Origin of the sequence: Micromonospora ferruginea (assembly GCF_013694245.2) — a bacterium.
Classification (GTDB): Bacteria; Actinomycetota; Actinomycetes; order Mycobacteriales; family Micromonosporaceae; genus Micromonospora; species Micromonospora robiginosa.
The window spans coordinates 2,459,421-2,574,763 of the sequence record NZ_CP059322.2 but is presented as its reverse complement, the minus strand read 5'-3'; the positions used below and the strand labels follow the sequence as shown (position 1 = coordinate 2,574,763).

Below are 115,343 nucleotides of genomic sequence, written 5' to 3'. Positions count from 1 at the left end.
CCACCTCGCCCCGATAGCCGAAGACCCGGTCGGTGACCGTCTCGTAGGTGGCGGTCAGCGGCACGGCGGCCGGCGGCGGCGGGCTCGGCGTACGGCTGGGGAGCGGGACGCCGACGGTGCGGGGAGGCGCTGCGCCGGGTGGGGCTCGGCGTGGGCCGGGCGGTCGTGGGCCGCGGTGACGCGGCGGCGGCGGTGGTGGGCATGACCAGCGGCGGCGTGGACGGTGGCGGTGCGGCCGGCGCGGGCGGGGTGTCCCGGGTCGTCCACAGCGCGGCGCCGGTGGTGGCGGCGAGCACGGTCACCGCGCCGGCGGCCAGCATGATCCGGCGGCGGGACCGGCCGCGTCCCGGGCCGCGCAGGGGGACCACCGGCAGTTCCGCGGTCAGGCCGCCCTCGGCGCGGCGCAGGTCCACCTCCTGAAAGGCGAGCCAGTCGAGGATCGCCGGCAGCCGCCCGGTCAACGCCCGTTCGTGCTGCTCGGCGCGGGCGTCGGCGTCCCAGTCGCCGTCCTCCAGGACCTCGCGCACGGAGAGCCGGGTGCCGTGCGCCGTGGGGGTGAGATCGCACGCCAGCCGGGTGGCCCGGTCGGCTTCCCGGCACCGCACCACCAGCCGGCCCGGGGCGCGCACCTCGACCACCTCCACCTCGGTGTCGACGTCGTAGCCGGGAAGCGCGGCGGTCGCCAGCGTCCAGTGGTCGTCCCGGGACGAGCTGTCGGCGAACCACTTGGCCAGCAGCGCCCGCTCGGTCAACGCCTGCCAGACGCGGGCGGGCGGGTGGAACAGGTCGACCTCGGTGGCGATCTCGATCACGCGGAGACTCTAAGGCCCGGGCCGTCCGGCCGGCCGTGGTGGTCGGATCACTCCGACTCGCCGTCGTGCCAGCGGGCCCGCCAGGCGGCCTCGCTCTGCTCGGCGCTGACCCGCTCCTGGTGCACCACCCGGCGCAGCGCGGCGCGCGCGTCCGCGAAGACCACCAGCTCGACCGCGACCAGCGCCAGGCAGATGACGGTGACCAGGGCGAGCGCGCCGAGCGCCGGCAGGTGCCGGCCGACGGGCAGCCCGGCCGCCAGCACGACCACGGCGCCGACCCGGCTCCACGACAGCGTCCGCAGCGTGCGCCACTGGAACGCCATGTTGGCGGCGAGATAGAGCATCACGCCGACGAAGAGCAACGGCACCGCCGGTCCGTGGCCCCGTTCCGCCACCCCGCCGACCGGGTCGGTGACGATCCGGACCAACTCCTCGGCACCGATCGCGAACAGGATCACGCCGGCGATCATCGGCAGGTAGAGATAGGCGTACGCGTCGCGGGCCATGGCCACCCGAGGATGGCCCTGGGCGGCGTGCAGCGCGATCCGGGCGGCCGGTCCGATCATGTCGAAGTGCGCCCACCAGAGCGCGGCGGTGAACAGGATCCCGCAGATCGCCGCCGGGATGGCCGGCCAGGTCACCGGCTTGCCCAGCAGGTTGCCACCGACGCCGACCGAGATGACCGACTCGCCGAGCGCGATGATCAGGATCAGGTCGTACCGTTCGGTCCAGTGCTCGGCAGAGGTGATCTTCCAGCCGTCGGTGCCGGCCAGCAGGCCGCTGCTGTACTGGATCACCACCACCGCGATCCACAGCCCGTCGCGCAGCCACGGTCCGGTGTCCGGGTCGACGTGCGGCGGCAGCAGCGCGGCCACCAGCAGCAGGCAGGTGGAGAGCAGCACCTCGGGCAGGAACAGCCACACCTTGCGCCGGGCCGGCGGGTCGCCGCGGGTGGCGTACCAGTACAGCAGCGTGTGCACGATCCGGATCGCCACGTAGCTGACCACGACCAGGATCGGGCCGGCCGTGCCCTGGCCCTGGCCGCCGAACGTCTGCGGCAGCGCCAGTGCGAACGTGAACAACGCGACCATGCCGACCACCATGAGGATCGGCACGAAGCCCTCGCCGAGCCGCAGTCGGGCGGCCACCGCGCTGTGCACCACCCAGCACCACCACAGCACCGCGAGCACCAGCAGCGCGTGCAGCAGTTCCCGCACGGTCACGTTGGCGGCGGTGGCCCGGGTGATGATGAAGAACGAGACCACGAAGACGAGGTCGAAGAAGATCTCGAACTTGTCCACCCGGGTGGCGGGGGCGACCCGGGCCGCGGGCCCGAGCCCCTTGCGCCACCGGTCGCCGCCCACCGAGAGAGTGTGTCAGCCCAGCTCAGGGACCGGGTCGGATTCGGTGGGCCGGCCACCCATCCGCAGCCTCACCGGCGCCGAATCCCCTGTGTGACGGACCATCTCGAGCGTGTGGGGCGCTACCGCCTGGTGCGCTGCGTCGGGCAGGGCGGCATGGGGCGGGTGTGGCTGGCCCGCGACGAGTTGCTCGACCGCGACGTCGCGGTCAAGGAGGTGCTGCCCCGGGCCGGCGCGTCACCGCAGGAGACCGCCGAGCTGCACGACAGCACCCTGCGCGAGGCGCGGGCCGCCGCCCGCCTGGACCACCCCAACGTGGTACGCGTGCACGACGTCATCACCGCCGACGGCCGGCCCTGGATCGTCATGCAGTACGTGCCGTCCCGGTCGCTGCACCGGATCGTCACCGACGACGGCCCGCTGCCGCCGCGGGTGGTCGCCCGCATCGGCGTCGAGCTGGTGGAGGCGCTGCGCGCGGCGCACCGCGTCGGCGTGCTGCACCGTGACGTGACGCCGCGCAACGTGCTGGTCGCCGCCGACGGCCGGGCGCTGCTCGGTGACTTCGGCGTGGCGGCGGTGGAGGGCGCGGCGGCGCTGAGCCGGTCGTGGGGGATCACGGCCACCCCGCAGTACGTGGCGCCGGAGCGGGTCCGCCGGGGCGTGTCCTCGCCGGGCACCGACCTGTGGGCGCTGGGCGCCACGCTCTACACCGCGGTCGAGGGGCGACCACCGTACCGGCGGGACGGCACCATGGCGACGCTGCTGGCCATGGCGACCGAGCCGCCGGACCGGATGCGCCGCGCCGGCCCGCTCGCCCCGGTCGTCGGCGGCCTGCTCGCCCGCGACGAGCGGCAGCGGCTGACCGCCGGCGAGGCGGCCCGGATGCTGCGCCGGGTCGCCGGCCTCGACGGCCGCCGCGGACTCGGCCGGCTGCGCCCGCCGTCCCGGCTCGTCGAGGGCGCGGACCGGACGCCGGGCGTCGAGCCGTCGCGGTCGCCCGGGAGCGACGCGGGCGAACCGCGGCCGGCGACGGCGGACGATGTCACCCAGTTGCTACCGGCCGGAGAGGTGACGCAGTCGTTGCCGGTCGGAGAGGTGCCGCGGGCGCTGCCGGTGCCGCAGGCCGATCGGTCGCTGCCGTCGAGCGCGGCGGACACCCGGGCGCTCCTGGCCGCGGACGTCACGCAGGCGCTGGCGGCAGCGGACCTCATGCGGTCGCTGCCGGCGGAGTCGGAGGTCACCCAGGTCCTGCGGGGCGGCGCCGGGACACCGGCTCCGGCGGGCGGCGACGTGACGCAGGTGCTGCCGGGCGGGGGCCACGACGTCCGCCGGCCGCCCGCGCCGCAGCTCGACGTCCTGCCGCTGGGCGTGTCGACCGGCGGGCCGGACCGGCGTACCGGATGGCGGTCCGCGGCCACCCTGGCCACGGTGGTGGTGGCGCTGGCGGCGGCCGGCGGGGTGGCGGTCGCCGGCGTACGGACCGCGCTCGGTGAGTGGCGCGACGGTACCGGGGGTGGCTCGGCCTCGACGGCGGCCGAGCCCGCCGCGACCGGCCCGGCCTCGACGGCGGCCGGCTCCGCGTCGCCGGGCCCGCCCGGTGGGGTGGGTCCGACGCCGGCCGGGGCGAGTCCGACGCCGACCGGGGCCGGGGCGGGCTCGGCGGCGGGGGCGGCGGGCGCGCCCTGCCTCACCCGGCCGTCCGTGTCGACGCCGGTTGTCGCCGGGCGGGCGCCCGCCGGCAGCGGCCGGTTGCCGGCGGGGTGGCTGTGGCACCGGGACCGGGCCGGGTTCGCGGTCGCCCTGCCGGCCGGCTGGACCCGCGACACCGCCGGCGCGGTCGTCTGCCTGCGGGACCGGGCCGGGGCGCGGGTGCTGGCGGTGCAGGTCGGTGGCGCCCGGGCGGCGGACCCGAGCGGGCTGTGGCGCCGCGAGGCGGAACGGCTGCGCGCGGCGGGCGGGCTGCCCGGGTACGAGCGGATCAGCATCGGGCCGGTGATCCGGCCGGGCGGCGCGGCCGAGTGGGAGTACACCTGGGACGGTCCCGACGGCCGGCTGCACGCCCGCCGGCTGGTGGCCAACGGCGCCGGGGCCGCCGGCCGACACCGGCTGGTCTGGGTGACCGCGGACGGGCGGTGGCCGGCGGAGCAGGAAACCTACCGGGTGGTGCTGGCGAGCTTCCGCCGCCCCGGCTGAGCGGGAACCCATCCGGTCGCCGGGCCGCTCCGAATGCCTGACACGTCCCGGCGCCGAGCCGGGGCCGGCGACGAGGAGAAAGCCGTGAGACTGTCCCGAACCCTGCTGGCGCTGCCGGCGGCGGCGCTCGTACTCAGCTTCCCCGGCGTGGCGCACGCCGACGAGAGCGTCCGGGTGGCGCTGCTGGACCTCAACGAGACCGGGGCCGCCGGCACGGCGACGCTCACCGCTACCGACGGCGGTGACCTGCGGGTGCGGATCACCTCCACCGGGATGACGCCGAACTCCCCGCACGCGCAGCACATCCACGGCGCGGTCAACGGCATGGACTTCCACTGCCCGGACAAGTCCGCCGACGCCGACGGCGACGGCTACGTCAGCACCGAGGAGGGCCTGAAGATGTACGGCGACATCTTCATCTCGTTGACCACGACCGGTGACACCACCCGCGCCAGCGGGCTGGCGGTGGACCGGATGCCCAAGGCGGACGCCCAGGGCCGGCTGACCTACGACCGGGTCATCCCGGCCGCCGACCTGCCGGCCGGCACCATCGCCCACCTCAAGGACCTGCACCTGGTGCAGCACGGCATCGACGCCAACCGCAACGGGAAGTACGACATGGCGGCGCTCGGCGAGTCGACGTTCGCCAGGTCGGTGGGCGTGAACGGCATCCCGGAGGAGGCCACCGACCCGGCCACCTGCGGCATGGTCAGCGGCGCCGCCGCGGGTTCGGTGCCGGCCGGCGGCGTGGCCACCGGGGACGGCAGCACCGGGACCACCCCGACCGGCGGGTACGTCGCCGGCGGGGTGGCGTTGCTCGGCGCGTTCGGGCTGGTCGCGGCGCGGCGTCGCCTCGGCCGGCAGGGCTGAGCCGGTCGTGGACGACCCGCAGGAGCGTACGGCCACCGGCCCCCGCCGTCAGCGCGCCGCGCTCGCGGCGGGGGCCGGCCTGCTCGCCCTCGCCGCCGTCGTCATCGTTGGTCACGCCGTCACCCGGGCCGACGACCGCCCGCCGGACGCGGCGCGTCCGGCGGTGACGAGCGGGGCCCCGACGACCGGCCGGGCCCCGGCGCCGCGCCCGGTCGGGCGGGCCGGCGCACTGACCAGTGGGCCGTTGATGGCCGACTCCCCGCCGGTGCGCGTCCGCATCCCGAGCCTGCGGGTGGACGCACCGATCGTCCCGCTCGGGCTCGGCCCGGACGGCGCGATGCAGGTGCCGGACAGCGCGACCGACGTCGGCTGGTTCACCCGGGCGCCGGCGCCGGGTGCGCTCGGGCCGGCGGTGCTGGCCGGGCACGTGAACTGGAAGGGGCGCGCGGGTTCGTTCTTCGACCTGGCCCGGTTGCGCCCGGACACCACGCTGGCGGTGCGGCGGCGCGACGGCAGCACCGCGGTGTTCGTCGTCACCCGGGTCGAGCAGCACCCGAAGGACCGGTTCCCCACCGAGGACGTCTACGGCCCGACCGACCACGCGGCGCTGCGCCTGATCACCTGCGGCGGCGAGTTCGACCGGAAGCGGGACAGCTACCGGGACAACGTCATCGTCTACGCGCGGCTGGCCCGGGCGGAGCCGGCCGGGTGACTGCTCAGTCGGCGTAGGCGGAGGTGGCCGGGGCGGCGTGCGCCAAGACGTCGTGCAGCACGTCGCGCAGCGGCGCGTCCGGGTGCTCGATCCACTGTTGGGCGGCGACGCGGAGCGTGGCCAGGAACGTGGCCGCCAGCACCCGCGCCCGCACCGGCACGTCGGGGCCGGTGAGCCGGCCGGCGATCTCGGCGGCGAGGTCCCGCTCGATGGCCGCGTACGCGCCGACCTGGTGGGCGGCCAGGCTCGGGTGGCCGTGCAACCGCCGGCGCCGGTTCAGCCAGGGCTCGGTCGGGTCGTCGTAGCTCTCGTCGGCCTGGAGCGCGGCCGCCCGGGTCAGCGCGGTCCAGGGCGGCAGCTCGGTGGGCTGCTCCGCGACCAGCGCCAGCAACCGGCGCAGCCGCAGCGTGTCGCCGTGGAAGAGCGCCTCCTCCTTGCCGGAGAAGTAGTTGGAGAACGTGCGTCGGGAGACGTTGGCGGCGTCCGCGATGGCCTCGACGGTGACCCGGTCGGGGCCGTGCTCGACGGCCAGCCGCAGCGCGGCCTCGTGCAGCGCCAGGCGGGTGGCCGCCTTCTTCCGCTCGCGTAGGCCGGTGCACTCCTCCATGCCGGCCAGCGTACGTGATCCTTTTCTCAATGGGCAAACTTGCCTGCTGGGCAAGATTTGTTGATGATTGCTTGAGGCAACCAAGGCGGCCACCCCATCCGACACACCTGGAGGACGCGCGATGAGCGCACCCACCGCGACGGCCGAGGCCGCGCCCATGAGCCGGCGGCAGACGCTGGAGGCACTCAGCGGGCTGCTGCTGGTGCTCTTCGTGGCCATGCTGAGCAGCACCGTCGTCTCCACGGCCCTGCCGAAGATCATCGGAGCGCTCAACGGCTCGCAGACGCAGTACACCTGGGTGGTCACCGCCACCCTGCTCACCGCCACGGCGACCACCCCGATCTGGGGCAAGCTCGCCGACCTGTTCAACAAGAAGCTGTTGATCCAGGTCGCCATCGTGGTCTTCCTGGCCGGCTCCGTCGCGGCCGGCTTCTCGCAGAGCGCCGGCCAGCTCATCGCCGCCCGGGCCTTCCAGGGCATCGGCGTCGGCGGCCTGCAGGCGCTGGTCCAGGTCGCCATCGCGGCCATGATCCCGCCGCGCGAGCGGGGCCGCTACAACGGTTACCTGGGCGGCGTCATGGCGCTCGCCACGGTCGGCGGCCCGCTGCTCGGCGGCCTCATCGTGGACACCTCCTGGCTCGGCTGGCGCTGGTGCTTCTTCGTCGGCGTGCCGGTCGCGATCATCGCGCTGTTCCTGCTCCAGATCACGCTGAACCTGCCCACCGTGCGCCGGCAGAACGTCAAGATCGACTACCTGGGCGCCGCGCTGATCGCCGCCGGGGTCAGCGTGCTGCTGATCTGGATCTCGTTCGTGGACGACTCGTTCGCCTGGCTCTCCTGGCAGACCGGCGCCATGGTCGGCGGCTCGCTGCTGCTGCTCGCGCTCGCCGTCCGGGTCGAGTCACGGGCCGCCGAGCCGGTGGTGCCGCTGCACATCGTCCGCGAGCGCACCACCGCGCTGGCCATCCTGGGCAGCCTCGCGGTCGGCATGGCGATGTTCGGCGGCGCGGTCTTCCTCGGCCAGTACTTCCAGATCGGCCGCGGCTACAGCCCGACCGAGGCCGGCCTGCTCACCATCCCGATGATGGCCGGCGTGCTGATCTCCTCGATCGTGGCCGGTCGGATGATCACCACCTCCGGCCGGATCAAGCCGTACATCGTGTTCGGCTCGATCGTGCTGGTCGCCGGCTTCGCCCTGCTCGGCACCATCGACCACGAGACCTCGCTGGTCATCGTCGGGGTGGCCATGTTCATCGTCGGTGTCGGCGTCGGCATGACCATGCAGAACCTGGTGCTCGCGGTGCAGAACACGGTGGCGCTCAAGGACATCGGCGCGGCCAGCGCAACCGTGGCCTTCTTCCGCTCGCTGGGCGGCACCATCGGCGTCTCGGTGCTCGGCGCGGTCCTGGCCCGGCGGGTCACCGACCGGATCACCCACGACCTGGCCGCGGCCGGCATCCCCACCTCCGGCAGCGGCGGCGGCAGCACGCTGAACCTCGACGCGCTGCCCGAGCCGGTACGGCAGATCGTCCGGGCCGCCTACGGCGACGCGACCGGGCACATCTTCCTCATCTCGGCCGCCATCGCGGTGGTCGGCGTCGTGGCGGCGCTGTTGCTGCGCCCGGTTACCCTGCGCTCCAGCCTTGATCTTCCGGACACCGGTCGATCGGTGGCGGTGGGCGCCGACGCGGTCGACGGGGCGCCCGCGTTCGACGGGGTGAGTGCCGACCAGGCCGGCCGGGAGGAACACGCCCGCCGCTGAGGCCGTACCCCAGGGCCGTCGCCGACCCCGGCGGCGGCCCTGGTCCGTGCCGGGAGGCACCGAAGGAGGAGCCCGTGCAGCTCACCGAGACCACGTCCCCGCGGGCCGGCGCGGTACGCCGCGCGGCCCGCGAACTGGCGCTGGTCGCCGTGCTCTTCCTCGCCTACAAGGTGGGCCGGCAGTTGATCACCGGGCGGGCCGGCACCGCGCTGGCCAACGGCGAGCGGATCTGGTGGCTGGAACGGTTGCTGCACCTGCCCGACGAGGCGCTGGTGCAGGCGCCGCTGCTGGCGCACGAACTGCCGGTGCGGCTGGCCAACAGCTACTACGCGTACGTGCACTTCCCGGCCACCGTGCTCTGCCTGGTCTGGCTCTACCTGCGCCGGCCGGCGCACTACCTGCGGCTGCGGCGGGCCCTCGCGGTGCTGACCGCCGCGGCGCTGGTGCTGCACGTCTGCGTCCCGCTCGCGCCGCCGCGACTGACCGCGCTCACCCACCTGGTGGACACCGGCAGCCGCTTCGGCCCCAGCGTCTACGGGCCGCCGGAGGCCGACCAGCTCAGCAACCAGTACGCGGCGATGCCGTCGCTGCACGTGGGCTGGGCGCTCGCGGTGGCGCTGGCGCTGGTGGGGGTGAGCGCCGGCCGGTGGCGCTGGCTCTGGCTGGCCCACCCGCTGGTCACCGCCGTGGTGGTGGTCGCCACCGGCAACCACTACTGGCTCGACGGGGTGGTCGCGGTGCTCCTGCTCGCGCTGATCCTGGCCGCGCTGCCCCGAGTCGTACCGCCGGAGGCGTCGCCGCCCCCGCCGGTGGCCGGGCCGCCGCGCCCGCACGTGGTGCCGCCCCCGCGCCGCGCCGGCCGCCGCCGGACCGCGAAGGTCCCGACGGCGGCCGACGCCCGGCTCCGGCCACCCGGCCGGGGCTGAGCTGTGGCTCAGGAACGGACGGTGCAGACCGTGCCGTTGAGCCGGAACACGCCCGGCGGCACGTTCGGCCCGCCGTACGCGCCGACGAACCCGACGCTTGTGCTCCCGCCGTCGGCGGCGAGCCGGCGGTTGTCGGCGGTCGGGGTCACCCGGACCTCCGTGCCGGTCTGCGTCCAGGTGGCGTTCCAGCCGCTGCTCACCTGCTGCCAGCCGGTCGGCCAGGTCCAGGTCAGCGTCCAGCCGTCCACCACGTCCGGGCCGGTGTTGACCACCTCGACGGTCGCCACGTAGCCGTTGCCCCAGTCGGTGTCGTTGTGAAAGCGCACCGCGCAGCCGCTCGCGGCCGGGCTGCCGGTGGCGAACGTCAGCGGCGGGGACGACCAGGACACCCGGCCGGCGGTGTCCCGGGCCAGCACGTTGACCGTGTAGCGGGTGCCCGGTTCGAGGTTGCGCACGGTGAACGACGTGCCGGCGGTCTCGCCGAGCTGTTCGCTGACCGCGCCGAACTGCCGGTACACCTCGTACTTGGCGATCGGCGCGGCGCCCGGGGTCGCCGCCGGCCAGGAGAGGGTCGCGGCGCGGTCGGTCACCGCGCCCGCCGCCGGCCGCCCGGGGGCGCCGGGCCGCCCGGCGGAGCCGCCGGCCGGTCGCAGCACCAGCGTGGTCAGCGAGTACGGCGGCAGCGTCCGGGTGGTCGCGCTGCCGGAGCGGTCGGTGCTCACCCCGCTCGCGCCGTTGGTCAGCGTGTGCACGGTCGGCGCCTCGTCCGCCGGGGTGAAACCGGCGTAGTCGACCGTCACCGGGTGGGCGGTGTCCGGGTCCTTGTTGAGCAGTTGGACCGCGAGGCCGCCGTCCGGCCGGCGCACCGCGTGCGCGGCGACCAGCGGCTGGTCGGTGCCGGCGCGGACGAACTGGTCGCCGGGGCGGGCGAACAGGTTCATCATGGACAGCGCGTGGTAGGGCGCGAACGGCGTGTTGAACGCCGGCTCGCAGACCTCGCCGTCGCTGGTGCAGCCGCCGCTGGAGAGCAGCCCGAAGTCGCCGTAGTCGGTCTGCCCGGCCACCTCGGAGACGGTGCCGATGCCGTTGTGCACGTTCCACCACTGCACCGTGAACACGCCCTGCTCCAGCAGGCCGCTGTAGGCGTCGGCGAGGAACAGCGCGCCGGGCTGGGTGGTGCGGCCGGCGTCGACGTTCAGCTCGGTGAGGCTGATCCCGATCCGGTCCGCGTTCGCGCCGGCGTACCTGTCGATCTGCTGACGCAGCAGCCAGGTGGCGTCGGGGAGCTGGTTGGTCCGGGTCAGCGACTCGGCGGCGGTGCCACCCGGGTACCAGTGCACGTCCACGAAGTCGATCTTCGGGCCGGCGAGCGAGAGCACGGTCCGGTTCCACGGGCCCGGGTCACCGCCGGCGGTGATCCCGTCCGGCCAGTTGCCGGGCATGGTGAGCACCGCGCCGACCTTGACACTCGGGTCGACCGCCTTCATCGCGTCGGCGTACTCGATCACCAGCTTGGCGTACTGGGTGGCGCTCTTGTCGGCGTGGTCGTCGGCCTCCCAGGCCGACCCGTAGAGGCCGTTGCCGTAGTTCTCGTTGCCGACGGTCCACCACTTGGCGCCGTAGCCCTTGGTGACGTTGGCGTACCGCACCCACTCGGCCGCCTCGGCCGGCGTGCCGGTGCCGTAGTTGGCGATGATCATCGGTTGCGCGCCGACCCGGCGGGCGGCGGCCATGAACGTGTCGAAGTCGGTGTCCGGCGCGACGTAGCCGCCGGGCGCGGTGTGCGTCTTCCAGTGGTAGATGTCGGCGTACGAGCCGCCGGGGTAGCGCAGCATCTTCACGCCGGCGGCCTTGAGCAGGTCGGACGTCTCGGGGCTGCCGAGTTTGGCGTCCCAGATGGCGTGGTTGACGCCGAGCGCGGTGTCCGGCACGGTGGCCAGCCCGGCGCGGGCGTTGACGGTCACCGCGACCGGGTCGGCGGCGGCGCCGGCGGCGGGCGGTTCCACGGTGGCGAGCGTGGTGGTGACGAGCAGCAGGCTCACCGCGTACGCGGTCCAGCGGCGCACGCGGGGCAGGGATCTCCTCATGGGGGTGTCCTTCGAGAGGCGGGGTTCCCGGTCTGTCGCGCCGTCCGCCCGGATGCCTGCCGGCGCCCGGGTGCCCTGGGACGACGATCGGCTCCGCGTGCTGATCAGAATTCCACGCGGGACGCGCCGGGCTCAAGGCTTAATTTATAGATAGGAGTCTTTACTGTTAACAAGGTTTAATTTATGTTCGTGACACCTTCCGTTCCCCCCGAAGGAGTCACCGCCATGCGTCGAAGAATCACCCTGCCCCTGCTCACCACCGGTGCGGTCGCCGCCGGGCTGGCGCTCGCCGCGCCCGCGCAGGCCCACGGCTACGTCTCCGGGCCGCTCAGCCGCCAGGCGCTCTGCGCGCAGAACCGGGTGCCCGACTGCGGCCAGATCAAGTACGAGCCGCAGAGCGTCGAAGGCCCCAAGGGCCTGAAGACCTGCCACGCCAACATCGCCCAGTTCGCGGTGCTCAACGACGACAGCCGCAACTGGCCGGCCACCACGGTCGGCAGCACCGTGACCTTCACCTGGGTCAACACCGCCCGGCACGCCACCGCCAACTGGGAGTACTGGATCGGCAACACCCGGGTCGCGGTCGTCGACGGCGGCGGCCGTCAACCCGACGCCACCGTCTCGCACACCGTCAGCCTGGGCGGCTACACCGGCCGGCAGAAGGTGCTCGCGGTCTGGAACATCAGCGACACCGCCAACGCGTTCTACTCCTGCGTCGACCTGCAGATCGGCGGCGGAGGCGGCAACCCGACCCCCACCCCGACGCCGACCCCTCGCCCACCCGTACCGCCGCGCCGTCGCCCACGCCGTCGCCGACCGGCTCGCCGGTGCCGGGCGGCACCTGGACCGCCGGCCGCTCGTACCAGGTCGGCGACACGGTGACCTATGCCGGCTCGAGCTACCGCTGCCGCCAGGCGCACACCGCGATCGCCGGATGGGAACCGCCGAACGTGCCGGCGCTCTGGCAGCAGATCTGACCCGGTCGCCGGGCGCGACGCCGGGCCGTGCCGCCGAGGTGGGTCGGACGACCCGCGCGCGGCGCGGTGGCGTGGCCCGGTGCGAGGAAGTGCCGCACGAGGTCCGTCGGACGGTCGGCCGGTCCCGCCCGGCCGTCCGACGGGCCCGGCGCCCGGCGCCGGCGCCCGTCGCCTGTTGCCCCTCGCGCTCGGCGCTCGTCGCTTGTTGCCCATCGCCCATCGCCCCTCGCGCCCGCCGTTCGTCGCCCCGCCGCCGGGCGTGTCCGTCGCCGGAGTCGTTCGGGCGGCCGTCCGGCGCGTCCGGACCGCTAGCGCCCGAAACCCGATCGGAGGCCCGACATGCGCCGTTTGCTCGCCGCTCTGCTGGCCGTCCTGCTCACCGCCGGTGTCGCCGGTTGCGGTGGCGGGTCGCCGGCACCCGCCGCGTCCCGGCCGGCGCCGGCCGTCGACGGCACGACCAGCGGCATCGACGCGCTCTTCCTCGCCATGATGGTGGCGCACACCGGGCAGACCCTGGAGATCGTCGCCGTCGGGCTCGACCGGGTCACCGATCCCGAGGTGCGTACCCTGATCGCCGCCGTCCGGGCCACCGAGACCGACGAGCTGGCCACCATGCGCGGCTGGCTGCGCGAGGCCGGCCCCTCGGCGTCGGCCGCCGCGGCGCGCCACGACCACACCGGGCACAGCGACGCCGCCGCCGGCCTGGCCCGGCTGCGGGCCGCCCCGGCCGCCGACGTCGACCGGGTGCTGCTCGACGTGCTCGCCGCGCACCAGCGCACCGCCGCCGCGCTGGCCCGCGCCCAGGTCGCCGCCGGCACCAGCGAGCGGGTACGCGACCTCGCCGCCCGCATCGACCGCTCCCGTACCGCCGAGGTGGCCCTGATGGCGAAGCTGGCCGCCGCGCCCCGAGGCTGACCTCGTCGATCTTGGACTTGTGGCGCCTCGCGAAAGCACTATAAGCCGCACTCCAGGCGCCACAACTCCAAGATCGACGGGAAGGCGGTGGGCGGAGGGCATGACGTTCGTCACGGTGGGGTGGGGTCGGGAAAGGGGCGGGTTGGGGTTTTTCGGGCGTAGGGATCGCTCGCGGGGGCTGTGCGGGGGCGGGTGGGGGATAGGGGTTGGTGCGGGGGGTCGGGGGCGTTCGCCTCTGGGCAAAACCGGCCGCGCGATGTCGCAGTCCGTGACTAGGCTTTCGCCGGACCTCGACCCACCGCGCGTCCCGCGTGCGTGTGGCGCCGCCACCCCTCGGACCGGACCGGAACCAGGAGACTGTCTGTGACCCAGCAAACCGTCGCGACATCGAACAAACTCGACGCCGCGGTGCTCAAGGTGGCCGGCGTCGTCGTGCTCGGCGCGATCATGTCGATCCTCGACGTGACGGTCGTCAGCGTGGCCATCCCGACGTTCCAGCGCGAGTTCGACGCGTCCTACGCGCGGGTCGCCTGGACCATGACCGGCTACACCCTCGCCCTGGCCACGGTCATCCCGCTCAGCGGTTGGGCCGCCGACCGGTTCGGCACCAAGCGCCTCTACATGGTGGCGCTGGCGCTGTTCACCATCGGCTCCGGGCTGTGTGCCACGGCCGACTCGATCGGCGAGCTGATCGCCTGGCGGGTCGTCCAGGGCCTCGGCGGCGGCATGCTCATGCCGCTCGGCATGACCATCATGACCCGGGCCGCCGGCCCGCACCGGATCGGCCGGCTGATGGCCGTGCTCGGCATCCCGATGCTGCTCGGCCCGATCGGCGGCCCGATCCTCGGCGGCTGGCTGATCGACACCGCGAGCTGGCACTGGATCTTCCTGATCAACCTGCCCATCGGTCTGGTCGCGCTGATCTACGCCCAGCTGGCGCTGCCGAAGGACGCCCCCGAGCCGTCCGAGTCGTTCGACTTCCTCGGCATGCTGATGCTCTCGCCGGGCCTGGCGCTGTTCCTCTACGGCGTCTCCTCGCTCCCCGAGGCGGGCACGGTCACCGACACCGAGGTCTGGCTGCCCATGCTGGTCGGCGCGGCGCTCGTCGTCTCCTTCGTGATCTACTCGTTCCGGCCCCGGCACCCGCTGCTCGACCTGCGGCTGTTCCGCAACCGCAACCTCACCGTCGCCGCGGTGACCCTGTTCGTCTTCATCATCGCGTTCATGGGCGCCGGCCTGCTGTTCCCGAGCTACTTCCTGCAGATCCGGGGCGAGACGACGCTGACCGCCGGCCTGCTGATGGCGCCGCAGGGCATCGGCGCCATGCTCACCATGCCGATCGCCGGCATGCTCGCCGACCGGGTGCCGGTCGGCCGCACCGTGCCGTTCGCGCTGGTGCTCATCGCCGCCGGGTTCTTCACCTTCACCCAGCTCGGCACCGACACGTCCTACCTGCTGCTGTGCGGCTCGCTGTTCGTGATGGGCCTTGGCATGGGCGGCACCATGATGCCGATCATGACCTCGGCGCTGAAGACCTTGCAGGCCGCGGAGGTGGCCCGGGGCTCAACGCTGGTCAACATCCTCCAGCAGATCGGCGGTTCGGTCGGCGCGGCGGTGATGTCGGTGATCCTCACCAGCGAGCTGAACGGCTCGCGGCCGATCCCCGGCGTGACCGACCCGGGCAGCGGCGCCCCGGTGACCGAGGCGCAGCTCGCCATCGCCGTGCAGCAGCAGCCCGAGCTGGCCCAGCAGTTCCCGGTGCCGCCGTCGCTGATCGAGCGCGGCCTCGACTTCGCGGCCAACTCCTTCGCCACCACGTTCTGGGTGGCGTTCGGTCTGGTGCTGCTCACCTTCGTCCCGGCCGTCCTGCTGCCCCGCCGCCGCGAGCCGTCGCACCTGCTCGACGGCGAGCCGGGGGAGGAGCAGCGGCCGACGCCGGTGCCGATCCACTGATCCACCGCCCGACCCCGGGGGGCCGACCGCCGACGGCGGCCGGCCCCCCGGCGTCTCGGCCACCGGCCGGACGTGGTCAGCGCCCGGCCCCCACCTGCCAGCGAGGCCGGGCGGGGGCCGGGAGGCCGGCCGTATCCCTCACCGGCGGGTCGGGCAGCGCCTAGGCTCGACGGAAGTGGCGGGCGAGAGGCGGGCACGGTGGGCGCAGACGGCGAGGACCGCTCGGCGCGGCGGCGGAAGCGCATGCTGCTGGCGGGCCTGCTGGCCGTGGTCGGCCTGATCCTCCTGCTGCTCGGCCTCACCGTCGCCAACGGCCCGGTCGCCGGCGTCGAGGTGGTGCTCGCCCTGCTGCTCCTGGTGGCCAGCTACGCGATCCAGCGGGTCGCCCGCCGGGAGACCGTCTACCGCGACCGGCGGCGGTGACCGGCGCGACGGCCCGATCCGGCTAGGCTGACCGGCGTGGATCAGGAAGACCGGATCGCGCTGTTCCTCGACTACGAGAACCTGGCGCTGGGTGTACGGGACCATCACGGCGGCAGGCCGTTCGACTTCCGGCCGATCGCCGACGCCCTCGCCGAACGCGGCCGGGTGGTGGTGCGCCGGGCGTACGCGGACTGGTCGTACTTCGACGAGGACCGGCGGATGCTGACCCGGTCGCACGTCGAGCTGATCGAGATCCCGCAGCGGATGGGCTTCTCCCGCAAGAACGCGGCCGACATCAAGATGGCCGTGGACGCGGTCGAGTTGGCGTTCGAGCGCGGCTACATCTCGACGTTCGTGATCTGCACCGGCGACAGCGACTTCACCCCGCTGGTGCACAAGCTGCGCGAGCTGAACAAGCGGGTGATCGGCGTCGGGGTGGAGAAGTCCACCTCGGCGTTGCTGCCGCCGGCCTGCGACGAGTTCCTCTACTACGACCGGCTCGAAGGGGTGGACGTGCCCCCGCCCGCGGCGCGCCGGGCCCGGCCGGCCCGCTCGGCTGGGACGTCGGTGGCGGAGCCGGCGCCCGAGCCGGCGGTGGAGACCGCCCCGGTCGAGGAGGAGCCCTCGCGCGACGTGGACACCCTCGCCGTCCTGCTCGTGCAGACCGTGGCCGGGATGCAGGGCAGCTCCAGCGGCGAGGTGACCGCGTCCGGCCTGAAGCGGGCCCTGCTCCGCAAGGACCCGACGTTCAGCGAGTCCGACTACGGCTTCCGTACCTTCGGTGAACTGCTGCGGCACCTGGCCGCCTCCAACGTGGTGGAGCTGGCCGCCGGCCCGGCCAAGGGTGACCCCGAGGTGTCGCTGCCCGAGCGGGGTGACCGGGAGGTCGCGTTCGGGCTGCTCCGGTCCGTGGTGGTGGACCTGGCCGGCGAGGGCGGCGCGGTGGCGCTGTCCGGCCTGAAGGACCAGCTCCGGCGCGCCCGGCCGGACTTCAGCGAGAAGAAGCTGGGCTACCGCAGCTTCCTCCAGTTCTGCAAGGCCGCCGCCACCGACGGGGCGGTTGACCTGCGCTGGAGCGCCGACGACGGCGACTACCTGCTCAGCCCGCAGCCGTCCTGACCGACGCGGCGGTCGGGCTCAGGAGGCCCGGCGGGCGGCGGTCGGGCTCGCGACGGCCGGCGGGCTCAGGACGGCGGTCGGGCTGGGTGCGACGGTCGGGGTGGGTGCGGCGGGTGAGGTCGGAACCTGACTCGGAACCGGGTCGGTGGGCGGTGGCGGTGTCGGGGCCGATGGCAGGTCGCGGCCGGTCGGTGGCGCCGTCGGGCCCGGGCCAGCGGCCGGCGGACCGCTCGCGCCCACCCCGGCGGCCGGCGGACCGGTCCGGCTCGCCCCAACGGGCGGCGAGGGTCGGGTGGGTGCGCGGTCCGGCCGGGGCAGGGTCCGGGGAGAGCCCGGATCGTCGGACGCGCGGCGGCCGACGGGGGACCCGGTGGGCGTCGGCGTGACCGGGCCCGTGTCGACCCGGTCGCTCCCGGCCGTAGCGGACGCCGCCGAGCGGGCCGTCGGCTGGTGCGGCCCGGCGGTGGCCGGCCACGTGCCGGCGGAGGTCACCCCGAGCAGCACGGCCGCCACCGCGACGCCGGCCGCCACCAGTCGTCCCGGCGGCATCCGGTCGGGCGGGGCGTCGTCGGGGCCCAGCGGGCGGGGCGGCCGGGGCCGGGCGGCCCGGTGCGCGGCGCGCAGCGCCTCGACGTCCTGCGCGACCGCGCTCCTCGCCCCGGTCGCGTCGGCGTGCGCGAGCGTCAGGTAGAACCGGGCGTTCGCGGCCCCGGGCGCCGGCATCCGCAACCCGGACGGCGGTGCGCCGTCGGCCCGGTGCAGCAGCGTCACCGGACGGTCGGGATGGTGTCCGGCGCCCCGCAGGTCACCCAGCGGCCACTCCTGGCGGCCGTCCCGGCCGGCGAAGGCCACCCGCCGGTCGGTCACCACGGCGGCGCCGGTGTCGACCACGCGCAGCCCGACCGGCAGCGGGCCGTCGCCCGGGTCCAGGCAGCCGACCAGCGTCCGGCCGGGCGCGGGCAGGCCGGCCAGGTGCCGGGCGGTGGCCTCCACCAGCTCGACGACCGGCAGGATCCGGTAGACGACCTCGCCGTCGTCCAGCGGCACCGGCAGCGGCGTGCCGGGCAGCGCGCATCCGTGGAACCCGTCCGCCTCGATCCGCAGCCGGTCGAGGTGGTCCGCGCGGCGGCGCCAGTCACGCACCGCAGTCTCGTACGCCCGACGTCGGCGCTCGTTCTCGCGTCGGGCCCAGGCCAGCCGTCGCGCCGGATGGGACCCGGTCGGGCCGGGTCGTCTCGCCGTCACACCCGGTACAACGCCGGCCACGGGGCGCGGACACGTGAGCGTGGCTATCATCCGCTTTGGTGGCGTTATGGCCGTGCCTAGACTCGGGCCATGCCGCGGATCGTCCAGTTGCTGGCCTCACCGGTGCACCGTTACCTGGGCCGCCCGGCGGACGGCCCCGCCCCGGCGCCGCCCGGTGAGCTGGTCGACCAGGTGCGCCTGCGGGCCGGCCTCGGCGTCGTCGGTGACCGCTACTTCGGGCGGCCGGCGCACCGCACGGCGAGCGTCACGCTGATCGCGCGGGAGTCGCTGCCCGCCGGCGCCGACCTCACCCAGCTCCGCCGCAACGTGCTGACCAGCGGCATCGCGGTCGACGAGCTGGTCGGCCGGGTCCTCACCCTCGACTCCGGCGACGGTCCGGTCAGCCTGCGGGTGCACCGGGCCGCGCCGCCCTGCGCCTGGCTGGACGTGGTCGTCGCACCCGGCACCTGGAAGGCGATGCGCCGCCGGGCCGGCGTACGCTGCGAGCCGCTCACCGACGGTCTCCTGCGGGTCGGCCCGGTCACCGTCACGGTCGGCGACTGATCCGTCCGCCGGAACTTTTCCCGGCCGCCGGCCGACCAACCTCGGGGTCACCGATCGCCGGATCGGCGGCGAGGTGACGGAGAGGACGCCAGGGATGAACCGAGCGGGGCCGGCGTCCGTACCCTCCGGCATGACCGTGCCGCACCGGCGGGCGGGCCGCGGATGAGCCCGGACGCCGACGACGAGCAGGTGACCCGGTGGGCGCACCAGGCCGGCCGGGGCGACCAGCTCGCCGCCGCCGCGTTCGTGCGGGCGCTCCAGGGCCCGGTGTGGCGGTTCCTCGCCCACCTCGCCGGCCCCGCCGAGGCCGACGACCTCGCCCAGGAGACGTTCCTGCGCGCGCTGCGCAGCCTGCCCGGGTTCGCCGGTCGCTCCTCGGCCCGGACCTGGATCTTCACCATCGCCCGCCGGGTGGCCGTGGACCACGTGCGGGCCGCGACCGTCCGCCCCCGGATCGCCGCGCTGCCGGACTGGCAGAGCGTCGCCGAGGCGGCCGGGGCGGTCACCGCCGGCGGGGACGACGGCGTCGCGCTGCGCGGGCTCATCGCCGGGCTCGCCCCGGACCGGCGGGAGGCGTTCGTCGCCACCCAGGTCCTCGGCCTCTCCTACGCCGAGGCCGCCGAGGTGTGCGGCTGCCCGGTCGGCACCATCCGGTCACGGGTCGCCCGCGCCCGCGAGGACCTGGTCGCGGCCTGGGCCGGCGACGTCCGGTCCCGCCGGGCCCGCTGAGCCGCCCGGACCGAGGTCAGGCCGCGCGGCGGTCGCGGGCCTGCGCGGTGTACGGGCCGGGCGGCACCAGCCGCAGCGGCGCCGGCGCGGACGGCTCCTCGGTACGCAGCGCCCACCGCGAGCCGGACGACCCGCGCCGGCCGGGCGGCGTGTCGCCGGGGCGCAGGCCGGGCCGGGACAGCAGCAGCATCACCGCCCAGCCGACCAGCAGGAAACCGTGGCTGACCAGCCGGGTCATCGCCACCTGCCCGGTGATCAGGTCGTTCACCGACAGCAGGACCAGCGTGGCGACGAACGCGCTGAGCATCGGCAGCAGCCCGGACGGGGTGGACCGGCGCAGCGCGACGTAGAGGAAACCCGCGCCGACCGCCACGTTCCACGCCGCCGACTCGTGCCACAGGTGCTGGCCGGAGGTGTGCGCGTGCGCCACCACCGCCTCCCGGCCGATCTGCGCCAGGCCCAGCACCAACTGCACCGCGCCGAGCAGGCCGAGCGCCGCGCGCAGCCCCCACACCACCCGCCGGCGTCGGCTCGGCCGGGGCGGCGGTGCGGCGGCCAGCACGGACGCCACCAGGTCGGGCACCCGCGGGGCGAGCTGCGTACGGGCCCGGCGGGTGACGGCGGCCGCCGAGTCGAACCAGCCCCGGCACCCGGCGCAACCGCTCAGGTGCGCCTCCGCCGCTTCCGTCTCGGTCCGGGACGCCTCCCCGTCCAACTGGGCCGACAGGATCTCCCGCCACTGCTCGCACGCCATGTAGGGATAGTCGTCCGGGCGCCCCGCCTGGTTCCCGCCGGGGTGCCGGAACAGGCCGGCGACTACCCCCGGCGGGCGCGGGTAAGCGGGCCCGACCGCCGGCGGAGGGGAGCCAGGTGACACGCGCGTTCGTGAACTGGTCCGGCAGCCTCTCCTTCACCCCGGCGCGCTGGGCCGAACCCGCGGGTGAGGACGAGGTGTGCGCGCTGGTGCGCCGGGCCCGCGACGACGGCGTCACCGTCCGACCGGTCGGCTCGGGGCACTCGTCCAGCCCGCTGGTGCGTACCGACGGGATCCTGCTCGGCCTGGACCGGCTCGCCGGCGTGGTCTCCGACGACGGCCGAACCGCCACCGCCTGGGCCGGCACCACGCTGAAGGCGCTCGGCGAAGGTCTCCACGACGCCGGCCTGGCCATGGACAACCTGGGTGACGTCGACTACCAGTCGATCGCCGGGGCGACCGCCACCGGCACCCACGGCACCGGGCTGGGCTTCGGCAACCTGAGCACCCAGCTCACCGGCGTACGCCTGGTCACCGGCGCCGGCGAGGTGCTGGAGATCGCCGCGGACCGCAACCCGGAACTGTTGCCGGCCGCCCGGCTGTCGCTGGGCGCGCTCGGCGTCGTCACCCGGGTCACCCTGGACGTGCAGCCCCGCTACGAACTGCACCGGCGGTCCTGGTGCGCGCGGCTGGACTGGACGCTCGACCACCTGGCCGAACTCCAGCACACCAACCGCAACATGGACTTCTACTGGTATCCGCGCAGCGACCGGACGCAGATCCGGGTGATCAACCGGGTCGACGACGCGCGCGACCAGTCACGGTGGCCCGGCGCGTGCACCCCGGACGGCGAGCCCCGGCAGAGCCAGGTCGGGCCGACCCACCGCACCATTCCCCGGCACCGGGAACTGCGGTTCGAGGAGATCGAGTACATGCTGCCCGCGGAGGCGTTCGCGGCCTGCTTCGCCGAGGTGCGCCGCCGGATCCGGGAGCGGCACCGGCGGCTGGCCGGGTGGCGGGTGCTGGTCCGCACCGTCGCGCCGGACGACATCTGGCTGAGCAACGCCTACGGCCGGCCCACCACCACGATCGCCTGCCTGCAGAACACGTCCCTGCCGTACGAGGACTACTTCCACGACATGGAGGCGGTCTTCCGGCACCACGGCGGGCGGCCGCACTGGGGCAAGAAGCACTGGCTCGGCGCGCGGGAACTGCGTCCCCTCTATCCCCGGTGGGACGACTTCCAGGCGGTCCGCCGCCGGCTCGACCCGGACGGGGTGTTCCTCACCCCCGACCTGGCCCGACTGCTGGAGGAGTCGTGACCGGGGCGATCGGCGCCCGGGTGTGGGTGGTGCCCGGCGGGCACGTGCCGTTCCCGGCGCACGGCACCGAGCCCGAGTTCACCGGCTTCGACCAGCTCTGCGTGCTCAACGCCGGCGACGACGACGCCGCGCTGACGCTCGACTTCTACTACCAGGACGCCGAGCCGGTCGGGCCGTACCGGCTGCTCGTGCCCGCCCGCCGGGTCCGGCACGTGCGGGTCAACGACCTGATCGACCCGGAAGCGGTACGACTGGACCGCCCGTACGGCTGCGTGCTGCGCTCCCCGGTGCCGGTCGTGGTGCAGTTCCTGCGCCAGGACACCCGGCTGCCCGGCGTGGTGGCGCTGACCGGCACGATGGCCTATCCGGGGTGAGGTTCGACCGGGCGGCGGCGGGTACCCCGGCGCATGCGGGCAGCCGGCGACCGGATACGCGAGGCGGGACGGGCCAGCCGGGAGCGGCTGCGCACGTACTTCATCGTGGCGGTCCAGGCGGGCCTGGCCGCGGCGCTGGCCTGGCTGCTCGCGCGCGAGGTGCTCGGCAACCCCGACCCGACGTTCGCGCCTGCCGCAGCCGTCGGTGTCATCGCCGCGGCGCTCGGCAACCGCACCCGACGCACCGTCGAACTGGTCGTCGGCGTGGTGCTCGGCATCGTCGTCGGGGACGCCCTGATCCACCTGTTCGGCACCGGCCCGTGGCAGACCGGCGTGATCGTCTTCCTGGCCGTCACCGCGGCGGTGCTGGTCCGGGGCACCGGCGCGCTCGTCACCCAGGCCGGCGGTACGGCGGTGCTGGTCGCCACGCTCACCCCGGTCTCGCCGGACCTGGAGCTGCCCCGCACCGTCAACGCGCTGGTCGGCGGCGTGGTCGGCCTGCTGGTGGTGCTGGTGATCGCGCCCCTCAACCCGCTGCGCACGGTACGCCGGCTCGCCGACCCGGCGCTGGACACGTTCGCCCGGGAGATGACCGCCTCGGCGGAGGCGCTGGCCCGAAGCGACGCGCGCGCCGCCGACGCGGTGCTGACCCGGATGCGCGCCGCCGAACCGGAACTCGACCGAATCGACGAGGTGGTGAACGCCGCCGACGAGGTGGTCCGCTTCTCCCCGGTGCGCTGGCGGCGACGGCGGGCGCTGGCCGCGTACCGGAGCGGCGCCGAGCACCTGGACCGGGCGTTCCGCAACAGCCGTGCGCTGGTCCGCCGGGTCGGCACCGCGCTGCGCGACGACGAGCCGGTGCCACCGGACCTGCCGGCCGCGCTGGAAAATTTCGGGGCGGCGATCCGACTGCTTCACCGGGAGTTCCTCGCCGCCCGGGAGCCGCTGGCGGCCCGGGAGCGGGTGCTGCGGGCGGTCCGCGAGGCCGGCGCGGCGTGCCGCCAGGACATCGGCTTCTCCGGCACCATCGTGGTCTCGCAGCTCCGGACCGCCGCGAACGACGTGCTGCGCGCCACCGGCGTACCGCCGGACGAGGCGCGCCGCCTGGTCCGCCGGGCCGCCGCCGGCCGCCCGCTCTCCGCCTAGCGGCGCTCCCGAACCCTCCGGTACGCGACGGTCCGGCGCTAGTCCGTCGAGCTCGCGCTCGCGCTCGCCCCGCCCCCGGCTCCCCGCTTCCGCCTCCCCGCCTCCCCGCCTCCCCGCCTCCCCGCTTCTGGCTCCCCGCTTCCGGCTCCCCGCCTCGTGGCTCTCGGCTCCCAGCCCGTGGCTCCTGGCCCGTGGCTCCCGGTTCCCGGCTCGCCGGCTCCCGGGCGCCCGGCTCCGTGCTCCGGGATCCGTGCTCCGGGATCCGGCTCCGGCTCCGGCTCCGGCTCCGGTTCCGGTTCCGGTTCCGAGAGATCTTGGTAGGAAACGGCCCCTCCAGGGCCGTTTCCTACCAAGATCTACCCGTTTCCTATCCAGTGGAACGCCAGTCCCAGAAACCAGCCGCCTGCCGTTCAACGCGCCCACCCCGATACGCGGTAATCAGAACTGTCCCGCCGATCCTTTCGATCTTGGAGTTGTGGCACCTCCGATAGGCGTTCAATGCCGACAATCCAGGCGCCACAACTCCAAGATCGGCGAAGCCGAGGCCGAAGCCCGGGGGATCGTGCCGCAGCGCGAGCGAGAAGGCGGGCGAGATGCCGAGACAGAAGGCGGGGGTGGGGTGGGGGTGAGGCGGGAGGCTGGGCGGAAGGCAGGGCGAGGCCCTGGCCCGCGGTCTCGAGGGCCTGGCCTTCGACCTCTGGCCTTCGACCTCTGGCCCTCGATCCCTGGCCTTCGATCCCCGGTCCTTGGCCTGGGGCCCGTGCCCCTGGCTCTCGGCTTGGCCCTTGGCTCTCGGGCGCTGACAGAAGACTCGCGCTTTCTGCGGTATGACTGTGCGTCATAGCTATGACTGAGAGTCATAGCGCGACTCGCCGCCGGGAGAGCGGCGCCTCGTCGCGCGACCCGTGGACCGATGTCCGCGCCGCTGCGCGACCGGCGGTTAGCATGGGCCGTGCCCGAGCAGCCGACGATCGCCGACGCCACACTGGCCCGCATCAACGAGGGCGTGCAGTTGCACCACCAGCAGGGTGAGCGGGACGCCGCGCGCGACCTGTTCGCGCAGGTCTGGGACGAGATCGGCGGTGAGCGGGGCGACCCGCTGCACGTCTGCGTCCTGGCGCACGCGATGGCCGACGTGCAGGACGACGCCCGTGAGGAGTTGCGCTGGGACGAACGGGCGCTGGCGGCGGCCGGCCGGCTCACCGACGCGCGGGTGGCCGAGTCGGGGGTGCCGCTGTCGGTGGCCGCGCTTCATCCGTCGCTGCACCTCAACCTGGCGGAGTGCCACCGCAAGCTCGGTGATCTCGACCGCGCCCGGGAGCACCTGCGACACGCGGAGGCGGGGATCGGCGCGCTGGGCGACGACGGCTACGGCAGGCTGATCCGCGGTGGGCTGGACCTCCTGCGGCAGCAGTTGGCCGTCGCCTAGGCAGCAGGGGCGTGGGCGGCCGAGCCGCGCCAGGAACGAGCCACGCCAGGAAGCGGTCCCACCGGACGGCCGGCTCCCGGGCCCGTGGCGAGACGAGCGATGACTTCGGCCGGGGACGCCGGTCTACCTCCCGACTGAGAGAACCGACCATACGGGAGCACGACATGGGCGTCATCCAGATCGAGCTGTTCACCACCCTGGACCTCGTGGCGCAGTCGCCCGGCAGCCCGGAGGAGGATCCGGCGGGGTTCCCGTTCGGCGGCTGGCAGGCGCCGCTGCTGGACGAGGCCACCGGCGCGCAGGTCATGAAGGCGTACGAGGGCACGGACGCGCTGCTGCTCGGCCGGCGGACGTACGACATCTTCGCCGCCTACTGGCCGCACCAGGAGGGCGGCGAGGACAACGAGATCGCCACGTTGTTCAACCGCATCCCGAAGTACGTGGCCTCCCGGAGCCGGCCCGACCTGTCGTGGCAGGGGTCCACCCAGCTCGGCCCGGACCTGGCGACGGCGGTGCGTGAGGTGCGGGACCGGCACGAGAACGTGAAGGTCGTCGGCAGCCTCGACCTGGTGCAGACGCTGCTGCGGGAGAAGCTGTTCGACCGGATCGACCTGTGGGTGCACCCGATCCTGCTCGGCGTCGGCAAGAGGGTGTTCGACGGCGGCGCGGTGCCCACCAACGTCACGCTCCTCGAACCGCCGGTCGCCAACGCGACGGGCACCGTCTACCTGCGCTACGGGCTCGCCGACGGCACGCCGGGGACGGGCGACATGGGCGCGCCCGACCGGGGCGTCGGCCACGACGGCTGACCGGCGTCGTGGTGGCTCAGAGGCCGAAGAAGTCCAGGTAGCCGTCGATCTGGTGGGCCAGCATGGGCTCACCGGGATGCGCGGGCAGGCCCCGGTCGCGGGCCGCGCGGAGCAGCGTCGTCTCCGCCGGGGACATGATGATGTCCGCGACCACCGCCCGCGCCGGCAGCTCCGCCACCGGGAACGGCGGCGGGTCGCCGGGGCGCAGCCCGACCGGCGTCGCGTTGACCGCGAGGTCGACGTCGGCCAGTCGCGGCCGGGACGCCGCGTGGACCCGGCCCGGGTACGCGGCCGACAGCCGCCCGCCGAGCGCGGCCAGCCGGGCCGGGTCGGTGTCGGCCAGGTGCAACGCGGCCACCCCGGCGTCGAGCAGCGCCACCGCGATCGCGCTGCCCGCGCCGCCGGCGCCCACCACGCACACCCGCCGGCCGCGTGGGTCGTGCCCGGCCGCGACCAGCCCGCGCACGAACCCGTCGCCGTCGAACGTGTCCGCCGTCCAGGTGCCGTCGGTCTCGCGGCGCAGCGCGTTGACGCTGCCGGCCCGCCGGGCCCGGTCGGTGACCCGGTCGGCGAGGGGGAGCACTGCCGCCTTGTGCGGCACGGTGACCAGCATGCCGTGCAGGTTGGTCACCTGCCGCAGCCCGGCCACCACGTCCGGCAGCGCGGCGGCGGGCACGTGCACCGGCACCAGCACCGCGTCCGTGCCGCGCCGGGCCAGCACCGGGTTGAGCAGGCCGGGCGCGCGTACCTGGGCGATCGGGTCGCCGAGCAGCGCGTAGAGGCGGGTGGCGCCGCCGATCGCGGTCACCGCACCGGCTGCGGGTGGCGCAGTGTCCGCAGCGCGCCCGCCCACGCCACCACCTCGTCGAGCATGGCGCCGACGGCCTCCCGCTGGTGCGGGCCGGGGCGGAAGTCGCGGAACGCCACGAAGTCGGTGTGCAGGGAGAGCGCCACCTGGGAGCGGACCACCGGCACCGACACCTGCCCGAGCACCAGCCGCAGGTGCTCGGCGGCCCGGGTGCCGCCGTGCACGCCGTAGCCGACCAGCCCGGCCGGCTTGTGGTGCCACTCCTGGTAGAGCGCGTCGATCGAATCCTTGAGGACACCCGGGATGGAGTGGTTGTACTCCGGGGTGACGAAGACGAACGCGTCGAGCGCGCCGACGACGGCGCCCCACCGGCGGATCGCCGGCCGGCTCGACGGTGCCATCGACGGGGGCAGCGGCTCGGCGAAGTGGGGCAGCGGATGGTCCGCCAGGTCGACGAGTTCCGCCTCGACGTCCGTCCGTGCGGCGGCGATGTCGCGTACCCAGCGCGCCACCGCGTCGGCCTTGCGGCCCGGGCGGGTGCTGCCGGCGACGACCCCGATCCTGATCATTGGCTGTTCTCCCTGGTCGAGTGCCCGGCCCCGACCGGGACCGGGGCGCCCGCGAGGTCGCGGGCGAGGTGGAGCGCGCCGTGCAGCGAGGAGAGCCCGCCGAGCGCGGCGGCGGCGACGCGGGGTGCGGGCCGTCCCGGACGCCCGACGGCGAGGCGCCCGACCAGCGGCACGAAACCGGGCAGGCCGGCGGCGAACCCGCCGCCGACGATCGCCAGGTCGGCCGCGAGCAGTTCGCCGAGGCTCACCACCGCGGCGGCCAGCGCGGCGCAGGCCGGTTCGATCGCGGCCACCGCCCACGGCCGTCCGTCGTCCAGTCCGGCGCGCAGCCGGTGGTGGTCGACCGGCCCGCCGCGCAGCCGGGCCGCGCGGCGCAGCGTGGCCGGCCCGGACGCGACCGCCTGCAGGCAGCCGGACCGCCCGCAGTCGCACCGGTCCCCGCCGAGGTCGACGACCATGTGTCCGACCTCGGCGGACACGCCGGCCGGGGCGTTGCGCCCGCCGACCACGATCCCGCCGCCGACGCCGGTGCCGACCCCGAGGTAGAGCACGTCGGCGCGGCCCGCGTGCCGGGCCTCGGCAAGCGCCGCCAGGTCGCCGTCGTCGGCGTACCCGGTCGGGGTGTCGGGGAACAGGCGACGCAGCGCGCCGGCCAGGTCCAGGCCGACCCAGCTCGGCCGGCCGGGCCAGGCCACGATCACGCCGGACCGGTCGACGGTCGCCGGCATGGCCACGCCGACCGCGCCGACCGGGCCGAAGCCGGCGCGCAGCGCGACCACCTCGGCGGCCAGCACGGCCAGGTCGGCGGCCGGGTCCGCGCCGGCCGGCCAGGTGACGATCCGTTCGTACGCGGGCCGGCCGGCCGCCTCGGCGCGCAGCGCGACCTTGGTGCCCCCGACGTCGACGCCCAGCAGCGTGGCGCCCGGCCCGCCCGTCACGCCGGCCTCAGTGCGCCAGCAGGTGCAGGAACGCCAGCGCGGCCGAGGCGAACGCGAAGAACAGCGGCACCATGATCACCTTGCCGTCGTCCTTGGCGCGCAGGTGGTAGGCCACGGCGGCGATCAGCAGGACGGTGACGCCCACCGCGGCGACCAGGCCGAGCTGCCAGAACTTCAGGCCCAGCAGCAGCCCGGCGACGCCGGCCAGCTCCAGCAGGCCGATGACGCGGGTCAGCCCGGCGGAGACGCCGAGGTGCGACATCCGCTCGCGCATCTGCGCGTTGCCGGTGAGCTTCTGCACGGCCAGTGGGATCAGGATGATGGCCAGCAGGATGGTGAGAACGATGATCGCGACGGTCACGGGGTTCCTCGGGGGTCGGGTCGTCGCGGCGGACGACCGGTACGGGTGCGACGGGGTGGACGGTCAGGGGACGGTCGCGACGAGCGCGCGGGCCGCCAGCCGGTAGCCGAGCGCGCCGAGGCCCACGATCACCCCCGCGGCCAGCGGGGCGAGCACCGAGTCGTGCCGGAAGCTCTCCCGGGCCCACACGTTGGACAGGTGGACCTCCAGCCACGGGCGGGGATAGTTGGCCAGCGCGTCGCGCAGGCTCCAACCGGCGATCATCAACGCGCCCGGGTTCACGATCGCGCCCACCGTCTCATAACTGTCCTGGATGGTACGGATCATCTCGCCCTCGCAGTCGTGCTGTCTCGCGACGACCCGCCACCCCCGACCGGCGACCTCCTCGCCGACCGCCCGCTCGATGTCCGCCAGCGTGTCGGTGCCGTAGATCTCCGGTTCGCGGCTGCCGAGGATGCCCAGGTTCGGGCCGTTGAGCAGGAGCACCTCGGGCACGTTGCACCTCACCGGAGACGGACGACGACAGGTCATCGGAGTATCGACCCCGCCCCCGCGCGAACCCCCGCCGGCAGGGGGCGGTTAGGGGCGGCTAGGGGCTGTTAGGGGAGGTCAGCGCCGTGCCGGCTCGGTTAGCGTCCAGCCGGGCCGTTCCGATCTGGATCAGGGAGTGGGACATCATGAGTGATCTGTCGGCGCCGGAGTTCCCCGAGTGGCCGCAGTTCGGCGACGAGGAACGGACCGGCCTCATCCGGGCCCTGGAACAGGGCCAGTGGTGGCGCGTCGGGGGCAACGAGGTCGACACGTTCGAGGCCGAGTTCGCCGCGTACCACGGGTCGTCGCACGCGCTGGCCGTCACCAACGGCACGCACGCGCTGGAGGTGGCGCTGGAGGTGCTGGGCGTCGGCCCGGGCACCGAGGTCATCGTCCCCGCCTTCACCTTCATCTCCTCGTCGCTGGCCGCGCAGCGCCTCGGCGCGGTGGCCGTGCCGGTCGACGTGGACCTGGACACCTACTGCGTCGACCCGGACGCGGTCGCCGCCGCCATCACCGACCGCACCCGCGTGGTGATGCCGGTGCACATGGCCGGGCAGTTCGCCGACATGGACGCGCTCGACAAGATCACCTCGGACGCCGGCGTCGCGCTGCTCCAGGACGCCGCGCACGCGCACGGCGCGCAGTGGCAGGGCAGGCGGGTCGGTGAACTCGGCTCCGTCGCCGCGTTCAGCTTCCAGAACGGCAAGCTGATGACCGCCGGCGAGGGCGGCGCGGTGCTCTTCCCCGACGAGGAGAGCTACGAGAAGGCGTTCCTGGTGCACAGCTGCGGCCGGCCCCGCACCGACCGCGACTACCTGCACCGCACCACCGGCTCGAACTACCGGATGAACGAGTTCAGCGCCGCCGTGCTGCGCGCCCAACTGTCCCGGCTGGACGGTCAGATCGCGGTGCGCGAGCAGCGCTGGCCGCTGCTGGCGAGCCTGCTCGCCGAGATCCCCGGCGTGGTGCCGCAGGGACGCGACCCGCGCGGCGACCGCAACCCGCACTACATGGCCATGTTCCGGATCCCCGGCATCACTCCGGAACGCCGCCGGGTCGTGGTCGACGAGCTGATCGCCCGGGGCGTCCCGGCGTTCGTGGCGTTCCGCGCCATCTACCGCTGCGAGGGCTTCTGGCTGGCCGGCGCGCCGGACGAGACCGCCGAGCAGATCGCCGAACGCTGCCCGAACGTCGAGCAGATCCACGCCGACTGCGTCTGGCTGCACCACCGCACGCTGCTCGGCAGCGAGGACCAGATGCACCGGATCGCCGCCGTGCTCACCGACGTGCTGGCCGGATGACCGGGCCGCAGCCGGCCGCCGCGCCGGGGCGTACCGTCCGGGTCGCGGTGGCCGGTCTCGGCTGGGCCGGGCGGCAGATCTGGCTGCCCCGACTCGCCGCGCACCAGCGGTTCACGGTGACCGCGGTGGTCGACCCGGACGCCGCCGCCCGGGACACCGCCCGCGCCGCGCACGGCGTGCCCACCGCGTACGCCGACGTCGCCGACCTGCCCACCGACGCCGCCGACCTGGTGGTGGTGGCGGTCCCCAACCACCTGCACGCCGCCGTCGCGGCCCGGCTGCTGCGCCGGGGCGTACCGGTGTTCCTGGAGAAGCCGGTCTGCCTCACCTCCGCCGAGGCCGACGACCTGGCCGACGCCGAGCGCGCCGGCGGCGCGGTGCTGCTGGCCGGCAGCGCCGCCCGCTACCGCGCCGACGTGCGGGCCCTGCTGCGGGCCGTGGTGGACCTCGGCCCGGTCCGGCACGTCGACGTCGCCTGGGTACGCGCCCGGGGGGTGCCCGACGCCGGCGGCTGGTTCACCCGCCGGGACCTCTCCGGCGGCGGCGCGCTCGTCGACCTGGGCTGGCACCTGCTCGACACGGTGCTGCCCCTGCTCGGCCGGGCGCCGATCGCGCACGTGGTGGGCAGCGTCTCCGACGACTTCGTCAACGACGGCGCCGCGCAGGCCGCCTGGCGCGGCACCGCCGGACCCGGCGGACGCGGCGACGTCGAGGACACCGCCCGCGCGTTCCTGCTCACCGCCGACGGCGCGTCCGCCGCGCTGCACGCCTGCTGGGCGTCGCACGAGGCGACCGACCGCACCACCATCTCCGTGCACGGCACCGACGGCTCGGCGACGCTGCGCTGCACGTTCGGGTTCAGCCCGAACCGGGTCGGCGCGCCGGAGCTGACCCGGACCCGCGACGGCGAGACCGTCGCGCTGCCGCTGGCCGCCGAGACCATCGGCGCCGAGTACGACCGGCAGCTCGACGCGCTGCCCGGCCTGCTCGCCGACCAGGCCAACCGGGGCGTGGCCGCCGCCGACGCCCGCCGCACCATCGACGCCATCGAACGCGTCTACCGCTGCGCCCGGCCCACCCCGCCGGTGCCCGCGCTGGCGGGAGCGCGCGACCGGTGAGAACCACCGGGCGACCTCACCCTTCGGGAGCAGCCATGAGCCAGCCGCCGTCGACCGTCGGCGCCGCCGTCCTCGCCCCGCGTCCGGGCCCGATCCGCGCGGTCGTGTTCGACCTCGACGGGGTCGTGGTCGACAGCTCGGCGGTGATGCGCGAGGCGTTCAGCGTCGCGTACGCCGAGGTGGTGGGCGCCGGACCGGCGCCGTTCGAGGAGTACAACAAGCACATGGGACGGTACTTCCCGGACATCATGCGGCTGATGGGGCTGCCGCTGGAGATGGAGGCGCCGTTCGTCCGGGAGAGCTACCGGCTGGCGCACCGGGTGCCGCTGTTCCCCGGCGTCCGCGACACGCTGGAGGCGCTGCACGAGCGCGGCGTGCGGATGGCGGTCGCCACCGGCAAGAGTGGTCCGCGTGCCCGGTCCCTGCTGGACCTGCTCGGCGTGCTCGGCCTCTTCGACCACGTGATCGGCTCGGACGAGGTGTCCCGGCCCAAGCCGGCGCCGGACATCGTGCTGCGCGCGCTGGAACTGCTCGACATGCCGCCGGGTGTGGCGATGATGGTCGGCGACGCGATCACGGACCTGACCAGCGGCCGCGACGCCGGGGTGACCACGGTGGCGACCACCTGGCACGGCGGTGACGTGACCGCGCTGCTGGCCGCCGGCCCCGACCTGGTCGCGCACAAGCCCGAGGAGTTGCTCACGCACTGCCCGGCGGTGCTCTGAGCGCCGCGCCGCCCGCCGCTACATCGCGGTCAGGGCGGCGCGGACCTCGTCCTCCGGCACGTCCGGCACCAGCTCGGGGCCGCGCGCGCCGTCCAGCACGAAGGTCAGGCCGGCGGTGGACTTCTTGTCCCGGCGCATGAACGCGATCAGGTCGTCGGCGTCCACGCCGGACGGGAGCGTGGTGTCCAGGCCGTAGCCGGCCACCACCTCGTGGTGCTCGGCGACCCGGTCGGCGTCGATCCGGCCCAGCCGGCCGGCCAGCCGCCCGGCGAACACGGTGCCCACGCCGACCGCCTCGCCGTGCCGCAGCCGGAAGTCGGTGGCCCGCTCCAACGCGTGGCCGAGCGTGTGCCCGTAGTTGAGGATGTGCCGCAGCCCGGCGTCGCGCTCGTCGGCGGCGACCACCCGGGCCTTGAGCGCCACGCACGCGGTGATCTGCTCGGTCACCGTCCGGCCGCGCAGGTCACCGGCGCCGATGAAGTGCGCGCGGGCGATCTCGCCGTAGCCGTTGCGCCGTTCCACCTCCGGCAGCGTGGTCAGGTGCTCGGTGTCGCAGAGCACCGCGCGCGGCTGCCAGTAGACGCCGACCAGGTTCTTGCCCTCCGGCAGGTTCACCGCGGTCTTGCCGCCCACGCTGGCGTCCACCTGGGCCAGCAGCGACGTCGGCAGGTGGATCACCGCGACGCCCCGGTGGTAGAGGCCGGCGGCCAGGCCCACCACGTCGGTGGTGGTGCCGCCGCCGCAGGAGACGACCGCGTCGGCGCGGGTCAGCCCGAACTCGGCGAACGCCCGGCCCAGCGCCTCCACGGTGGCCAGCGTCTTGTCGTGCTCGCCGTCGCGGGCCGGCACCACCCGGTGCGGCACGCCCGGGTCGGGCGTCCACTCCGGCGGCCGGGCGGACACCACCACGACCCGGCGGGCGCCGATCCGCGCCACCTCCGCGGCCAGCCGGTGGCGCACACCGGGGCCGACGAGCACCGGGTACGCGCGCTCGCCCAGCTCCACGTCGACCCGTTCCACGGTCATCCGGCTCTCCTACCTGTCCCGGCGACGGTCTGCCCGGCCAGCCGCAACGCCAGCGCGGCCAGCGAGTCGACGGCCGGGTCGATGCCCCACCGGCGGTGACTGAGCTGGGCGTGCTCGGCGACCAGGAACCCGCGCGGTGCGGCCGGGTGGTCCTCGGCGACCACCTCGGTGACCCGGTCCAGATAGCCGCGCCAGGCCACCGACACCGGATCGTCGGCGAGCGGCAGGTCGGCGGCGGCCAGCACGATCTTGTCCACGCCGGCCTGGGCCTGCGCGGCGAGGTCCCGGCGCTGCGCCCCGGTCAGCACGCGGCTGCGGTCCTGCCAGTGCAGGAACAGGAAGGCCGCCCGGTCGCCGGCCGGCAGCAACCCGCACAGGTGCCGCAGGTGCGCCACCGCGAGCGGCAGCTCCAGCCCGGCCAGCCACGGCGGTTCACCGCCCAGCAGGCCCAGCGCCACCTCACTGCCGGCGTGGGCGAGCGGTCCGCCCCGGGCCGGGTCGCGCACCGCGTACGCCGGTGGCGCCGGCCGGGCCGCCGGGCCGAGCCGGTCGCGGGCCAGGTCGAGCGCGGCGGGCCCGGCGTGCAGGCCCAGCCGCAGCCGGGTCGGGCCGGGACGGTCGAGCCGGTCGAAGAACCAGCAGCCGCCCGGGTCGGCGGCGCGCAGCTCGGCCACCAGCCCCGCCAGCACCGTGCCGACCAGTTCGGCCGCCCGCGCGTCGACGCAGCCCCCGCCGGGCACGGCGAGGTCGGCGAACAACCAGGAGCGTTCCATGGCACCTCGACTGTCGGCGGTGGGTACGCGGCGTCCTCGGGGCGTGCCCATCATCACCGCGCCGGCCCGCCTCAGCGCCCGCGCGCGGCCCGGAACCGGGGTCCGGTTAGGGGGCGACAGGGGTAGGTCGCCGCCGGGCCGCTGGCCAGACTTGGGCCGTTACGGCGAAGGACGGATGTGCTGACATGCTTCGGAGTGACCTGGTCCAGCCGTTGCCCGATCTGCTCCGGGCCCACGCCGGCCGGCTGCCGGACCAGGTGGCGTTCCGCGACGCGGACCGGGCGGTGTCCTGGGCCGCGCTGGAGGCGGTCACCCGCCGGCTGGCCGGACACCTGGTCGACGCGGGCGTCGCCCGGGGCGAGCGGGTCGCGTTCTGCCTGGGCAACCGGGTGGAGACGGTGGAGACCTGGCTGGCCGTGACCCGGGCCGCCGCGGTCGGCGTACCGCTGAACCCGCGCAGCGCGGACGCCGAGCTGGCCCACCTGCTCGACGACTCCGGCGCGGTGCTGGTGGTGACCGACCCGCAGCACCTCGACCAGCTTCTGCGGCTACGCGGGGACCGCCCCGACCTGCGGATCTGGGTGACCGGCGACGGGCCGTACCCGGAACCGGTGACGGCGTGGCCGGCGCTCGTCGACGCGGCGCCGACCGCCGACGCCCGCGACGACCTCGGCCTGGACGAGGTCGCCTGGATGCTCTACACCTCCGGCACCACCGGCCGGCCCAAGGGTGTGCTGTCCACCCAGCGCACCTGCCTGCGGTCGGTGGCCGCCTGCTACGTGCCGGTGCCGGAGCTGACCTCCGCCGACCGGGTGGTCTGGCCGCTGCCGCTGTTCCACAGCCTCTCCCACATCGGCTGCGTGCTGAGCGTGACCGCGGTCGGCGCGAGCGCCCGCCTGGTCGACGGCTTCGCCGCCGCCGACGTGCTGCGCGCGGTCGCCGACGACGAGGCGACCGTGCTGGCCGGCGTCCCGGCCATGTACCACCACCTGGTCGACGCCGCCCGCGCCGACGGGTTCCGCGCGCCCGCGCTGCGGGTGTGCCTGGTCGGTGGCGCGATCACCACCGGGGAGCTGCGCCGCGCGTTCGAGGACGTCTTCGACGCGCCGCTGCTCGACGCGTACGGCAGCACCGAGACGTGCGGCTCGATCGCGGTCACCCGCCCGGACGAGCCCCGGCCCGAGGGCTCCTGCGGCCGGGCCGTGGACGGTGTCCAGGTGCGGCTGGTCAGCCCGGACACCGGCCGCGACGTGCCGACCGGCGACGAGGGCGAGGTGTGGGTACGCGGCCCGAGCGTCATGCTCGGCTACCACGGCATGCCCGAGGCCACCGAGGCGGCGCTGCGTGACGGCTGGTACCGCACCGGCGACCTGGCCCGCCGCGACGCCGACGGGAACCTCTTCGTGACCGGCCGGCACCGGGAACTGATCATCCGGGGCGGGGAGAAGGTGCACCCGGTCGAGGTGGAGGACGTGCTGCGCGCCGTGCCCGGCGTCGCCGACGTCGCGGTCACCGGCCGGCCGCACGAGGTGCTCGGCGAGGTGCCGGTCGCGTTCGTGGTGCCCGCCCCGGAGGGCTTCGCGCCGGCCGCCGCGTACGCCGCCTGCCGGGAGCGGCTCGCGTACCACAAGGTGCCGCAGGAGCTGTACGAGATCGACGAGGTGCCGCGCACCGCCTCCGGGAAGGTCACCCGGCGGCTGCTGCGGGAGCGGCCGGCCCGGCTGCGCGCGGTCAACGGCACCCACCACGAGTCGCTGACCCGGCTCACCTGGCGTCCGCTGGACCCGGCCGCCCCCGAGCCCGGCCGGCGCTGGACCGTCGTCGGGCCGCAGGCCGCAGCGGTCGCCGACGCGCTGGCCGCCGAGGGCGAGGACGTGCACACCGGCGCCCACTCCGTCGAGGCCGGCGCGGACGTGCTGGTGCTGGCCGGCGTGGACCCGGCGGCGCTGCCCGGCTGGCTCGACGACAGCCGGCACGCCGGCGCCCGGGTGGTGGTGCTCACCACCGGCGCGGTGGACGTGTCCACCGCCGAGACGCCCGACGACCCCGACCTGGTCCCGACCGCCGCCGTCGCCTGGGCGCGGGCCCGCTGCCGGCAGGCCGACCGGCCGGGCCGGATCGTGCTGGTCGACACCGACACCGACCTCGCCTCGGTCGCGCTGCTGCCGTCCGTGGTGGACGCCGGCGCCGCCCAGGTGGCGTTGCGCGCCGGCGCCGCCCGCCACGCGGTGCCCGCACCGGCCGCCGCGCCGGCCCGGGAGCACGCCGCCACGGTGCTCGACCCGGCCGCGCCGGTGGTGCTGGCCGGCGCGGACACCCCCGAACGCGCGGCGCTGGCCGGGCACCTGGCCGGCGCGTACGGCGCCCGGTCGGTGCGGCTGCTGCCGGACGCCGAGCCCACCACCGACGTCTCGACCCGGGACGGGCAACCGGTCGGCGCGGCCGTGCTGCGGGTGTCCGACGTCGACCTGGCCGACCCGGAGCACACCGCCCGGCTGCTCGACCTCGCCGGCCGGCTGGACCGGGACACCCGGCACGCCGGCGCCACCGCGTACACCGTGCTGGTCCCCGCCGACGTGCTGCTCGGCCCGGCCGGACGGGAACCGGCGGCGGGCGCCGTCGCCGCGCTGCACGCGCTGGTCGCCCGGCGGCACGCGGCCGGGCTGCCGGCCCGGCTGGTCGGGGTGGCCGGCCCGGCGTGGGCCGAGGCCGCCGCGTTCGACGCCGCGCACGACGGCGACGAGCTGCTGCTGGTGGCCGTCCCGGCCGAACGGGTCGCCGCCCACCCGGCCTGGCGCGGCCCGGCCCGGCCCGACGACGACGCGGGCGCGCTGCGCCGCCGGCTCGCGGCGCTCACCACCGCCGACGGCGACCGCCTCCTGGCCGACCTGGTCCGCGCCGCCACCGCCGAGGTCGCCGGGCTGCCCGGCCCGGGCGCGGTCCGGCCCGGCCGGGCGTTCACCGAACTCGGGTTCACCTCGGTCCGCGCGGTCGCGCTGCGCGACCGGCTGAACCGGGCCACCGGCGCCCGGCTCCCCGCCACCGCTGCCTTCGACCACCCGACGCCCGCCGCGCTGACCCGACACCTGGCCGCGCTGCTGCGCGGCACCGGCCCGACCGACGCCGCCACCACCGGCCCCGCCTCCGCCACCGGCCCGGTCACCACCGACGACCCGGTGGCGATCGTCGCCATGGCGTGCCGGCTGCCCGGCGGCGTCACCGGCCCCGACGAGCTGTGGGAGCTGCTCGAAGCCGGCGGCGAGGGGCTCACCGGCTTCCCCACCGACCGGGGCTGGGACCTGGCCCACCTGTTCGCCGACGACCCCGACCGGGCCGGCACCTCCTACGTCCGGGTGGGCGGGTTCCTGGCCGGCGCCGGGGACTTCGACGCCACGCTGTTCGCGATCAGCCCGCGCGAGGCGCTCGCCATGGACCCGCAGCAGCGGCTGCTGCTGGAGACGTCCTGGGAGCTGTTCGAGCGCGCCGGGATCGACCCGACCGGGCTGCGCGGCAGCGCCACCGGCGTGTTCACCGGCGTGATGCACCACGACTACGCGGCGAACGTCGGCCAGGCGCCGCCCGGCACCGAGGGCTACCTCGGCGTCGGCACCGCCGGCAGCGTGGTCTCCGGGCGGGTCGCGTACGCGCTCGGCCTGGAAGGGCCGGCGGTCACCGTGGACACCGCCTGCTCGTCGTCGCTCGTCGCGCTGCACCTGGCCGCGCAGGCGCTGCGCGCCGGGGACTGCGCGCTCGCCGTCGCCGGCGGTGTCGCGGTGATGGGCACCCCGCAGGCGTTCGTCGAGTTCAGCCGCCAACGGGGACTCGCGCCGGACGGCCGGTGCAAGGCGTTCGCCGAGGCCGCCGACGGCACCGGCTGGTCCGAGGGCGTGGCCGTGCTGCTGCTGGAACGGCTCAGCGACGCCCGCCGCCACGGCCACCCGGTGCTGGCGCTGCTGCGCGCCAGCGCGGTGAACCAGGACGGCGCGTCCAACGGGCTCACCGCGCCGAACGGGCCGGCCCAGGAACGGGTCATCCGGCGGGCGCTCGCCACCGCCGGGCTCGGGCCGTCCGACGTGGACGCGGTCGAGGCGCACGGCACCGGTACCCGCCTCGGCGACCCGATCGAGGCGCAGGCGCTGCTGGCCACGTACGGGCAGGGGCGGCCGGCGGACCGTCCGCTGCTGCTCGGCTCGCTCAAGTCGAACCTCGGGCACACCCAGGCGGCGGCCGGCGCGGCCGGGGTGATGAAGATGGTGCTCGCGCTGCGCCACGGCACGCTGCCGCGCACCCTGCACGTGGACGCGCCGACCGGCGAGGTGGACTGGTCGACCGGCGCGGTCGAACTGCTCACCGACGCCCGGCCGTGGCCCGACGTGGACCGGCCCCGCCGTGCCGGGATCTCCTCGTTCGGCATCAGCGGCACCAACGCCCACGTCGTCGTCGAGGCGGCCCCCGACGCGCCGGCCCCACCGCCGGTCACCCGCGCCGCCGCGGCCGGCGTCGTGCCGTGGCTGCTCTCCGCCGCCAGCCGGGAAGGACTGCGCGACCAGGCGGCCCGGCTGCTGAGCCGGCTCGACCGGATCGACGCCGACCCGGCCGACGTGGCGTACGCGCTGGCCACCACCCGGGCCGCGCTGGACCACCGGGCGGCGCTGCTGGTCGGCGACCCGACCGACGCCCGCGCCGGGTTGACGGCGCTGAGTCGCGGCGACACCGACCCGGCCGGCGTGCTCACCGGTCGCGTCTCCGACGGCCGGCTCGCCGTCCTCTTCGGCGGGCAGGGCGGGCAGCGCGCCGGCATGGGCCGGGAGCTGCGCACGGCGTACCCCGTCTACGCGGAGGCGTTCGACGCCGCCTGCGCCGAACTGGACCGGCACCTCGACGGACCCCCGGTCGCCGACGTGGTCCTCGCCCCCGACGGCGACGCGCGGGCCGCGCTGCTCGACGAGACCCGCCACACCCAGCCGGCGCTGTTCGCCGTCGAGGTGGCGCTGCACCGGCTGCTCGAGTCCTGGGGCGTCCGCCCGGACCTGCTGCTCGGCCACTCGATCGGCGAGATCGCCGCCGCGCACGTGGCCGGTGTGCTCACCCTCGCCGACGCCGCCGCGCTGGTCGCCGCGCGGGGCTGGCTCATGCAGGAGTTGCCGGCCGGCGGCGCGATGGTCGCGGTGGAGGCCGACGAGACCGAGGTGCTGCCGCACCTGACCGACCGGGTCGGGCTGGCCGCCGTGAACGGGCCCACCGCCGTGGTCCTCTCCGGCGACGCCGACGCGGTCGAGGCGGTCGCCGCGACGCTGCGCGCCGCCGGCCGCCGCACCAGCCGGCTACGGGTGTCGCACGCGTTCCACTCCGCCCGGATGACGCCGATGCTCGACGCGTTCCGGGAGGTCGCCGCCGGGCTGACCTACCGCGCGCCGCAACTGCCGGTGGTGTCCACGCTGACCGGCGCGCCGGTCGACGCGGCCCGGCTCACCTCGCCCGAGCACTGGGTGGCGCACGTCCGCGACACCGTGCGCTTCCTCGACGGCGTCCGGGCCCTGCACGCCGAGGGCGCCACCACGTTCCTGGAGATCGGCCCCGGCGGCGTGCTCACCGCGATGGCCGCGGCCTGCCTCGCCGACGGCGACGACCTCGCGTTCGTGCCCACGCTGCGCGCCGGCACGGCCGAGCCGGCCGCGTTGCTCACCGCCGCCGCCCGGCTGCACGTCCGGGGCGTGCCGGTGGACCGGGCCGCGCTGGCCGGCCCCGGCCCGCACGCGCCCGTCGCGCTGCCCACCTACGCGTTCCGGCACCGGCACTACTGGCTGCCCGCCACCCCCGGGTCGCCGGCCGGCGACACCGGACACCCGCTGCTCGCCGCCGTGCTGCCGGTCGCCGGCACCGGCCAGGTGCTCGCCACCGGACGATTCACCGCGACCCGGCCGGCCACCCCGGACGGCACCACGCCGCTGCTGCCCGCCACCGCGCTGCTCGACGCGCTCGGCCACCTCGGCGAGCGGCTCGACACGCCGGTCCTGGTCGACCTGCGGATGCCGGAGCCGGCGCCGCTGCCCGCCGGCCTGGCGGTCGACCTCCAGATCGACGTCGCCGGCCCGGACGCGGCCGGTCGCCGCGCCGCCCGCTGCCACGTCCGCGCCGGCGACCACGAGCCGTGGCGGGCGGTCGCCGACGCGGTGCTCGCCCCGGCCGACCCGTCCGCCGCGCCCGGCGTACCGGCTTCGACCTGGCCGCCGACCGGCGCCCGCGGAGTCGAGGCGGCGCACCCGCTGCTGCGGGCCGCCTGGACCGCCGGGGACCGGCTGCACCTCGACGTCCGGCTGCCCGACGACGCCGCCGACCCGGACGCCGAACGGTACGGCGTGCACCCGGACGTGCTCGACGCCGCGCTGGACCTGCTGCCGCTGGCCGGGTTCGCCCCGCCGGCCGGGCCGGGGGAGCGGATCGTGCCCACCGACTGGACCGGGGTGCGCCGGCACGCCACCGGCGCGTACGCGCTGCGGGTCAGCCTCGCCCCGGCCGGCGCGGACGCGGTCACGCTCGGCGCGGTCGACGACGCCGGCCGACCGGTGCTCGACGTCGACCGGATCGCCCTGCGGGCGGTGACCCTGCCGTCCGCCGCCGCCCCGGCGCCGGAGACCGGCCCGGCCGGGCTCTACACCGTGGACTGGCTGCCCGCCCCGACCGGGCCGGTGCCCGCCTGGACGCTCGCCGACGCCGTGCCCCCGACCGGGCCGCTGCCGCCGGTGCTGGTGCTGCGCCTGCCCGACGGCGACCCGGACGCCACCGTCGCGCGGCGCGCCGACGCGATCGGTCTGGACCTGCTCGGCGTGCTCCAGCGCTGGCTCGACGACCCGCGCGCCGCCGACACCCGGCTCGCGGTGGCGGTCCGCGACGGCGACCCGGCGCACGCCCCGGCCGCCGGCCTGCTCCGGGTGGCCCGCGCCGAACACCCGGACCGGTTCCTGCTGCTGCACCTGGACACCGTCGACGACGCCACGGTCCGCGCCGCGCTGGCCGCCGCCGCCGACGACGAACCGGAGGTCGCGGTCCGCGACGGCCGCGCCTGGCTGCCCCGGCTGCGCCCGGCCGCCGAGCCCGACGTCGCCGCCCGGCCGGTGCCGGCCGGTGGCACGGCGCTGCTCACCGGCGGCACCGGCGGCATCGGCCGGCACGTCGCGGTCCACCTCGCGCGGGCGTACGGCGTGCGGGAGCTGGTGCTGCTCAGTCGCACCGGACGGCCCGCGCCGTGGACCGACGAGCTGGCCGCCGACGGCGTCACGGTCCGGGTGGTCGCCGCCGACGTGGCCGACCGGGACGCGCTCGCCGCCGTACTGGCGCCGCTCGCCGACCGGCTGACCGTCGTCGTGCACGCCGCCGGCGCCACCGACGACGCGCTGCTCACCGACCTCGACGCGGACCGCTGGGCCGGCGCGCTGCGGGCCAAGGTGCACGGCGCCTGGCACCTGCACGAGCTGACCGCCGGCCTCGACCTGGCCGCGTTCGTGCTGTTCTCCTCCGCCTCGGCCACGTTCGGCAGCCCCGGCCAGGGCAACTACGCCGCCGGCAACGCGTTCCTCGACGCGCTCGCCGCGCACCGCCGCACGCTCGGGCTGCCCGGCGCCGCGCTGGCCTGGGGCCTGTGGGCGGAGACCGACGGGATGGCCGGCCGGCTCACCGCCGCCGACCTGGCCCGGCTCGCCCGCGCCGGCACCCGCCCGCTGGACGCCGCCGCCGGGCTGGCGCTGTTCGACGCCGCGCTGCGCGCCGAACCGGCGACGCTGGTGCCGATCGGGCTGGACCTGGCCGCGGTGCGCGCCACCGGGGAGGTGCCGGCGCTGCTGCGGGCGCTGCTGCCGCCGGCCCCCCGCCGGGCCGTCGTCGGTGCGCCCGGCGCCGGGGGTGGCCTCGCCGACCGCCTGGCCGGCCTCGGCGAGCCGGACCGGGCCGCGCTCCTGCTCGACCTGGTCCGCACCCGCTGCGCCACAGTCGTCGGCCACGCCGGGCCGGAGCAGATCGAACCGCGCCGGCCGTTCAAGGAACTCGGGTTCGACTCGCTGATGGCGGTGGAGTTGAGCAACCGGCTCTCCGCCGCCACCGGCGTCCGGCTCGCCCCGCACGCCGTGTTCAACCACCCCACCCCGGAACTGCTCGCCGCGCACCTGCACGCGCGGCTGCTCGGCACCGCCGCCACCGAGGTCGCCGACGCCGCCACCGTCGCCCTGGACGAGCCGGTCGCGATCGTCGCGATGGCGTGCCGGTTCCCCGGCGGCATCGGCTCCCCGGAGGATCTGTGGCGGCTGCTCGACGCCGGCGGCGAGGTCATCGGCGACCTGCCCACCGACCGGGGCTGGGCGCTGGCCGACCTGTACGACCCGGAGCCCGGCACGCCCGGCCGCACCTACACCCGGGCCGGCGGTTTCCTCACCGGGCTCGCCGACTTCGACGCCGCGTTCTTCGGCATCAGCCCGCGTGAGGCGCTCGCCATGGACCCGCAGCACCGGCTGCTGCTGGAGACCTCGTGGGAGGCGCTGGAACGCGCCGGCATCGACCCGGACACGCTGCGCGGCAGCCGTACCGGCGTCTTCGCCGGCACCCACGGCCAGGACTACGCCGACCTGATCGCCCCCGGCGCCACCTCCGACGACGGCGAGACCACCGCCGACGAGGGACACCTGCTCACCGGCACCGCCGCCAGCGTGCTCTCCGGGCGGGTCGCGTACGCGCTGGGATTGCAGGGACCGGCGGTCACCGTGGACACCGCCTGCTCCGCCTCCCTGGTGGCGCTGCACCTGGCCGGCCAGGCGCTGCGTCAGGGCGACTGCGACCTGGCGCTCGCCGGTGGCGTGTCGGTGCTGTCCAGCCCGGCCGGGCTGACCGGGTTCAGCCGCCAGCGCGGCCTCGCCCCCGACGGCCGGTGCAAGGCGTTCGCCGAGTCCGCCGACGGGTTCGGCATGTCCGAGGGCGTCGGCGTGCTGGTGGTGGAACGGCTCTCCGACGCCCGCCGGCGCGGGCACCCGGTGCTGGCCGTGGTCCGCGGCTCGGCGGTCAACTCCGACGGCGCGTCCAACGGGCTCACCGCGCCCAACGGGCCGTCGCAGGAAGCCGTGATCCGGGCCGCGCTGGCCGCCGCCGGGCTCGACCCGTCCGACGTGGACGCGGTCGAGGCGCACGGCACCGGCACGCCGCTCGGCGACCCGATCGAGGCCGAGGCGATCCTCGCCACCTACGGTCGCCGGCCCGACGGCGTCCCGCCGCTGCTGCTCGGCTCCGTCAAGTCCAATCTCGGCCACACCCAGGCCGCGGCCGGCGTCGCCGGGATGCTCAAGGTCGTCCTCGCCATGCGGCACGGCCGGCTGCCCCGCACCCTGCACGCCGAGCAGCGCACCGAACGCGTCGACTGGGCGGCCGGCGCGGTCGACCTGCTCACCGAGGCCCGGCCGTGGCCGCGCGCCGACCGGCCGGCCCGCGCCGGCGTCTCCTCGTTCGGCATCAGCGGCACCAACGCCCACGTGGTGATCGAGGCCGTGCCGGCCGAGCCGGCCGTCGACGCCGAGCCGCCGGCCGGGCCGGCGGCGCTGCCGTGGCTGCTCTCCGCGCGTACCCCGGAGGCGCTGGCCGGGCAGGCCCGCCGGCTGCGCGACCACCTCGCCGGGCGGCCCGACCAGCCACCGCGGGACGTGGCCTGGTCGCTGGCCACCACCCGGGCCGGGTTCGACCACCGGGCCGTGCTGGTCGGCGACCCGGCGCAGATCACCGCCGGCCTGGACGCGCTCGCCGCCGGCGTACCCGCCACCGACCTGGTACGCGGCGACGTCACCGCCACCGGCAAGGTGGTGTTCGTCTTCCCCGGCCAGGGCTCCCAGTGGGCCGGGATGGCGCTCGACCTCCTGGACGAGGCGCCCGTGTTCGCCGAGCGGATGGCGGCCTGCGACGCCGCGCTGCGGCCCTGGCTGGGTCACCCGCTGCGGGACCTGCTGCGCCAGGCACCCGGCACGCCGGACGCCGAGCGGGCCGACGTGGTGCAGCCGCTGCTGTTCGCGGTGATGGTGTCGCTGGCCGAGCTGTGGCGCTCGTACGGCGTGCAGCCCGCCGCCGTGGTCGGCCACTCGCAGGGCGAGATCGCCGCCGCCTGCGTGGCCGGCGTGCTCTCCCTGCCCGACGCCGCCCGGCTGGTGGCGTTGCGCGCCCGCGCGCTGCGCAAGCTCGCCGGCGCCGGGGTGATGGCCGCCGTGCCGCTGCCGGTCGAGTCGGTCCGCGCCCGGGTCGCCCGGTACGGCGACCGGCTGTCCGTGGGCGCGGTCAACGGCCCGGCGAACGTGGTGGTCTCCGGCGAGCCGGACGCGGTCGACGCGTTCGCCGCCGAACTGGAGGCCGACCGGGTGCGGCTGCGCCGGATCCCGATCGACTACGCGTCGCACTCCGCGCAGGTGGAGCGAATCCGCGCCGACCTGGCCGAGGCCGTCGAGGGCGTGACGCCCGGGCCGGCGGCGGTGCCGATCTACTCCACCACCGACCTGCGCTGGCTCGGCGGCGAGGAGATGGACGGCGACTACTGGTACCGCAACCTGCGGCAGCCGGTGGAGCTGGCGGACGCGGTGCGCGCGCTGACCGACGAGGGCCACCACACGTACGTCGAGTGCAGCCCGCACCCGGTGCTCACCCCGGGCATCGAGCAGACGGTCCAGGAGCACGAGCACCCGGCGGTGGTGGTGGGCTCGATGCAGCGCGGCCGGGGTGACCGGGCCCGGTTCCTGCTCGCCGTGGCCGCGCTGCACGTGCGCGGCGTGCCGGTGGACTGGCAGCCGGTGCTGGCCGGCGGTCGGCGCGTCGACCTGCCCACGTACGCGTTCGCGCACCGCCGCTACTGGCCCCGCCCGGTCACCGGCGCGGCCGACGTCGGCGCGGCCGGACTGGCCGCCGCCGGGCATCCGCTGCTCGGCGCGTCGGTGCCGCTGGCCGACGGCTGGGGACACCTGTTCACCGGCCGGCTCGCGGTCGCCGAGCAGCCGTGGCTGGCCGACCACCGGGTCGCCGGCCGGGTGCTGGTGCCCGGCACCGGGCTGGTCGAGCTGTGCCTGCGTGCCGGCGACGAGGTCGGCTGCCCGGTCCTCGACGAGCTGGTCATCGAGGCGCCGCTGACGCTGCCCGAGGACGCGGCCACCCAGGTGCAGGTCGCGGTCGGTCCCGCCGCCGACGACGGCCGCCGCCCGGTCACCGTGCACTCCCGGCCCGCCGCCGGCCCGGCCGACGCGCCGTGGACCCGGCACGGCAGCGGGACGCTCTCCGCCGCCGAACCCCCGCCGCCCGCGCCGGGCGGGCCGCCGCCGGACGCCGGCGCCGTCGACCTGACCGGCTTCTACGAGCGACTGGTCGACGAGGGGTACGGCTACGGCCCGGCGTTCCAGGGCCTGCGCGCGGTCCGCACCGGCGACGACGAGGTGTACGCCGAGGTGGAGCTGCCGGCCGGCCCGCGCGCCGACGCCGACCGGTACGCGCTGCACCCGGCGCTGCTCGACGCCGCGCTGCACGCCGCCCACTTCGGTGGTCTCGCCGACGCCGGCGGTGACCGGATCCTGCTGCCGTTCGCCTGGAACGGGCTCACCCTGCACGCCACCGGCGCCACCACGCTGCGGGTCCGGCTGCGGCGGGTCGGCCCGCACGCGTTCGCGTTGTCCGCCACCGACCCGGCCGGCGCGCCGGTGGTCGAGGCGGCGTCGCTGGCCATGCGCCCGATCTCCCGCGCCGAGTTGGGCGCCCGCGACGACGCGGTCACCGACGCGCTGTTCCACCTGACCTGGCAGCCGCTGCCGGTACCCACCGCGCCGAGCCCGGCCCGGATCGCCGTGCTCGCCGCCCCGGACGCCGCCGCCGAGCCGGCCGCGCGTCGGTCTGCTGTCGACGCCGCCGACCCGTCTGCCGGGACCGACCTGCCCGGCCGGGCGGACGTGTCCGACCCGTCCGCCGTCGCCGACCTGCCCGGTCCGGCCCACGTGTCCGGCCTGACGCGTCACGCCGACCTGTCGGCCCTGGCCGCCGCGATCGACGCCGGGGCCGCGCCGCCGGACGCGGTGCTCGCGCCGCTCACCGCCGGCATCGTGGACGGTGCGCGGCCGGCGCCGACCGGCCCCGGCCCGGCCGCCCCGGACCGGGCGCGACGGCTCGCCGGGGACGCGCTCGCGCTGGTGCAGCGCTGGCTGGCCGAGCCCCGCTGGGCCGAGACCCGGCTGGTGCTGCTCACCTCCGGCGCGGTCGGCGTGCACGGGCCCGGCGAGGTCGGCGACCCGGACGCGGCCGCCGCGTGGGGGCTGGTCCGCTCCGCCCAGTCCGAACACCCGGACCGGTTCGTGCTGCTCGACGCCGACACCCGCCCCGACGCGGCCACCCTGACCGCCCTGCTCGCCGCCGACGAGCCGCAGGTGGCGCTGCGCGACGGCGGCGCGTACGTGCCCCGGCTGGCCCGCCGCGCCGACGCGGCCACGCTCACCCCGCCCGCCGACACCGCCGCCTGGCGGCTGGACGTGCCCCGGCGGGGCAGCCTCGACCACCTGGCGCTGGTGCCCACCGACGCGGCCGACGCGCCGCTCGGCCCGTCCGACGTGCGGGTCCGGGTCCGCGCCGCCGGCCTGAACTTCCGCGACGTGCTCAACGCGCTCGGCCTCTACCCGGGCGACCCCGGCCCGCCCGGCGGGGAGGCCGCCGGCGTGGTCGTCGAGGTCGGCGCGGACGTCACCGACCTGCGCCCCGGCGACCGGGTGCTCGGCGTGTTCACCGGCTGCTTCGGCCCGGTCGCGGTCACCGACCGGCGGCTGCTCGCGCCGGTGCCGGACGGTTGGACGTTCGCGCAGGCCGCCACCGTGCCGGTGGTGTTCCTCACCGCCTGGCGGGGGCTGGTCGGGCTGGGCCGGCTGCGGGCCGGGGAGTCCGTGCTGGTGCACGCCGGCGCCGGCGGCGTCGGCATGGCCGCCGTGCAGATCGCCCGCCACCTCGGCGCGGACGTCTTCGCCACCGCCAGCGAGGGCAAGTGGCAGGCGTTGCGGGACCTCGGCGTGCCCGACGATCACCTCGCGTCGTCCCGGACGCTCGACTTCGAGGCCCGCTTCCTCGCCGCCACCGAGGGCCGGGGCGTGGACGTGGTGCTCGACTCGCTGGCCCGCGAGTTCGTCGACGCGTCGCTGCGGCTGCTGCCGCGCGGCGGCCGGTTCCTGGAGATGGGCAAGACCGACCTGCGCGACCCGGACCGGGTCGCCGCCGACCACCCCGGCGTCGACTACCAGGCGTACGACCTGACGCGGGTCACGCCGGACGAGATCCAGCGGATGCTCACCGAGCTGCTGGCGCTGTTCGCCACCGGCGCGCTGCGCCCGCTGCCGGTGCGCGCCTGGGACGTCCGGCAGGCCCCGGAGGCGTTCCGCTACGTCAGCCAGGCCCGGCACGTCGGCAAGGTGGTGCTCACCATGCCCGAGTCGTGGGACCCGGACGGCACGGTGCTGCTCACCGGCGGCACCGGCCTGCTGGGCGGCCTGGTGGCCCGTCGGCTGGTCACCGGGCACGGCGTACGGCACCTGCTGCTGGCCAGCCGGGGTGGCCCGGGCGCGCCCGGCGCGGCCGAGCTGACCGCCGAGCTGACCGCGCTCGGCGCCACCGTCACCGTGGCCGCCGCCGACGTCGCCGACCGGGACGCGGTGGCAGGGCTGCTCACCGCCGTGCCGGCGGCGCACCCGCTCACCGCCGTGGTGCACCTGGCCGGCGTGCTGGACGACGGGGTGGTCACCGCGCTCACCCCGCAACGCCTCGACACCGTGTTCCGGCCCAAGGTGGACGCCGCCCGTCACCTCGACGAGTTGACCCGCCACCTCGACCTCGCCGGGTTCGTGCTGTTCTCCTCCGGCGCCGGCGTGTTCGGCGTGCCCGGCCAGGGCAACTACGCCGCCGCCAACGCCTGGCTGGACGCGCTGGCCCGACGGCGACGCGGCGCCGGGCTGCCCGCCCGCGCGTACGCCTGGGGGCTGTGGGCGCAGGCCAGCACGCTGACCGCCGGGGTGGACCGGGCCGGCACCACCCGCGACGGGCAGCTCGCGATCCCGTCCGACCTGGGCATGGCGCTGTTCGACGCCGGCCTCGCCGCGCCGGAGGAACACCTGGTGCCGACCCGCGTCGACCGGGCCGCGCTGGCCGGCCGGCCGCACGTGCCGGCGCTGATGCGCGGCCTGGTCCGCGCCGACCGGCCGAAGGCCCGCGCCGCCACCACCGGCGGCGCCGACCTGGCCGGGCGGCTGCGCGCGCTCACCGGCGCGGAACAGTCCGCGCTGCTGCTCGACCTGGTCCGGGCCACCGCCGCGGCGGTGCTCGGCCACGGCAGCCCGGACGCCATCCGGGACGGCCAGGCGTTCCACGAGCTGGGCTTCGACTCGCTGACCGCGGTCGAGCTGCGCAACCGGCTCACCGAGGCGACCGGGGAGCGGCTGCCGGCCACCGCCGTCTTCGACTACCCGGACCCGGCGGCGCTCGCCGGCTACCTGCGCTCCCGGCTGGTGCCCGACGGCGCGCAGGCCGCCCCGGCGGTGCTGGCCGAGCTGGAACGCCTGGAACGGGCGCTCGCCGAGACCACCGTCGAGGCCGAGGTGCACACCCAGGTGGCGGCGCGGCTGGAGGTGCTGGTCGCCAAGTGGCGGACCATGCGCGGCGCCTCCGCCACCGACGACGACCTGGACCTCGACCGGGCCAGCGACGACGAGATCTTCAGCCTGATCGACACGGAACTCGGGCTGTGACGGCCCAGGCGGACGAACGAGGGACGGCGATGACCGACGTACTGATCGTGGGCTACGGCCCGGTGGGCCAGGTGGCCGCCATCCTGCTGGCGCAGCGCGGCTTCACGGTGCGGGTGCTGGAGAAGTGGACCACCCCGTACAGCATGCCGCGTGCGGTCTCCTACGACGGCGAGGCCAGCCGGATCCTCGCCGCGTGCGGGGTGGCCGACCGGCTCGGCGACGTGACCGAGCTGTCCGGCGAGTACACCTGGAAGAACGGCTTCGGCCGCACCCTGCTGCACGTGCGCGCCGCGCCGGACGGCCCGTCCGGGTGGCCCGACTCCACGTCGTTCTACCAGCCCGGCGTGGAGGAACGGCTGGCCGAACGCGGCGCGGAGCTGCCCGGCGTGCAGGTGCGGCGGGGCGTCGAGGTGACCGACCTGCTCGACCACGGCGACCGGGTCGAGGTGACCGCCGTGGACGGCGACGGCGGCCGGCACACGTACACCGCGTCCTGGGTGCTCGGCTGCGACGGCGCGAACAGCTTCGTGCGGGGCTGGCTCGGCGCGACCGTCACCGACCTGGACTTCACCCACGACTGGCTGGTCTGCGACGTGGTGCTGCACACCCCGCGCGAGTTCAGCCCCAACAACCTGCAGATCTGCGACCCGGCGCGCCCGCGGACCGCCGTCTCCGCCGGGCCGGACCACCGGCGGTGGGAGTTCATGCGGGTGCCGGGGGAGACCCTGGAGGAGTTCCGTACCGAGGCCAGCGCGTGGCGGCTGCTCGGGCTGTTCGACATCACCCCGGACAACGCCCGGCTGGACCGGTACGGCGTCTACACCACGCAGGCCTGCTCCGCCGACGTGTGGCGGCGCGGACGGGTGTTCCTGGCCGGCGACGCCGCGCACGTCATGCCGCCGTTCCTCGGGCAGGGCATGAGCTCCGGCTTCCGCGACGTCGTCAACCTGGCCTGGAAGCTGGACCTGGTGCGCCGGGGCCGGGCCGGGGACGCGCTGCTCGACACCTACCAGGCGGAACGGCGCGCGCACGTGCAGCACGCCATCCGGATGTCGATGGACTCCGGGGCGGTGATCTGCGAGACCGACCAGAAGAAGGCCGCCGGCCGGGACTCGGTGATGCTCGCGGCGCTGCGCCGGCGTACCCAGCAGCGGCACGTCCGCTCGCTGCGCGAGGCGATCGTGGACGGGGTGCTGCACCGTGCCGGGGACGGCACGCCCGCGCCGCGCGCCGGTGAGCCCGCGCCGCAGGGCCGGGTGACCGTCGACGGGCGCACCGGCGGCTTCGACGACGTGGTGGGCGTCGGCTTCACGCTGCTCACCAGGGAACCCGCCGCGCTGGACGACGACGCCGTCGCGTTCCTCGACGACCTCGGCGCGTACCGGCTGGTCGTGCGGCCGGCCGACGACGGCGGGGCGGCGGGCGGGCTGGCCGACCTCGACGGCGTCTACGCGACCTGGCTGGGCGGCGCGGACGCCGCGCTGATCCGGCCGGACTTCTATCTCTTCGGCGTGGCCGCCGGCCCCGACGCCGCCGCCACCCTGGTGGCCGACCTGCGCCGGCAGGTCTCCGCCCCCGCCCTGCAGTCCTGACCAACCCCCGCACAGCCCTGAGGAGCTGACATGCTGGAGAACCTCCGCACCCTCGGCCGGGTCATCCGGACCCTGGCCACCAAGGACCCGGTGACCCGGGTCCGCCGGTTCTACGAGATCCAGTCGCCGGACGTCGAGTTCGCGGCCCGCACCTCCCGCTACATGAACGTCGGCTACTGGGAGGAGGGCGTCACCAGCATCGACGTGGCCGGTCAGGCGCTGGCCGACAAGCTCGCCGACGCCGCCGGCTTCAAGCCCGACGACACCGTGGTCGACGTCGGCTTCGGCTACGGCGACCAGGACTTCGCCTGGCTGCGGGACCGCCGGGTGGCGAAGGTGCACGGCATCAACGTGACCCCGCGGCACGTCGAGCACGCCCAGGACCGGGCCCGCCGCGAGGGCCTGGCCGACCGGGCCGACTTCCAGCTCGGCACCGCCACCGCGCTGCCGTTCCCGGACGCCAGCGTGGACCGGGTGGTGGCGCTGGAGTCGGCGTTCCACTTCCACCCGCGCAGCGCGTTCTTCGCCGAGGCGTTCCGGGTGCTGCGGCCGGGCGGCACGCTGGCCACCGCCGACATCATCCCGCTGAGCAACGACACCCCGCGCATGTCGATCAGCTCGGGCCCGCTCAGCTTCGTCAAGTTCAGCCTGCCGGACGAGAACTGGCACGACCGCGCGACCTACGGCGAGCAGCTCACCGCCGCCGGCTTCGCCGGCGTGGAGGTCAACTCCATCGCGGACCGCACCTGGGAGGGGTGGCGCCGGTTCCAGTCCGCCCGCCCGTCCGACCCCGCGTTCCGCGCCGCCGCCGACGGCAGCGCGGTCAAGGGGATGGCCAACCACTGGCGGGACACCGAGCTGATCAAGAAGGAGCTGGGCCTGCTCGACTACGTCATCGCGGTGGCGCAGAAGCCCTGAGACGCCGCGGTCCCCGCCGCCCGGACCGGGCGGCGGGGACCGGCGTGGATCCTCAGCCGACCGTCGCGCCGGTCAACGCCGTCGAGAGGGTACGCAGGATCGCCGGCTGGTGGGACGCCAGGAAGAAGTGCCCGCCGCCGAACACGTGCAGGTCGAACGCGCCGGTGGTGTGCGCCGCCCAGGCCTTCGCCTCGTCCACCGTGGTCTTCGGGTCGGCGTCCCCGGTGAACACCGTGACCGGGCAGCTCAGCTTCGGCCCGTCCGCGTACGTGTAGGTCTCCGCCGCCCGGTAGTCGCTGCGGATCGCCGGCAACGCGGCACGCAGCATGTCCGGGTCGCCGAGCACCGCCGAGTTGGTGCCGCTGAGCTTCTTCACGTCGGCCAGCAGCCCGTCGTCGTCGAGCAGGTGCACGGTCTCGTGCCGGTGGCACGACGGCGCCCGCCGGCCGGACGGGAACAGGTGCGCCACCGCCTGACCCTCGGCCTCGATCAGCCGCGCCACCTCGAAGCCCAGCGTCGCGCCCATGCTGTGCCCGAAGAACGCCAGCGGCCGGTCCCGCCAGGGGCGCAGCACGTCGGCCACCTGCCGGGCCAGCTCACCGATGGTCGGCACGCAGGGCTCGTGCCGGCGGTCCTGCCGGCCCGGGTACTGGACGCTGAGCACCTCCACACCCGGCGACAGCGCCCGGGACACCGGGAAGAAGAAGCTCGCCGAGCCGCCGGCGTGCGGCAGGCACACCAGCCGCGGGGCGCCTGCCGGGGCCGGGTGGAACCGGCGAACCCACAGGCCGTTGTCGTGGTCGGTCATCGTCACGCGGTCCTTCCGGCGGTGGCGCCCGCGACCCGGGCGCCAGGGCGGTCCACCGGACGCTAACCGCGCCGCCGCCGGCCCGGCCACCCCTAGCCGGCCGGGCCCACGGGTTAGGGGTTGTCGCAGCTCAGCGCGACGCCATAGCTTCCCCGCAAAGGGGACCCGTGGCTCCCGGATGACGCGTGCGCGCCGGACGACGGCAGGTCCCCGCCGACCGAGGGTCAGGTTGATGGACACCGAAGAGAAGCTCCGGGAGTATCTGAAGAGGGTCACCACCGACCTGCGGCGGACCCGGCAACGGCTCCGCGATGTGGAGGACGCCGCCCGCCAGCCGATCGCCGTGGTCGGCATGGCCTGCCGATTCCCCGGCGGGATCACCTCGCCGGACGCGCTGTGGGACCTGGTGGCGGCCGGCGGGGACGCGATCGGCCCGTTCCCCGACGACCGGGGCTGGGACCTCGCCACGCTCTACGACCCGGAGCGGGAACGCCCCGGCACGTCCTGCGTGCGCGACGGCGGTTTCCTGACCGACGCCGCCGGCTTCGACCCGGCGTTCTTCGGCGTCTCCCCCCGGGAGGCCCTGGCGATGGATCCGCAGCAGCGGTTGCTGCTGGAGGTGTCCTGGGAGGCGTTCGAGTCCGCCGGTGTCGACCCGACCGGCCTGCGCGGCGGGCGCGTCGGCGTCTTCGCCGGCCTGACCCACGCCGACTACGCGGCCGGCGCCGCCGACGTGCCCGACGGGGTCGCCGACTACCTGGGGCTGGGCAGCGCCGGAAGCGTCAGCTCCGGCCGGGTGTCGTATGCGTTCGGGTTCGAGGGGCCGGCCGTCACCGTCGACACCGCCTGCTCCTCGTCGCTCGTGGCGCTGCACCTGGCCGTGCAGTCGCTGCGCGCCGGCGAGTCCGACCTGGCCCTGGCCGGCGGCGTGACGGTGCTGCCGACCCCGTCGATCTTCGTGGACTTCACCCGGCAGAACAACCTGTCCCGGGGTGCCCGCTGTCGGGCGTTCGCCGACGCCGCGGACGGCACCGCGCTCGGCGAGGGCATCGGCGTGCTGCTCGTCGAACGCCTCGCCGACGCCCAGCGGCTCGGCCACCGGGTCCTGGCCGTGGTGCGCGGCACGGCGGTGAATCAGGACGGCGCGTCGAACGGGTTGACCGCGCCGAACGGCCCGTCGCAGCAGCGGGTGATCCGCGCCGCGCTGGCCGACGCCCGGCTCACCGGCGCCGAGGTGGACGTGGTGGAGGCGCACGGCACCGGCACCACGCTGGGCGATCCGATCGAGGCGCAGGCGTTGCTGGCCACGTACGGGCAGGAGCGGGAGACGCCGCTGCTGCTCGGCTCGATCAAGTCGAACATCGGGCACACCCAGACCGCCGCCGGGGTGGCCGGCGTGATCAAGATGGTGCAGGCGATGCGGCACGGCACGGTGCCGGCCACGCTGCACGTGGACGCGCCGTCGTCCAAGGTGGACTGGTCGGCGGGTGCGGTGGAGCTGGCCACGTCGGCGCGCCCCTGGCCGGCCGCCGACCGGCCCCGCCGCGCCGCGGTGTCCTCGTTCAGCATCTCCGGCACCAACGCGCACGTGGTCCTGGAGGCGCCCACCCCGGTCGAGGACGAGCCGCCGGCCGCCCTCGACGCGGACGCGCTGCCGGTGGTGCCGTGGCTGGTGTCGGGTCGGTCGGCGGACGCGCTGGCGGGTCAGGCGGCGCGGCTGCTCGACCACCTGCGCGCGAACGCCGACCTGTCGCCGGCCGACGTCGGCTTCTCGTCGGCGACCACGAGGGCCGCGTTGGCGCACCGGGCGGCGGTGGTCGGCGCGGACCGCGACGCGCTGCTGGCCGGCCTGGCCGCGCTGGCCGAGGGCGGTGCGGCACCCGGACTGGTGACCGGCGAGGCGTCGTCGGGCCGTCGGGCGGTGTTGTTCACCGGTCAGGGCGCGCAGCGGGCCGGCATGGGCCGGGAGTTGTCCGCGGCGTTCCCGGTGTTCGCGGACGCGTTCGACCGGGTGTGCGCCGGGTTCGCGGGCCGGTTGGAGCGGCCGTTGCGGGAGGTGGTGTTCGACGGCGGCGACCTGGTGGACCGGACCGTCCACGCGCAGGCGGGCCTGTTCGCGGTGGAGGTGGCCCTGTGGGAGCTGCTGTCCTCGTGGGGCGTCGGCGCCGACTATCTGGCGGGGCATTCGATCGGTGAGGTGACCGCCGCCCATGTGGCGGGCGTGCTGTCGCTCGCCGACGCGTGCGTCCTGGTGGCGGCGCGTGGGTCGTTGATGCAGGCGTTGCCGGCCGGTGGCGGGATGCTGGCGGTGGGCGCGTCGGAGTCCCAGGTCCGGGAGTTGGCGGCCGGCGTGGACGTGGCGGCGGTGAACGGCCCGTCGTCGGTGGTGCTCTCCGGGCCGCTGGCGGACCTGGACCGGATCGCGGGGGAGTGCACCGCCGAAGGTTGGCGGGTGAAGCGGCTCACGGTCAGTCACGCGTTCCACTCCCGCTTGATGGAGCCGATGCTGGCGGAGTTCCGGGCGGCGATCAGTGGTCTGGACTGGCAGGCCCCGCGTCTGCCGATCGTGTCGAACCTGACCGGCCGGCTCGCCGACCCCGCCGAGATGGCCGGTCCGGACTACTGGGTGCGGCACGTCCGGGACGCGGTCCGGTTCGCCGACGGGGTCACCACGTTGCACGAGCTGGGTGTGTCCACGTTCCTGGAGGTGGGTCCGGACGCGACGTTGACGGCGATGGCCGCCGACACCCCGGCCGGCCGGCCCGTGCAGCACATTCCCGCGTTGCGGCGGGACCGGGACGAGGTCACCGCGCTCACCACCGCGCTGGCCCGGTTGCACGTGACCGGCACGCCCGTCGACTGGGCGGCCTGGTTCACCCGCGACGGCCGGCGACCCGCCACCGTCGACCTGCCCACCTACGCGTTCCACCACCAGCGGTACTGGATCGACGCCCGCGCCGCCGGCCACGACGCCGCCGGCCTGGGCGCCCGCGCCGCCGGTCACCCGCTGCTCGACACCACGCTCACCACCGCCGCCGGTGACGTCCGCGTCCACGGCGGCCGGCTGTCCGCGCGTACCCAGCCCTGGCTCGCCGACCACGTCGTGCGCGGCCGGATCGTCGTCCCCGGCACCGCGCTCGTCGAGCTGGCGCTGCACGCCGGCGCGCAGGCCGGCTGCCACACCGTCGAGGAACTGACCCTCGCCGCGCCGCTCGTCCTGCCCGACGACGGCGCCCGTACGCTCCAACTCCACCTCGCCGCGCCCGACGAGCAGGGCCGACGCCGCGTCACGGTCCACTCCCGACCCGCCGACGACCCGCACGCCGACTGGACCGCCCACGCCGACGGCATCCTCGCCCCCGGCACGGGCGAACCCGCCGAGCCGTTGACCGCCTGGCCGCCGCCCGGCGGGGTCGCCGTGCCGGTCGAGCCGATCTACCGCCGGCTGCGCGACCTCGGCGTCGCCCACGGGCCCACGTTCCGCGGGCTGCGCGCCGCCTGGCGTACCCCGGACGGGGTCTTCGCGGAGGTGGAGTTGCCGGACGGCGCCCCCACCGCCGGTTACGCGCTGCACCCGGCGCTGCTCGACGCCGCGCTGCACGTCGTCGGCCTCGCCGACGACCCGGGCGCCGACGACACCGGGGCCCGGCTGCCGTGGGCCTGGAGCGGCGTCACGCTCACCGCCGAGGGCGCCACCCACCTGCGGGTACGCCTCACCCGCAGCGGCCCGGCCAGCACGCTGACGCTCGCCGACGCCACCGGCGCGCCGGTGGCCCGCGTCGACGCCCTGGTGTCCCGCCCCCTCGCCGCCGACCAGCTCGACCCCGGCGCCGCCGACCTGCCCCTCTACGACCTGCGCTGGAACCCGGTGCCGCTGCCGGCCCGGCCGGCCACCGGGATCGCGCCGCTCGACCCGGAGACCGGCCTCGCCGGGACCGCCGACGACGCCCGGCTGGTGCTCGTCCCCGCTGGGCGCACCGCGCCGGAAGATCCACTCGCGGGCACCCGCACCCGGCTCGCCGACACGCTCACGCTGATCCAGGACTGGCTCGCCGACGACCGGCACGCCGGCCGGCGGCTCGTCGTGCTCACCCGGGGCGCGGTGCCCGCCGACGGCGACGTCACCGACCTGGCCGCCGCCGCCGTGTGGGGGCTGGTCCGCGCGGCGCAACTCGAACACCCCGGCCGGTTCGTCCTCGCCGACCTGGCCGGCGACGACGACGCCGACCTGCTCGCCCGCGCGCTCGCCGCCGACGAACCCCAGTTCGCGCTCCGCGACGGCCGGCTGCTCGTGCCGCGCCTCGCCCCGGCCGAACCCGACCCGACCGGCGCCGTCGACCTCGTCCCCGACGGCACCGTGCTGCTCACCGGCGCGACCGGCGCGCTCGGCGGCGTCGTCGCCCGGCACCTCGTCACCCAGCACAAGGTCCGGCACCTGCTGCTGGTCAGCCGGCACGGCGCGGACGCACCAGGCGCCGCCGACCTGCTCGCCGACCTCACCGGCCTCGGTGCGCGGGCCACCCTCGTCGCCGCCGACGTGGCCGACCGCGACCAGCTCGCCGGGCTGCTCGCCGCCGTGCCCGCCGACCACCCGCTCGCCGGTGTGGTGCACGCCGCCGGCGCGCTCGACGACGCCGTGGTCACCGCGCTCACCCCGGAGCGCACCGACGCGGTGCTGCGCCCCAAGGCCGACGCCGCCTGGCACCTGCACGACCTCACCCGCCACCTCGACCTGCCCGTGTTCGTGCTGTTCTCCTCGATCGCCGGGCCGCTCGGCGCACCCGGGCAGGGCAACTACGCGGCGGCGAACGCGTTCCTCGACGGCCTCGCCCACCACCGCCGGGCCGCCGGGCTCGCCGCCACGTCACTGGCCTGGGGACCCTGGGCGGAGACCGGCGGGATGACCCGCGAGCTGGGCGCCGCCGGCCGGGACCGCCTCGCCCGCCAGGGCATCGTCCCGCTCACCACCGACCGGGCGCTCGCCCTCTTCGACGCCAGCCGGCGCGGCCGGCAGCCGCTGCTGCTCCCCGTCCACCTGGACCTGGCGACGCTGCGGACCCGCCCGGCCCGCGACGACCTGCCCGCGCCGCTGCACGGCCTCGCCGGCGGGCCCGCCCGCCGGGCCGCCGCGCCGACCACCGGCGGCCTCGCCGACCGGCTCGCCGGGGCGTCCGCCGAGGACCGGGCCCGCCTGGTCGCCGAGCTGGTCGCCGGCCAGGTCGCCGACGTGCTCGGGTACGCCTCGGCGGCCGCCGTCGGACCCGAGCGCTCCTTCACCGAACTCGGCTTCGACTCGCTCACCGCGGTCGACCTGCGCAACCGGCTCACCGCCCGGACCGGGCTCAGCCTGCCGGCGACCATGGTCTTCGACCATCCGACCCCGGCCGCGCTGACCGGGCACCTGCTGGCCCGACTCGGACCGGCCGCGACCGCGCCCACCGTCCTCGACGAGCTGGACCGCCTCGAAGCCGCGTTCGCCGCCACACCGCCCGACACGCTCGCCGAACTGACCGCCGACGACGAGACCCGTACCGCCGTCGCGGCCCGGCTCCGCGCCCTGCTCGCCCGCTGGGACGGCGACGGCGGCGAGGTGGCCGCCAGCCTCGACGACGCCAGCGACGACGAACTGTTCGACTTCATCGACAGCCGCTTCGGCCGGTCCTGACCCGCGACAGGTGAATCCCCGATGGCGAACGAAGTCAAGCTCCGTGAGTACCTCAAGCGTGTCACCGCCGACCTGCACGAGACCAGCGAACGGCTGAGGGCCGCCGACGCCAGGGACCACGAACCGATCGCCGTCATCGGGATGAGCTGCCGCTACCCGGGCGGCGTCCGCTCACCCGAACAGTTGTGGGAGCTGGTCGCCGCCGGCGGCGACGGCGTCACCGGCTTCCCCACCGACCGGGGCTGGGACACCGAGCGGGCGTACGACCCGACCGGGGAGCGGCGGGGCAGCACGTACGCCCGGGAGGGCGGGTTCCTGCACGACGCCGGGAACTTCGACCCGGAGCTGTTCACCATCTCCCCGTACGAGGCGCTGGCGATGGACCCGCAACAGCGGCTCATGCTGGAGGCGTCGTGGACGGCGATCGAGGACGCCCGGATCGACCCGCACTCGTTGCGCGGCAACCGGGTCGGCGTGTTCGCCGGCATGATGTACCACAACTACGCGGCCGGGCTCGACGACGTGCCCGACACGGTCGACGGGTTCATCGGCGGCGGCACCGCCAGCAGCGTGCTCTCCGGCCGGATCGCCTACACGCTCGGCCTGGAGGGCCCGGCGCTCACCGTCGACACCGCCTGCTCGTCGTCTCTCGTCGCGCTGCACCTGGCCGTGCAGTCGCTGCGCTCCGGCGAGTCCGCGCTGGCGCTGGCCGGCGGCGTCACCGTGATGACCACGCTGGAGACGTTCGTCGACTTCAGCCGGCAACGCGGCCTCGCCCCGGACGGCCGGTGCAAGTCGTTCGCCGACGGCGCCGACGGCACCGGCTGGTCCGAGGGCGTCGGCGTGCTGCTGCTGGAACGCCTCTCCGACGCCCGCCGCCACGGCCACCGGGTGCTCGCGGTGGTGCGCGGGACTGCGGTGAACCAGGACGGCGCGTCGAACGGGTTGACCGCGCCGAACGGCCCGGCCCAGCAGCGGGTGATCCGGGCGGCCCTCGCCTCGGCACGGCTGTCGCCGGTCGAGGTGGACGTGGTGGAGGCGCACGGCACCGGCACCACGCTGGGCGATCCGATCGAGGCGCAGGCGCTGCTGGCCACGTACGGGCAGGACCGCGAGACGCCGCTGCTGCTCGGCTCGGTCAAGTCGAACCTGGGGCACACCCAGGCCGCGGCCGGCGTCGCCGGGATCATCAAGATGGTCCTCGCCATGCGGCACGGCCTGGTGCCGCCGACGATCCACGTCGACGCCCCGTCGTCGCACGTGGACTGGTCGGCCGGTGCGGTGGAGCTGGCCACGTCGGCCCGCCCGTGGCCGGCGGTGGACCGGCCGCGTCGGGCGGCGGTGTCGTCGTTCGGCATCTCCGGCACCAACGCCCACGTCATCATCGAGGCCCCGGAACCCCAGCCGGCGCCGGAAGAGTCACCGGTCGAGCCGCCCCCGACCATCCCGTGGGTGCTGTCGGCGCGCTCGGCGTCGGCCCTCGCCGGCCAGGCCGCCCGGTTGGCCGACCACCTGCACGCGCACGCCGACCTGTCCCCGGCCGAGGTGGGCTGGTCGCTCGCGACGACCCGCGCCGCACTGGAACACCGCGCGGTGGTGCTCGGCCCGGACCGGGAGTCGCTGCTGGCCGGGCTGTCGGCCGTCGCCGGGGGAACACCGGCGCCCGGGGTGGTGACCGGTGAGGTCGCGCCGGGCCGGCGGGCGGTCCTGTTCACCGGTCAGGGCTCGCAGCGCGCCGGCATGGGCCGGGAGTTGTACGACGCGTTCCCGGTGTTCGCGGACGCGTTCGACCGGGTGTGCGCGTCGTTCGAGGGCCGGTTGGAGCGGCCGTTGCGCGACGTGGTGTTCGACGGCGGTGAGCTGCTGGACCGGACCGTCCACGCGCAGGCGGGTCTGTTCGCGGTGGAGGTCGCCCTGTGGGAGTTGGTGTCGTCGAGCGGTGTCACGGTCGACTACCTGGCGGGACACTCGATCGGTGAGGTGACCGCCGCGCACGTGGCCGGGGTGCTGTCGCTTGCCGACGCGTGCGCCCTGGTGGCGGCGCGGGGCTCGTTGATGCAGGCGTTGCCGGCCGGTGGCGGGATGCTGGCGGTGGGCGCGTCGGAGCAGCAGGTCCGGGAGTTGCTGTCGGCTGCCGGTGGCGCTGCGGCGGCCGGCGGGGACGGCTCGGAGCCGGGGACGGATTCCGGTCCCGGTGGCGGCGTGGATGTGGCGGCGGTGAACGGCCCGTCGTCGGTGGTGCTCTCCGGGCCGGTGGAGGAGCTGGACCGGTTGGCGGGGGAGTGCGCCGCCCAGGGGTGGCGGGTGAAGCGGCTGACGGTCAGCCACGCGTTCCACTCGCGGCTGATGGAGCCGATGCTTGACGGGTTCCGGGCCGCGATCGCGGGTCTGGACTGGCAGCAGCCGCGTCTGCCGATCGTGTCGAACCTGACCGGCCAACTCGCCGACCCGGCGGAGATCGCCGGGGCGGACTACTGGGTGCGGCACGTGCGGGAGGCGGTCCGCTTCGCCGACGGCGTGGCCACGCTCCACGAGCTGGGCGTGGGCACGTTCCTGGAACTCGGCCCGGACGCGACGTTGACGGCGATGGCGGCCGACACCCCCACCGATCGGCCGGTGCTGCACGTTCCGGCGCTGCGCCGCGACCAGGACGAGGTCACCGCGCTCACCACCGCGCTGGCCCGACTGCACGCGACCGGCACCCGGATCGACTGGGCCGCCTGGTTCACCCGCGACGGCCGGCGACCCGCCACCGTCGACCTGCCCACCTACGCGTTCCGGCACCAGCGCTACTGGCTCGACGCCCGCACCCGCCAGCACGGCGGCGACGCCGACGACACGGCGTTCTGGCAGGTGATCGAGAACGAGGACCTGGACGGCCTCGCCGCCGCCCTCGCCGTCGACCCGGACACGCCGCTCGCCGACGTGCTGCCCGCGCTCTCCGCCTGGCGACGCCGCCGGGAGAGCGAGGCCACGCTCGACTCCTGGCACCACCGGGTCACCTGGCAACCGCTGCCCGACCCCACCGGCCCCGACGCCGGTGACCTGCTTCTCGTCGTACCGGCCGAGGTGGACGAGGCGGGCCGGCGGTGGGTGGACGCGTTGACCGGGCCCGGCGTCCGGGTGCTGACCGTGCCCGCCGGCCACGGCCGCGCCGACCTCGCCCGGGACCTCACCGCGTCACCCCCGCCCGGGACCGTGCTGTCGCTGCTCGGCCTCGCCCCCGGCACCCATCCGGACAGCGCGTCCGTGCCCGCCGGACTCGCCGGCACGGTCACGCTCGCGCAGGCGCTCGGCGACGCCGGCAGCACCGCCCGGCTCTGGATCGGCACCCGCCGGGCCCTCGCCGTCGACCCCGTCGACCCGGCCGTCGACTGCGACCAGGCGCTGCTCTGGGGACTCGGCGGCGCGATCCGCGCCGAACACCCGTACCGCTGGGGTGGGCTGGTCGACCTGCCACCGGTGCCCGACCCGCGCGCCGTGACCCGGTTGCGCCGGCTGCTCGGCGGCGAGCCGGCCGAGGACCAGGTGGCGGTGCGCACGGCCGGCGCGTACGCCCGACGGCTGGTCCGGGACACCCGACCCGCCGGTGCGGCGCGGAGCTGGACCCCGCGCGGCACCGCGCTCGTCACCGGCGGCACCGGCGCGCTCGGCGCGCACGTCGCCCGGGCCCTCGCCACCGCCGGCGTCGACCACCTGCTGCTGCTCAGCCGTCGTGGCCCCGACGCGCCCGGCGCGGCCGACCTGCGCGACGAGCTGACCGCCCTGGGCGCCCGCGTGACGATCGCCGCCTGCGACGCCGCCGACCGGGACGCGCTGCGCGACCTGCTCGCCACCGTGCCCGCCGACGCGCCGCTGCGCACCGTCGTGCACACCGCCGCGGCGCTCGACGACACGGTCACCGACGCGCTCACCGCCGACCGGATGGCCACCGCGCTGCGCGCCAAGGTCGACGCGGCCCGCCACCTCGACGAGCTGACCCACGACCACCACGTCGACGCGTTCGTGCTGTTCTCCTCACTCGCCGGCACCATGGCCGGCCCCGGCCAGGGCAACTACGCGCCCGGAAACGCCTGGCTCGACGCGCTCGCCCACCGCCGCCGCGCCGAAGGACGGCCCGCCACCGCTGTCGCCTGGGGGCTCTGGGCCGACGGCGGCGTCAGCACCGGCGAGTTCGAGCGCCGGATGGCCCGCGGCGGTGTCCGCGCCATGGACCCCGACCGCGCGATCCGCGCGTTGCACCGGGCGCTCGACCGGGACGAGACCCACCTCGTCGTCGCCGACGTCGACTGGGACCGCATCGCCGCCGCCCCCGGCCAGCGGCCCGACCCGCTGATCCGCGACCTGCTCACCGCCACCCCGGTCGCCGTCGACGGCGACCGGTCCGCCGGGCTGCGGCGTCGCCTCGCCGGCCTCACCCCGGCCGACCGGCGGGACGCCCTGGGCGAGCTGGTCCGCGGCGAGATCGCCGCCGTCCTCGGACACGGCGGCGCCGACCAGGTGCCGCACCGGCGCGCGTTCCGGGACCTCGGCTTCACCTCCCTCACCGCCGTCGAGCTGCGCAACCGACTCGACGCCGCCACCGGACTCACGCTGCCCGCCACGCTGGCGTTCGACCATCCCAACCCCGAGGCCCTGGCCGCCCACCTCGCCGCCGAGCTGGCCGGCGGGCCGTCCGAGGCCACCCCCACGGCGGTACGCCCGGTCGACGACGACCCGATCGTCATCGTCGGCATGGGCTGCCGCTTCCCCGCCGGGGCCGGCTCCCCCGAGGAGTTCTGGCGGCTGCTCGCCGACGGCGTCGACGCCATGGCCGACCTTCCCCGCGACCGGCACTGGGACCTGGCCGCGCTGCCGCCGGACGTCACCCGGGGCGCGTTCCTGGACGACGCCGGCGCGTTCGACGCGCACTTCTTCGGCATCTCGCCGCGCGAGGCGACCGCCATGGACCCGCAGCAGCGGCTGCTGCTGGAGACGTCCTGGGCGGCGATCGAGGACGCCCGGATCGACCCGCTGGCACTGCGTGGCAGCCGGGTCGGCGTCTTCGCCGGCACCAACGGGCAGGACTTCGACCACCTCATCCGGTACGGCGGCGAACACCTCGCCGGCTACGGCGCGACCGGCGCCTCCGCCAGCGTGCTCTCCGGCCGGGTGGCGTACGCGCTCGGCCTCGAAGGACCGGCGCTGACCGTGGACACCGCGTGCTCGTCGTCGCTGGTGGCGCTGCACCTCGCCGCCCGGTCGCTGCGGGCCGGTGAGTGCGACCTGGCGCTCGCCGGTGGCGTGACCGTGATGGCCACCCCCGGCGCGTTCGTCGAGTTCTCCCGCCAGGGCGGGCTCGCCGCCGACGGGCGGTGCCGCTCGTTCGCCGAGGGCGCCGACGGCACCGGGTGGGGCGAGGGCGTCGGCGTGCTGCTGGTGCAACGACTCTCCGACGCCGAGCGGGACGGCCGGCGGATCCTGGCGGTGCTGCGGGGTTCGGCGGTCAATCAGGACGGCGCGTCGAACGGGTTGACCGCGCCGAACGGGCCGGCGCAGCAGCGGGTCATCCGGGCCGCGCTGGCCGACGCCCGGCTCGCCGCCGCCGACGTGGACGTGGTGGAGGCGCACGGCACCGGCACGACGCTGGGTGACCCGATCGAGGCGCAGGCGTTGCTGGCCACGTACGGGCAGGAGCGGACCGAACCGCTGCTGCTCGGCTCGGTGAAGTCGAACCTGGGCCACACCCAGGCCGCCGCCGGCGTCGCCGGGATCATCAAGGCGGTCCTGGCCATGCGGCACGGCGTGGTGCCGGCGACGCTGCACGTGGACGCGCCGTCGTCGAAGGTGGACTGGTCGGCCGGAGCGATCGAGCTGGCGACGTCGGCGCGGCCCTGGCCGGCGGTGGACCGTCCGCGCCGGGCGGCGGTGTCGTCGTTCGGCATCTCCGGCACCAACGCCCACGTCATCCTCGAACACCCCGAGCCGGTGCGGCACGACCCGGACGCGGTCGCTCCGCCACCGGCCACGCCGTGGATGCTGTCGGCCCGGTCGGCCCCGGCGCTCGCCGGGCAGGCGGCCCGGCTGCTCGACCACCTGCGCGAGCACCCCGACGTGTCGCCGGCCGAGGTCGGCTGGTCGCTGGTCGCCACGCGGCCCGCGCTGGAGCACCGCGCGGCCGTTGTCGCTCCGGATCGGGACGCGCTCCTGGCCGGCCTGTCCGCGCTCGCCGACGGCGTCGCCGCGACGGGCCTGGTGACCGGCGAACCGGTGTCCGGCCGCCGGGCGGCCCTGTTCACCGGCCAGGGCTCGCAGCGGGTCGGCATGGGTCGGGAGCTGTACGACGCGTTCCCGGTGTTCGCCGAGGCGTTCGACCGGGTGTGCGCCGGGTTCGAGGGCCGCCTCGATCGTTCGTTGCGGGAGGTCGTGTTCGACGGCGGTGAGTTGCTGGACGAGACCGTCCACGCGCAGGCGGGCCTGTTCGCGATCGAGGTCGCGTTGTGGGAACTGGCGTCCTCGTGCGGCCTGACGGTCGACTACGTGGCGGGGCATTCGATCGGTGAGGTGACCGCCGCGCACGTGGCGGGTGTGCTGTCCCTGGCGGACGCGTGCGCGCTGGTGGCGGCGCGGGGATCGCTGATGCAGGCGTTGCCGGCCGGTGGCGGGATGCTGGCCGTCGCCGCGTCGGAGGCACAGGTCCTGGAGGTGCTGGGGTTCGGGGTGGGTGTTGCGCCGCTCGCCGATCCGGCCGGTGTTCCGATGGTCGCTGGCCGCCCCGCCGCCGGGGACCGTGCCGGCGGTAGGGCTGCCGCTGGAGTGGATGTGGCGGCGGTGAACGGCCCGTCGTCGGTGGTGCTCTCCGGGCCGGTGGAGGAGCTGGACCGGTTGGCGGGGGAGTGCGCCGCCCAGGGGTGGCGGGTCAAGCGGCTGACGGTCAGTCACGCGTTCCACTCGCGGCTGATGGAGCCGATGCTTGACGGGTTCCGGGCCGCGATCGCGGGTCTGGACTGGCGGGCGCCGCGTCTGCCGATCGTGTCGAACGTGACCGGTCGGCTCGCCGATCCGGGGGAGATCGCGGGTCCGGACTACTGGGTGCGGCACGTGCGGGAGGCGGTCCGGTTCGCCGACGGCGTGGTCACGCTCCACGAGCTGGGCGTGGGCACGTTCCTGGAACTCGGCCCGGACGCGACGTTGACGGCGATGGCGGCCGACACCCCCACCGATCGGCCGGTGCTGCACGTTCCGGCGCTGCGCCGCGACCAGGACGAGGTCACCGCGCTCACCACGGCGCTGGCCCGGTTGCACGTGACCGGCACGCAGGTGGACTGGGCGGTCTGGTTCACCCGCGACGGGCGGCAACCGGCAACCGTCGACCTGCCCACCTACGCGTTCCAGCGCACCCGGTACTGGCCGGAGACCGCACCCGTGGCACCCGGCGGCGGCAGCGACCTCGACGAGCGGTTCTGGGCGGCAGTCGAACGGGAGGACCTCGCCGGCCTCGGCGACGAGTTGCGACTCACCGCCGACCAGCCGCTGCGGGACCTGCTCCCGGCACTGGCCCGGTGGCGGCGGGCCGGACACGACCGCGTCACCGTCGACTCCTGGCGCTACCGGGTGGACTGGCGGCCACTGGCCTCCGTACCGCCGCCGGACCTGACCGGGACGTGGCTGGTCCTGACCACGGCCGACCAGGTCGATCACCCGCTGGCCGCCGGCCTGGCCGCGCACGGTGCCCACGTCGTGCCGGTGCTGCTCGACGCGCCCGCCGACCGGCCGGCGACGGCCGACCGGCTCCGCGCCGCCGCGACCGGCGACGTCGCCGGGGTGCTGGCGCTGCTCGGCCCGCGCCCCGAGGTGGCGCTGGCCACCGTGCAGGCGTTCGCCGACAGCGGCGTCCCCGGTCGGCTGTGGTGGCTGACCCGAGGCGCGGTCGACGTCGGCGGCGACACCGATCCGGACGCGGCCGGGACCTGGGGGCTCGGCCGCGTCGTGGGACTGGAGGAGCCGGGTCGCTGGGGTGGCCTGGTGGACCTGCCGGAGGTGATGGACGGCCGGGCGGTGCGTCGGCTGTGCGGGGTGCTGGCCGGTGGTGTCGAAGACCAGGCGGCGGTGCGGTCGTCGGGGGTGTTCGCCCGGCGGCTCGTGCGGGCCTCGGGTGATCCGGTGCGGCGGGAGTTCCGGTTCTCCGGCACGGTGCTGGTCACCGGCGGCACCGGTGCGTTGGGCGCGCGGGTCGCCCGGTGGGCGGCCGACACGGGGGCGGAGCACGTGGTGCTGACCAGCCGGCGTGGTCCGGACGCGCCCGGCGCGGCGGAGCTGGCCGACCGGCTGCGGGCCGGCGGTGTGCGGGTGACGGTGGCGGCGTGCGACGTGGCCGACCGGGCCGCGCTGGCCGGGCTGCTCGACGGGCTGGCCGGTGAGTCGGTCCGGGCGGTCGTGCACGCCGCCGGGGCGCCGCAGCTCACCCCGCTGGCCGACGTCACCGCCGACGAGCTGCGCGACGTGCTGCGCGCCAAGGTCGACGGCGCGGCCAACCTCGACGCGCTGCTGCCGGACGTGGACGCGTTCGTGGTGTTCACCTCCATCGCCGGCGTGTGGGGCTCCGCCGGGCAGGCCGGCTACGCCGCCGCGAACGCCGCCGCCGACGCGCTCGTCGCCCGCCGACGCGCCCGGGGCGCCGCCGGCACCGCCGTGGCCTGGGGACCGTGGGCCGGTAACGGCATGGCAGCGGGCGAAGAGGCGCGGGACCACCTGGCCCGGCGCGGCCTGCCCGCCCTCGACCCGGACCTCGCGGTCACCGCCCTGCAGGGCGCGCTGGACCGCGACGACAGCACCGTGGTCGTCGCCGACGTCGACTGGGAGCGGTTCGCCGCGTCGTTCACCGCGCTGCGCCCCAGCCCGCTGCTCGACGAACTGCCCGAGGCCCGGCCCACCCGGGCCGCGCCCACCGAGGGCCCGTCCCCGCTCGCCCGCCGGCTCGCCGCGCTCACCCCCGCCGAGCGCGCCGGTCACCTGCTCGACGTGGTCCGCGCCCAGGCCGCCACGGTGCTCGGCCACCCGGCCGCCGACGCGGTCGCCGCGGACCGGGCGTTCCAGCAGCAGGGCTTCGACTCACTCACCGCCGTCGAGCTGCGGAACCGGCTCACCGCCGAGACCGGCCTGACGCTGCCGAGCACCCTCGTCTTCGACCAGCCGACCCCGGCGGCGCTGGCCGCGTACCTGGCCGCCGCGCTGACCGGGGAACCGGCGGACACCCACGCACCGGGCACCGCCGTCGCGGTCGACGGTGACCCGATCGTCGTCGTCGGCATGGCCTGCCGCCTCCCCGGCGGCGTGACCGGCCCCGACGAGCTGTGGGACCTGCTCGCGGCCGGACGCGACGGCATCGCCGACTTCCCGCTCGACCGGGGCTGGGACCGGTTCCTCGCCGGCCGCCTCTCCGACACCTCGTTCCCCCGGCAGGGCGGGTTCGTCTACGACGCGGCCGCGTTCGACGCCGACTTCTTCGGCATCTCCCCCCGCGAGGCCCTGGCCATGGACCCCCAGCAGCGGTTGCTGCTGGAGACGTCCTGGGAGGCGGTCGAGTCGGCCGGCATCGACCCGGCCCGGCTCCGCGGGGAACGCGTCGGCGTCTTCGCCGGCGCCAGCTTCCAGGGGTACGCCTCGACCGCGATGGGTCGGGCCCAGGACGTCGGCGGGCACCTGCTCACCGGCACCGCCACCAGCGTGCTCTCCGGCCGGGTGGCGTACGCGCTCGGGCTTGAGGGGCCGGCGGTGACCGTGGACTCGGCCTGCTCGTCGTCGCTCGTCGCGCTGCACCTGGCCGCCCAGTCGCTGCGCAGCGGGGAGTGCACGCTGGCGCTGGCCGGTGGCGTGACCGTGATGGCCTCGCCGGCCACCTTCGTCGAGTTCTCCCGCCAGGGCGGGCTCGCCCCGGACGGCCGGTGCCGGTCCTTCGCCGAGGGCGCCGACGGGACCGGCTGGGGTGAGGGCGTCGGCGTGCTGCTGGTGCAACGGCTCTCCGACGCCGAGCGGGACGGCCGGCGGGTCCTCGCCGTGCTGCGCGGCTCGGCGGTCAACTCCGACGGCGCGTCGAACGGGTTGACCGCGCCGAACGGGCCTGCCCAGCAACGCGTCATCCGGGCCGCGCTCGCCTCGGCGCGCCTCACCACCGCCGACGTGGACGTGGTCGAGGCGCACGGCACCGGCACCACGCTGGGCGACCCGATCGAGGCGCAGGCGTTGCTGGCCACGTACGGGCAGGAGCGGGAGACGCCGCTGCTGCTCGGCTCGATCAAGTCGAACATCGGGCACATCCAGGCCGCGGCCGGCGCGGCGAGCGTCATCAAGGCGGTCCTCGCGCTGCGGCACGGCGTGGTGCCGGCCACCCTGCACGTGGACGCGCCGTCGTCGAAGGTGGACTGGTCGGCCGGTGCGGTGGAGCTGGCCACGTCGGCCCGCCCGTGGCCGGCGGTGGACCGTCCGCGTCGGGCGGCGGTGTCGTCGTTCGGCATCTCGGGCACCAACGCGCACGTGATCCTGGAGGAGCCCCCGTCGGCGAGGGCCGCGCACGATCGGGCCGCCGATGCGGTGCCGGTGGTGCCGTGGTTGGTGTCGGGTCGGTCGGCGGAGGCGCTGGCGGCGCAGGCGGCCCGGCTGCTCGACCGTCTGCGCGACGACGTGGACGTGTCGCCGGTCGGGGTGGGTTTTTCCCTGGCGACGACGCGGGCGGCGTTGTCGCACCGGGCGGCGGTGGTCGGCGCGGACCGGGAGTCGTTGCTGGCCGGCCTGGCGGCCGTCGCCGAGGGCGCGTCGGCGCGCGGAGTCATCAGCGGGGAGGCGTCGCCGGGCCGGCGGGCGGTGTTGTTCACCGGTCAGGGTTCCCAGCGTGTCGGCATGGGCCGGGAGCTGTACGACGCGTTCCCGGTGTTCGCGGACGCGTTCGACCGGGTGTGCGCGTCGTTCGAGGGCCGGTTGGAGCGGCCGTTGCGGGAGGTCGTGTTCGACGGCGGTGAGTTGTTGGACCGGACGGTGTTCGCGCAGGCGGGTCTGTTCGCGGTGGAGGTCGCCCTGTGGGAGTTGGTGTCGTCGTGCGGTGTGGCGGTCGACTATGTGGCGGGGCACTCGATCGGTGAGGTGACCGCCGCCCATGTGGCGGGTGTCCTGTCGTTGACGGACGCGTGTGTGCTGGTGGCGGCGCGGGGGTCGTTGATGCAGGCGTTGCCGGCCGGTGGTGGGATGCTGGCGGTGGGCGCGTCGGAGTCCCAGGTCCGCGAGCTGGTGTCGGGTGTCGGTGGTGGGGGTCCGGGGGCGGTTCCCGGTTCCGGTGTCGATGTGGCGGCGGTGAACGGTCCGTCGTCGGTGGTGCTCTCCGGGCCGGTGGAGGAGCTGGACCGGTTGGCGGGGGAGTGCGCCGCCCAGGGGTGGCGGGTGAAGCGGCTGACGGTCAGCCACGCGTTCCACTCGCGGCTGATGGAGCCGATGCTTGACGGGTTCCGGGCCGCGATCGCGGGTCTGGACTGGCAGCAGCCGCGTCTGCCGATCGTGTCGAACCTGACCGGCCAACTCGCCGACCCGGCGGAGATCGCCGGGGCGGACTACTGGGTGCGGCACGTGCGGGAGGCGGTCCGGTTCGCCGACGGCGTCGCGACACTGCACGCCGCGGGCGTGACCACGTTCCTGGAACTCGGACCCGACGCCACCCTGACCGCGATGGCCGCCGACACCCCCACCGATCGGCCGGTGCTGCACGTTCCGGCGCTGCGCCGCGACCAGGACGAGGTCACCGCGCTCACCACGGCGCTGGCCCGGTTGCACGTGACCGGCACGCCCGTCGACTGGGCGGCCTGGTTCAGCCGCGACGGCCGGCGACCCGCCACCGTCGACCTGCCCACCTACGCGTTCCAGCACCAGCGGTACTGGCTGTCCGACGAGGACGCCCCACAGCCGGCGCCGGCCGCAGGCGGCGAGGCGGACGACCGGTTCTGGGCCGCCGTCGACCAGGCCGACCTCACCGCCCTCGACCCGGAGTTCCGCGCCGAGCGGCCGGTCGCCGAACTGCTGCCGGCACTCGCCCGGTGGCGGACCGCCGGCAAGCGGTCCGCCGCCGCCGACTCGTGGCGCTACCGGATCGACTGGTCGGGCCGGCCCGAGCCGACCGCGACGCTCGGCGGGACGTGGCTGCTGCTGGTGCCGTACGCCGGCATCGACGACACACTGGTCACGACCCTGGCCGACGGGATGACCTCGGCCGGCGCGAACGTGCGGCTCGTACGCTCGGACGGGCCGGACGACGACCGGGAACTGCTCGCCAAGGCGCTGCGCGACGCCGACCCGACCGCCGGCGTGGTGTCGCTGCTCGCGCTCGGCGGCGCCGGGGCCGGCGCGGCGCTGGCCACCGTGCAGGCGTTCGCCGACAGCGGCCTCGCCGGTCGCCTGTGGTGGCTGACCCGGGGTGCGGTGGCGGTGGGCGCCTCCGACCGGCCCGTCGACCCGGTCGCGGCCGGGACCTGGGGGCTCGGCCGCGTCGCGGGGCTGGAGGAGCCGGGCCGCTGGGGTGGCCTGGTGGACCTGCCGGAGGTGGTGGACGGCCGGGCGGTGCGCCGGGTGTGCGGGGTCCTCGCCGGGAACGGCGAGGACCAGGTGGCGGTGCGGTCGTCGGGAGTCTTCGCCCGACGGTTGGTGCGCGCCTCGGGCGACCCGGCACGACGGGAGTTCCGCCTCTCCGGGACCGTGCTGGTCACCGGCGGCACCGGTGCGTTGGGTGCCCGGGTCGCGCAGTGGGCGGCCGACAGCGGTGCCGAGCACGTGGTGCTGACCAGCCGGCGCGGACCGGACGCGCCGGGCGCGGCCGAGCTGGCCGACCGGCTGCGGGCCGGCGGTGTGCGGGTGACCGTGACCGCGTGCGACGTGGCCGACCGGGCCGCGCTGGCCGGGCTGCTCGACGGCCTGGGAACCGACCCGGTCCGCGCCGTCGTGCACGCCGCCGGCGCCGCCCAGGCCACCCCGCTCGCCGCGATGACCGGCGCGGAACTGGCCGACGTGCTGCGCGCCAAGGTCGACGGCGCGGCCAACCTCGACGCGCTGCTGCCGGACGTGGACGCGTTCGTGGTGTTCTCCTCCATCGCCGGCGTGTGGGGCTCCGCCGGGCAGGCCGGCTACGCCGCGGCCAACGCGTACCTCGACGGCCTCGTCGCCCGGCGACGCGCCCGCGGCGCGGCCGGCACCGCGGTGGCCTGGGGACCGTGGGCCGGCGCCGGCATGGCCCAGGGCGACCAGCGGGACCAGCTCGCCCGGCGCGGCCTGCCCGCGCTCGACCCGGACCTCGCGGTCACCGCCCTGCAGGGCGCGCTGGACCGCGACGACAGCGCCGTGGTCGTCGCCGACGTCGACTGGGAGCGGTTCGCCGCCGCGTTCACCGCCCGCCGGCCCAGCCCGCTGCTCACCGGCGTGCCCGAGGCCGCCGCCGACCGCGCCGGCGCCCCCGCCGCCGACGCGGACGCGCCGGCCGCGCTGCGCGACCGGCTCGCCGCCGCCGGCCCGGCGGAACGGGACCGCATCCTGCTCGACCTGGTACGCGCCGAAGCCGCCACCGTGCTCGGGCACCGCACCCCGGCCACGGTCCGGGCCGCACGCGGCTTCCTCGACCTCGGCTTCGACTCGCTCACCGCGGTCGAACTGCGCAACCGGCTCACCGCCGGAACCGGCCTGGCGCTGCCCACCACGCTGGTGTTCGACCACCCCACCCCGGCCGCGCTCGCCGGGCACCTGGGCCGGGAACTGCGGCCCTCGGCCGACGGCGTCACCGCCGAGATCGACCGCCTGGCGCGGCTGCTCGACGCGGTGCCGGACGAGCGGCGGGACGACCAGGTCACCCACCGGCTGGAGGAACTGCTCGCCCGCTGGCGCGGCGACGCCGCGCCGCCGCCGGCCGCCGAATCGGACGCCGACGACCTGGCCGACGCCGGCGAGGACGACATCTTCGCCATCATCCAGCGAGAGTTCGGCAAGTCGTGACCGGCGCCGCAGCTAGGGGTACGCACGCGGCTAGGGGTGGCCGGCTGCTCGCCATCAGTGACCTGCACGTCGGGCACGCCGAGAACCGGGCGCTGGTCGAACGGCTGCGCCCCGACGGCGACGACGACTGGCTGATCGTCGCCGGGGACGTCGGCGAGTACCTGCACGACGTCGAGTGGGCGCTCGGCCTGCTCGCCCGGCGCTTCGCCCGGGTCGTCTGGTCGCCCGGCAACCACGAGCTGTGGACGCCCCGCGACGACCCGGTGCAGTTGCGCGGCGAGGCCCGCTACCGGCACCTGGTGGCGACGTGCCGGCGGCTCGGCGTCCTCACCCCGGAGGATCCCTACCCGGTGTGGGACGCCGACGGCGACCCGGTGCTGGTGGTGCCGCTGTTCGTCGGGTACGACCACTCGTGGCGGCCGCCGGGCACCTACAACCGGGCCCAAGCGCTGGCGCTGGCGTACGAGACCGGGGTGGTGTGCACCGACGAGATCCTGCTGCACCCGGACCCGTACCCGAGCCGGGACGCCTGGTGCCGGGCCCGGGTCATCCGCACCGAACGGCGGCTCGACGCCGAGCGCGGCGGCCTGCCCACCGTGCTGGTCAACCACTACCCGCTGGTCCGCGAACCGACCCGGATCCTGCGCCACCCCGAGTTCGCCCAGTGGTGCGGCACCGACCTCACCGCCGACTGGCACCTGCACTACGACGCCCGCGTCGCCGTCTACGGGCACCTGCACATCCCGCGCAGCACCCGCCACGACGGCGTCCGGTTCGAAGAGGTGTCCGTCGGCTACCCCCGCGAGTGGCGCCGCCGCGCCACCCCGCCCGGCCGCCCCGGGCCATCCTCCCGGCGCTCGCCGGGCAGCTCCGCTGACGGTCCGCCGGCCCGCCCGGACCCCCCGCCGGGACCGGCGAATGAGGGGTCCGTAGGGGTTGGGTCGCAGGTCAGCGCTCAGTAGCGTCCACTCACGGTGACGGGCCGGGTGCCGGCGTACCCCCGTGTGCCGCACCGGCGGCGACCTCGGTGTTCGACGGAATCGATCGGCAGCAACTGCGGGCGGGTGGATCATGGCGGACGAAGAGAAGCTTCTCGAACACCTCAGGTGGGTGACCACCGAGCTCCGTCAGGCGCACCGGCGCCTGCGCGAGCTGGAGGAGCCCGAACCGATCGCCGTGGTGGCCATGGCCGGCCGGTTCCCCGGCGGCGTGACCACCCCGGAACAGCTCTGGGACCTGGTCGCCGCCGGCACCGACGCCACCGGACCGTTCCCCACCGACCGCGGCTGGGACCTGGCCGACCTCTACGACCCGGATCCGGACCACCAGGGCACCTCGTACAGCGACCGGGGCGGCTTCCTCACCGACGCCGGCCACTTCGACCCCACCCCGTTCGGCATCAGCCCACGCGAGGCACTCGCCATGGACCCGCAGCAGCGGCTGCTGCTGGAGACCACCTGGGAGGTGTTCGAACGGGCCGGCATCGACGCCGGCACGCTGCGCGGCAGCCGCACCGGCGTGTTCGTGGGCACCGCCGGACAGGACTACGCGTCGGTGCTGCGCCGGCTGCCCGCCGGCGTCGAGGGGTACGTGCTGACCGGCACCGCCGCCAGCGTCATCTCCGGCCGCCTCGCCTACACGTTCGGCCTGGAAGGGCCGGCCGTCACCATCGACACCGCCTGCTCGTCGTCGCTCGTCGCGCTGCACCTGGCCGCGCAGGCGCTGCGCGACGGCGAATGCACGCTGGCCGTCGCCGGCGGGGCCAGCGTGATGGCCACCCCGGGCGGCTTCGTCGAGTTCTCCCGCCAGCGCGGCCTCGCCGCCGACGGGCGGTGCAAGGCGTTCTCCGCCGCCGCCGACGGCACCGGCTGGGCCGAGGGCGCCGGCCTGGTGCTGGTGGAACGGCTCAGCGACGCCCGCCGCAACGGCCACCCGGTGCTGGCCGTGATCCGGGGCAGCGCGGTCAACTCCGACGGGGCCAGCAGCGGGCTCACCGCCCCGAACGGCCCCGCCCAGCAGCGCGTCATCCGGGAGGCCCTGGCCAACGCCGGCCTCACCCCGGCCGACGTCGACGCGGTCGAGGCGCACGGCACCGGCACCACGCTCGGCGACCCGATCGAGGCGCAGGCGCTGCTCGCCACGTACGGCCGGGACCGGGACGCCGACCGGCCGCTGCGGCTCGGCTCGCTCAAGTCGAACCTCGGCCACACCCAGGCCGCCGCCGGCGTCGCCGGCGTGATGAAGATGGTGCTGGCGCTGCGCCACGGCCTGCTCCCCGCCACGCTGCACGCCGACGAGCCCACCCCGCACGTGGACTGGTCGGCCGGCGCGGTGGCGCTGCTCACCGAGCCCCGGCCGTGGCCGGCCGACCCGGACCGGGTCCGCCGGGCCGCCGTCTCCTCGTTCGGCATGAGCGGCACCAACGCCCACCTGGTCATCGAGGAGGCCCCGGCGCCCGAGCCGGCGCCCGAGCCGACCGCCACCGTCAACCGGCCGGTGGTGCCGGTGCTGCTCTCCGCCGCCGACCCGGCCGCGCTCGCCGCCCAGGCCGGCCGCTGGGCGTCCTGGCTGGACGCCGACCCCGCACCCCGGGTGCGGGACGTGGCGTACGCGTCGGTCACCACCCGGACCGCGCTGGACCGGCGGGCCGTGCTCACCGCCGGCGACCCGGACGGCCTGCGGGCCGCGCTGCGCGCGCTGGCCGCCGGCGAACCGTCCGGCACGCTGGTCACCGGCGAGGCGACCGACCGCGGCCCCACCGCGATGCTGTTCTCCGGGCAGGGCGCGCAACGCGCCGGCATGGGCCGGGAGCTGTACGCGCAGTTCCCGGTGTTCGCCGCCGCGCTGGACGAGGTGTGCGCGCACCTGGACCGGGCGCTGCCCCGGCCGCTGAAGGAGGTGCTGTTCGACGACGGTGACCTGCTGGACCAGACCGCCTTCACCCAGGCTGGCCTGTTCGCCGTCGAGGTGGCGCTGTTCCGCCTGGTCGAGTCGTTCGGCGTCACCCCGGACCTGCTGGCCGGTCACTCCATCGGCGAGGTCACCGCCGCGCACCTGGCCGGCGTGCTGTCGCTGGAGCACGCCTGCCTGCTGGTGGCCGCCCGGGGTGCGCTGATGCAGGCGCTGCCCGCCGGTGGCGGCATGCTCGCCGTCGCCGCCGGCGAGGAGCGGGTCCGCGCCGACCTGGACGGCTACGCCGACCGGGTCGGGATCGCCGCGGTCAACGGCCCGTCGTCGGTGGTCGTCTCCGGGGCGGCCGACGCGCTGGACGAGCTGGCCGCACGCTGGACCGGGCAGGACGTGCGGGTGCGGCGGCTCGCCGTGTCGCACGCGTTCCACAGCCCGCTGATGGAGCCGATGCTGGACCGCTTCCGCGCGGTGCTGGCCCGGCTGAGCTTCGCCGCGCCGACCCGGCCGGTGGTGTCCAACCTGACCGGCGCGCTCGCCGAGGGCGACGACCTGCGCACCCCCGACTACTGGGTGCGGCACGTCCGCGAGGCGGTCCGCTACGCCGACGGCGTGACCGCGCTGCGCGACGCCGGCGCGGACACGTTCCTGGAGATCGGCCCGCGCAGCGTGCTCACCGCGCTCACCGCCGAGGCGCTGCCCGACACCGACGGGGTGCTCACCGTCGCCACCCAGCGGCGCGACCGCACCGAGACCGAGGCGCTGCTCGCGGCGCTGGCCGAGCTGCACACGCACGGCGTACCCGTCGACTGGACGCCCTGGTTCGCCGACATCGGCGCCCGACCGGTCGACCTGCCCACGTACGCGTTCCAGCGGGCACGGTTCTGGCCGGACGCGCCGGCCTGGCAGGTCGGGGACGTGTCCGGGGCCGGACTCGGCGTGGCCGGGCATCCGCTGCTCGGCGCCGCCGTCCGGCTCGCCGGGGACGACGAGGTGGTGCTCACCGGGAGGCTGTCCCGATCCACCCACTCGTGGCTGGCCGACCACGTGGTCGCCGGCGCGGTGGTGGTGCCCGGCACCGCGCTGCTGGAGCTGGTGGTGCGCGCCGGCGACGAGGTCGACGCCGGCCGGATCCGCGAGCTGACCGTGGCCGCCCCGCTCACCCTGCCGGCCGCCGGCGCGGTCCGGGTGCAGGTGCGGGTCGGCGCCGCCGACGACGCCGGCGCCCGGCCGGTGACCGTGCACGCCCAGCCCGACGACGACCCGGACGCCGAGTGGGTGCGGCACGCCGAGGGCCTGCTGGAGCCGGCCGCCGCCGAGGAGCCCTCGATCGGCGCGTGGCCGCCCGCCGGGGCGTCCGAGGTGGACGTCGCCGGCTGGTACGACGCGTTCGCCGCGCACGGCCTGACGTACGGGCCGGTGTTCCGGGGCGTGCGCCGGGTCCTCTCCGGCCCCGACGAGGCGTACGCCGAGGTGACGCTCCCCGACGGGGCCGACCCGACCGGCTTCGGCGTGCACCCGGCGCTGCTCGACGCGGCCCTGCACCCGATCGGCCTGCTCGACGCCGGCACCGGCGACGGCCCCCGGGTCCCGTTCGCGTTCGAGGGCGTGCAGATGCACGCCGCCGGCGCCCGGGTGCTGCGGGTGCGGCTGACCCGCGCCGGCGCGTCGGTGCGGCTGGTCGCGGTGGACGCCGCCGGCGCGCCGGTGGTCTCGGTGGACGCGGTGACGCTGCGGGAGTTCTCCGGCGCCGCGCCGGTGACCGCCGCCGACCGGTCGCTGTACGCGCTGACCTGGCCGGTCGAGGAGGTCCCCGCGCCGGCCACCGCGCCGGTGTGGGCGGCGCTGCGGACGACCGACGAGGACCCGGCCGACCTCGCCGGGTCCGGCGCGTCGGCGTCCGGCAGCGGTGACGTAGCGGAGTATCCGGACGTGGCGGCGCTCGTCGCCGCCGTGGCGGCCGGCGCCCCGGACCCGGGGGCCGTGCTGCTGCGGGTGCCCACCGACCCGGCCGACGAGCGTTCCACCCACGACCGTCCTCCCACCGGCGACGGGCCCGCCGACGCCCGTCCCACCGGCGACGCGGGCGCGACGGCAGCCGTGACCGGTGACGGTGCCGGCCTGCCGGACCGGGTCCGCGCGGTGACCACCGCCGTGCTGGGGACCCTCCAGGACTGGTTGGCCGCGGACGCGCTCGCCGACTCGCGCCTGGTGGTGCTCACCCGGGGCGCGGTCGCCGCCATCGACGACGACCGGGTCACCGACCTGACCGGCGCGGCGGTGTGGGGGCTGCTGCGCTCGGCGCAGTCCGAGCACCCGGGCCGGATCGTGCTGGCCGACCTGGACCGCGAGCCGGACGCCGAGGCGCTGTCGGCGCTGGCCGGGGTGGTCGCCGACCCGGCGTCGACCGGCGGTCAGGTGGCGTTGCGTGGTGACGCGGTGCGCGTACCCCGGTTGGCGCGCCCGGCCGACGACGAGCTGAGCCCGCCGGACGGGCCGTGGCATCTCGCGGCGGTCGCGCCCGGCACGCTCGACGGCGTCGCACCGGTGCGGGCGTCGGTCGCCGAGCCCGGCCCCGGCCAGGTCCGCATCGCGGTGCGGGCCACCGGCGTGAACTTCCGCGACGTGCTGATCGCGCTCGGCATGTATCCCGACCCGGCCGCCCGGATGGGCAGCGAGGGCGCCGGCGTGGTCCTGGCGGTCGGCCCGGACGTCACCGACCTGGCCCCCGGCGACCGGGTCCTGGGCATGTTCGAGCCGGGCTTCGGCCCGGAGGTGCTCGCCGCCCGCGAGCGGGTGGCCCGCGTCCCGGCCGGCTGGTCGTTCACCGAGGCGGCGTCCGTGCCGCTGGTGTTCCTGACCGCCTGGTACGCGTTGCGGGACCTGGCTGACCTGCGTGCCGGTGAGTCGGTGCTGATCCACTCCGGTGCGGGTGGGGTGGGGATGGCGGCGATCCAGATCGCGCACCATCTGGGCGCGACGGTCTACGCCACGGCCAGCCCGGCCAAGTGGGACACGGTGCGGGGTCTGGGCGTCGCCCCGGAGCGGATCGCGTCGTCGCGGACCACGGAGTTCGAGGGCGTTTTCGCCGCCGCCAGCGATGGTGCCGGGGTGGACGTGGTGTTGGACGCCCTGGCCGGTGAGTTCGTGGACGCGTCGCTGCGGTTGCTGCCGCGCGGCGGACGCTTCATCGAGATGGGTAAGACGGACCTGCGCGACCCGGAGGTGGTGGCGCGGGAACATCCGGGCGTGGCGTACCGGTCGTTCGACCTGAACGACGCCGGCGGGGCGCGCATCGGGGCGATGCTCGGCGAGCTGCTGGCGCTGTTCGAACGCGGTGCGTTGTCGCCGCTGCCGGTGCGGGCGTGGGACGTGCGGCAGGCGCGGACCGCGTTGCGGCACCTGAGCCAGGCCCGGCACGTCGGCAAGGTGGTGCTCACCGTGCCGGCGCCGGTCGATTCGGAGCGGGTCACGCTGGTGACCGGCGCGTCCGGCGCGCTCGCGGGCATCGTCGCCCGGCACCTGGTCGCTTCCGGACAGTCGCGCAACCTGTTGCTGGCCGCCCGCCGGTCCCCGGCCGACGACCCGGCCTACGCGGCGCTCGTCGACGAGTTGACCGAGGCCGGCGCGACCGTCCGGGCCGTTGCCGTCGATCTCGGTGACGCGGACCGGGTGGTCGAGGTGGTGGCCGGGCTCGACCTCACCGCCGTCTACCACTGTGCGGGTGTAGTCGCCGACGCGACGATCGCGTCGCTGGACGCCGACGCCGTCGACCGAGTGCTGCGGCCCAAGGTGGACGCCGCGTGGGCGCTGCACCGGGCCACCGCCGGCCATGACCTGTCCGCGTTCGTGCTGTTCTCCTCGTTCGCGGCGACGCTCGGCTCACCGGGGCAGGGCAACTACGCCGCCGCGAACGCGTACCTCGACGCGCTGGCCGCCCACCGCCACGCCAACGGGCTGCCCGCCACCAGCATCGGCTGGGGCATGTGGGCCACCGACAGCGCGATGACCGCCCACCTCGACCGGGACGACGCGCGCCGGCTGCGCCGCCTCGGCATGACCCCGCTCACCGCCACCGAGGGCGCCGCCCTGCTCGACGCCGCCACCCGCCGCGCCCGGCCCGCCGTCGCCGCGGCCACGCTGCGGCTCGCCGGCGACGCCGACCGCTACCCGGCGATCCTGCGCGGCCTGGCCCGCACCGGTGCCCGCCGCGCCGCGCGGTCCACCGGCGGCGACAGCGGCTGGGCCGAACGGCTCGCCGGCCTGGCCCCCGACGAGGCCACCGCGCTGCTGGTCGACCTGGTCCGGGCCCAGGCCGCGGCCGTGCTCGGACACGCGTCCGCGCAGGCGGTGCCCGGCACGCGGGCGTTCAAGGACCTCGGATTCGACTCGCTGACCTCGGTCGAACTGCGCAACCGGCTCGCCTCGACCACCGGGCTGCGGCTGCCCGCCACGCTGGTCTTCGACCACCCCACCCCGGAACGCGTCGCCGGCCTGCTGCACGGGCAACTCGCCGCCGCCGGTCCCGCCGCGCCGGCCACCCGCACCACCGGGCCGGCCCGCGCCGACGAACCGCTCGCCGTCATCGGCATGGCCTGCCGCTATCCCGGCGGCATCGCCACCCCCGAGCAGTTGTGGGACCTGGTCGCCGCCGGCGGCGACGCGATCGGCGGGTTCCCTGCCGACCGGGGCTGGGACCTCGACGCGCTCTACGACCCGGACACCGACCGGGCCGGCACGTCCACCACCCGCCACGGCGGCTTCCTCGCCGACGCCGGCCACTTCGACCCGGCGTTCTTCGGCATCAGCCCCCGCGAGGCGCTGGCCATGGACCCGCAGCAGCGGCTGCTGCTGGAGACCGCGTGGGAGGCCTTCGAGTCCGCCGGCATCGACCCGGCCACCCGCGCCGGCAGCGCCACCGGCGTCTTCGTCGGCGCCGCCTCCTCCGGTTACGCCGCCGACGGCGCCGAAGGGCTCGAAGGGCACCTGCTCACCGGCACCGCCGGCAGCGTCGCCTCCGGCCGGCTCGCCTACACGTTCGGCCTGGAAGGCCCGGCCGTCACCGTCGACACCGCCTGCTCGTCGTCGCTGGTCGCGCTGCACCTGGCCGCGCAGGCGCTGCGCTCCGGCGAGTGCGACCTGGCGCTCGCCGGTGGTGTGGCGCTGATGGCCACGCCCGGCATGTTCTCCGAGTTCTCCCGCCAGGGCGGCCTGGCCCCGGACGGCCGGTGCAAGGCGTTCGCCGCCGGCGCGGACGGCACCGGCTGGGGCGAGGGCGCCGGCATCCTACTGGTGCAGCGCCTCGCCGACGCGCACCGCGACGGGCACCGCGTCCTCGCCGTGGTCCGCGGCACCGCGATCAACTCCGACGGCGCGTCCAACGGCCTCACCGCGCCGAACGGCCCCTCGCAGCAGCGGGTCATCCGGGCCGCGCTGGCCAACGCGCGGCTGTCCCCGGCCGACGTGGACGTGGTCGAGGCGCACGGCACCGGCACCACGCTCGGCGACCCGATCGAGGCGCAGGCGCTGCTCGCCACGTACGGGCAGGACCGGCCCGCCGACCGGCCGCTGCTGCTCGGTTCGATCAAGTCGAACATCGGCCACACCCAGGCCGCCGCCGGCGTCGCCGGGATCATCAAGATGGTCCTCGCCATGCGGCACGGCGTGGTGCCGCCGACGCTGCACGTGGACGCGCCCTCGTCGCACATCGACTGGACCGCCGGCGCGGTCACCCTCGTCACGGACACCGCGCCCTGGCCGGTCGTCGACCGGCCCCGCCGCGCCGCCGTCTCCTCGTTCGGCATCTCCGGCACCAACGCGCACGCCGTCATCGAGGCCGCACCCGCCGCGCCGCCGGCCGGCCCCGCGCCCGCCGCCGGCCCCGGCCTGGTCTCCGCCGACGCCGTGCCGCTGCTGCTCTCCGCCCGTGGCGCCCGCGCGCTGCCCGCCCAAGCCGCCCGGCTGCGTGAGCACCTCGACGCCCACCCCGACCTGGACCTGGTCGACGTCGGCCGGTCCCTCGCCACCGACCGGGCCCAGCACCCGTACCGGCAGGTCACCGTCGCCGCCGGCCGCACCGACGCGCTCGCCGCGCTCGCCGACGCCGCGCCGCCGGCCACCCCCGCCGACGGTACGCCGAAGGTCGTCTTCGTCTTCCCCGGCCAGGGCTCCCAGTGGCCCGGCATGGCGCTCGACCTGCTGGACAGCTCGCCGGTGTTCCGGGACCGGATGCGCGAGTGCGCGGCCGAGCTGGCCGGGCTGGTCGACTGGACGCCCGAGGACGTGCTGCGCGGCGCGCCCGACGCCCCACCGCTGGACCGGGTCGACGTGGTGCAGCCGCTGCTGTTCGCCGTGATGGTGTCCCTCGCGGAGGTGTGGCGCTCCTGCGGCGTACGCCCGGACGCGGTGATCGGCCACTCGCAGGGCGAGATCGCCGCCGCGTGCGTGGCCGGCGCGCTCACCCTGCCCGACGCGATGCGACTCGTGGTGGCCCGCAGCCGGGCGCTGCTCGCCCTCTCCGGCCGGGGCGGCATGGTCTCCGTGCCGCTCTCCGCCGCCGACACCGCCGACCTCGTCGCGCCCTGGGGCGACCGGCTCGGCGTCGCCGCCCTCAACGGCGCCACCGTCACCGTCGTCTCCGGCGACGCGGACGCCGTCGACGAGCTGCTCGCCGTCGCCGCCGACCGCGACCTGCGGGCCCGGCGGATCGCCGTCGACTACGCCTCGCACTGCGCGCACGTCGACGCGGTCCGCGACGAGCTGGCCGACGCGCTCGGCACGCTCGAACCGCGCCCGAGCCGGGTGGTGTTCCACTCCACCGTCACCGGCGAGCCGATCGACACCACCGAGCTGGACGCCGGCTACTGGTTCCGCAACCTGCGCGAACCGGTCCGCCTCGCGCCGGTCGTGGACGCGCTCATCGACACCGGTCACCGGGCGTTCGTCGAGATCAGCCCGCACCCGGTGCTCAAGGTCGTGGTGCAGGACGCGCTCGACCGGACGACCGCCGGGACGACCGGCGTGGTCGTCGGCTCGCTGCGCCGCGACGAACACGGCCCCCGCCAGCTCCTCACCGCGCTCGGCGGCCTGCACACCGCGGGCGTACCGGTCGACTGGGCGGCCGTCTTCGCCGGCTCCGGGAGCGGTCGGGTGGACCTGCCCCCGTACGCGTTCCAGCGGGAACGGTTCTGGCCCGAACCGGGCACGACGCACGGCGGCGACGTCACCGGCGCCGGCCTCGGCGCCGCCGGGCACCCGCTGCTCGGCGCCGCGGTCCGGCTGGCCGACGCCGACGAGGTGGTGCTGACCGGCCGGCTCTCGCTGGCGGCGCAGCCGTGGCTGACCGACCACGCGGTCGCCGGCACCGTGCTGCTGCCCGGCACCGCGCTGGTCGAGCTGGCGGTCCGGGCCGGCGACGAGGTCGGCGCCGCCCGGGTACGCGAGCTGACGCTCGTCGCCCCGCTGGCCCTGCCGGACACCGGCGCGGTCCGGGTGCAGGTGCGCGTCGGCGCGCCCGACGACGCGGGCGCCCGCCCGGTGACCGTGCACGCGCAACCCGACGGGGTCGCCGACGACGGGTGGACCCGGCACGCCGAGGGCGTGCTGGAACCGGCCACCGCCGAGGAGTCCACGCTCGACACCTGGCCCCCGGCGGGCGCGTCCGAGGTGGACCTCACCGGCTGGTACGACACGCTCGCCGGGCACGGCCTGGCGTACGGGCCGGCGTTCCGGGGCCTGCGCCGGGCCTGGACCGTCGACGGCGCCGTCTGCGCCGAGGTCGCCCTGCCGGACGGGCCGGCCGACCGCGCCGGCCGGTTCGAGGTGCACCCGGCGCTGCTCGACGCCGCGCTGCACGCGATCGGCCTGCTGTCGGGCGGGGACGCGACGCCCGGACCTCGGGTGCCGTTCACGTTCGGCGGCGTGCAGGTGCACGCGGCCGGCGCGGCGGCGCTGCGGGTCCGGCTGTCCCGCGCCGGCGACACGGTGCGCCTGGTCGCCGCCGACGAGACCGGCGCGCCCGTGGTGTCGGTGGACGAGCTGGTGCTCAAGGAGTTGGGCGCGTCCGCCGTGCCGGCCGCCGCCGACCGGTCCGTCCTGGAGGTGGCCTGGTCGACGCGGGACGTCACGCCGGCGGACGGGCCGACGGCCTGGGCGGTGCTGGCCGGGATCACCGGCCCGGACGCGGCGCACCGCGACGACGACACGACCGGCGACCCGGACGCCCCGGTCGGCACGACCCATTCCGACGTGGCCGCGCTGGTGGCCGCCGTCGAGGCCGGCGCGCCGGCCCCCGACGCGGTGCTGCTACCGATCCTGCCCCCGCCGACCGGCCGGGGCGGCGCGACCACCGACGGGGAGACCGCGGCCGGTGGGGACCTGCCGGACCGGGTACGGTCGGTGACGCTCGCGGTGCTGGCGGCGGTGCGGACCTGGCTGGCCGCCGACGCGCTGGCCGACTCCCGGCTGGTGGTGACCACCCGGGGCGCCACGGCGGCCCGCGACGGTGACCGGATCGCCGACCTGGCCGGCGCCGCCGCGTGGGGGCTGCTGCGGTCCGCGCAGTCGGAGCACCCGGGCCGGATCGTGCTGGCCGACCTCGACCGCGCACCCGACGCCGACGCGCTGGCGCTGCTGGCCGCCGCGCCGGCCGGCGGGCAGGTCGCGCTGCGCGACGGCGACGTGCTCGTCCCGCGCGTGGTCCGCCCGGCCGGCGACCGGCTCGTCCCGTCCACCGAACGCTGGCACGTGGCGGCCGTCGCGCCCGGCACCATCGACGGCGTCGCCCTCCGACCGACCGACACGCTGCCGCTCGCCGCAGGTGAGGTGCGGGTGGCGGTGCGGGCGGCCGGGGTGAACTTCCGCGACGTGTTGATCGCCTTGGGGATGTATCCGGACGTGTCGGCGGTGCTGGGCAGTGAGGGTGCCGGGGTGGTGCGGGAGGTCGGTCCGGGGGTGTCCGGGCTGGCGGTGGGTGACCGGGTGTTCGGGTTGTTCGAGCCGGGTTTCGGTCCGGAGGTGGTGGCGCGGCGGGATCGGATCGCGCGGGTGCCGGGCGGGTGGTCGTTCGTCGAGGCGGCGTCGGTGCCGGTGGTGTTCCTGACCGCGTGGTACGCGTTGCGGGACCTGGCTGACCTGCGTGCCGGTGAGTCGGTGCTGATCCACTCGGGGACCGGTGGGGTCGGGATGGCCGCGATCCAGATCGCCCGGCACCTCGGTGCGACGGTCTACGCCACGGCCAGCCCCGCGAAGTGGGACACGTTGCGGAGCCTGGGCGTGGCGGACGAGCGGATCGCGTCGTCGCGGACGACGGAGTTCGCGCGGTCGTTCGCCGCCGCGAGTGGCGGCGCCGGGGTGGATGTGGTGTTGGACGCCCTGGCGGGGGAGTTCGTGGACGCGTCGTTGCGGTTGCTGCCGCGCGGCGGCCGGTTCGTGGAGATGGGCAAGACCGACGTCCGCGACCCGGACGCGGTCGCCGCCCAGCACCCCGGCGTCACCTACCGGGCGTTCGAACTCAACGGGGCCGGTGGCGAACGCCTCGGCGGGATGCTCACCGAACTGCTCGACCTGTTCGAAACTGGCGCCCTGACGCCGCTGCCCACCCGCACCTGGGACGTGCGGCAGGCGCGGACCGCGCTGCGGCACCTGAGCCAGGCCCGGCACGTCGGCAAGGTCGTGCTCACCGTGCCCGTGCCCGCCGACCCGGACCGGGTCACGCTGGTCACCGGCGCGTCCGGCACCCTCGCCGGCATCGTCGCCCGGCACCTCGTCGCCACCGGCCGGACCCGCAACCTGCTGCTCGCCGCCCGCCGGTCCCCGGCCGACGACCCGGCGTACGCGGCGCTGGTCGCCGCGCTGACCGACGCCGGGGCCACGGTCCACGCCGTCCCGGTCGACCTGACCGAACCCGGCCGGGCCGCCGAGCTGGTGGCAGGCGTCGACCTGACCGCCGTGTACCACTGCGCCGGCACGATCGCCGACGCCACCGTCACCTCGCTGGACGCCGGCGCCGTCGAACGGGTGCTGCGGCCCAAGGTGGACGCCGCGTGGGCGCTGCACCAGGCCACCGCCGGGCACGACCTGGCGGAGTTCGTGCTGTTCTCCTCCGTCGCGGCCACGCTCGGCTCACCCGGGCAGGGCAACTACGCCGCCGCGAACGCGTTCCTCGACGCGCTCGCCGCCCACCGCCGGGCGACCGGGCTGCCGGCGGCCAGCCTCGCCTGGGGACTCTGGGCCACCACCAGCACCATGACCGCCCACCTCGACGACGGCGAGCACCGGCGCGCCATCCGCGCCGGCAGCGCCCCGCTCACCGACGCCGAAGGGCTCGCGCTGCTCGACGCCGCCCGGCGGCACGGCGGCGCGCACGCCGTGCTCATGAACGTGCCGGCCGGCGCCGACCCGAGCCGCGTACCGGAGCTGCTGCGCGACCTGATCCGCCCGGCCCGGCGGCGGGCCGCCGCGCGTACCGGAGGGGACCTGTCGCTGGCCGACCGGCTCGCGACGCTCAGCCCCGCCGCCCGGCACAACCAGCTCCTCGACCTGGTCGCCGGCAGCGTCGCCGCGGTGCTCGGCCACCGGTCCGCCGACGGCGTCGACCCGCACCGCCCGTTCAAGGAACTCGGCTTCGACTCGCTGACCTCGGTGGAGCTGCGCAACCGGCTCGCCGCCGCCACCGGGCTGCGACTGCCCGCCACCGTGGCGTTCGACCACCCCACCCCGGTCGTGCTCGCCGAGCACCTCGACCGGGAGATCGGCGGCCGGACCGCACCCGCCGCCACGCCGGCCGTCACCGCGACCACCGCCGTCGACGAGCCGATCGCCGTGGTCGGCATGGCCTGCCGCTTCCCCGGCGACGTCCGCAGCCCCGAGGACCTGTGGGACCTGGTCACCGGCGGCGCGGACGCGATCGCGCCGTTCCCCACCGACCGGGGCTGGGACCTCGCCGGCCTGGGCGACGGCGACGACCGCCCCGCGCCCCGGCACGGCGGCTTCCTCTACGACGCCGCCGACTTCGACGCCGCGTTCTTCGGCATCAACCCGCGCGAGGCGCTCGCCATGGACCCGCAGCAGCGGCTGCTGCTGGAGACCTCGTGGGAGGCGCTGGAACGGGCCGGCGTCGACCCGGCCGGCATCCGGGGCAGCAGCACCGGCGTCTACGTCGGCCTGATCTACCACGACTACGCCGGCACCGCCGTCGGCGCCGACGACGACCTCGACGGGTACGTGGGCAACGGCAGCGCCGGCAGCGTCGCCTCCGGCCGAATCTCCTACCTGCTCGGACTGGAAGGCCCGGCGGTCACCGTCGACACCGCCTGCTCCTCGTCGCTGGTCGCGCTGCACCTGGCCGCCCAGGCGCTGCGCCAGCAGGAGTGCGGGCTGGCGCTGGCCGGCGGCGTGACGGTCATGTCCACCCCCGGCATGCTCGCCGAGTTCTCCCGGCAACGCGGCCTGTCCCCGGACGGGCGGTGCAAGGCGTTCGGCGCCGACGCCGACGGCACCGGCTTCGCCGAGGGCGTCGGGATGCTGCTGCTGCAACGCCTCTCCGACGCCCGCCGCGACGGCCGCCGGATCCTCGCCGTGCTGCGCGGCAGCGCGGTCAACCAGGACGGCGCCAGCAGCGGGCTCACCGCCCCCAACGGCCCGTCCCAGCAGCGCGTCATCCGGGCCGCGCTGGCCAACGCGCGGCTGTCCCCGGCCGACGTGGACGTGGTGGAGGCGCACGGCACCGGCACCGCCCTCGGCGACCCGATCGAGGCGCAGGCGCTGCTCGCCACCTACGGGCAGGACCGGGACACGCCGCTGCTGCTCGGCTCGGTCAAGTCGAACATCGGGCACACCCAGGCCGCCGCCGGGGTCGCCGGGATCATCAAGATGGTCCTCGCCATGCGCCACGGCATTGTCCCGCCGACCCTGCACGCCGACGAGCCGTCCCCGCACGTCGACTGGACCGCCGGCGCGATCACCCTGGCCACCGCGACGACGCCCTGGCCGGCGGTCGACCGGCCCCGCCGCGCCGCCGTCTCCTCGTTCGGCATCTCCGGCACCAACGTGCACGCCATCCTGGAACAGGCCCCCGAACCGGCCCCGGCGCCCACCACGCCGCCCGCCGTCACCGGCGACCTCGGCATCCCGTGCGTGCTCTCCGCCCGCACCCCGGAAGCGCTGCGCGCCCAGGCCGACCGGCTGGCCGCCTGGATCGAGGCGAACCCGGCGGTGTCGCCGGCCGACCTCGGCCACGCGCTCGCCACCGCACGGTCCGCGTTCGAGCACCGGGCCGTGCTGCTGCCCCGCGACCGGTCCGGCCTGCTCGCCGGCCTGGCCGCCGTCACCGCCGACGAGCCGTCGTCCACCGTGGTACGCGGCACCGCCCGCACCGGCCGGCTCGCCGTCCTCTTCTCCGGGCAGGGCGCCCAGCGCCCCGGCATGGGCCGCGAGGCGTACCGGGCGTTCCCGGTCTTCGCCGCCGCGCTGGACGAGGTCTGCCGGCACCTCGACCCGCTGCTGCCCCGACCGCTGCGCCCGGTGCTCTTCGCGCCCGAAGGGGCCCCGGAGGCGGCGCTGCTGGACCGCACCGAGTTCACCCAGCCGGCGCTCTTCGCCGTCGAGGTGGCGCTGTTCCGCCTGGTCGAGTCGTTCGGCATCACCCCCGACCTGGTCGGCGGGCACTCCGTCGGCGAGATCACCGCCGCGTACGTGGCCGGGGTGCTGTCCCTGCCCGACGCCGCCGCGCTGGTCACCGCGCGCGGCCGGCTCATGCAGGCGCTGCCCGACGGCGGCGGCATGCTCGCGGTCGCCGCGCCCGAGGACGAGGTGACCGCCGCGCTCGCCGGGTACGCCGACCGGGTCGGGGTCGCCGCCGTCAACGGCCCGTCCTCGGTGGTCGTCTCCGGCGCGTCGGACGCGCTGGACGAACTGGCGCACCAGTGGCGGGAGCGGGGCGTGCGGACCCGCCGGCTGCGGGTCAGTCACGCGTTCCACAGCCCGCTGATGGCGCCGATGCTGGCCGACTTCCGGGCCGTCGTCGACGGGCTCACCCTCGACCCGCCGCGCCTGCCGGTGCTGTCGAACCTGACCGGCCGCGTCGCCGAACCGGACGCGCTGCGCGACCCCGACTACTGGGTGCGGCACGTCCGCGACGCGGTCCGCTTCGCCGACGGCATCGCCGACCTGCGGCGGCGCCACGTCGGCACGTACCTGGAGGTCGGGCCGGACGGGGTGCTCGCCGGCATGATCCGCGACTGCCTCGGCGACGACGCGGCCCCGGTGGTCGTGCCGACACTGCGCGCCGGCCGCACCGAGGGACCGGCGCTGCTCACCGCGCTCGCCGAGGCGTACGCCGGTGGCGTGCCGGTGGACTGGACGCCGCTGACCGGCGCCGGGGCACCGCTGGACCTGCCCACGTACCCGTTCCAGCGGCGACGCTTCTGGCCCGACGCCACCGGCTGGCGGGCCGGTGACCTGACCGGCGCCGGGCTGGCCGCGCCCGGCCACCCGCTGCTCGGCGCCGCGGTGCGGCTGGCCGGCGCGGACGAGACGGTGCTGACCGGCCGGCTCGCGGTGTCCGCGCAACCCTGGCTGGCCGAGCACGTCGTGGCCGGCGCGGTGCTGCTGCCCGGCACCGCGCTGGTCGAGCTGGTGGTGCGCGCCGGCGACGAGGTCGGCGCCCCCCGGGTACGCGACCTCACCGTGACCGCCCCGCTGGTGCTGCCCGCCACCGGCGGTGTCCGGGTGCAGGTGCGGGTCGGCGCCGCCGACGACACCGGCGGCCGGGACGCCGCCGTGTACGCCCAGCCGGACGACGACCCGGACGCGGAGTGGACCCGGCACGCCGAGGCGGTGCTGGAGCCGGCCGCCGCCGACGAGCCTGGCCTCGCCGCCTGGCCGCCGGCCGGCGTCACCGAGACGGACCTGACCGGCTGGTACGAGACGCTCGTCGGCCACGGCCTCACCTACGGGCCGACGTTCCAGGGCCTGCGCCGGGCGTGGACCGGCCGCGACGAGGTGTACGCCGAGGTGGCGCTCCCCGACAGCCCGGTCGCCGGGTTCGCGGTGCACCCGGCGCTGCTGGACGCCGCCCTGCACCCGATCGGCCTGCTGCCGGGCGGCGACGCGACGACCGGACCGCGCGTGCCGTTCGCGTTCGAGGGCGTGCAGGTGCACGCCACCGGCGCCCGGCTGCTGCGGGTGCGGCTGTCCCGCGCCGGCGCCGGCGTCCGGCTGGTGGCGGTCGACGAGACCGGCGCGCCGGTGGTGTCGGTGGACACGCTGGTACTGCGCGAACTGGCCGGCGCCCCCGCCCCGGCTGCCGGCCCCCGCTCGCTGTACGCGGTGACCTGGCCGGTCGAGGAGATCCCGCCGGCCGACGCGGACCTGACCTGGGCGGCGCTCGCCCCGGCACGGCCGGCCGGCGCCGACGCGGACCGGCCGGTCCGGAGCCGGAAGGCGACCGGGCGAGGCGCGGCCCGGCTGAACACCGGATCCCCGCACGCCGGCTGGCTCGAACCGGCCGGGGCGGTGCCGGCGTTCCCGGACGTCGCGGCGCTGGTGGCAGCCGTCGAGGCCGGCACACCCACCCCCGACGCGATCCTGCTGCCGATCGGCCTCGCGGCAGACGCCGCAGCCGGTGCGTCTGCCGGTGCGTCGGCGGGTGGCGCTGCCGGTGCGTCGGCCGGTGTGGTGTCCGGGGGCGCGGTGAACCGGGCGGCCCAGGGGGCAGGCGTCGACGGTGACCTGCCGGGCCGGGTGCGGTCGTTGACGGCGACGGTGCTGGCGAGCGTGCAGGCGTGGCTGTCCGCCGACGCGCTCGCGGACTCCCGGCTGGTGGTGCTGACCCGGGGCGCGGTGAGCACCGGCGACGACGACGACCGGACGGTCGACCCGGCCGCCGCGGCGGTGTGGGGGCTGCTGCGGTCGGCGCAGTCCGAACACCCCGACCGGATCGTGCTGGTGGACGCCGACGCCGCCCTCGACCGGCGCGCGCTCGGCGTGCTGGCCGCCGTGGTGGCCGACCCCACCACCGTGGGCGGGCAGCTCGCGCTGCGCGGTGACCGGGTGTGCGTACCCCGGCTGGTGCGCCCGGCCGACGCGGAGCTGACGCCGCCGTCGGCGGGCGGCTGGCACGTCGCCGCCGCGCGACCCGGCACGCTCGACGGCGTCGAGATCGTGTCGGCCGGGCCGGCGCCGCTCGCGGCCGGTGAGGTGCGGGTGGCGGTGCGGGCGGCCGGGGTGAACTTCCGGGACGTGTTGATCGCGCTCGGCATGTATCCGGATGCGTCGGCGGTGATGGGCAGCGAGGGCGCCGGCGTGGTCCTGGAGGTCGGTCCGGGGGTGTCCGGGTTGGCCGTGGGTGATCGGGTGTTCGGGTTGTTCGAGCCCGGGTTCGGTCCGGAGGTGGTGGCGCGGCGGGACCGGATCGCGCGGGTGCCGGACGGGTGGTCGTTCGTCGAGGCGGCGTCGGTGCCGGTGGTGTTCCTGACCGCGTGGTACGCGTTGCGGGACCTGGCGGATCTGCGGGCCGGTGAGTCGGTGCTGATCCACTCCGGCGCGGGTGGGGTCGGCATGGCGGCGATCCAGATCGCGCACCATCTGGGCGCGACGGTCTATGCCACGGCGAGCCCCGGCAAGTGGGGCGCGGTGCGGGGCCTGGGGGTGGCCCCGGAGCGGATCGCGTCGTCGCGGACCACGGACTTCGAGAGCGCCTTCGCCGCCGCCAGCGGTGGTGCCGGCGTCGACGTGGTGTTGGACGCCCTGGCGGGGGAGTTCGTGGACGCGTCGTTGCGGCTGCTGCCGCGCGGCGGACGCTTCGTCGAGATGGGCAAGACAGACCTGCGCGACCCGGAGGTGGTGGCGCGGGAACATCCGGGCGTCGCCTACCGGTCGTTCGACCTGAACGACGCCGGCGGCGAGCGGATCGGGGCGATGCTTGGCGAACTGCTCGCGCTGTTCACCAGCGGCGCGTTGCGGCCCCTGCCGGTGCGGGCGTGGGACGTGCGGCAGGCGCGGACCGCGTTGCGGCACCTGAGCCAGGCCCGGCACGTCGGCAAGGTCGTGCTCACCGTGCCGGCGCCCGCCGACCCGGACCGGGTCACGCTGGTCACCGGCGCGTCCGGCGCCCTCGCGGCGATCGTCGCCCGGCACCTCGTCGCCACCGGCCACGCTCGTAACCTGCTGCTGGCGGCCCGCCGTGCGCCGGCCGACGACCCGGCCTACGCGGCGCTCGTCGAGGAGCTGACCAAGGGTGGGGCCGCTGTCCGCGCCGTAGCGGTGGATCTCGGCGATGCGAAGCGGGCGGCCGAGTTGGTGGCCGGGTTGGACCTGACCGCGGTGTACCACTGCGCCGGCGTGGTCGCCGACGCCACCATCGCGTCGCTGGACGCCGACGCCGTCGACCGGGTGATGCGGCCCAAGGTGGACGCGGCGTGGGCGCTGCACCGGGCCACCGCCGGTCACGACCTGTCCGCGTTCGTGCTGTTCTCGTCGATCGCGGCGACGCTCGGCTCGCCCGGGCAGGGCAACTACGCCGCGGCGAACGCGTTCCTCGACGCGCTCGCCACCCACCGCCACGCCACCGGACTGCCGGCCACCAGCATCGGCTGGGGCGCATGGGCCACCGGCGGCATGGCCGGGCGGCTCGACGCCGGCGACCGGCACCGACTCGGCCGGATCGGCATGACCGGCCTCGGCGCCGCCGAGGGCAGCGCGCTGCTCGACGTCGCCACCACGCAACCGCTGCCCGCCGTCGTCGCCGCCCGGCTGCGGGTCACCGGCGACCGGAAGCCACTCCCGCCGCTGCTGCGCCTGCTCACCCCCACCGGCGGACGCCGGCAGGCCCGCACCACGGACGCCACCACCACCGGCCTGACCGAACGGCTCGCCGGCCTGGCCCCGGACGAGGCGACCGCGCTGCTGGTGGAACTGGTCCGGGCACAGGCCGCGGCCGTGCTCGGGCACGCCTCGGCGCAGGCGGTGCCCGGCGCGCGGGCGTTCAAGGACCTCGGGTTCGACTCGCTGACCTCGGTCGAGCTGCGCAACCGGCTCGCCTCGGCCACCGGGCTGCGGCTGCCCGCCACGCTGGTCTTCGACCACCCCACCCCGGAACGCCTCGCCGAGCACCTGCACGAACGACTCGGCCACCGGCCGGCCGGCGTCACCACCGCCACCCGGGCCACCGCCACCGACGGCGACGATCCGATCGCCATCATCGGCATGGCCTGCCGGCTCCCCGGCGGCGTCACCAGCCCGGACCAGCTCTGGGACCTGATCGCCGCCGGCGGCGACGGGATCGCCGAGTTCCCCACCGACCGGGGCTGGGACGTCGACGCGCTCTACGACCCGGACGCCGACCGCGCCGGCACGTCCACCACCCGGTACGGCGGTTTCCTGCCCGGCGCCGCCGACTTCGACCCGGCGTTCTTCGGCATCAGCCCGCGCGAGGCCCTGGCCATGGACCCCCAGCAGCGGCTGCTGCTGGAGACCTCGTGGGAGGCGTTCGAGTCCGCCGGCCTCGACCCGCACGACCGCACCACGACCACGGGAGTCTTCGCCGGCCTCATCCATCACGACTACGCCGGCCGGCTCGACGCCTCCGAGGAGCTGGAGGGCTACCTGGTCAACGGCACCGCCGGCAGCGTCGCCTCCGGCCGCGTCGCGTACGTCTTCGGGCTGGAAGGGCCGGCCGTCACCGTCGACACCGCCTGCTCGTCGTCGCTCGTCGCGCTGCACCTCGCCGGGCAGGCGCTGCGGGCCGGGGAATGCGACCTGGCCCTCGCGGGCGGCGTGACGGTGATGGCCACGCCCAGCGCGTTCGTCGGCTTCTCCCGCCAGCGCGGCCTCGCCCCCGACGGGCGGTGCAAGTCGTTCGCCGCCGGTGCCGACGGCACGAGTTGGGGCGAGGGCGTCGGCATGCTGCTCGTCGAACGGCTCTCCGACGCCCGACGTCGCGGCCACCGGGTCCTCGCGGTGGTGCGAGGGACTGCGGTCAACCAGGACGGCGCGTCGAACGGGTTGACCGCGCCGAACGGTCCGTCGCAGCAGCGGGTGATCCGGCAGGCGCTGGCGAACGCGGGGTTGTCCACGTCGGATGTGGACGCGGTGGAGGCGCACGGCACCGGCACCACGCTCGGGGATCCGATCGAGGCGCAGGCGCTGCTGGCGACGTACGGGCAGGAGCGGTCGACGCCGCTGTTGCTCGGGTCGGTGAAGTCGAACATCGGGCACACCCAGGCGGCGGCCGGCGTGGCGGGGATCATCAAGATGGTCCTGGCCATGCGGCACGGGATTGTGCCGCCGACGTTGCACGTGGACGAGCCGTCGCCGCACATCGACTGGTCGGCCGGGGCGGTCAGTTTGGCGACCGAGGCGACGCCGTGGCCTGCGGTGGGTCGGCCGCGTCGGGCGGCGGTGTCGTCGTTCGGGATCTCCGGCACCAACGCCCACGTCATCCTCGAACATCCGGCGCCCGCGCCGGAGCCGTCGACCGTGACCTCGGACGACACGCACCTGGGGCACGGCGCCCGCACGCCGGACCGCGCCGACGCCCACCCGGCCGCCGGCGTCGACCCGGCTCCGGCACGCGTCGAAGACCTGCCGGTGCCGGTGCTGCTGTCCGCGCGCACCGACGCCGCGCTCGCCGCCCAGGCCGACCGGTGGGCACGCTGGATCGCCGCCGACGAGACGCTGCGCCCGGCCGACGTCGGATGGTCCGCGTTCACCACCCGGCCGGCCCTGGAGCAGCGGGCCGTGCTCGGCGTCGCCGACCGGGACGGACTGCTCGCCGCGCTGCGCGCGCTGGCCGGCGGCGCGTCCTCCGGCGCGGTGACCACCGGCCCGTCCAGCCCGCGCGGGCGGCTGGCGGTGCTGTTCTCCGGACAGGGTGCGCAGCGCGCCGGCATGGGCCGGGAGCTGTCCGAGGCGTTCCCGGCGTTCGCCGCCGCGGTGGACGAGGTGTGCGCGCAGCTTGATCCGCTGCTGTCGCGGCCGTTGAAGCCGGTGCTGTTCGGCGACGGTGACCTGCTGAATCAGACCGAGTTCACGCAGGCGGGGTTGTTCGCGGTCGAGGTGGCGTTGTTCCGCCTGGTGGAGTCGTTCGGGGTGACCCCGGACCTCGTGGGTGGGCACTCGATCGGTGAGGTGACCGCCGCTCACGTGGCGGGTGTGTTGTCGCTGGCCGACGCCTGCGCGCTTGTCGCGGCGCGGGGCCGGTTGATGCAGGCGCTTCCTGCCGGCGGGGGGATGCTGGCGGTCGCGGCCCCGGAGGCCGAGGTGGCCGCGTCGATCGCGGACCACGCGAGCCGTACAGACGCCGCTGACATGGCGGACCTCGGGATCGCGGCGGTCAACGGGCCGTCGTCGGTGGTGGTGTCCGGGCCGGTGGACGCGCTGGACGAGGTCGAGCGGACTTGGCGGGAGCGCGGCGTGCGGACCCGCCGGTTGACGGTGTCGCACGCGTTCCACAGTCCGTTGATGGAGCCGATGCTCGCCGAGTTCCGTACCGTCCTCGACGGGTTGAGCTTCGCCGCGCCGCTGTTGCCGGTGGTGTCGAACGTGACCGGCGCGCCGGCCGAGCCTGACGAGATCGTCACCGCCGACTACTGGGTGCGGCACGTGCGGGAGGCGGTGCGGTTCGCCGACGGGGTGGCCGCACTGCACGCTGCTGGGGCGGACACGTTCCTGGAGATCGGCCCGCAGAGCGTGCTCACCGCTTTGGCGGCGGAGATCCTGGCCGACGACGAGACGGTGGTGGCGGTCGCCGCGCAGCGCCGGGACCGGGACGAGACCGAGGCGCTGCTGGCCGGGCTGGCCGAGCTGCACGTGCACGGCGTCCGCGTCGACTGGACGCCCTGGTTCGCCGGCACCGGCGCCACCCGCGTCGACCTGCCCACGTACGCGTTCCAGCACGAGCGGTTCTGGCCTGACACGCCCACCCGCGCCGACGCCTCCGACGCCGAGTTCTGGGCCGCCGTGGAGAGCGGCGACCTCACCGCGCTCGCCGGTCACCTCGCCGACGACGCCCTCGACACGCTCACCCCGGCGCTGCCCGCGCTCACCACCTGGCGGCGGGCCCGCACCCGGCGCGCCCCGGCCGACCGGTGGGCGTACCAGGTCACCTGGAAACGGCTCGACCTCGACGGGCCGCCCGCCACCGGCGGGGCCTGGCTGGTCGTCGGCCCGGCCGGCGAACCCGCCACCGCCGACGTCGCCGCCGCGCTGGCCGGCGCGGAGCTGCGCCCGGTCACCGTGGACCCGGCCACCGCCACCCGAACCGACCTCGCCGCCGCGCTCGGCAAGGCGCTCGCCGACGGGCCGGTCGACGGCGTGGTCTCGCTGCTCGGCCTGACCGACGCGCCGCACCCGGAGCACCCGAGCCTGCCCGCCGGCACCGTCGCCACGCTGCTGCTGATCCAGGCGCTGCACGACACCGGTGACACGCCGCCGCTGTGGTGCCTCACCCGGGACGCGCTCGCCGTCGACGGCGACGACCCGGTGCACGGCGTCGCCCAGGGCGGCCTCTGGGGCCTGGCCCGGGTCGCCGGGCTGGAACTGCCCCGGCTGCGCGTCAACCTGCTCGACCTGCCCGCCGGCGACGGTGACACCCCCATCGAACCCGCCCGGCTCGCCGCCGCGCTCACCGCCGGCGGCGACGAGGACCAGCTCGCGCTGCGCTCCGGCGGCCTGCACGCGCGCCGGCTGGTCCGCGCCACCCCCGCCGCGCCGGCCGCCGCCGACCGGTGGCGGCCCACCGGCACGGTCCTGGTCACCGGCGGCACCGGCGCGCTCGGCGCGCACGTCGCCCGCTGGGCGGCCGGCGCCGGCGCGGACCACCTGGTGCTCACCAGCCGGCGCGGCGACGCCGCCCCCGGCGCGGCCGAGCTGCGCGACGAGCTGACCGCGCTCGGCGTACGCGTCACCGTGGCCGCCTGCGACGTCGCCGACCGGGACGCGGTCGCCGCGCTGCTCGGCCGCCTCGACGCCGACCCCGCGCCGCTGACCGCCGTGGTGCACGCCGCCGGGCTCAACGACGTGGCGCCGCTGCTCGACACCGACCCGGACCGGCTGGCCGGGGTGTCCACCGGCAAGACCGCCGGCGCGGTGCACCTCGACGAACTGCTCGGCGACCGGCCGCTCGACGCGTTCGTGCTGTTCGCCTCCATCGCCGGGGTGTGGGGCAGCGGCGGGCAGGCCGGCTACGCGGCCGGCAACGCCCACCTCGACGCGCTGGCCGCGCGGCGGCACGCCCGCGGCCTCGCCGCCACCTCGGTCGCCTGGGGGCCGTGGGCCGACGGCGGCATGGCCACCGACGACGCGCAGCGGGAACTGGCCCGACGCGGCCTGCGGGCGATGGCCCCGGCCGACGCGGTGCACGCCATGCGCGTCGCGGTCGGACGCGGCGACGCCACCCTCACCGTGGTCGACGTGGACTGGGCGACGTTCGCCCCCGCGTACGCGTCGAGCCGTCCCCGGCCGTTCCTGGCCGACCTGCCCGAGGCCCGGCAGGCGATCCGCGCCGCCGCGGAGGTCCCCGCCGACGGCGGCGCCGCGCTGCGCGACCAGATCCGCGAGCTGTCCACCGAGGACCGGGACCGCAGGCTCGTCGAGCTGGTCCGCGCCGAGGCGGCGGCGGTGCTCGGCCACGGCGGCCCGGACCGGGTCAAGCCCCGCCGGGCGTTCAAGGACCTCGGCTTCGACTCGCTCACCGCGGTCGAGCTGCGCAACCGGCTCAACCGGGCCACCGGCCTGGCGCTGCCCACCACGCTGGTCTTCGACCACCCCGACCCCACGGCGCTGGCCGACCACCTGCGCGCCACGCTGCTGCCCGACGCGTCGGGCACGTCGGCGGCCGACCCGGCCGAGACCGCGGTACGCCAGGCGCTGGCCACCGTCCCGCTCGCCCGCATCCGCGAGGCCGGGCTGCTGGAGCTGCTGCTCGGCCTCGCCGACGCCGACGGTCCCGCGCCCGAGCCGGACGGCGCGGAGGTCGACCTCGACGACCTCGACACCGACACCCTGATCCGGCTGGCCCTCGACGGCTCCGAGTCCTGACGCCCACGTACGGAGTAGATGATGTCCACGTCCGCAGACAAGGTCGTCGAGGCGCTTCGGGCCTCCCTCAAGGAGACCGGCCGGCTCAAGCAGCTCAACCAGCAGCTCACCGCCGCCGCCCGGGAACCGATCGCGATCGTCGCGATGTCCTGCCGCTATCCCGGCGGGGTGTCCACCCCCGAGCAGTTGTGGGAGCTGGTGGACGCCGGCGGCGACGCGATCGGCGGCTTCCCCACCGACCGGGGCTGGGACCTGGCCAACCTCTACGACCCGTCCGCCGACCGGGTCGGCCGCTCCACCACCCAGCAGGGCGGCTTCCTCTACGACGCGGCCGGCTTCGACGCCGAGTTCTTCGGCATCAGCCCCCGCGAGGCCCTCGCCATGGACCCGCAGCAGCGGCTGCTGCTGGAAACCTCGTGGGAGGCGTTCGAGACCGCCGGCATCGCCCCCTCGTCGGTGCGCGGCCAGAAGGTCGGCGTGTTCGTCGGCACCGCCGCCAACGGCTACGGCGCCGCCGCCGACGGCGCCGCCACCGACGCCGACGAGGGCTACCTGCTCACCGGCACCGTCACCAGCGTGGTCTCCGGGCGGATCGCGTACGCGCTCGGCCTGGAAGGGCCGGCCGTCACCGTGGACACCGCCTGCTCCTCGTCGCTCGTCGCGCTGCACCTGGCCGCGCAGGCGTTGCGGGCCGGCGAGTTCGACCTGGCGCTGGCCGGCGGCGTGACCGTGATGGCCAGCCCCAGCGCGTTCGTCGGCTTCTCCCGCCAGCGGGGCCTCGCCTCCGACGGGCGGTGCAAGTCGTTCGCCGGCGCCGCCGACGGCACCGGCTGGGCCGAGGGCGTCGGCCTGCTGCTCGTCGAACGGCTCGCCGACGCCCGCCGCAACGGCCACCCGGTCCTCGCGGTGCTGCGCGGCAGCGCGATCAACCAGGACGGCGCGTCCAACGGGCTCACCGCCCCCAACGGCCCCTCCCAGCAGCGGGTCATCCGGCAGGCGCTGAGCAACGCCCGGCTGGACACCGGCGACGTGGACGTGGTCGAGGCGCACGGCACCGGCACCACGCTCGGCGACCCGATCGAGGCGCAGGCGCTGCTGGCCACGTACGGGCGGGACCGCGACGGGCGGGACCCGCTGTGGCTCGGCTCGATCAAGTCGAACCTGGGCCACAGCCAGTCCGCCGCCGGCGTCGCCGGCGTGATCAAGATGGTGCAGGCCATCCGGCACGGCCGGCTGCCCGCCACGCTGCACGTCGACACGCCGTCCCCGCACATCGACTGGACCGCCGGCGCGGTGGAACTGCTCACCGAGGCGCGGAGCTGGCCGGCGGTGGACCGGCCGCGCCGCGCCGCGATCTCCTCGTTCGGCATCAGCGGCACCAACGCCCACGTCATCGTGGAACAGGCCGACCCGACGCCCGCCCCGGCGGTCGACACCGACCGGCCGGCCCTGATCGCCGGCGCCGCGACCGTGTGGCCGCTCTCCGCCCGGTCCGCCGACGCGCTGCGCGAGCAGGCCGCCCGGCTGGCCCGTCACGTCCGCGCGCACGCCGACCTCGACCCGGCGCGGCTGGCCTGGTCGCTGGTCACCACCCGGTCGGTGTTCGAGCACCGGGCCGCCGTGGTCGCCGCCGACCCCGACCAGCTCCTCGCCGGCCTGGACGCGGTCGCCGCCGGCACGCCCGCCGCCACGGTCGTCACCGGGCACGCCGGCGAGCCGGGGGAGGGACCGGTCTGGGTGTTCCCCGGCCAGGGCGCGCAGCACGCCGCCATGGCCGCCGAGCTGATCGGCGCCGCGCCGGTCTTCGACGAGGCGCTCGCCGAGTGCCAGGCCGAACTGGACCGCTGGCTCGACGTCGACGTGGTCGGCGTGCTCACCGGCGCCGACACCTCGTGGCTGACCCGCTCCGAGATCGCCCAGCCGGCGCTGTTCGCGGTCGGCGTGGCACTGGCCCGGCTGTGGCGGCACGCCGGGATGAGCCCGCGCGCCGTGATCGGCCACTCCCAGGGCGAGATCGTCGCCGCCCACGTGGCCGGCGCGCTCACCCTCGCCGACGCGGCCCGGGTGCTGTCGCTGCGGCTGCGGGCGCTGGCCGACGTCGCCGGCACCGGCACCATGGCCGCCGTCGACCTGCCCGCCGCCGAACTCGCCGCCCGCCTGCCCGAGGGCGTCACCGTCTCGGTGGTCAACGGTCCCGCCACCACCGCCGTGGCCGGGCCGCCGCAGGCCGTCGCCGACCTGATCGCCACGCTGGTCGCCGACGGGGTACGCGCCCGCCCGGTGGCCGTCGACTACGCCTCGCACTCCCCGGCCGTGGCGCCGGTCGCCGACCGGCTCCGCACCGAACTGGCCGGGCTGACGCCTCGCGCCGGCGACGTGCCGATCATCTCCACGGTCACCGGCGACCGGATCGACGGCACCCGCCTCGACGCCGATCACTGGGCCGACAACCTGCGCCTGCCGGTGCTCTTCGACACCGCCGTGCGGACCGCGATCGACGCCGGGCACACCGACTTCGTCGAGGTGTCCCCGCACCCGGTGCTCACCATGTCGATCGCGGCCATCCTGGACGACACCGGCACCACCGGCCGCGCGCTGTCCACGCTGCGACGCGGCGAGGACGCCCGGCTGCGGCTGCTGACCAGCATCGCCCACGCCCACGCGCACGGCCTGCCGGTGGACCTGGCCCGGGTCCTCGCCCCCGCGCCGGTGCTCACCGGCCTGCCCACGTACGCGTTCCAGCGGCGCCGCTACTGGCCGGAGCGGATCGCGGCGAGCGCCGCCGGCCCGGTCGGCCCGGACGTCGTCGACGTGGAGTTCTGGTCGGCGGTGGAACGCGCCGACGTCGCCGCGCTCACCACCGGGGACGCCGACCCGGAGGTGCTCGCCCCGGCGCTGCCGCTGCTGTCCTCCTGGCGCCGCGTCCGGCTCCAGCGGGCCGTGCTGGACGGCTGGTCCTACCGGGTCGGCTGGCAGCCGGCCACCGGCGGCGGCACCCCGGCCGTCGCCGACCTGCTGGCGGTGACGCCGGCCGGCGACGAGCGGGCCGACGCCTGGCTGGCCGCGCTCGCCGCCGCGCTGCCCGACGGGTCGACGCTGCGCACGCTGACCGTGGACCCGGTCCACGCCACCCGCGCCGAGCTGGCCGCCTCGCTCACCGACGAGCCGACCGCGATCGTGTCCCTGCTCGGGCTCGCCGACACCGGCCACCCGGGCCACCCCGGCATCTCCACCGGCCTGGTCGCCACCACCCGGCTGGTGCAGGCCGCCCAGGACGCCGGCCGCGCCGCGCCGCTGTGGTGCGTCACCCGGGGCGGCGTGGGCACCGGTCCGGACGAGCCGGTCGCCAGCGCCGCCCAGGCCGCGCTCTGGGGCCTGGCCCGGGTGATCGGCCTGGAACACCCCCGGCAGTGGGGCGGCGTGGTCGACCTGCCCGCCGCGCCCGACGCGGCCACCTGGGCCGAGGTGGCCCGCATCCTCACCGGCGGCGGCGACGAGGACCAGTTCGCGGTCCGCCCCTACGGCACGTTCGTCCGCCGGCTGGCCCGCACCACCGCGCGGACCGCCGGGCAGCTCACCGGCTGGCAGCCGCGCGGCACCGTGCTGATCACCGGCGGCACCGGCGCGATCGGCGCCCAGGCCGCCCGCTGGCTCGCCGCCAACGGCGCCGAGCACCTGGTGCTCACCAGCCGCCGCGGCCTCGACGCCGCCGGGGCCCGCGAGCTGGCCGACGAGCTGACCACCGACGGGGTACGGGTCACCGTGGTCGCCTGCGACCTGGCCGACCGGGAGCAGGTCGCCGCGCTGGTCGCCGGCCTGGACGACGTCGCGCCGCTGACCGCCGTGCTGCACGCCGCCGGGATCACCCGGCTCACCGCGCTGGTCGACACCGACCTCGACGTGTTCGACCACGTGATGGCCGGCAAGGTCGCCGGCGCCGTCCACCTCGACGAGCTGCTCGGCGACCGGCCGCTCGACGCGTTCGTGCTGTTCGCCTCCATCTCCGGCGTGTGGGGCAGCGGCGGCCAGGCCGCGTACGCGGCGGCGAACGCCCACCTGGACGCGCTCGCCGAGCAGCGCCGCGCCCGGGGACTGGCCGCCACCTCGATCTCCTGGGGCGCCTGGGCCGAGGGTGGGATGGCCACCACCGAGGAGGCCCAGCGACTGCTCAGCCGCCGGGGGCTCAACCCGATGCAGCCGGCCGCCGCGCTGCTGGCCCTGCGCCGCGCCGTCGAGCACGGCGAGACCACCCTCGTCGTGGCGGACGTCGACTGGGCCCAGTTCGCGCCCGCGTACGCCTCCGCCCGGCCCCGGCCGCTGCTCGCCGACATCCCGGAGGCCCGCGACGCGCTGGCCGAGCGGCCCGCCGAGGAGGTCGACGACCGGGCCGCCGGACTGCGCCGGCAACTGCTCGACCTGCCCCTCGCCGACCGGGAACGGCGCCTCACCGACCTGGTCCGCGACCACGCCGCCGCGGTGCTCGGCCACGCCGGCAGCGACGCGGTACGCCCCCGGCGCGCGTTCCGCGACCTCGGCTTCGACTCGCTGACCGCGGTGGAGCTGCGCAACCAGCTCACCGCCGCCACCGGGCTGTCGCTGCCCACCACCGTCATCTTCGACTACCCCAGCCCGGCCGTGCTCGCCGGTCAGCTCGCCACGCTGCTGCGGCTGCCCGAATCCGGTGACGCCGCCGCCGACACCCCCGCCGGCCCGGCGACCGCCGACGAGCCGATCGCGATCGTCGGCATGAGCTGCCGCTACCCGGGCGGCGTCAGCGACCCGGACGGGCTGTGGGAGCTGGTCGCCGAGGGCCGCGACGGCATCACCGAGTTCCGCACCGACCGGGACTGGGACCTCGACCGGCTCTTCGCCGACGACCCGGACGCCCCGGGCCGCTCGTTCACCCGCCACGGCGGGTTCATCGACCGGGCCACCGAGTTCGACCCTGACTTCTTCGGCATCAGCCCGCGTGAAGCCCTCGCGATGGACCCGCAGCAGCGGCTGCTGCTGGAGGCCACCTGGGCGGCGTTCGAACAGGCCGCGCTCGCCCCGGACGCGCTGCACGGCACCTCCACCGGCGTGTTCGTCGGCGCGTCCCCGTCCGGCTACGGCGCCGGCGACGAGACCCGCGACCTGGACGGCTACCGGCTGACCGGGGGCGCGCACAGCGTCATCTCCGGCCGGGTCGCCTACACGTTCGGGTTGGAGGGTCCGGCGGTCACCGTGGACACCGCCTGCTCGTCGTCGCTGGTCGCGCTGCACCTGGCGGTGCAGTCGCTGCGCGCCGGCGAGTGCGACCTGGCGCTCGCCGGCGGCGTGAACGTGCTGGTCACCCCGGGCGCGTTCGTCGAGTTCACCCGCCAGGGCGGCCTCGCCGCCGACGGCCGGTGCCGGTCCTTCGCCGCGTCCGCCGACGGCACCGGCTGGTCCGAGGGCGTCGGCGTGCTGGTGGTGGAGCGGCTGTCCGACGCCCGCCGCAACGGCCACCGGGTGCTCGCCGTGGTCCGCGGCTCCGCGGTCAACCAGGACGGCGCGTCCAACGGCCTCACCGCCCCGAACGGACCGTCCCAGCAGCGCGTCATCCGGGCCGCGCTGACCGCCGCCGGGCTCACCCCGGCCGACGTGGACGCGGTGGAGGCGCACGGCACCGCCACCACGCTCGGCGACCCGATCGAGGCGCAGGCGCTGCTGGCCACGTACGGGCAGGAACGGGCCGGCGAGCCGCTGTGGCTGGGCTCGATCAAGTCGAACATCGGGCACAGCCAGGCCGCCGCCGGCGTCGCCGGGGTGATCAAGATGGTGCAGGCGATGCGGCACGGCGTGCTGCCCCGCACGCTGCACGTGGACGCGCCGACCCCGCACGTCGACTGGTCGGCCGGCGCGGTGGAACTGCTCACCGAGGCCCGGCCGTGGCCGGCGGTGGACCGGCCCCGCCGGGCGGCGGTCTCCTCGTTCGGCGTCAGCGGCACCAACGCCCACATCGTCATCGAGCAGCCGCCGGCCACCGAACCCGAGGCGACCGAGGCTCCCGCGCCGCCGCTGGTGCCGGTGCTGGTGTCCGCGCGCGGCGACGGCGGGCTGGCCCGGCAGGCGGCCCGCTGGGCCGACGCGTTCGCCGCGCCGGAGCGGCCCGACCTGCGCGACGCCGCCCGCACGTCGCTGACCGCGCGGACCGCGCTGGAGCACCGGGCGGTGCTGCTCGCCGCCGACCCCGACGAACTGGTCGCCGGGCTGCGCGCGCTCGCCGCCGGCGCGCCCGCCGAGAACCTGGTCACCGGCCGCGCCACCGACCGGGGCCCGGTCGCGCTGCTGTTCTCCGGGCAGGGCGCGCAGCGCGCCGGCATGGGTCGGGAGCTGTCCGAGGCGTTCGGTGCGTTCGCCGCCGCGCTGGACGAGGTGTGCGCGCAGCTCGATCCGCTGTTGCCGCAGCCGCTGAAGCCGGTGCTGTTCGGCGACGGCGACCTGCTGGACGAGACGCAGTTCACCCAGGCCGGCCTGTTCGCGGTCGAGGTGGCCCTGTTCCGCCTGGTGGAGTCGTTCGGGGTCACCCCGGACTTCGTGGGCGGGCACTCGATCGGTGAGGTCACCGCCGCGTACGTGGCCGGGGTGCTGTCGCTGCCGGACGCGTGCACGTTGGTGGCGGCGCGGGGACGGTTGATGCAGGCGCTGCCGGCCGGCGGCGGAATGCTCGCGGTCGCGGCACCCGAGGCCGAGGTGGCCGCGTCGATCGCCGGACACCCGGAGGTCGGGATCGCGGCGGTCAACGGCCCGTCGTCGGTGGTGGTGTCCGGCCCGGTGCAGACGCTTGACGAGGTCGAGCGGACCTGGCGGGAACGCGGCGTGCGGACCCGCCGGTTGACGGTGTCGCACGCGTTCCACAGTCCGCTGATGGAGCCGATGCTCGCCGAGTTCCGGACCGTGCTCGACGGGTTGAGCTTCGCCGCGCCGCTGCTGCCGGTGGTGTCGAACGTGACCGGGGCGCTGGCGGCGGGCGACGACCTGCGGACCCCGGACTACTGGGTGCGGCATGTGCGCGAGGCGGTGCGGTTCGCCGACGGGGTGACCGCGCTGCGGGCCGCCGGGGTGGACACGTTCCTGGAGATCGGCCCGCGCGGCGTGCTCACCGCGCTGATCCGCGACACCACCGACGACCCGGCCGCGCTCGCCGTCGCCACCCAGCGCGCCGACCGGACCGAGCCCCGCGCGCTGCTCACCGCGCTGGCGGAACTCTTCGCCGGCGGCGCGCACGTCGACTGGACCCCGCTGTTCGGCGGCGTCCCCGCCACCGTGACCGACCTGCCCACCTACGCGTTCGGCGGTGACCGCTACTGGCTGCGCCCGGCCGGACCCGCCGCCGACGTCAGCCGCGCCGGCCTCGGCGCCGCCGGCCACCCGCTGCTCACCGCCGCCGTCCGGCTGGCCGGCGAGGACGCCGCCGTGCTCACCGGACGGCTGTCCCTGTCCACCCAGCCGTGGCTCGCCGACCACCAGGTCGCCGGCGCGGTCCTCGTCCCCGGCACCGCGCTGGTGGAACTCGTGCTGCGCGCCGGCGAGGAGTTCGGCCCCTGCCGGGTCCGCGAGCTGACCGTCGCCGCGCCGCTGGTGCTCCCCGCCCGGGGCGCGGTGCGCGTGCAGGTCCGGGTCGGCCCCCGCGACCACACCGGCTGGCGCACCGTCGCGGTGCACTCCCAGCCCGACGACGACCCCGACGGCGACTGGGTCCGCCACGCCGAGGGCCTGCTCACCGCCGCCGACCCCGCCGACGAGACCGGCCTCGGCGCGTGGCCCCCGCCGCACGCCACCGAAACCGACCTCACCGGCTGGTACGACGCGCTCGCCGGCCACGGCATGACGTACGGGCCGGCGTTCCAGGGGCTGCGACGGGCCTGGACGACAGGCGACGACACCGTCTACGCCGAGGTGACCCTGCCGCCCGCCGGCACCGATCCGGCCGGCGGGTTCGGCGTGCACCCCGCGCTGCTCGACGCCGCGCTGCACCCCACCGCACTGCTGCCCGGCGACGGCACCACCGGCCCGAAGGCGCCGTTCGCGTTCACCGGCGTCCAGGTGCACGCCGTCGGCGCGGACACGCTGCGGGTCCGGCTCACCCGGGCCGGCACGGCGGTGCGGCTGCTCGCCGTCGACCACACCGACCGGCCCGTCGTCACCGTCGACGCGCTGGTGCTGCGCGAGCTGACCGGCGTCACGCCGCCGGCCCCCACCCGCGCCGCCCGGTCGCTGTTCCGGGTCGCCTGGCCGGCCGAACCGCTCACCCCGGTCCGGCCGCCCGTCACGGCGGTGCTCGGCGCGACGCCGCCCGCCCTGCCCGACGCCGCCGCCCACCCGGACGTGGCCGCGCTGGTGGCCGCCGGCGGCGTACCCCCGCTGGTGCTGCTGCCGGTGCCGCCGGCCGGGCCGACGCCGGACGCGGTCCGGGCCGCCACCACCGGCGTGCTCACCACCCTGCGCGACTGGCTGACCGCCGGCGCGACCGCCGACGCGCGGCTCGTCGTGGTCACCCGCGACGCTATGCCCGCCGCGCCCGACGACCCGGCCACCGACCTGGCCGGCGCCGCCGTCTGGGGCCTGGTCCGCTCCGCCCAGTCCGAGCACCCCGGCCGGATCGTCCTGGCCGACCTCGACCGGGACCTCGACGCCGACGTGCTGGCGCTGCTCGCGGCCGCCGCCGGCGACCCGGCCGCGGCGCAGCTCGCGGTCCGCGGCGACACCACCCACACCCCCCGGCTGGTACGCGCCGACACCCCGCCCGCGACCACCCCGGCCACCCGCGGCGGCACCGTCCTGGTCACCGGCGGCACCGGCGCGCTCGGCGCGATGCTCGCCCGGCACCTGGTCACCGACCGGGGCGTGGACTCGCTGGCCCTGGCCTCCCGGCGCGGACCCGACGCCGACGGCGCCGACGAGCTGGCCGGCGAGCTGACCGCGCTCGGCGCCCACGTGCGGGTGCTGGCCTGCGACGTCACCGACCGCGACGCGGTCGACCGGCTGGTCGCCGACCTCACCGCCGCCGGCCGGCTCGCCGGGATCGTGCACACCGCCGGCGTGCTCGACGACGCCGTGATCACCGGCACCGACGCCGATCGGCTGGCCCGGGTGCTCGCGCCCAAGGTGGACGCCGCCTGGCACCTGCACGAGGCCACCGCCGGCCTCGATCTCGACCTGTTCGTCACCTACTCGTCGATCGCCGGCGTGCTCGGTTCCCCCGGCCAGGGCGCCTACGCGGCCGCGAACGCCTACCTCGACGCGCTCGCGGTCCACCGCCGCGCCCAGGGCCGGCCCGCGCACGCGCTCGCCTGGGGCATGTGGGACACCGACGGGATGGCCGCCGGACTCGACGGCGCCGACCGCTCCCGGGTGGCCCGCGCCGGGCTCGGCGTGATCACCGCAGCGGTCGGCGTCGCGCTCTTCGACGCCGCCGTCGCCGGCGACACCGCCGCGCTCGTCCCGGCCGTGCTCGACCTGCCGGCGCTGCGCGCCGCCGCCGGCGTACCGCCGATCCTGCGGGCCCTGGCCGGCGCGCCCGCCCGGCGGCAGGCCGGCGCGACGGCCGAGGGTTGGGCCGGCCGGCTCGCGGCGATGCCCGCCGACGAGGCCCGCGCCGAGGTGGACCTGCTGGTGCGCGGCCTGGTCGCGCAGGTGCTCGGCCACGGCGGCGCGGACGCGGTGCCGGCGGACCGGGCGTTCCAGGAGCTGGGCTTCGACTCGCTGACCGCGGTGGACCTGCGTAACCGGGTCAACGCGGCCACCGGGCTGCGGCTGGCGTCCACGCTGGTGTTCGACTACCCGACGCCGGCCGCGCTCGCCGGGCACGTGCACGAGCAGCTCACCGGCGCCACCGCCGCGACCCGCGCCGACGCGGCGGCGGTCACCGGCGTGGACGAGCCGATCGCGATCGTCGGCATGGCCTGCCGCTATCCGGGCGGCGTCGACAGCCCCGAGGCGCTGTGGGAGCTGCTGGCCGCCGACGGCGACGGTATCGGGGCGTTCCCCGCCGACCGGGGCTGGGACCTCGACACGCTGTTCCACAGCGACCCCGACCACCCGGGCACCTCGTACGCCCGGGAGGGCGGCTTCCTCGGCGGCGCCGCCGACTTCGACAACGGCTTCTTCGGCATCAGCCCGCGCGAGGCCCTCGCCATGGACCCGCAGCAGCGGCTGCTGCTGGAGGCGTCCTGGGAGACGTTCGAGTCCGCCGGGCTCGACCCGGCCCGGCTGCGCGGCTCCCGCACCGGCGTCTTCGCCGGCCTGATGTACCACGACTACGCCGCCGGGGTGGGGGCGCTGCCGGAGGGCGTGGAGGGCTACCTCGGCACCGGCAACTCCGGCAGTGTGGTGTCCGGGCGGGTCGCGTACACGTTCGGGCTGGAGGGCCCGGCGGTCACCGTGGACACCGCCTGCTCGTCGTCGCTGGTCGCGCTGCACCTGGCCGTGCAGGCGCTGCGCTCCGGCGAGTGCGACCTGGCGCTGGCCGGCGGTGTGACCGTGATGGCCAACCCGGGCACGTTCATCGAGTTCTCCCGCCAGCGCGGCCTCGCCGCCGACGGGCGGTGCAAGTCGTTCGCCGCGTCGGCCGACGGCACCGGCTGGTCCGAGGGCGTCGGCGTGCTGCTGGTGCAACGCCTCTCCGACGCCCGCCGCGACGGGCGGCGCATCCTCGCCGTGGTCGCCGGCACCGCCGTCAACCAGGACGGCGCGTCCAACGGCCTCACCGCGCCGAACGGCCCCTCCCAGCAGCGCGTCATCCGGCAGGCCCTGGCGAACGCGCGGCTGACCACCGCCGACGTGGACGCGGTGGAGGCGCACGGCACCGGCACCACGCTCGGCGACCCGATCGAGGCGCAGGCGCTGCTCGCCACCTACGGGCAGGACCGGGCCGGCGAACCGCTCTGGCTCGGCTCGGTCAAGTCGAACCTGGGCCACACCCAGGCCGCCGCCGGCGCCGCCGGCATCATCAAGATGATCCTGGCGATGCGGCACGGCGTGCTGCCCCGCACGCTGCACGTCGACGCGCCGTCCCCGCACATCGACTGGGACGCCGGCAACGTCTCCCTGCTCACCGAGGCCCGGCCCTGGCCCCGGTCGCACCGGCCCCGCCGCGCCGCCGTCTCGTCGTTCGGGGTGAGCGGCACCAACGCCCACGTCATCATCGAGGCGCCGCCCGCCGAGCCGGCCCCCGTCACCGCCGAGCCGCCGCGCCGACCCGCGCCGGTGCTGCTCTCCGCCCGTGACCCGGAGGCGCTCGCCGCGCAGGCCGACCGCTGGGCCCGCCGGCTGGCCGCCGACCCCGCCGCCCGGCCGGTCGACGTCGGTTGGTCGTCGGCCGCCGGCCGCGCCGTCCTGGACCACCGCGCCGTCGTCGTCGCCACCGGCCGCGACGACCTGCTCGCCGGGCTGCGCGCACTCGCCGCCGGCACCCCGGCCGGGAACGTCCACACCGGTACGGCGGCCACCCGTGGCCGGCTCGCGATCCTCTTCTCCGGGCAGGGCGCGCAGCGCGCCGGCATGGGCCGGGAGCTGTCCGAGGCGTTCGGTGTGTTCGCCGCCGCGCTGGACGAGGTGTGCGCGCAGCTCGACCCTCTGCTGCCGCAGCCGCTGAGGCCGGTGCTGTTCGGCGACGGCGACCTGCTCGACCGGACGCAGTTCACCCAGGCCGGCCTGTTCGCCGTCGAGGTGGCCCTGTTCCGCCTGGTCGAGTCGTTCGGCGTCACCCCGGACCTGGTCGGCGGCCACTCGATCGGTGAGATCACCGCCGCGTACGTGGCCGGGGTGCTGACCCTGCCCGACGCCGCCGCGCTGGTCGCCGCGCGCGGCCGGCTCATGCAGGCGCTGCCGGCCGGCGGCGGGATGCTGGCGGTGGCCGCCGCCGAGGCCGACGTGACGGCGTCCGTCGCCGGTCACCCCGAGCTGGGCGTCGCCGCCGTGAACGGGCCGTCCTCGGTGGTGGTGTCCGGGCCGCTCGACGCGCTGGACGAGGTCGAACGCGCCTGGCGCGACCGGGGTGTCCGTACCCGCCGGCTGACCGTGTCGCACGCGTTCCACAGCCCGCTGACGGAGCCGATGCTCGCCGACTTCCGGGCCGTGCTCGACCGGCTGAGCTTCTCCGCGCCGCTGCTGCCGGTGGTGTCCAACCTGACCGGCACGCTCGCCGACCCGGCCGAGCTGACCCGCGCCGACTACTGGGTGCGGCACGTCCGCGAGGCGGTCCGCTACGCCGACGGGATCACCGCGCTTCGGGACGCCGGCGCCGACACGTTCCTGGAGGTCGGCCCGCAGAGCGTGCTCACCGCGCTGACCGGCGACATCCTGCCCGACGCGCTCGCGGTCGCCGTCCAACGACGGGACCGCGACGAGCCGGCCGCCCTGCTCGCCGCGCTGGCCGACCTGCACGTGCACGGCGTGCCGGTCTCCTTCCCGGAGTGGTTCGCCGGCGCCGGCGCGACCCGGGTCGACCTGCCCACGTACGCCTTCCGGCACCAGCGCTACTGGCTGCCCACCGGTCGCCCCCGCCCGGGCGACGTCAGCGGCGCCGGCCTCGGCGACGCCGCCCACCCGCTGCTCGGCGCCGCCGTCACCGTGGCCGGCGCGGACATGGTGCTGCTCACCGGCCGGCTGTCGCCGGCCACCCACCCGTGGCTCGCCGACCACGTGGTCGCCGGCGCCGTCCTGGTGCCCGGCACCGCGCTCACCGAGCTGGCCGTCCGGGCCGGCGACGAGGTCGGCACCCCCCGGGTACGCGACCTCACGCTCACCGCGCCGCTGCTGCTGCCCGCCGCCGGCGGCGTGCGGGTGCAGGTACGCGTCGGCGCCCCCGACGACACCGGCGCCCGGCCGGTGGCCGTCCACTCCCAGCCCGACGGTGACGACGGGTGGACCGCGCACGCCGACGGCATGCTGGAACCCGCTACCGCCGACGAGCCGACGCTCGACGCCTGGCCGCCCGCCGGGCTCACCGAGGTGGACCTGGACGGCTGGTACCCGGCGCTGGCCGGGCACGGCCTCGCGTACGGGCCGGTGTTCCGGGGCCTGCGCCGGCTCTGGACCGGCGACGGCGAGGCGTACGCCGAGGTCGTACTGCCCGACGAGGCGACCGGCGAGGCGTCCCGGTTCGGCGTCCACCCGGCGCTGCTCGACGCCGCGCTGCACCCGGTGGGGCTGCTGCTCACCGGCGACGGCCCGCGCGTGCCGTTCACCGTCGAGGGCCTCCAGGTGCACGCCACCGGGGCCCGCGTGCTGCGGGTACGGCTCACCCGTACCGGCTCGACCGCCCGTCTGGTGGCCGTGGACACCGCCGGCGCCCCGGTGGTCTCCATCGACACGCTGGCGCTGCGGGAGCTGACCGGCGACGTCGTGCCGGGCGTCGCGGCCCGGTCCCTGTACGCGCTGACCTGGCAGCCGGAGGACGTCCCCGCCACCGACGCGCCGGCCGGCTGGGCCGTGCTCACCGTTCCCGGCGAGGTGCCGGAGGGCGGGTCGGCGAGTCGACCGGGCGTGCCGGCGCCGGCCGGGTTGCCGGCGTACCCGAGCGTGGCGGCGCTGGTCGAGGCGGACCCGACGCCGCCGGCGCTGGTCCTGCCGGTGCCCGCCGCCGACCTGCCCACCCCGGACGCGGTGCGCGCGGTCACCACCGACGTGCTGACCGTCGTGCGGTCCTGGCTGGCGGCCGACGCGCTCGCCGGCGCGCCGCTCGTCGTCCTGACCCGGGGCGCGGTCTCCGTCGGCGACGCCGACCCGGTGACCGACCTGGCCGGCGCCGCCGTGTGGGGCCTGCTGCGCTCGGCGCAGTCCGAGCATCCCGGACGGATCGTGCTGGCCGACCTCGACGCGGACCCGGACGACCGGACGCTCGCCGTGCTCGCGCACGCGGTCACCGACCCGACCGGTGCGCAGCTCGCGATGCGGGACGGCCGGGTGTTCGTGCCCCGCCTGGTCCGTGCCGCGCCCACCACGACGGGCGTCGGGTCCGCGCCGACGGCCGCTGGCCGGCCCGGCACCGGTGACGCGTCGGTGCCGGATGGTGTCGGTGTCGGTGTCGGTGCCGGTGCCGGTGCCGGTGCCGGTGTCGGTGTCGGTGTCGGTAGCGGTAGCGGTGGGGCGGTCGGTGCCGGGACGGTGCTGGTGACCGGTGGCACCGGGGCGTTGGGTGCGCTGGTGGCGGAGCACCTGGTGACCCGGTACGGGGTGCGGTCGCTGGTGTTGGTGTCGCGGCGGGGTCCGGCCGCGCCGGGCGCGGACGCGTTCGTGGAGCGGTTGTCCGGGTTGGGTGCGTCGGTGTCGGTGGTGGCGTGTGACGTGACCGATCGGGATCAGGTCGCCGGCCTGGTGTCGGGTGTGCCGGGCCGGTTGGCCGGGGTGGTGCACACCGCCGGCGTGTTGGACGACGGGGTGGTGTCGTCGATCAGCCCGGAGCGGCTGGCGGCGGTGTTGGCGCCGAAGGCCACGGCGGCGTGGTGGTTGCACGAGGCGACCCGGGATCGTGAGCTGGATCTGTTCGTGGTGTTCTCGTCGGTCGCCGGAGTGCTCGGCTCGCCGGGGCAGGCGGCCTATGCGGCGGGGAACGCGTTCCTGGACGCGCTCGCGGCGCGGCGCCGGCAGGACGGACTGCCCGGCATCAGCCTGGCGTGGGGCATGTGGGACACCGCCGGGATGGCGGCGTCGCTGTCGGCGGCGGAGCGGCAGCGGTCGGCGCGCGCCGGACTGACGCCGATGAGCGCGGAAACCGGGCTGGAGCTGTTCGACGCGGCGCTCGCCGAGGGCCGCCCGGTGCTCGTGCCGGCCGTCCTCGACGTACCGGCGCTGCGGTCCGCGCTCGGCGCCGGCCCGGTGCCGGCGGTGCTGCGGACCCTGGTCGGCCCGACCGCCACCCGGCGGCAGGCCGGCGCGGGCGGCGACTGGGCCGACCGGCTCGCCGGCCTCGACCCGCAGGACGCCCGCGCCGAGGTGGACCTGCTGGTGCGGGGCCTGGTCGCGCAGGTGCTCGGCCACGCCGGGGCCGGCGCGGTGCCGGCCGACCGGGCGTTCCGCGAGTTGGGCTTCGACTCGCTGACCGCGGTGGACCTGCGCAACCGGGTCAACGCGGCCACCGGGCTGCGGCTGCCGTCCACGCTGGTCTTCGACCACCCCAGCCCGGCGGCGCTCGCCGAGCACCTCTACGAGCAGGTCTCCGGCCGGATCAGCGCCCGCCGCGCGGCGGTGCGGGCCGTCGACACCGACGAGCCGATCGCGATCGTCGGCATGGCCTGCCGCTATCCCGGCGGCGTCGACGACCCCGAGCAGCTCTGGCAGCTCCTGGCCGCCGGCCGGGACGGCATCGTCGAGTTCCCCGCCGACCGGGGCTGGGACCTCGACACGCTCTACCACCCGGACCCCGACCACGCCGGCACCTCGTACGCCCGGCACGGCGGTTTCCTCGCCGGCGCCGCCGACTTCGACCCCGACTTCTTCGGCATCTCGCCCCGCGAGGCGGTCGCCATGGACCCGCAGCAGCGGCTGTTGCTGGAGGCGTCCTGGGAGAGCTTCGAGTCCGCCGGAGTCGACCCGGTGGCGCTGCGCGGCTCCCGGACCGGCGTGTTCGCCGGCGTCATGTACCACGACTACGCCTCCCGGCTGGCCGACCTCCCGCCGGACGCCGAGGGCTTCGTCGGCACCGGCACCTCCGCCAGCGTGCTCTCCGGCCGGGTCGCGTACACGTTCGGGCTGGAGGGCCCGGCGGTCACGGTGGACACCGCCTGCTCGTCGTCGCTCGTCGCGCTGCACCTCGCCGGTCAGGCGTTGCGCTCGGGCGAGTGCGACCTGGCGCTCGCCGGCGGCGTGACGGTGATGGCGACGCCGGGGACGTTCGTCGAGTTCTCCCGGCAGCGGGGCCTGTCGCCGGACGGCCGGTGCCGGTCGTTCGCCGCGTCCGCCGACGGCACCGGCTGGTCCGAGGGCGTCGGCGTGCTGCTGGTGCAGCGACTCTCCGACGCCCGGCGTGCGGGCCGGCGGATCCTGGCGGTGGTGCGGGGTACGGCGGTGAACCAGGACGGGGCGTCGAACGGGTTGACCGCGCCGAACGGCCCGTCGCAGCAGCGGGTGATCCGGCAGGCTCTCGCGAACGCGCGTCTGACCACGGCCGACGTGGACGCGGTGGAGGCGCACGGGACGGGCACCACGTTGGGTGACCCGATCGAGGCGCAGGCGCTGCTCGCGACGTACGGTCAGGGTCGGTCCACGCCGTTGTTGCTCGGGTCGGTGAAGTCGAACCTGGGGCACACGCAGGCCGCCGCGGGTGTCGCCGGGATCATCAAGATGGTCCTGGCCATGCGGCACGGGGTGGTGCCGCCGACGTTGCACGTGGACGAGCCGTCGCCGCACATCGACTGGTCGGCCGGTGCGGTGGAGCTGGCGACGTCGGCGCGGCCGTGGCCGGTGGTGGACCGGCCGCGTCGGGCGGCGGTGTCGTCGTTCGGGATCTCCGGCACCAACGCCCACGTCATCCTCGAACAACCGACCGACGCCACCGCCGCGCCGTCGACCATGCTGCCGGTCGACGGCGACGGGCAGCCGAGCCGGCCGGCGCCGGTGCTGCTGTCCGCGCGTACCGACGGCGCGCTCGCCGCGCAGGCCGACCGGTGGGCGGCCTGGCTGGCCGCCGACGAGACGGTCCGCCCGGCCGACGTGGCCTGGTCGTCCGCCACCACGCGAACACCGCTGGAGCGACGGGCCGTGCTCGGCGTCACCGACCGGGACGACCTGCTCGCCGCGCTGCGGGCCCTCGCGGCGGGCGAACCGTCCGGTGCGGTGGTCACCGGCGCCGTGGCCCGGCGCGGCCCGCTCGCCGTGCTGTTCTCCGGGCAGGGCGCGCAGCGCGCCGGCATGGGCCGGGACCTCGCCGACGCGTTTCCGGTCTTCGCCGCCGCACTGGAGGAGGTCTGCGCGCAGCTCGACCCGCTGCTGCCGCAGCCGCTGAAGCCGGTGCTGTTCGGCGACGGCGACCTGCTCGACCGCACGGAGTTCACCCAGGCGGGCCTGTTCGCGGTCGAGGTGGCCCTGTTCCGCCTGGTCGAATCGTTCGGCGTCATCCCCGACCATGTGGGCGGGCACTCGATCGGCGAGATCACCGCCGCCCACGTGGCCGGCGTGCTGTCCCTGCCGGACGCGTGCACTCTGGTCGCGGCGCGGGGCCGGTTGATGCAGGCGCTGCCCGCCGGCGGCGGGATGCTCGCGGTCGCGGCCCCCGAGGCCGAGGTGGCCGCGTCGCTAGCCGGACACCCGACGCTGGGCGTCGCGGCGGTCAACGGCCCGACGTCGACGGTCGTCTCCGGCGACCTGGACGCGCTGGACGAGAGCGACCGCGGGTGGCGGGAGCGGGGCGTGCGGACCCGCCGGTTGGCGGTGTCGCACGCGTTCCACAGTCCGCTGATGGAGCCGATGCTCGCCGAGTTCCGGACCGTGCTCGACGGGTTGAGCTTCGCCGCGCCGCTGCTGCCGGTGGTGTCGAACGTGACCGGCGCGCCGGCGTCGGACGACGACCTGCGGACCCCGGACTACTGGGTGCGGCACGTGCGCGAGGCGGTGCGGTTCGCCGACGGGGTGACCGCGCTGCGGGCCGCCGGGGTGGACACGTTCCTGGAGATCGGCCCGCGCAGTGTGCTGACCGCGTTGGCGGCGGAGATCCTGGCGGACGACGAGACCGTGGTCGCGGTGGCGGTGCAGCGCCGGGACCGGGACGAGACCGAGGCGTTGCTCGCCGGGCTGGCGGAGCTGCACGTGCACGGCGTACCCGTCGACTGGGCACCGTGGTTCGCCGGCGCCACCCGCGTCGACCTGCCCACGTACGCGTTCCAGCACCGGCGCTACTGGCCGGCGGCCGGCCGCCGCCGTGGGGACGTCTCCGGGGCCGGGCTGAGCGACGCCGCGCACCCGCTGCTCGGCGCCACCGTCGACCTGGCCGGCGACGGCGAGGTGGTCCTCACCGGCCAGATCTCCCTCGCCACCCACCCCTGGCTGGCCGACCACGCGGTCGCCGGGGCCACGCTGCTGCCCGGCGCGGCGCTCGTCGAACTCGCCGTCCGGGCCGGCGACGAGGCCGGCGTACCCCGGCTCCGCGAACTCACCGTGGCCACGCCGCTGGTCCTGCCGGACACCGGTCGCCTGCGCATCCAGGTACGCGTCGACGGCGCCGGCACCCGCCGCGCCGTCACCGTCCACTCCCGCCCCGACGACGACCCCGAGGCGGGTTGGACCCGGCACGCCGACGGCGTCCTCGAACCGCCCGCCGCCGAGGAACCCGCCGTCGGGGCCTGGCCGCCGGCCGGCGCGACCGAGGTCGACCTGACCGGCTGGTACGACGCGCTCGCCGCGCACGGCCTGACGTACGGGCCGGCGTTCCGGGGCCTGCGCCGCGCGTGGACCGGCGACGGCGAGGCGTACGCCGAGATCGCCCTGCCGGACGACGTGGCCGCCGACGCGGCCCGGTTCGCGCTCCACCCGGCGCTGCTGGACGCCGCGTTGCACCCGATCGGGCTGCTGCCCGACGGCGCGACCGGTGGTCCCCGGGTGCCGTTCGCGTTCGAGGGCGTGCAGGTGCACGCCGCCGGCGCCACGACGCTCCGGGTCCGGCTGCACCGCACCGGCGACGCGGTCCGGCTGACCGCCACCGACGAGGCGGGTGCGCCGGTCGTGTCGGTGGACACCCTGGTGCTGCGCGAGATGACTGGCCTGACCGCGCCGGGCGCGGCGGCCCGGTCCCTGTTCGAGGTGTCCTGGCAGCCGGAGCCGGTGCCGCCGGTGGACGACCTGGCCGGCTGGGCGGTGCTCGGCGCGCCCGTGGGTGGGCTCCCGTCGTACCCGGACGTGCCGGCCGCCGCCGACGCGGGGGAGGACGTGCCGCACACGCTGGTGCTGCCGGTCGCCGCGCCGTCCGGGGTGGACGTGCCGGACGCAGTGCGGGTGACCGCCTCGGACGTGTTGGCGGTGGTGCAGGCGTGGTTGGCGGCGGAGTCGCTTGCCGAGTCGCGGCTGGTGGTGACGACGCGGGGCGCGGTGGCCGTGGCGGACGGGGACCGGGTCGTCGATCTGCCGGGCGCGGCGGTGTGGGGGTTGTTGCGGTCGGCGCAGTCGGAGCATCCGGAGCGGATCGTGGTGGCCGATCTGGACCGGGACGTGGACGCCGGTGTGCTGTCGGTGTTGGCGGGCGTGGTGGGTGACCTGGCGGCAACCGGTGGGCAGGTGGCGGTGCGGGGTGACGCGGTGCTGACGCCACGCCTGGTCCGCGCGGCGCCCGCCGCGGCGGACGCCGGGTCCGGGTCGACCACGACGGGCGCCGGATCCGAACTGGCCACGACGGATGCCGGGTCGGCGCCGGTGGCCGGTGGTCGGGCCGCCACGGGCGACGCGTCGGTGTCGGCC

General features: G+C 76.6%; 42 protein-coding genes and 1 pseudogene (3 of these 43 running past the window's edge). 28 read left to right on the top strand and 15 right to left on the bottom strand.

Annotated elements, in window-relative coordinates:
• Window positions 1-4, bottom strand: partial view of a hypothetical protein gene (locus H1D33_RS10770; RefSeq protein WP_307755390.1) — the 5' portion only. Its footprint begins 245 nt before the window's first position; the window shows 4 of its 249 coding nt (coding positions 1-4); its start codon is at window positions 2-4; its stop codon lies off the left edge, out of view.
• Window positions 1-812: the 5' portion of an SRPBCC family protein gene (locus H1D33_RS10765; protein WP_246411450.1), read on the bottom strand. The gene continues 10 nt to the left of window position 1, outside the view; the window shows 812 of its 822 coding nt (coding positions 1-812); the start codon lies at window positions 810-812; its stop codon lies beyond the left edge, outside the window. Before H1D33_RS10765 ends, H1D33_RS10770 begins: the two co-directional genes overlap by 14 nt.
• 47 nt (window positions 813-859) lie before the next feature.
• Window positions 860-2,176 carry a low temperature requirement protein A gene (locus H1D33_RS10760; RefSeq protein ID WP_181568200.1) on the bottom strand — a complete coding sequence of 439 codons (1,317 nt, stop codon included), beginning with the start codon at window positions 2,174-2,176 and terminating at the stop codon, window positions 860-862.
• A gap of 90 nt (window positions 2,177-2,266) precedes the next feature.
• Here H1D33_RS10760 and H1D33_RS10755 point away from each other — a divergent pair, with 90 nt between their 5' ends.
• The 3 genes from H1D33_RS10755 to H1D33_RS10745 all read left to right on the top strand — a co-directional run bounded on the left by H1D33_RS10755 (window position 2,267) and on the right by H1D33_RS10745 (window position 5,948).
• Window positions 2,267-4,366, top strand: a complete 2,100-nt coding sequence (locus tag H1D33_RS10755; RefSeq protein ID WP_307755389.1) for a serine/threonine-protein kinase — start codon at window positions 2,267-2,269, stop codon at window positions 4,364-4,366.
• An 84-nt stretch (window positions 4,367-4,450) separates the two neighbouring features.
• Window positions 4,451-5,236 (top strand): LPXTG cell wall anchor domain-containing protein, encoded by a 786-nt coding sequence (locus tag H1D33_RS10750; protein ID WP_220138673.1) that lies wholly within the window; start codon window positions 4,451-4,453, stop codon window positions 5,234-5,236.
• A gap of 7 nt (window positions 5,237-5,243) precedes the next feature.
• Window positions 5,244-5,948, top strand: a complete 705-nt coding sequence (locus H1D33_RS10745) for a class F sortase (RefSeq protein ID WP_220138674.1) — start codon at window positions 5,244-5,246, stop codon at window positions 5,946-5,948.
• Window positions 5,949-5,952: 4 nt separating this feature from the next.
• Here H1D33_RS10745 and H1D33_RS10740 read toward each other — a convergent pair whose 3' ends face one another.
• A complete protein-coding gene (locus tag H1D33_RS10740; protein ID WP_181568203.1) occupies window positions 5,953-6,555 on the bottom strand; it encodes a TetR/AcrR family transcriptional regulator in 603 nt (200 codons plus the stop codon).
• A gap of 121 nt (window positions 6,556-6,676) precedes the next feature.
• Here H1D33_RS10740 and H1D33_RS10735 point away from each other — a divergent pair, with 121 nt between their 5' ends.
• Entirely contained in the window at window positions 6,677-8,317 is a 1,641-nt protein-coding gene (locus H1D33_RS10735; protein ID WP_181568204.1) for an MDR family MFS transporter, read from the top strand.
• Between the two features lie 74 nt (window positions 8,318-8,391).
• Window positions 8,392-9,243, top strand: a complete 852-nt coding sequence (locus H1D33_RS10730; protein ID WP_181568205.1) for a phosphatase PAP2 family protein — start codon at window positions 8,392-8,394, stop codon at window positions 9,241-9,243.
• An 8-nt stretch (window positions 9,244-9,251) separates the two neighbouring features.
• Here H1D33_RS10730 and H1D33_RS10725 read toward each other — a convergent pair whose 3' ends face one another.
• On the bottom strand, window positions 9,252-11,330 hold the full coding sequence (locus H1D33_RS10725; RefSeq protein ID WP_181568206.1) for a cellulose binding domain-containing protein: 2,079 nt from the start codon (window positions 11,328-11,330) through the stop codon (window positions 9,252-9,254).
• Between the two features lie 225 nt (window positions 11,331-11,555).
• Between H1D33_RS10725 and H1D33_RS10720 the strand changes: the two are divergent.
• From H1D33_RS10720 to H1D33_RS10700, 5 genes and pseudogenes are all read left to right on the top strand, one after another.
• A pseudogene (locus H1D33_RS10720) lies at window positions 11,556-12,307 on the top strand (lytic polysaccharide monooxygenase).
• Window positions 12,308-12,646: 339 nt separating this feature from the next.
• Complete coding sequence (locus H1D33_RS10715) at window positions 12,647-13,222, top strand: DUF305 domain-containing protein (RefSeq protein ID WP_181568207.1); 576 nt, start codon at window positions 12,647-12,649, stop codon at window positions 13,220-13,222.
• A gap of 363 nt (window positions 13,223-13,585) precedes the next feature.
• On the top strand, window positions 13,586-15,175 hold the full coding sequence (locus tag H1D33_RS10710) for a DHA2 family efflux MFS transporter permease subunit (protein ID WP_181568208.1): 1,590 nt from the start codon (window positions 13,586-13,588) through the stop codon (window positions 15,173-15,175).
• A 198-nt stretch (window positions 15,176-15,373) separates the two neighbouring features.
• On the top strand, window positions 15,374-15,598 hold the full coding sequence (locus H1D33_RS10705) for a hypothetical protein (protein ID WP_246411451.1): 225 nt from the start codon (window positions 15,374-15,376) through the stop codon (window positions 15,596-15,598).
• Window positions 15,599-15,634: 36 nt separating this feature from the next.
• The gene (locus H1D33_RS10700) at window positions 15,635-16,717 is read left to right on the top strand and encodes a PIN domain-containing protein (protein WP_181568209.1); all 1,083 of its coding nucleotides are present in this window, start codon (window positions 15,635-15,637) and stop codon (window positions 16,715-16,717) included.
• 18 nt (window positions 16,718-16,735) lie between these two features.
• Here H1D33_RS10700 and H1D33_RS10695 read toward each other — a convergent pair whose 3' ends face one another.
• Complete coding sequence (locus H1D33_RS10695) at window positions 16,736-17,860, bottom strand: hypothetical protein (RefSeq protein ID WP_181568210.1); 1,125 nt, start codon at window positions 17,858-17,860, stop codon at window positions 16,736-16,738.
• A gap of 192 nt (window positions 17,861-18,052) precedes the next feature.
• On the opposite strand from H1D33_RS10695, the gene H1D33_RS10690 reads away from it, so the two are divergent.
• Both H1D33_RS10690 and H1D33_RS10685 read left to right on the top strand, forming a co-directional pair.
• Entirely contained in the window at window positions 18,053-18,526 is a 474-nt protein-coding gene (locus H1D33_RS10690) for a molybdenum cofactor biosysynthesis protein (protein WP_181568211.1), read from the top strand.
• A gap of 162 nt (window positions 18,527-18,688) precedes the next feature.
• Window positions 18,689-19,255, top strand: coding sequence for a sigma-70 family RNA polymerase sigma factor (locus H1D33_RS10685; RefSeq protein WP_181568212.1), 567 nt, complete (start codon window positions 18,689-18,691; stop codon window positions 19,253-19,255).
• A gap of 16 nt (window positions 19,256-19,271) precedes the next feature.
• Here H1D33_RS10685 and H1D33_RS10680 read toward each other — a convergent pair whose 3' ends face one another.
• Window positions 19,272-20,009: a zf-HC2 domain-containing protein gene (locus H1D33_RS10680; RefSeq protein WP_181568213.1), complete on the bottom strand. Its 738-nt coding sequence runs from the start codon at window positions 20,007-20,009 to the stop codon at window positions 19,272-19,274.
• Window positions 20,010-20,125: 116 nt separating this feature from the next.
• Between H1D33_RS10680 and H1D33_RS10675 the strand changes: the two genes are divergently transcribed.
• From H1D33_RS10675 to H1D33_RS10655, 5 genes are all read left to right on the top strand, one after another.
• Window positions 20,126-21,331 (top strand): D-arabinono-1,4-lactone oxidase, encoded by a 1,206-nt coding sequence (locus H1D33_RS10675; protein ID WP_181568214.1) that lies wholly within the window; start codon window positions 20,126-20,128, stop codon window positions 21,329-21,331.
• Complete coding sequence (locus H1D33_RS10670) at window positions 21,328-21,705, top strand: sensory rhodopsin transducer (RefSeq protein ID WP_181568215.1); 378 nt, start codon at window positions 21,328-21,330, stop codon at window positions 21,703-21,705. The genes H1D33_RS10675 and H1D33_RS10670 overlap by 4 nt, the downstream gene beginning before the upstream one ends.
• Before the next feature lie 33 nt (window positions 21,706-21,738).
• Window positions 21,739-22,851 carry an FUSC family protein gene (locus H1D33_RS10665; protein WP_181568216.1) on the top strand — a complete coding sequence of 371 codons (1,113 nt, stop codon included), beginning with the start codon at window positions 21,739-21,741 and terminating at the stop codon, window positions 22,849-22,851.
• A 913-nt stretch (window positions 22,852-23,764) separates the two neighbouring features.
• Window positions 23,765-24,280: a hypothetical protein gene (locus H1D33_RS10660; protein WP_181568217.1), complete on the top strand. Its 516-nt coding sequence runs from the start codon at window positions 23,765-23,767 to the stop codon at window positions 24,278-24,280.
• 164 nt (window positions 24,281-24,444) lie between these two features.
• A complete protein-coding gene (locus tag H1D33_RS10655) occupies window positions 24,445-25,089 on the top strand; it encodes a dihydrofolate reductase family protein (protein ID WP_181568218.1) in 645 nt (214 codons plus the stop codon).
• A gap of 16 nt (window positions 25,090-25,105) precedes the next feature.
• On the opposite strand, the gene H1D33_RS10650 is transcribed toward H1D33_RS10655, so the two are convergent.
• From H1D33_RS10650 to H1D33_RS10630, 5 genes are all read right to left on the bottom strand, one after another.
• Window positions 25,106-25,897 (bottom strand): shikimate dehydrogenase family protein, encoded by a 792-nt coding sequence (locus tag H1D33_RS10650; RefSeq protein WP_181568219.1) that lies wholly within the window; start codon window positions 25,895-25,897, stop codon window positions 25,106-25,108.
• Window positions 25,894-26,466 carry an NADPH-dependent FMN reductase gene (locus tag H1D33_RS10645; RefSeq protein WP_181568220.1) on the bottom strand — a complete coding sequence of 191 codons (573 nt, stop codon included), beginning with the start codon at window positions 26,464-26,466 and terminating at the stop codon, window positions 25,894-25,896. Before H1D33_RS10645 ends, H1D33_RS10650 begins: the two co-directional genes overlap by 4 nt.
• On the bottom strand, window positions 26,463-27,404 hold the full coding sequence (locus H1D33_RS10640; RefSeq protein ID WP_181568221.1) for an ROK family protein: 942 nt from the start codon (window positions 27,402-27,404) through the stop codon (window positions 26,463-26,465). Before H1D33_RS10640 ends, H1D33_RS10645 begins: the two co-directional genes overlap by 4 nt.
• A 7-nt stretch (window positions 27,405-27,411) precedes the next feature.
• A complete protein-coding gene (locus H1D33_RS10635; protein ID WP_181568222.1) occupies window positions 27,412-27,765 on the bottom strand; it encodes a DoxX family protein in 354 nt (117 codons plus the stop codon).
• 63 nt (window positions 27,766-27,828) lie between these two features.
• Window positions 27,829-28,260, bottom strand: a complete 432-nt coding sequence (locus tag H1D33_RS10630) for a type II 3-dehydroquinate dehydratase (RefSeq protein WP_181568223.1) — start codon at window positions 28,258-28,260, stop codon at window positions 27,829-27,831.
• Between the two features lie 182 nt (window positions 28,261-28,442).
• On the opposite strand from H1D33_RS10630, the gene H1D33_RS10625 reads away from it, so the two are divergent.
• From H1D33_RS10625 to H1D33_RS10615, 3 genes are read left to right on the top strand one after another with little or no spacing between them, the layout of a single operon-like run.
• Window positions 28,443-29,600: a DegT/DnrJ/EryC1/StrS family aminotransferase gene (locus H1D33_RS10625; RefSeq protein WP_181568224.1), complete on the top strand. Its 1,158-nt coding sequence runs from the start codon at window positions 28,443-28,445 to the stop codon at window positions 29,598-29,600.
• Window positions 29,597-30,718, top strand: coding sequence for a Gfo/Idh/MocA family protein (locus H1D33_RS10620; protein WP_181568225.1), 1,122 nt, complete (start codon window positions 29,597-29,599; stop codon window positions 30,716-30,718). Before H1D33_RS10625 ends, H1D33_RS10620 begins: the two co-directional genes overlap by 4 nt.
• A 35-nt stretch (window positions 30,719-30,753) precedes the next feature.
• Complete coding sequence (locus tag H1D33_RS10615) at window positions 30,754-31,443, top strand: HAD-IA family hydrolase (protein WP_181568226.1); 690 nt, start codon at window positions 30,754-30,756, stop codon at window positions 31,441-31,443.
• An 18-nt stretch (window positions 31,444-31,461) separates the two neighbouring features.
• Here H1D33_RS10615 and H1D33_RS10610 read toward each other — a convergent pair whose 3' ends face one another.
• Window positions 31,462-32,469, bottom strand: coding sequence for a 3-dehydroquinate synthase family protein (locus tag H1D33_RS10610; RefSeq protein WP_181568227.1), 1,008 nt, complete (start codon window positions 32,467-32,469; stop codon window positions 31,462-31,464).
• Window positions 32,466-33,242 (bottom strand): hypothetical protein, encoded by a 777-nt coding sequence (locus H1D33_RS10605; protein WP_246411453.1) that lies wholly within the window; start codon window positions 33,240-33,242, stop codon window positions 32,466-32,468. The genes H1D33_RS10610 and H1D33_RS10605 overlap by 4 nt, the downstream gene beginning before the upstream one ends.
• Before the next feature lie 185 nt (window positions 33,243-33,427).
• On the opposite strand from H1D33_RS10605, the gene H1D33_RS10600 reads away from it, so the two are divergent.
• Genes H1D33_RS10600 through H1D33_RS10590 form a run of 3 tightly spaced genes read left to right on the top strand, consistent with a single transcriptional unit; the run spans window position 33,428 to window position 50,523 of the window.
• Window positions 33,428-48,013 carry a type I polyketide synthase gene (locus H1D33_RS10600; protein ID WP_181568228.1) on the top strand — a complete coding sequence of 4,862 codons (14,586 nt, stop codon included), beginning with the start codon at window positions 33,428-33,430 and terminating at the stop codon, window positions 48,011-48,013.
• A gap of 29 nt (window positions 48,014-48,042) precedes the next feature.
• On the top strand, window positions 48,043-49,605 hold the full coding sequence (gene mhpA / locus H1D33_RS10595; protein WP_181568229.1) for a bifunctional 3-(3-hydroxy-phenyl)propionate/3-hydroxycinnamic acid hydroxylase MhpA: 1,563 nt from the start codon (window positions 48,043-48,045) through the stop codon (window positions 49,603-49,605).
• A 30-nt stretch (window positions 49,606-49,635) separates the two neighbouring features.
• Window positions 49,636-50,523: a class I SAM-dependent methyltransferase gene (locus tag H1D33_RS10590; protein WP_181568230.1), complete on the top strand. Its 888-nt coding sequence runs from the start codon at window positions 49,636-49,638 to the stop codon at window positions 50,521-50,523.
• Window positions 50,524-50,575: 52 nt separating this feature from the next.
• Here H1D33_RS10590 and H1D33_RS10585 read toward each other — a convergent pair whose 3' ends face one another.
• Window positions 50,576-51,331, bottom strand: a complete 756-nt coding sequence (locus tag H1D33_RS10585; protein WP_281370370.1) for a thioesterase II family protein — start codon at window positions 51,329-51,331, stop codon at window positions 50,576-50,578.
• A 232-nt stretch (window positions 51,332-51,563) separates the two neighbouring features.
• On the opposite strand from H1D33_RS10585, the gene H1D33_RS10580 reads away from it, so the two are divergent.
• The 5 genes from H1D33_RS10580 to H1D33_RS10560 all read left to right on the top strand — a co-directional run.
• Window positions 51,564-56,996: a type I polyketide synthase gene (locus H1D33_RS10580; RefSeq protein ID WP_181568231.1), complete on the top strand. Its 5,433-nt coding sequence runs from the start codon at window positions 51,564-51,566 to the stop codon at window positions 56,994-56,996.
• Window positions 56,997-57,017: 21 nt separating this feature from the next.
• Window positions 57,018-70,991 carry a type I polyketide synthase gene (locus tag H1D33_RS10575; protein WP_181568232.1) on the top strand — a complete coding sequence of 4,658 codons (13,974 nt, stop codon included), beginning with the start codon at window positions 57,018-57,020 and terminating at the stop codon, window positions 70,989-70,991.
• Window positions 70,988-71,953 carry a metallophosphoesterase family protein gene (locus H1D33_RS10570; RefSeq protein ID WP_414685501.1) on the top strand — a complete coding sequence of 322 codons (966 nt, stop codon included), beginning with the start codon at window positions 70,988-70,990 and terminating at the stop codon, window positions 71,951-71,953. The genes H1D33_RS10575 and H1D33_RS10570 overlap by 4 nt, the downstream gene beginning before the upstream one ends.
• Window positions 71,954-72,101: 148 nt before the next feature.
• Complete coding sequence (locus tag H1D33_RS10565) at window positions 72,102-95,936, top strand: type I polyketide synthase (RefSeq protein ID WP_349255163.1); 23,835 nt, start codon at window positions 72,102-72,104, stop codon at window positions 95,934-95,936.
• Between the two features lie 21 nt (window positions 95,937-95,957).
• Window positions 95,958-115,343, top strand: the 5' portion of a protein-coding gene (locus H1D33_RS10560; protein WP_307755388.1) for a type I polyketide synthase. 10,488 nt of this gene lie beyond the right edge of the window; the window shows 19,386 of its 29,874 coding nt (coding positions 1-19,386); its start codon is at window positions 95,958-95,960; its stop codon lies off the right edge, out of view.

Coding starts and splice junctions, on each gene's coding strand:
- H1D33_RS10740 (WP_181568203.1), bottom strand. CDS start 6,555: ATGGAGGAGTGCACCGGCCTACGCGAGCGGAAGAAGGCGGCCACCCGC.
- H1D33_RS10735 (WP_181568204.1), top strand. CDS start 6,677: ATGAGCGCACCCACCGCGACGGCCGAGGCCGCGCCCATGAGCCGGCGG.
- H1D33_RS10725 (WP_181568206.1), bottom strand. CDS start 11,330: ATGAGGAGATCCCTGCCCCGCGTGCGCCGCTGGACCGCGTACGCGGTG.
- H1D33_RS10715 (WP_181568207.1), top strand. CDS start 12,647: ATGCGCCGTTTGCTCGCCGCTCTGCTGGCCGTCCTGCTCACCGCCGGT.
- H1D33_RS10690 (WP_181568211.1), top strand. CDS start 18,053: ATGCCGCGGATCGTCCAGTTGCTGGCCTCACCGGTGCACCGTTACCTG.
- H1D33_RS10685 (WP_181568212.1), top strand. CDS start 18,689: ATGAGCCCGGACGCCGACGACGAGCAGGTGACCCGGTGGGCGCACCAG.
- H1D33_RS10680 (WP_181568213.1), bottom strand. CDS start 20,009: ATGGCGTGCGAGCAGTGGCGGGAGATCCTGTCGGCCCAGTTGGACGGG.
- H1D33_RS10665 (WP_181568216.1), top strand. CDS start 21,739: ATGCGGGCAGCCGGCGACCGGATACGCGAGGCGGGACGGGCCAGCCGG.
- H1D33_RS10660 (WP_181568217.1), top strand. CDS start 23,765: ATGTCCGCGCCGCTGCGCGACCGGCGGTTAGCATGGGCCGTGCCCGAG.
- H1D33_RS10655 (WP_181568218.1), top strand. CDS start 24,445: ATGGGCGTCATCCAGATCGAGCTGTTCACCACCCTGGACCTCGTGGCG.
- H1D33_RS10645 (WP_181568220.1), bottom strand. CDS start 26,466: ATGATCAGGATCGGGGTCGTCGCCGGCAGCACCCGCCCGGGCCGCAAG.
- H1D33_RS10625 (WP_181568224.1), top strand. CDS start 28,443: ATGAGTGATCTGTCGGCGCCGGAGTTCCCCGAGTGGCCGCAGTTCGGC.
- H1D33_RS10620 (WP_181568225.1), top strand. CDS start 29,597: ATGACCGGGCCGCAGCCGGCCGCCGCGCCGGGGCGTACCGTCCGGGTC.
- H1D33_RS10615 (WP_181568226.1), top strand. CDS start 30,754: ATGAGCCAGCCGCCGTCGACCGTCGGCGCCGCCGTCCTCGCCCCGCGT.
- H1D33_RS10610 (WP_181568227.1), bottom strand. CDS start 32,469: ATGACCGTGGAACGGGTCGACGTGGAGCTGGGCGAGCGCGCGTACCCG.
- H1D33_RS10605 (WP_246411453.1), bottom strand. CDS start 33,242: ATGGAACGCTCCTGGTTGTTCGCCGACCTCGCCGTGCCCGGCGGGGGC.
- H1D33_RS10600 (WP_181568228.1), top strand. CDS start 33,428: ATGCTTCGGAGTGACCTGGTCCAGCCGTTGCCCGATCTGCTCCGGGCC.
- mhpA (WP_181568229.1), top strand. CDS start 48,043: ATGACCGACGTACTGATCGTGGGCTACGGCCCGGTGGGCCAGGTGGCC.
- H1D33_RS10590 (WP_181568230.1), top strand. CDS start 49,636: ATGCTGGAGAACCTCCGCACCCTCGGCCGGGTCATCCGGACCCTGGCC.
- H1D33_RS10585 (WP_281370370.1), bottom strand. CDS start 51,331: ATGACCGACCACGACAACGGCCTGTGGGTTCGCCGGTTCCACCCGGCC.
- H1D33_RS10580 (WP_181568231.1), top strand. CDS start 51,564: ATGGACACCGAAGAGAAGCTCCGGGAGTATCTGAAGAGGGTCACCACC.
- H1D33_RS10575 (WP_181568232.1), top strand. CDS start 57,018: ATGGCGAACGAAGTCAAGCTCCGTGAGTACCTCAAGCGTGTCACCGCC.